The following is a 92,002-nucleotide window of genomic DNA, read 5'->3' as shown; positions in this document are numbered from 1 at the left end:
GTAAACCTCTTGCCTTATGCAAGAGGTTTTTTTATTTATCAACAAATCTCATGTGATACTTCATCTTTTATGAGTAAGGCAGACTTTTGTAATTTGCTCTCATCGAATGATTTTGTTTAAATAGATACAGACGTTCAATAAAAATGGGTTCAGATCTAAAGAGGAGGAATCGTGTGAAAAGAGCTCTTGTTATTGGAGGAAAGGGAACGTTAGGAAAGGCGATTGTTGCCAGGTTGAATGAGCTGTCTGTAGAAGTGGTTACAGCAGGCAGAAGCTCCGGTGATTATCAAGTCGATATAACCTCTACTGATAGCATCAAGGCTCTTTTTGAAGCTGTGCAAAACATTGATTATGTCATTGTCGCGGCTGGTCAGACACATTATGCCAAACTGGAAGAGCTGACCCCTGAGAACAACATGATCAGTGTACAGAGCAAATTGTTGGGCCAGGTCAATATCGTGTTAATCGGTCAACACTATATCAATGACAATGGAAGTTTCACGCTGGTAAGTGGCATTATTAAGGATCATCCTATTGCACAAGGTGCTTCAAGTGCCATGGCCAATGGGGCAATAGATGCGTTTGCTAAAGCGGCAGCCTATGAGTTGCCCAGAGGTATTCGTTTGAATTCGGTCAGCCCTAATTTGTTTGAAGAGTCGGCTGAGAAATATAGGGACTTTTTCATTGGTTTTAACCCGGTACCTGTGGAACGTGTGGCTAATACGTTTATTCAAAGTGCACTGGGCATCGAAACGGCACAAACCTTTAAAGTATATTGAATAACAAAGAAGGCTAATCAACTTATCGTTGAGCCTCAGAAAGCTTACTGTGGGCAACATATGATCTTCATGAGAATTGAGCTTGCCAAAACCGATTATAGCTCTGGATACGCCCAAAGTAAAAATAACTAAGGACATTAACAGGATGAACCTGCTAATGTCCTTTTGGTTATATTTAAGGAGAGGAGCTCTGCAATTCAATTTAGACATTTAGTATCTTTCCAAAATCGTTTGAGTTTTCAAGCCATCGGCAGGAATAAGCCAGTTGTTGCTTTCCAACACTTGCAGCAGCTCGGTACGCAGGCCGGATACGGCTGCAGCATCTTCGGTTTTGAAAGAAACCTCTACAAGGTTCTCTACCCCTGTACCATCTGCGTTACGAATAGGCCATACTTCAAGCGTCAGATCTTGTCCATTCCATGTGCCTTCATAGCGTTGGAACGTTATAGGGCCATGAGCACGGGCTTGCGAGAGCGTTTGTTTACCCCAGTTGGAAGAAGACCAGTTTTTCAGTTTGCCTGGCAGCTTGTCCAGCAGCATATCAAGCGCGTCCTTCTCGGAAGGAAGCTGTACGCCAGTAGCTTTGGTATCTACTTTTTTGGTATTAGAGAAGCTTAGGGTTTGTTTGCCATAACCCCAATCGATCTCAGCCTCATAATTATCATCTGATGCATCAAATCCCTCTTGGTTTGCCAGAGTTAATGCTGCATTAATGTCACCGTTAATTACGGGATAGCGCTTTTTGTAGGTCAATTCATAGTTGTTTTTGTCATCTTTCTTCCGGAAACGGACATCCCATCCCGCTTGGTTCAGATTCAGAGCATTGGTATCAAAGTACTCTGCGCTGATGTTTCTTGGTGTAGAATCCAGGGACAACGTTTGAATAACTTCACTCCGAGGTGTTCCATCCGAGTTCAGTACCAGTTCCGGTTTAGCCAGAAACTTCACTTCGTAGGCAGGTACGGCATTGGCCGCCGCTGAAGCTTGAGGTGCCTGGAACGCCAGACTGCTCCCCAATGTGACGATACTCAGCATCAATGAGGTCGTTACCTTTTTCCACTTTTTCAAAACCAATCACTCCCTAGGCTGGATTAATGTACAGACCCACTTTATCGTCCGAGTATATGAACGTGATTAACATTGGACGAGCATTGCGTTAACCCTGCATAGATTTGATGAATGGCGAACGAGAGTTTTTATGGGGCGAAGCCAAGAAATGGAGGGGAGTCAGGGACTCCTTCGTGAAGAACTTCCTTGAACCGATTCATTTGAACGGAAGGATGTCGATCCTTATTATGTACCGTGTATATATGCCTTGGAGCCTGTTCTCCCGGAATAGGAAGGACCTGAATCAAGCCGTGCTGCTCCTCCCACTGTACAGCCATGCGCGACATGAATGAAATATGACCTCCGAGCAGAACCAGCTGTTTGATCGCCTCAAGTGAGTCCATCTCCACCGTACTGCGGAGCCGCACAGCATGTTGTTCCAGCCATTGGTTCGTCAAACGCCGTGTGCTGGATTCGTTCCCATGCAGAGCGAAAGGAACCTGAGAGATATGATCTGGCTCCAAAACTTCTCTTCTAGTCAAAGCGTGCTGCGGAGCACAGATTAACACCAGATCATCTGCGCATAGCGGATCGGCTTGAAGATTCGGACTGACAAATGGTTCGGAAGAGATTACCCCCAGATCAATCTGGTGCCGCATTAACATCTCGCGGATGACAGGAGACGGTTTGACCGATAACACAATACGAATACCGGGAAACTCCTGTGAAAATGTATTTAGCATTGATGGCAGAAGATAAGTTGCAGGTACATAGCTTGCCCCAATGTGAAGCGTGCCCCTGTAGAGGCTGTCGTATTCTTTGACTACCCGGCGGGCCTCTTGGGTCAGGGCATTAATCTTCACGGAATAATGAAGTAGGGCCTGTCCAGCCTCCGTTAGAAACGTCTTCCCACTGCGCGATTCGAATAATCGCACCCCCATCTCTTCCTCCAGTGACTTCATATGAAACGTAACCGTGGGTTGCTTGATGCCCAGAATCTCCGCGACACTGGTCATGTGATGATGCTTGTCAATTAACTCTACAATTTGCAGTTTAATCAGATTCAACGAACTCACACTCCTCTCCCTTATACAGGGCCTCCATAATATAAGATGATTTAATGCTTGTTTTCATAAAGACGGGGAGTACAGGACCAATCTGAAGAAGCGAAGCTAAAAGCTTTCTGAAAGAAAGCTGCTTCGAAAGGATCTGCTGCGCCTTTATTCCCTGATTTCTCCTTTTGAAAAGGGAATCAAGGAAATCCGGGGATAACAGCGATCGGAAGATGGTGCTGTAATCGGAGTAACAAAATGAAAAATTGATTTGGCTCACCTTATATAGATTTAATCTATGAACATCAACAGAATTCATCTAAAAAGTTAATTTCATTTTTACATTCCTAACATACAACTCGCGAGAGCGGGCGTTAGACTGAGTACAGTACAAGAAGACAGGCAGGGATGCTTATGAAAATGGAGATTTCAGGAGTTCAAAAATCATTCAATCGCACACCTGCACTATTGCCCACGGATTTGACGCTTCAGCATGGTCAGTTTACGACGCTGCTTGGTCCATCAGGCTGCGGCAAAACAACATTGCTGCGCATGCTTGCCGGATTAGAACAGCCGGATGCGGGAGAGATTATTGCGGGTGATCAGTGCATTTTCTCAGCAGCCAAGCGGATCGATGTACCCACACATAAGCGTAATCTGGGCATGGTGTTTCAGGATTTTGCATTATGGCCGCATATGACGGTATATGAGAATGTGGCATTTGGCTTGAGAGCCGGAAAGCAGAAATCAAATTTACGGCAGAAAGTAACCGAGGCACTCGGCATGGTTCGCCTGCAAGGCATGGAAGATCGTTATCCTCATCAGCTGTCCGGTGGACAGCAGCAGCGGGTTGCTTTTGCCAGAGCGGTAGCCGTGAGACCTGGTGTGATTCTGTTTGATGAACCGCTTAGTGCACTCGATGCTGTACTGCGGGAAGAAATGAGGATTGAGATGATGTCCCTCGTTCGGGATATGGGGCTAACCGCCCTGTACGTCACTCATGATCAGGTTGAGGCAATGTCGATGTCGGATGAGATTGTAGTCATGGAGAAGGGGCGGATTTTGCAAAAAGGAAGCCCCGAGACGATCTACGCATCGCCAAGTGATCCCTTCGTTGCTTCGTTTATCGGAAAATCCAACTGGCTCACACCGAATCAGTCCATGGTACGACCGGAACATGTGACCTGGAATAGGACAAGTCATGACGACCTGCGATATCAGGCAGCGGTACTGAGTGTCAGCTATGTAGGGGAGCGTTATGAAATCCGGGTTCAAATGGAAGGGCTTGGCGTATGGACGGCTTATCTGGACCGAAGGGTTCGCGTAGGAGAGCAGGTTCAGCTGTATATATCGCCAGAGCGTATCTGCCGTATGAACGGACATGAGAGCCGGGATGCGAAGCGGGAAGCTATAGCTGCAGCGAACTAGGAAGCTTGAAGCGGAAATCAGAAAAAAATATAGCAGAAAAAATATATAAACCAAGGGAGATGGAATGTGATGTTAGGAATGAAAACACGGAAAAAAAGTGCAATGCTGCTGTTAACAGCGGTGATGAGCATTAGCTTGTTTGGATGCAGTACGAACTCAACCGCTGGAAACGCAGGACAATCTGCGGGAGAGGGAAGTACCGCAGCAGCAGCTCAACCAACCGAAACAGCAGGCGGCAAACTGGTGTTGTATAGTGCAGGGCCACAAAAGCTGGCAGATAATATCGTGAGCGGATTTACGGCCAAAACAGGTATTGAAGTAGAGATGTTCCAGGGAACAACTGGTAAAATTCTCGCCCGTATGGAGGCTGAAAAATCCAATCCTGTGGCCGATGTCGTCATTCTTGCCTCTTTGCCTTCAGCACAGGCGCTCAAAGCGGACGGTTTGACGCTTCCATACCCTGAAGCAGCCAATGCTGACAAGCTGAATAAGGACTGGTCAGATACAGAAGGCAACTATTTCAGTTCAAGTGCTTCGGCACTCGGAATTGTGTACAACACCAAGCTGGTGTCTACGCCACCGACAAGCTGGGCTGAACTCGCTACACCAGCCTGGAAAGACGCTGTAAATATTCCGGATCCAACGTTGTCCGGTTCTGCACTGGACTTCATTACAGGGTACCTGAGTGTGAACGGTGATCAAGGGTGGGATTTGCTGGACAGCTACAAAGCGAATGGTGTGGCCATGGCGGGTGCGAACCAGGAAGCCCTTGATCCGGTAATTACGGGAGCCAAAAGCATCGTTGCGGCAGGTGTCGATTACATGGCATATTCCTCTAAGGATAAAGGCGAACCACTGGACATCGTATATCCAGAGGAAGGGACTGTTATCAGCCCAAGACCGGCTGCAATCCTGAAATCAAGCCAAAATGTAGAAAACGCCAAGGCGTTTATCGACTATCTGTTGTCCGATGAAGCACAGAAGCTGGTTGCTGATGCGTACCTGATTCCGGGCCGCGAAGATATTGAAGCGAGCAACCGGGCCAATCTGAAAGATATCCCGCAGCTGAAAGTGGACTGGAACTGGATGAGTGAACACGGTGATGAGACAGCGGCTCGTTTCTCCGAGATTTTCAAATAAAATCGTTGAAACAATACTGAAGAACATTCGGCAACAAGTGTAACGAGTGTCTTGGTGGAAGTCATGTGAGGTGAAATCAGTGAAACCTGTTGTACTGGACAACAACCGTATTTTTCGGAGAGTGGGCGTGATTCTGGCCCTCTTTCTGCTGACTATAAGTATTGGCGTACCATTGCTGCTGATTTTCTGGCAGAGCGTGTATCCGGATGGACAATGGGACTGGATGGCTCCGATCCGGACGATTACCGGTCACCATTTATCCGGTGTACTGCTTAATTCCGTCTGGCTGGGCATCTGTGTTGTTGCCGTCACCACCTTGCTGGCCCTGCCGCTGGCCTGGATGATGGCCAAGACCCGTATGGGACAGCACCGCTGGGTGGACGTGATCCTGATGATTCCGTTCATGACACCTCCGTATATCGGTTCGATGGGCTGGATTTTGTTTATGCAAAAAGGGGGATACCTGCAGCAGTGGGTGTCATCAGCTGAGAAATGGAGCGAGCTCTTTTTCAGTTTCTGGGGCATGGTGCTGATCATGAGCCTGCATCTATTCCCATTTCTGTACTTGCTGCTGCGGGATGCGCTGATTCGCATCGGCGGCAATCTGGAAGAGGCAGGATCGGTTCACGGGGCACCTGCGGGATACCGGTTCAGACGCATTATTTTACCCTTACTGTTATCTTCCTATGGGATGGGGATCATGCTTGTTTTTGTCAAAACGATTGCGGAATTCGGAACTCCGGCCACCTTCGGCCGCCGTATCGGGTACTACGTCATGACCTCGGAGATCCACAAATATATTTCCAGTTGGCCGATTGACTTCGGCAAGGCCACCTCACTTGCATCGGTGCTGTTGTCCGTATGTCTTGTCATGTGGTACATGCAGTCTGCCATGAGTCGTAAATTCACGTACCGTCTGGTGGGAGGCAAGGGACAGCGGTCTAAACGATATTCTCTTCGCGGAGGAGCGGGATGGCTGTGCGGTATCTATCTTGCAGTGCTTCTCATTCTATCTGTGGGTATTCCGTACTTCTCCATCATTGCGGCTTCGACAATGAAGCTGCGCGGGGCCGGATTGTCTCTGGACAATGTAACGCTGGATCACTTTCGGGATCTGCTCTCCTGGGGCTCGGTTAGCATGAAAGCCATCGGGAATAGTCTGGGATTGTCCCTTGCCGCTTCCACCGTTGCGGTGGTGATCGGTACAGGATTTGCGCTGGCGATTGGCAAGTCATCCTCATTCATGCAGCGTGTGATTGATCTGTTCAGCCTGCTGCCCAACACCGTACCAGGCATTGTTATGGTTGTAGGTCTGATCCTGTTCTGGAATTCGCCATGGATGCCTGTCACCCTGTACAACACGTACGGGATGGTGGTGCTGACGTATGTCGTTCTGTTTCTGCCATATACGGTGCAGTACGTGAAATCGAGCTTCACCCAGATCGACGGAACCTTGTTCCAGGCAGGTCAGGTGTTTGGCGGAAAGCCGCTGTATATTCTTCGGCGCATTCTTGTGCCGCTGATCATTCCCGGCATGCTGGCCGGTTGGATGATGACATTCACTATTGCCACACGTGAGCTCGTAGGCTCATTGTTAATTCTCCCGCCGTCCATGCAGACGTCGGCAACGTACATTTTTGCACAGTTTGAACAAGGTCAGGTGTCGCTCGGAATGGCCATGGCTGTTGTAACGGTCGGCATGACGGTACTGATGCTGCTCGGCATTGAACTATTGAATTCGAAGAGAAAGTGGAATGCATCATGATGAAACTGAACGTATGGGGCGGGGCAGGCGAGCATGGCCGCTCCGCCTATCTCTTGAGCGGAGACAGGACTCATATTTTAATGGATTGTGGCGTGAAAAAAGAAGGAGCAGGAGAGTACCCGCTGATCGAGCCCGAACTTGTATCAACCCTGGATGCTGTTCTGCTGTCCCACGCGCATGAGGATCATTCCGTTGCCATTCCCTTGTTGTATAAGATGGGCTATCAGGGTGAAGTATGGACGACACGCGAGACAAGGGAGCAGCTGGACACCTATTTCCGGGCGTGGCGCAGCAATATGGAGCGTGCAGGATATGATCTTCCCTATGAGGAAACAGACGAGAAGTCCATACGTTACAGGTATTTGGAGGATGAGGCCAAGTCCGGGATCTGGTTCGAGATGGTTCCTGGTCTGCACGTGTTATGGGGACGCAGTGGCCATCTTGCCGGATCGGTATGGTTTGCACTTGAGATGGAGGGTAAACGGATCTTCTATTCCGGGGACTATACGTCCGAGTCCATGCTTCTGCAGGAAGATTGTGCGGCAGAGGCACTGAAATTGGCGAGCCTGTTTCGAGGCAGAGAGCGTAGAAGCAGCCGTATAAATAATTCGCAATTGTCTCAGGGTATGGCTGTCAGTGATGGGATACAATTAGCTGGAGAGTCACTGACGGAACTAGCGATGGCAACCGGGAACTCTAGGATTTCCGAGATATCCTTGACTTCTTCGTTAACAAAACGGTGCATGGATCAAGTGATGGATCTGGCGATTGTGGATGCTGCATATGGTACCGACCGGGATACACAAGCAGAAAAATTGGAACAGCTGGACCACGCCATTCGCCAGACCATTGCCCGTGGGGGCAAAGTATTGCTGCCGATGCCCTCGGTTGGCCGTGGTCAGGAGATCATATTATGGGCACAAGAGCGGTACCCGGGCGTTCCGATGATCGTTGAACAGGGACTCGTAGATGGCATGAAGCAGCTGCTGCGTGTCCCATACTGGCTGAGAGAAAAGGAAACGTATCTCAAGGGTCCATTAACGTATACCATTGGACAATTTTTGGATGGTCAATCCTGGCATCTGCCCAAGAATTGGGAAGATCGGGAGCGACTGCTGAACCAACATGCAGCTTCCCTATGGTTCATTCCAGACGGCATGATGCAGTCTTCGCTTGCCCGTTGGTACTATAGCCAGCTGGCGGAGAGCTGCGAGAACTTGATCTTGCTCACCGGACATGCGGCTGTTGGCACTTTTGCACAGAAGCTAGCACAGAATCCGGCTGAGTATGGCGTGTGCGAGGTGCAGAAAGTCCGTTATAAAGTGCATCAGGGCTGGCTGGATGTCGAGAGAATGCTGCAGCGGGTGCCTGCGCGGCATACTGTGCTGGTACACGCAGACAAGGCAGAAACGGACAGGTTGAGAGAGAACTTGCTCAGAAATAGCCCATCTCCGGAAGCAGAGGTATATTCATTGTCTCCCGGGGATGAGCTCTATGTCTAAACATGAAATTAAAATGAGATCAATGCATCATAATGCCATAATGTATCAGTTGAGAGCGTCCTTGGGGACGTTCTTTCCATTTTATTTTTTGAGGACTATGGTTCACGTTGAATGGGGTGCTCGAGTTCCGAATGACCCATTAGACTATCGAGCGCTTCTCCGTCCACAAGCACTTCCAAACGGTTTATTTCATCAAACTGAAACATCGTTGTGGTCAAAGCTTCCAAGGCCAGCAATTCCCCACTGGTACCAAGCTTGGCTTCATCGGGGATATGAACATCCAAAGTCAATGTATCCTCGGCAGATTGGACAGAGAGCAGTTCAACCTTTTCCTATAAAGAGACCAGCGCGGTATCGTCATTGTTTTGTAAGGCTTCAAATGTTTTTTTGTACTTCTCGTCGTCCTCTATAAACTCCAACTCAACTTCTCTTTTTTCAAGTTCCAGCACCTGTGTATCGGCGAAGTATACTTCAACAGTTTGCTTCTGTTCCTTGTTTGGCTCAACCTGGGTCCCACCATTGTTGGCAGGCTGTACGCTTCCGGAATGGTTGGGTTCATTCGTTCCGGATTCACTCACTGGCTTCTGGGCACACCCCGCGGCAATGATAAGAATGAACAAAAATAGTAGTCCGTATCCCATCTTTCGTTTCAACAAATCACATCCTCCGTTTGGTATAACGTTATATTTTATATCCCTAGATATTCCTTGATTCCATCAACTATTGCTTGTGCAGCTTTCTCTTGAACTTCCTCGGAGGACATGGCCTTTTCTTCGGCAGCATTGCTCAGGAAACCAATTTCCAAGAGCACTGCAGGCATGGTCGTTTCCCGAATCACCTGCAAGCTGCCATTCTTGACACCCCTATCCTTGAATCCCAGAGCCTTCACCAAGTGTTGATGAATGATATTGGCCAGGTCCTTGCTGCTGCTGCGCTGATAATAATATGTTTCTGTTCCTGATGCCTGAGGTGAGGACGTTACACTGTTGCCGTGTATAGAGACAAAGACATCCGCATTTAACTGATTCGCTAGTTCAACGCGCTCGGAACGTGTGGGATAGATATCACTGTCACGTGTCATGACCAAATCAATATCCGGCTCGTTGAGCAGGAGAGCTTGTACCTTTAGAGCCAATGCCAGAACGTATTCCTTCTCAGGTTTATTGGTGATACTTATTGCCCCTGGGTCACTGCCCCCATGACCTGGATCAATAACCACAACTTTACGTCCTGTATCGAGGGCAGGAGTCACCGGCACGGGCGTGACATTGTCTCCCGAAACGTTAAGATCGATAAGCAGCTTGTCGGCAATAATGTTTTGATCGAACTGCACGTCTTTTACATTGTTCAACTCAACCACAATCCGAACTTGTCCGGGATCCCGTTTAAATAGGGAATATCTCACTTCGGATACATTGGGATATCCGTTTACATCCAACTTGCCATTAAACCCCTGATTAAGCGGCTGTGCCAGGTCACCAAAGACCGTTCCAGGCAAGTCCACAACCAGTCGATCCGGGTTCTTCAAGGTGGATATGACCGGCTGCACTTTTTCCCCATCCAGGGACACGACAAGCTGATTGTCGGCAAAAACGATATCGGTTACATGGGTTAACGAGATGGTGTCGCTATCTCCTGAATCATCCCCAGATGCTTCGGCGGACTCATTATGGGTACCCGTTAAGTACACGATCTTCTCTCGGTTGTCCCACATTACGCTAAGTCCCATCTGTTCACTGACAAATCGAATGGGCACCACCAGCGTTTTGTTTAAAATTTGCGGAGCTGTATTCAGGGTAACCTGTTTGTCAGCAACCATGGCTTGCTTTTGGTCAACGGTGAGAGAAATCATTTTTTCATTTTGCTGTATCTTCACCTGACGGGCTTGTTGATTCCAATCGACATCGAACTTCAAATTTTCCGCAACGACTCGGATCGGGATCATGACATTTTTATTGACGATGGTCACCTGGACATCACTCGGGAGAGACAATTCCTCTCCATTCAAGAAGATTTTAGACGTGTTCGCAGCGGCATTTCCCTGAACAGGAAACAGAAAAAGAAAGAATAGGCTTATAAACATAAGTACAATGGTTTTCTTCATGAATACACCTCAACAATTTTAGAGCTTGTAACTCACCGACATGGAAATTCTAAGTTCCTGAATCGGTAAATAACAAATTCCCTCCCATAAATTTACTGCAATATATAAACAACAAAAATGTAAAAATGTTTCTTTTATTGATTTATTTAATTTTTACTTGAGGGCATCCCCCCTTTAACGGAAAGCTCCCGGTGAATCTGATATAGCTCCATTATTCGGTTGTTCATCAGATGGATCCTGTACAATAGCTAAGTTCATCTTTCAACGGTGGTGAAGTATCATATAGACGAAAGAGACGACCCTAAGGAGGGCCGTCTCTTTTGTTGCGTATAAACCAATTATTGCAATTTCAATGCTTTGGCGGTCCGTGCCTCTACTTCATCCATCAGAGAAGTCATATCCATGCCCGCATGATTACCAAGTAGAATAATGGTTACGTCGTCTGACAGATTGCGAGAGAAGGCTGTGGCAAAACCGCCGCCGCTGCCATTATGGAAGACCGTACGATTATTGCCGTTCTCCTTAAGGATCCAGGCGTAGCCATAATTTTTGTCCGAGTAGGGCTTGTACATCTGTTCAATCGTCTCCTGACTCAGGATCTGATCGGTGTACAATGCGCGGTCCCATTTAAGCATATCGTCAACCGTCGAATAGATCGTCCCTGATCCCGATTGTGATACGTAATAAGGAGCAGGCACCCACTTGTTATCTTCTGCGACGAAGCCACTGATGGTTTTGACCTTCCGTGATGCCTCACCCGAGTTTTTCATGCCGAGCGGCTTCAGAATCGTTTGTTGAACATAGTCGGCATAACTCATGCCGGATACTTGTTCAATCACGTAGGCGAGCAGCACATAGCCGCTGTTGCTGTAGAGATAGGCAGTGCCCGGTTCGAACTTCAGCGTTTTGTGCCGGATCTCCTCTACCGTTTCTTCCAGTGAGGTTCCTTCACCCCGGCCAAATGCGGACGGAAGGCCGGAAGTTTGAGATAACAGCATATGCAGAGTCATCTCGTCACCCTTCGGAATACCAGAGATGTATTTGGAGATGGGATCTTCTACATTCAGCTTGCCATCTTCCGCGAGGCTGAGAATGGAAGCTGCCGTGAAGGATTTGCTCAGTGAAGCAATTCTTGTCTTCTGGTCCGGTCGGTTCATCGTTTTCTCATCGGCCAGTCCATATCCTTGACGAAGTAGTACATCACCATTGCGTGCAATTAGGGCCATGCCCGGGAATTGGATTTCACGCAAATAAGCATCCACGCTGGTCACTTCGTCCTCCAGCAAACTGACTTTGTCGGTTTGGATGTTCACGCTCATCTGACCAGATGAGGTGCGGCCGACTTTAATATCGGCTTTCAGGGCATTCGCCATAGGACGGACAGGTACCATAAGCGTACCTTTAACCGTACGGGATTTCACGCCTGCATCCAGGCGAACGTGGTTGACCTTGATCGAGTCGCTGCCGGACTGGTGAACCAAAGTATCTCTTCCGACGGTGATGGTAGCCGTTTTGGTACGATTATCCCATTTCAAGGAACCTTTTACCGACTGGACGACATCCCTAAGGGGTACGTACGTTGATCCTTTGTAGATCTGAGGTGCATTCTTCCAAGATTGTGGTTCGCCATTCACTTCAATAAGAACTGCTTGCGTGTTCTGTGCAGCCGATATGGATGTGCTGAATTGTCCCAGCATCGGCCCTGCAACCAGAATGAACGCGAGCAGAATACGAAATAGGGATAAATATGCCTTAGAAACCGATTGATGCACGTGAGGCGATCTACGTGTGATTTGAATCCTCTCCTTCCAGACTTTTCATGGATAACCAGCTTACGAAATATTGTAAACGATCTCGTGGAGGGGGTCAAAATGGATGGAGAACCAGCAAACATAAGAGCCTAACAGAAATAATAGAATTTCGACGATATTTAGTATTTATACATAATGTTTTCACGATGTTCGTCCGATAAAAAGAAGGTGAAGATGATGATGGGGGATAGTTAAATGAAGAAAAGGTTTCAACAATGGTTTGCGCCAACCGTAAAAAAACGTCTGGTCGCAGCGCTGCTTCTATTTTTGATTGTACCAAGCATCACCGTTGGTTGGTTATCTTACGATAAAGCTGCAGAACGGGTCAGGGAAGAACTCCTGCATTCTGCACAGGCCAAAACAGAGATGCTCAGTTTACAGATTGATCAGATGCTCAACATGGAGAAGGATAACGCTGCACAGCTTGCCGCGGGTTTTACTTCTGAGGATGTTATTAATAAATCGCCTGCGCTACAAAAACAAATGGACCATATGTCGGAAAACCATAAAGAACTGGGTGTTCTGACGATCGGTGCCGAAGATGGAAGCTGGATGAAGTCTCCTGATCCTGGACAGCAGATCTATGATCCGCGGGAACGCAGCTGGTATACGATGGGCATGGCATCAAATGAACCTATTATTTCAGACACATTCCAGTCAGCAACAACAGGAGAGTGGGTCGTGACTGCCTCTGCCAAGCTTGCTGATGGCAAAGGTGTATTTGGAGCCAATGTTAGTCTTAACCATTTGAAAGAAAACGTAGATCAGATTCATATTGGTGAAAAGGGAAAGCTGTACATGCTGGACAATGGCGGAAAGTTCCTGTTCCATTACAATATCGAATCAGGTGTGCAGTCAGACCAGGACTATATTAATGAAATGTACGCTAGTGACAAGGGAACCGTGAAGTACACGTATGAAGGGCAAGAAGTGGAAGCTGTATATTTCACCAACCCGGCGACCGGGTGGAAAATCGTTGGTGAGATGCTGCCTTCCGAAGCAGATGAAGCAGTTAGACCGATCATGATTCGAACCTATACGCTTGTGGGGGGTTCATTGGTCATCGGAATGATCCTGCTCATTTTCATCATCCGGGGTATTATTCGCCCATTGCAGCAGCTCACCCAGGCCGCATCCAAGGTAAGCGCCGGGGACCTTACGGTTCACGTAGGGCTGAAGCGGCGGGATGAATTTGGACAGCTTGGAGACAGCTTCGATTCCATGACTTCATCACTGCGCAATGTTCTTGGAGAAGTGCACGATACGTCGAGCCAGCTCGCAGCATCTTCCGAAGAATTGATGGCCAGTTCGGAACAGACGTCCAAGGCAACAGAACAGGTCGCCGAGCTGATGCAGAATGCAGCGGAAGGAACGACCAAACAAAATGATAGTCTTGCGGCAACAGGTCAGCTTGTCGGAGAGATGTCCATTGGGGTCAAAGAAATCTCTTCCAGTGCTGAAGAGACGGCCCGCATTGCAGGGGAAGCTTCGAACAAGTCCGAAGCCGGAATGGTAACCGTGGAAGAGGCCGTCGCTCATATTCAGCAGGTCAATGAAGAGAGTGAAGCTATGGCGGCAGTCATTGAGGATCTCCGAGCGAAAAATGAAGAGATTATTCAGATTGTTACCGAAATTACCTCCATTGCGAAACAGACCAATATTCTCGCGTTGAATGCGACCATTGAGGCTGCCAGAGCGGGAGAGCAAGGACGCGGATTTGCTGTTGTTGCAAATGAGGTCAAAGCTTTGGCGCACAATTCGGGCAGCTCTGCTGAGCGGATTAATGAATTAATGCGTGAAATGCAGGAGAAAACGTACGCGGTGCAGTCCACCTTTGCACGTACAGGTGAAGGCATGGTGAAAGGTTCAGAGCTTATTACCGAAGCGGGAGATGCGTTCCGTACGATTCGGGACGCTGTGCAGCTCGTTGCTGCTCAGGCCGGAGAAGTGTCTGCGGCATCTCGTCAAATTGATGGTGGAATGAACCATGTAACTAAAGCGGTCAATGATACCATTGTTTTATCCGATCAGATCGCTTCCGGTACGGAAGATGGCTCTGCTGCAGCACAGGAGCAGCTTGCCACGATGGAAGAGGTTGCAGCTTCCTCTGCTGCATTGTCTCGCATGGCTGAAGATCTGCAGAGCATGATCGAACGTTTCAAGCTATAACCGATTGAATTAAATCAAAGAATTAAATTAAACTAAACGGCCCCTCTTGGTTAGAAAGGGGAAGAACCGTAGAGTGCTAGCGGCAGCCGGCCGATTACAACCAGACTGCAGGGTCAACTCCCTGCAGTCTTTTTTTATTGGGACATAAGACATAAGAATACCGTTTAACTCCCCAGATAGCTTAACTCCTTGGAAAGAATGCATATAAGGAATATAAGTTGACTTTTAATAAACAAAATTATATTATATCTATAAATATACAAACAAAAATTTGATAATTGATTTATATCGGTCGGGATATCTAAATAAAAAGCAAAAAAGGAGTTCGTTCAATGAAATCATCGGAACCATTGTTGCAAACGGCCACGCTCGAAGAGATCAAGCGGGGATATCTTGCTGAAGGACCCACATTTACATGTATCTGCTGTGGCTATAAAACGGAACCAGGAATCATCTATCCCGAGGAAGGTGTTCTCTATGAGGCAGAGCGGTATATGCGTCTTCATATCGAGAAGGCCCATGGGTCTGTATTTGAATATCTGCTGGAGCTGGATAAAAGTGTAACGGGTCTGTCCGACGTGCAGCGGGGGCTGCTTGGCCAGTTTTATGAAGGGAAGAAGGATACCGAAGTGCAGAAGGCACTTGGGATCGGAAGTGCGTCCACGATTCGGAATCATCGGTTTGTGCTGAAGGAGAAGGAGCGGCAGGCCAAAATTTTTCTGGCGTTGATGGAACTGCTTAAAAGCAAGGACGACTACGCTCCTGCTGAGCTCGTATTGCCTGTCACAAGACATGTGCATACGATCAATTATAAACAGTTTGATATCTCGGAACAGGACCGCGAAAAAGTGCTGGCCAAGTATTTTCCAGAAGGGACGGATGGCCCGCTGTCGAGTTTCCACATGCAGCAGAAGCATAAATTTATCGTTCTCACTGAAATTGCCAAACGGTTTGAGCCTGATCGCCATTATACCGAGAAACAGGTTAACGAGGTGTTAAAACAAATTTATGACGACTACGTGGAACTGAGAAGGTATCTGATCGACTACGGCTTCTTGAATCGTGAAGAGGACGGCAGTCAGTACTGGTTAAACCTCTCGGCTGAGCAAGAAGAGAAGAAGAATAATAAGCAAACGGAAACGGGAAGCGGGAAAGGAGAGAATGAAGAAATGAATCGGCGCAAAGAGCTTCAGGAGCAGGCCAAGGAGATCAAGACGGAGGCGGGAATATACCAAATTCGCAATGAACGCAACGGCAAAGTCTACCTCGATAGCACATTGAATCTGAAGACGATCAATGGACAGAGATTCATGCTGCAAATGGGCAGCCATCTGAACAGGCAGCTGCAGGCGGAATGGAATGAATACGGTGATGACGCGTTTACGATTGAAGTGTTGGAAGTATTGAAAAAAGAGGATAACCCCTATTTCGACACCAAGGATGCACTCGCCAAATGTTTGAATCGTTGGATGGATCAGCTTGAGCCATACGGCGAACAAGGGTATCACGGGGACAAAAAGGTTACTGGTGAGTAACTCTACAGCCCATTCTTTTGCGTCCTTATCAGGTCCATTACCTTAATAGGTAATGGGCCTTTTGCATGAGAGCTTTATTACATCTGTTCTGTAAAGGAGAAATCTGTCTCCCCCTCAATATCTCATCTTGTGGTATATTTCTAAATTATTATAAAGGAAACGTATATACATCTCTGAAGGGATGAGAAGGAGTTGCAGCAGAATTGGATAAATCAATGCCCATGTTAACGAAAACACAAGACATCGCAGAAACTCCGGATAATGCCACGTTTATGCAGGGGGTAAAAGATTGCATTCCAACCCTGCTTGGTTATCTGAGTATTGGGTTTGCAGCAGGCGTAATCGAAATGACAGCAGGACTCAGTCTTGCAGAAACAGCTCTGCTGAGTCTGATCTTATATGCAGGTTCGGCCCAGTTTATTGCCGCAGGCATGCTGGCATCGAATGGATCGGCAACTGCGATCATATTCACCATTTTCTTCGTCAATCTGCGACATCTGTTACTCAGTGCAGCGGTGTCCCCGTATTTCCGGCATCTGACTCCGCTCAAAAACATGTGGATTGGCTCCCTGCTCACGGATGAATCGTTCGGAGTAGCGATGACTCGCGCAATTGGCCGTAAAACACTGAGTGAACGGTGGATGCATGGATTGAATATTACAGCATATCTGAATTGGTTCGCAGCCAACATGGCAGGGGCCTATTTCGGGCGCTGGATTACGAATCCGGAGCAGTTTGGTCTGGATTTTGCCCTGCCAGCCATGTTTATCGGCCTAATCGTACTTCAGTTAATTCAGCGGAAAAATAGAAAGCTGCACATCAACGTAGCGATTATCGCCGTTGTATGTGTTGTATTCGCGAGCATGGCCTCTTTGGGCAGCATGAGCATTATAGTGGCTGCAGTCGTTGCAGCAACGATGGGAGTTGTAATGGAACGATGGAAGTAAGATGGGATGTATTTTGGATTATTATCGGGTCTGCATTGCTGACCTTTATTCCCCGGGTGCTGCCGCTAATGCTGTTTAGCAAAATACAGATTCCGGTATGGCTGCTTCGCTGGCTGGAATATGTGCCTGTAGCCGTGATGGCAGCCCTGATTGGACAGGAACTGTTTATGTCCGGCAACCAGCTGGTGCCGCTCACCCAAAATGCTGCACTGTGGGCGGCCTTGCCTACCTTTGTGGTAGCGATCTGGACCCGAAGTCTTCTCGGTACGGTTCTTGTTGGAATTGTATCCATGATGATTTTACGTTATTTGCTCGGGTAGAGGACTCAAGAGGCACAGGTAATTCCTTCAGACTAACGGTTAATAATGTTCTATAGACCTATGTAGGTAGAACAGAAGTATCCGTAAAGAATGAAGGGAGCGAAGGTGGATGGGTAATACGAGGAAAAGGTTGTTGATCACAGGAGCTGCAGGCGTAATCGGTCGGAGTCTGCTGGACGGTCTGAGGGAAATGGACAAGTATGATATTGTTGCAGCTGACCTTCAAGATGATCCTGGAGCAGGTATTGTCCCGATGGATGTTACGGACGCGGAAAGGCTGCAGGAGCTGATGCAAGGAGTGCATACCGTGTTGCACATTGCGTGGGCCAAGGATGGAGAGGACTTCTTGGGCAAAGTTCTGCCGATCAACGTAACGGGAGCTTACCATGTATATGAAGCAGCACGAATGAATGGTGTTCAGCGCATCATTTTTGCAAGCTCCAACCATGCTACCGGTTTTTACCGTACAGGTGAAGAGATTGAAGTCGATGATCCGTATCGCCCCGACAGCTTCTATGGTCTCAGCAAATGTTATATAGAACTGCTCGGCCGATATTATGTGGACAAGTACGACCTCTCTTCATTCAACATTCGGATCGGCAACTTCTCCGGGGATGATCATCCGCATTCCGAGCGCTCTGCCCATATCTGGATTTCCCCAAGGGATATGGTGCAGCTCGCCGTGTGCTGTATTGAAGCTGATCCCGAGACGAAGTATCTCAATCTATACGGAACCTCCGCGAATAGCGACAATTATTATGATATCGGTTATTTGGCGGAGAAGATTGGATACCGTCCGGAAGACAATGCTGCCGAGCTATGGGAAGAAGCGAAGCGCAGAGGTGCGCCGGACAAGCAGGATGAGACAAAATATCAAGGCGGAGGATATGTGGCAAAAGACCAGAAGGGCGTTTAGTTGAACATTTGAAAACGCTATTTTCTATTGAACCGGAAAGGGATAAAATGGAGACTGTAGGATCACGGTTTCCATTTTACATAAGAGGAAGGAACGGTTCAAAATCATGAGTACAAGTCCATCCGTAATATTGTTTCAGGGAGACTCCATTACAGACGGAGGAAGATCGCGGAACGATGATCCGAATCACTTTTTGGGACATGGCTACGCTTATTTGATCTCCAGCAGATTGGGTGCAGAGCTGGCTGAGAAGCAGCCAACCTTCTACAACAGGGGGATCAGTGGGGATCGCGCATCCGATCTGTATGCACGTTGGAATGAAGATACCTTTAGTCTGAAGCCTGATCTGATCAGCATTCTGATCGGTGTGAATGACGCCTGGCGTACGATGAATAATGAGCCCAGCGGGGTGACGGATCGTCTTGGACGAGCGTATCGGCATTTGCTGGAAGAGACTCGGGAAGTCATGCCGCATACGGGGCTCGTTTTGATGGAACCCTTCATTCTGAAAACCGGAGCTACGGTGGACAAATGGGATGTATGGCAGCAGACCATAGGTGAGTACCAACGCCTTGTCCGCGAGCTCGCGGATGAGTTCGGTGCTGTGTTTGTTCCATTGCAGGATATGCTTAATGAAGCCACTGAAAAGGTGGACGCATCCTACTGGTTGTGGGATGGCGTACATCCAACGGCAGCAGGTCATGAACTGATTGCACGTCAATGGTTGTCTGTCGTACAGGAAAGTCCGCTTAAAATTCAATAAATAAGGAGCAGAGGGTCTGTGCAGATCCTCTGCTCTTTTTTACATATAACACACACCTAAAATTTTATATATAAAAATAACATATTTAGAAATATCATGTTTTAATACCAAATGAGAGGGTAATTAAGAAGCGTAGCATACTATACTCAATACCCGATAAGGAGTGAATTCAAAATGGCACAGAATAACCAAAACGGAAAAATGAGCCGTGAAGAAGCAGGACGTAAGGGTGGAGAAGCAACCTCCAAGAATCATGATCATGAGTTTTATCAAGAAATCGGCAGCAAGGGCGGAGAGGCAACTTCGAAGAACCATGACAAGGATTTCTATCAGGAGATTGGCAGTAAAGGTGGGGAAGCAACCTCAAAATCCCACGACCGTGAGTTCTATCAAGAGATTGGCCGGGAGGGCGGCATTGCCCGTGGCAACAGTGATGGAAACGACGATCAGGATGGCAAAATGAGCCGTGAAGAAGCAGGGCGTAAGGGCGGACAAGCCCGGTCGCGTAATCGGAAAAATTAATCGTTTATATAGAAGCAAGCATGAATGAAACGTAATTCAAGCAAACAAGGCCAGATCTCACCTGTGGAAAAGGGTGAGTCTGGCCTTGATTGTTAGATTAACGTTGTGCAATAGCGACTTTAGGCAATATGTGGTTCAATGGCTTGGCGATAGCTGAGCAGGGATTCATCAATGATGGTGCGCAAGAAAACGGGATCCATGCCCTGTAGCAGTGATTCTGCATAACGCCAGGCGTTTTCTTCAATACGCAGTCGAATCTCTGCCTGCTCAGGAGCCGAAAGGGGCCCATCGAGAAGATCGGACAGATCCGATAATTCTGTATCCTCCGCGTGACCCAGTTCATGAGCCAAAATGACATAAATATAGGCTTTCAATGGAGCTAGCGTACCGAAGAGCATCCGGCATTGCTCCATAATCTCTTTCTTATATAGATACACGGTGTGACTTCCCATGTGGTATTTACCACCGACGAGGCGATTGTCCGGAAAATGGGGTTCGACCTGAACAAGCACACGACTATCCGAGCGATGCAGCAGTTCCGTTACAGCCTGATCAAATAATTCAGTATTCAGTATGGTTCACCTGTCCTCATAATGGAATAAAGTACATATGCAATGAGTACCGACAACTCTTTTACGAGAAAACAATCTGAAAAGTTTCAGTTATTTTCATATTATTTGTTTTTTTACATAAGATTAGCCGAATTCCCTTCATTTTTACTATCTGATAGGCTAAAATGAAATCGGTTACAACAGTGGGGAGGAATTCTTATGACGGTTCACCCTGGACTACATTGGACGGTGGATCACATCACAGCGGCTATGAGACATGGAATGTCCGATGGCTTGGAACTTATCCATCGTTGGAAAGACAGGCTCACGGACACGTGGAATGATCCTGTTTATGCCGGCTTTTGGTTGGATTTAGAAGGTTATGAACAGAAGGCGCGTACGGAGAACCTGCCTGAACTATCTTTTTCCCTATTTCGTGAGTTCAGGGATACAGGTGAGCGTCAGGCATATGAGCAGGCCTATTTTGAACGGCGCGGCAGGCTTGTTTCTCTGGGCCTATTGGTCGCGGCATCGCCATCTGCCGATCGTGTGCATTTGCTGGAGGACCTGATTTGGCGTATCTGTACCGAACAAACCTGGTGCCTGTCCGCCCATATACCCGAAGGAGAAGAAGCTGGCGCGAGAAAACATATTGATCTCTTCGCTGCAGAGACCGCACAAATGCTGGCAGAGATGATCATGATGCTGAATGATATGCTGGATAAGCGCATAATCCGGATGGTCAAGGCGGAGATCGAAGACAGGATATTTACTCCGTTGTACCGTGAGCAGCGGACTTACGGTTGGGAAGATGCGAATCATAACTGGTCAGCAGTATGCAGCGGTGGGTGCGGGGTTGCGGCTCTTCTTTTATTGGAAGATGAGCAGCTTAGAGCCATGGCTGTGCAGCACACTATTCGATCCATGAGTGCCTTTTTGAGTGGGTACGGGCTGGATGGGGGATGTGCTGAAGGTGTGGGCTACTGGGTTTATGGGTTCGGATTCTATACCTATTTTGCAGAGATGCTGAGATTGTGCAGTGCAGGTGAGCTGGATATGTTGTCTGAATCCATTACGGGAGCGATCGCTTCTTTCCCGGGAAATATTCATTTATCGGACGGGGTGTTTATCAACTATTCGGACAGTCGTGAGCGGGAGACGATTCCGTCTGGACTGCTTTCCCTTTTGTCCGAACGGCAGGACATTCGAATCAACTTGGGGCTTCATATCCCGCTTCTCTCTCAGGATCCTTGCCACAGGTGGGCTCATGCCTTGCGTAATGTACTCTGGACTAATCCAGCTAAGTTCGAGAGAGCGATTGAATCAGGCGATCCGGGAGCTCCCATCTACTTGGAGGATTTATCGTGGGTGATAGCCAGAGGGACACTGGCAGCTGGTGAGCACAAGGAAGTGAGGGTGGCCTTTTCGGTAAAAGGAGGTCATAACGCAGAGCCCCATAATCATAATGATCTGGGACATTTTATCCTTCATGGCGGCGGTGAAAACATTCTCTGTGACCCAGGTTCAGGCGAGTATACTCAAGCCTACTTCGCGCCTGGACGGGAACGCATTTGGCAAATTGGCTCTCAGGGGCATAGCGTTCCTGTCATTGAGGGGACTCATCAGCAATCCGGACGACAAGCCGAAGCGAAAATGCTACATATCAAGCACTTGTCTCCACTGGGGGTAGAGGCTGAATTCGACCTGACGTCAGCGTACCCGGAGGCTCCCACACTGACAAGATATATCAGGCATCTATGCTGGAACTGTCCACCTGGGGCTTCGGAAGCCGTGCTTCTCCTTGAAGATCATTATCAGTGGCGCCAACCTTCTGGTATTCAAAGAGGAGAGTACATGAATGAAAAAATGCGAGTCATTGAGCATTTTATCAGTCGAATTAGACCTGTCATGCACGAAGCAGGGGTACAGTGGGAAGGGAACAACGCTGTGGTGATCCTGCATTACGATGCTGAACTCTGGGATGCACAGATCGAAGTGATCGAGACGGTGGATCATGATCACCTGCCACAGAAGTTTTACCGCACGGCGTTATTCTTAAGGCGAACCCCCGATGAAAGCGGAAATTCTCGGGATCATACCTCTAAGGAGACACGGTGCAGACTAAAATTCACCATCCAGCCCAGGTAAGTCGGAGAATTAGAATAGAAGTCAAACCGGACTGGACCGATGCAATGAGGACTTGTGAAGGCGGCGTGCCAATATAGTAATTTTAAGTTGCGTATGTGTATGAGCAAATAAATAAGGATACGAATAGAGGAGGCAATGCTCGTGAGTACATCCACATCGATAACATGGGTTGAAGAAGCATGGCGGCAGGGAGCGGACAAAACAATTCGCAACGCACAGCGAATCAAGGATTCCTTTCCACACATCTCTCCGCAGGGAACGTATGACCAGAATGATCCGGAATGGTGGACAGCCGGCTTCTGGCCAGGACTGTTATGGCTTGTGTATGGTGAGTCCCCGGAAAATGTAGATGCTGCTCCATTGTCTCGTATTGCAGATAGCTGTGAACGGCAGCTGGAGGGGTGCCTCCGCAATCCGGATTCAGTGGATCACGATCTGGGGTTCATCTGGCTGCTTAGCGGCGTAGCATCTTACCGCCAGACTAGCAGCATGGACAGCCGGCGGCGGGGGATGCTTGCTGCCAATCTATTTGCTGCTCGCTTCAATGTACGCGGTCAGTTCATTCGTGCCTGGAACTTCAACTCGTCCACGATGGATACACGCGGCGTAGCCATCATCGACAGCATGATGAACCTGCCGCTGCTTTACTGGGCATCCGAGCAGAGCGGCGACCCCCGCTTCCGCTTGCTGGCGGAAGCACATGCGGACACTGTAGCGCGCGAGTTCATCCGCGCAGACGGGTCCATCTGCCACGTGGTGGAGTTCGATCCACACACGGGGCAGAAGCTGCGAGAGCATGGCGGACAGGGCCATGCTCCGGGTTCCGCCTGGGCGCGGGGCACCGCCTGGGCGCTGCATGGTTTTGCGCTGTCTTACCGGTATACGGGCGAAGCCCGCTATCTGGAGACAGCGGAACGCGCGGCCGATTTCTTCCTCGCCATGCTTGCCGAAGATATCGTGCCGTTTTGGGATTTCCGCGCACCTGCGGAGCATCAGGTGGCGTGGGATTCGTCCGCCGCTGCGATTGCGGCGAGCGGTCTGCTTGAGCTGGCGAAGCTGTCGCCACGCGGAGAAGAGTATGCCGCAGCGGGAGAGCGCATCGTTCGCGGCCTGCATGAGCGCTACAGCTCAGGCGAGTCAGCAGCGGAAGAGGGGCTGATCATGCAGGGAACCGTGCATTACCCGGAAGGACGGGGATTGAATGTGCCGATCATCTACGGCGACTATTTCTATATGGAAGCGCTGGCGAAGCTGCGCGGGCGTTCGGGTTTGTTTTAACGTCAACATTTCGGAAAGAAAATAAGTGAGTTTAAATAAAAAACCACCTGACGCAGCCCATCTTCCATTGGACTGTTGTTGGGTGGTTTTCCCGCTATGAGTTGCTCGATTTAGTTTTGTTGCTTGAAGGAACGCGTCTAAGGATCACGAAGTCCGCTGAAGATAGATCGGGATATCGCTGCGGGATGATCTCCTGAACCTTGAAGTCGGGATAATCAAATAAATAGTGGAACAGGTTGCGATCCTGAATCGTGTCCACGCCCGGATTGCCGTTTTCCTTCAATCGGGTGTACAGTACAACCCATTCCTTCGATGAATGCAAGATGTCATATAGTGTATTGCGGAAATCGGTCTCATCCGTGATGTGATACAGCACATCCAGACACACCGTAAGGTCAGCCGTCAGAAAGCCCCGGTTGATCCAAAGGCCAGGTGTATACCGCATGAAACTTTTGGAGGCGTCCGTGGCAAATTTTGAGGCACACAGGCGTATCGAAGAGGCAGCGACATCGACACCCAGGTACTCTTTATAATTCATATATTGCAGCTGGTTGCCGTCCCCACATCCAAACTCGATTACGCTGGTAATGCCCTCCTGCTGGATCAATCCGTTCACAATCTCGGCCTTGAATTCAGCCAGAACCCCGTAAGATCCACGTCCTGAAGTTTCTCCGGAACGGTATGTTTGCTCCCAATATCCGATGTAATCAAAGGGCTGCCGCATGTTTCTCCTCCTATCATGTAAACTTCATTTGCTTGGCGCCTATAAAGTAGCAATATAGATAGGTTATGCGGAATGCTGGCGGGTATGATTCCTTGAAGAGAGATCAGATCTCGGAATTGTATTCCAATCTTTTTCCTGAAAAATCACTGAAAGCCTAAACATCTGGAAAGAACTTGCCGACATTAAATTTAAGGAAAAAAATGATGATAATCGGGGGGAAATGATGTTAAAGCCAAGATTGACCAAGTACATGGTGATGATGCTGGTGCTCGTGCTGAGTATTTCCAACGTAGGCTTGGCCGCTGCGGCAGATAAGGAACTGTCCAAAATAGTGGTTTCCAAAAATGAAGTGGCACTTGAAGTAGGAGAATCCAGTTCTGTAACAGCGACAGGAGTCTACACGGATGCTTCGACAAGCAATATTACAGTGAATGCAAGCTGGAGCAGTGATGACACTGCAGTGGCTACGGTATATAACGGAACAATTACAGCCAAAGGTGAGGGACAGGCAACTGTCATCGTCTCCTATGAAAATAAGCCCCAATCCATTCAGGTGAATGTAACCAAGAAGGTTAAGGCATTGACGAAAGACAAGCAAACGATTGATATTCGTACAGGCGAATCCGATCAGATCACATTGACAGCAACTTACAGTGACAACACTTCTGAATCGGTGTCCGATATCGCAGAATGGTCTTCTGATGACGAACAGGTAGCGACAGTAGTTAACGGTAAGGTTACCGGACAGAGCGCGGGTACTGCCTTAATTACAGGTAAGGTGGGGAAACAGTCTGTTACTGTTGAAGTCAACGTCGAAGTCGTGAAACGAATCGATACAGACAAAAAGCAAGTGAACCTGTTGTTGAACAAGAGTGACAAGGTTGTTTTGACGGCAACTTATCCCGATGGAACGACCAGAGATGTAACTTCTCTTGCAGATTGGAGCTCTAGTGATGAGAAAATCGCTGATGTACTTAAGGGCACCATCACAGGTTATGCTGCGGGTTCAGCTGTAATCACAGCTAAATACGGTACTAAAACCGTTTCGATTGATGTAGATGTGGACCGGACAAGCAATCTGAAGATCGACGAGCAAAAATTATTCTTCAAGTTAAGCAATACGGATCGTTCCAAGCAACTGACACTGACGGCGATCTACCCGGATAGTTCAGATTCGGATGTAACCAATACAGCAGTATGGACTTCAAGCAATGAGAAGGTTGCTACTGTATATAAAGGGCAAATTACAGCCATTGGCCAAGGTACAACTACAGTTAAAGCTAGCTACAGTGGTAAAACCGTTGAAATTACTGTAGATGTTGACACCGCTCGTTATCTGGACGTTGTTGACGTTGAAGATAAACTGGCTATGAGTTTGACTGGAACAAAGGAAAAAGAACTTACGGTCAACGCTGAGTATGTGGATGGAAGTACGGAAAACGTAACATCCAAAGCAACGTGGACCTCAAGCGATGAAGATATCGTTTATGTATCTGAAGGAAAACTTACTGCTTACAAATCGGGACAGGCAACCATTACAGTGGCTTATGGCGGCAAAACGGTCAAAATCACTGTAAGTGTAGATGTGCCGGACAAATACGAAATGCAAAACAAGAAAAAATCCATCGGTGTGGGTGATAGCTTTACTGCAGAGGTTCTTGCTGTATATGGCAACACATCCAAAGCTGTTACTGAAGATGTAGAATGGAGCAGCAGCAGTGATAAGGTTGCCGAAGTGTCCAAGGATGGCGAAGTAAAGGGTATGGCTGTCGGCAAGGCAACCATTACAGCTAAAGTGGATGGAAAAACACTGACCATGTCTGTTGAGGTTGGTATGGCAAGCGGGCTTGAAGCAGATGTAAACTTTATTGCACTGGCTTCCAAAGAAACGCAGCAAATTACTCTAACCGGTACAGATGAAGATGGTAATACACTGGATGTAACCTCAGAAGCAACCTGGAAAACGAGCAATGCTCGTGTAGCAGATGTTAAAAAAGGTTTGGTTACGGCAAATGGGAGCGGTAAAGTAAACATCACTGCAGAATATGGTTCCCAAAAGGTTACGATCGCGATCGAAGTGGACGTTATTGTCCGCATTGAAGCATCAGAACCAGCCGTATCCCTGAAATCTGGCGAGACAGCTGATATTACCGTTGTGGCGTATTTTAACGACGGTAGCGAACGCGATGTAACAGACAAAGCTGAATGGAAAACCAACAGCTACAAAGTAGCTCAGGTAACCAAAGGTAAAGTAAAAGCCATTGGTTCAGGTAAAGCGAAAGTAACAGCAAAATACGGCAGCAAGTCCGTAACTGTGGCTATCGAAGTAGATACACTGAAATATCTGCAAACGGATAAGGTAACCCTGACCATGAAACCAGGGGATAAGGTTACCGTGGTAGCAACTGCAACGTATACGGATGGCAGTGAAGCGAATGTCTCCAAACCGGCACTCTGGAAGTCCTCCCGTATTGCAACAGCATCGGTGAAGGATGGCATCATCCAGGCTAACGGTAAAGGTAAAGCGACCATTACGGTTAGTTATGCTGGTGTGAAAACAAAAGTAACCGTCGTTGTTGAAGCGAAATAAGACTTGCCTTAAAGGTGAGATATAAACTCAAAAACGGTGATGCCAGCTCAGATGCTGGTATCACCGTTTTTTGGTATGAACACAATAAGATATTTCTGATCAGCTGATTACATCGTATGAGACAGAACCAAGGCACCATAAGCAAAAGCAATAACAATTAAAATAGCCGGATGCAGTTTGGTCTTGGTCATGACCCATAAAGAGATTCCCGCAATGATCAACGTCTGCCAGATCCCAATGGAATCGGTGGATACTTGGCCGAATTCCCACGTGAGCAGGATCATAAGCACCGCAATGACCGGCTGCACAAGCAGCGTCATCCCTTTGACTTTGGGTGATGTACGATACTTGTTGAGCAAACGGAGCAGCAGGATCAGCGCGGTGGCCGAAGGTACAATCGTGGCAAAACTGGCGATAAACGCTCCGAACCAACCGGCCACCTGATAACCGACAAATGCGGCAATCTTGGTGGCAATTGGACCAGGCAGTGCATTCCCGATGGCGAGCACATCACCGAATTGCTCCGTCGTCATCCACTGATAATGGTTGACCACTTCTTCCTGCATGAGCGGGATGGAGGCAGGACCGCCCCCGTACCCCAAAATATTTGCTACGAAAAATCCCCAAAACAATTCCCACCATGTCTGAAGCATCGGTTAGGACACCTCCTTGTCCGAGCTGCGCTTGGACCTGTAGCGCTGAACCAGATCCAGATGGAATACCCCATAACCAAGAAAGACTGCAATGACAATGCCGGGATGAATATTCAGCAGCTGTAACAGCACAAACGCAATGACGCCAAACAGGGCGGCAAAGGTTTTGCCGAGTCCGGACCATGCTTTTTTGGCGAATTCATAAGCCATCATTCCCAGCATCACAAAGATCACGGGACGCACAGCCGCTACCATGCCTGCTACGATCTTCGACTCACGGAGTGCGTACATGGAGCCAAGCAGGGCGATGATGGCAATACTCGTGGGCAAAATGTGTGCCAGCACGGACACGATGGCACCAAGCACACCTTTGGTTTTGTAACCGAGGTAGGCGGCCATTTTGGTTGCAATCGGGCCAGGCAGGGCATTGGCAATGGCCAAAATTTCGCCAAATTCCTCATCACTGACCCATTTGTAGCGGGTGACGGCTTCATAACGGATCAACGGAATAACCGAAGGACCGCCGCCATAACCCAATATTCCGGTTCGCACCATACCTGTAACGAGACCGGTGTAATCTTTCCAACTCATGCTGTTTTCCTCCTACAGTCTCATGCCCATTCGGCTTTTATATCGTTTTAACAACAACTGTGATTCGACCTTCACAATGCCAGGCATCTTATAGAGCTTCTCCAGCAGAAACTGCTCCATCTCTTCCATGTCGGCAAAAATGCCGTGCATGTGCAGTGTGCTTGGACCCGTCATATGATAGAGGCTGGTTACCGCTGGTTCCTCGTCCAGTTTCTCAGCGACTTCATCAAGGAAGGGCGGCTCCACATCCACATTAAAAAAGGCGGAGACCTGAAGCCCAACCTTACCCGGATTGATGACAACCGTGAATCGTTCAATGATTCCTTTTTCGGATAACGCATTGATGCGAGCCTGAACAGCTACACGTGACAGTCCAATCTGTGCACCCAGATCCGTATAGGATATACGGCTGTTCTGGTGCAGGGCAGCTATAATTTTCCGATCGATCGCGTCCAGATTGTACATTTGCGGGATTTCTCCTCCTTTAGAGGAGCGTTTTTCTGACATCATTGATCATCCTTTTCGTTCTATATATGGAATATAAAATGTAAACCTTCAAAAATGCATTTTGCATGCAGCATTCATAGTTTAATGACGAATCGTAATTCGAGTCAATATATTTATCCATCATATTGAATTTATCTGATTTTAGACTTTCATTTTGTCATTTGCACCAAAATCTGAACGCAAAGAGGCCGCTCTTGGAATAAATCCGCGAGCAGCTCTCTTCTTTCAGCTGTGGATTGTGCATACAAACCATATTCGTTCCGTTCTATATACCTCTTGGAAGGTGAAGCGTAATGCTTGTACCTTCACCCGGTTCGGATGATAACGTCAGCGTTCCTCCTGCACCACGAGCACGTTCTTCCATACTGAACAGTCCGACGCCATGACCTGCAGTTTGTACATTGAATCCGGCACCTTGATCCGCGATGGTTACAACCGTGCCTTCCTGCGAATCTTCCACCGTTACCTGTGCTTCGGCTACATCAGCGTACTTGGCGACATTGGTAAGTGCCTCCTGGATAATCCGGTACATGGCGATCTCCCGGTTCATCTCCAGCCGTCTGCGCAGGTTGCATTCCAGATCGACTTCAATGCCGTAATGACGGGTATAGTTCTCAATGTAAGTCCGGATGGCCGGAACGACGCCCAGATCATCCAGCACGGAAGGTCTGAGTTCCCAGGCCATGCCCCGGACTTCTTCCATAATACCCGTAACTTGCTTACGCAGCGATTCCACGCCGGAATGAGGCTTATCGGCTAGCAGCTGATCCATCTGAATAACAAGCGAGAAGAGACTCTGTCCGATTCCGTCATGCAGCTCACGGGAGATTCGGCGGCGTTCCTCTTCCTGGATATTCATGACCTGGGTCATCATCGTCTGCAATTCGGCTTCGACCTGTTTCAGCTTCGTCACTTCGCTGCGTACAGCCAAGTATTGATATGGTTCTCCGTCATTGTCGAGAAAAGGCACAATCGTTGTATTCACCCAATAGTGGCTGCCATCCTTCGCCCGGTTACGAATCTCTCCGTTCCATACTCGTCCTGAGGAGATGGTTTCCCACAGGTTTTTCATAAACGTTTTGCCGTGGTATCCCGAATTGATGATCCGATGATCCTGACCGATCAATTCCTGTCGTTCGTATTGTGAAATCTCACAGAATTTATCGTTCACGTACTGGATTTTCCCTTTACGATCTGTGAGGGCAACGATAGAGGATTCATCCAGTGCAAACTTCAGATCACTCAGCTGATGCAGAGAGCCTTTCAGCCTGCTGCGGAATTCGTCATCGGTGATATGGTTGTCCAGCTCATCCAGGAGCTGCAGTACAGGCTGCTCGGCAAGCCCGCTAAGTCTGTTTTCACGTGCGCTACTCAAAGTTCAGCAACCCCTTTTTCATGGCAAACTTGACGAGTTCAGGTCGGGTCCGCAGCCCCAGCTTTTCCATCAGGTTGCTTTTGTGGGATTCGACCGTTTTGACACTGATAACCAGGTGCTCGGCAATTTCCTTGTTGGCGTAACCCTTGGCAATCCAGGACAAGATTTCTTTCTCCCGCTCGGAGAGGGTGTCGTATGGCCCGACATTTTCCTGTTTGGATTTGTCCAGGTATTCACTCATCAGCCGTTTGGTGGCACTGGGGTACAGATAGGCACTGCCATCCGCTACGGAGCGGATAGCTGCCAGCAGCTCCTCATGCGGGGCGCTTTTGAGAATATACCCTGAAGCTCCGGCATGGATTGCACGGAACAGATACTCTTCATCGTCATGCATGGTCAAAATCAAAATGGCCACGTCAGGCATCAATTTTTTCAATTCTGCGGTAGCGGTTAGCCCGTCCTTTCCTGGCGGCATGCTGAAATCCATCAATACGACATCCGGTTTCAATTCCTGTGCCTTGGCAATGGCTTCGTCGCCATCTGCTGCATCCCCCACGATCCGGATATCATTCTTGCCGTCCAGTAGGGCAATCAGCCCGGAACGCACAACGACATGATCGTCCACAACCAATAGTTGAATCACTATATTTTCCCCCTGTCCGCTTCTTGGTTCTGTCTTCATGATACCAAAAAAAGCCACCCAGAGGTTTAATCTCTGAATAGCTTTTCTTCATGGCTTACACCGGGGTGGCTTATCCGTGCATGGCTGGCTGCAACGGCTCGGGCCGCCAGCTCTGCTTCCCTGACCGTGTCCGGTGAGAACGTGCATGGCTGCCTGCTGCCAACAAGCAGCACGGCACCAGGGACGCTGCTCTCCAGGAACACAGGCACCGCTATGGCACATAAGAGCCGCTCAGCGATCATCAGCGGACAACGGCCGGGCGTACTGGCTTTTGTGGACCTTGCATCTGACAGGCACGTGCGGCCCGTCCGAAGCGCTGTGCCCACAAGATCTTGTCCAGGACGCATTGCCATCCGTGTTACGCGATCATTGGTTGCGCCGGAGGTGTACTTCCAGCGCAGCATGGACCCGGAGAGACAGGCCAGTCCGCCAAAATCGGTGGAGGTGTTCAGGCGCAGATTATTGATCATCTCCTGAATGCCGGATGGCAGTTCATCGTGCATGAGAGACACTTCCTTTTTGGAATTACACCATTAAATTAAACTTGGTGACATGGATATGTTTAACCTTTGACCAAGGTGTCCTGAAATATGAGTTATACGATAGTTCTATTGTAGTCCCATTCGCCTGCGTTGTAATTCAGGGAATTCCCCGATTTCGGTTCTGCAATTTACTGATCTTGGTTAACGTGCTGCCCTCAATCCTTAAGCAGCAAGATGTCTAGCCTATGACAACATGCGTATGCCTTCATAGGATGTGACTTTTCTCACAGCAAATTCAGGGAATTTCTCAGCCAGGTTCAGGTAATCCCCCGATAACGTTCAGGCCGGTTTCGCGATAAGATAGATTCATAAGGAAACACGAGGGGGACGAAAGTGATGGGTACGGTATTTACAGAAAGAACAACCCAAGCGACAGAACGTGAGACGGAGGGAAGCAGGATGACACGAGAGACAGGTGGAATACTTTCTTTCGTAACAGCTGAGCAGTGGGCCTGGATCGAGGTTAAAATGCAGCCCAAACGGGTGAAGTCGGGGTATAGTCTCTTTCTGGAAGGCGATGAAGCCGGATATCTGTACTACATTCGTTCGGGACGCGTGAAAATGACCAAATCGACGGAGGATGGCAAGGAAATCATTTTGTCGTTTCAGCAAAAAGGGGATCTGATCGGGGAATTTGGCGGCATTGGCGGCCAGAATCACAGCTATAGTGCAGAGATGACGGAGAAAGGCGAACTCGCGATCATCTCGCTCAGTGATCTGGAAAGCGTGCTTAGCAAACATGGGGACCTTGCCCTGAAATTCCTGCAATGGATGGCACTTTCACAGCGGATTACCCAATCGCGTTTCCGGGATCTGCTGCTCTATGGCAAGGCTGGGGCTTTGGCTTCGACATTAATCCGTGCCAGCAACTCGTATGGCAAAATCACTCCTGAAGGAATAGTACTTGAGATGAAGCTGAACCATACGGAGCTTGCGGAGATGATTGGAGCAACTCGGGAGAGCGTCACACGGATGCTGGGAGCCTGGAAGGAACAGGGTACGCTGGACACACTGGATGGCAAACTGATGATTCGCGATCTGGCGGCCTTGCGCTGCATGTGTGGTTGTCCTACATTTCCGAGCTGCCCGGTAGAGTTGTGTCGGCTCTAGTCTCACCACAGTCATGGATTACAGATCAATCTTCACTGGCGATTGGGGTCGTTACGGAGATAAAAAAGCGGATGTCGGTATTAACCGATATCCGCTTTTTTGAGTTGGGCAAATTCCTTCGCCAGGATCGAGTAGACCAATGAATCGTGAAATTCTCCTTTGTAAAACCAGTGCTCCCGCATCATGCCTTCGTATTCCATGCCGATCTTCTGCATGACTCTCTCCGATGCTTTGTTGTTCGGCCGACATTTGGCGTAGATCCGATGTACACCGAGAGAGTTGAAGCCCAAACCAAGCAGCGCCTGACTAGCCTCGGCTGCATAGCCTCTCCCCTGATACTGTGGATTCATCACATAGCCCATCTCTGCATTGGTGCCTTCTGTGTATATGCCAACGCTGCCAACCAATGTTCCATCTGTTTTCAGGCAGACAGCCAGGTCGAATTGGGATCTGGGTTGTTCCTGCTGCGATTGCAAAACCTGTTCGATGTACGCAGTTGTATCTTCTTCCGTGTTGGGTCCCCAAGCCGTATACCTGGTGACTTCAGGTGATATGGTGTATGTATGTATACTATCCCAGTCGTCTAAGCCAATCTCTCGTAAAATCAGTCGTTCTGTCTCCGCTAACATGCTATTCACTCCCCTTAGGATATGATTAAGTTCATTCTACCTGTATCAAGTCCACCATTGAAACAAAAAAATAACTCATGAGCAGATTCAGATATGAATCCGCTCATGAGTTATTCAAAATCAGCATTTTTGCATCATTCGATTCAAATCGCTCCCCGTACAAAATGCAGACGAATCGTAGAATCTTTCCGATTTAATCCTCCGGGTGGAAGTAGCTTATTGAATTTATGCAGAATGCTCAATATGTGAATGTTATTGTGGTTGTTTGCATGGAACTGCTGGATAAGTATAAGCCAGTTTACGGATGATTTCCTTTTGCCACTTCGTATCACCCAAGGTGATGGCCAGGTTCAGAAGATCCAGATAATCGTCAAGCTGCAGTGAAGCCTTTTGCAGAGTAGTATTCATTTGATGTTCGTACCCCTTTAGCTATATGATCGATAATTCATGTAAAGTTCAATTAAAAATAAGAGACAACCTCAAGAATGATAATCATTATCACGTCTACATTTATTATGCTATGAATGCAGAAAAAAATCAATGCTGAGTCACAGATTAACCATTATTTTTTTCGGAAAAGGCCCATCCATAACAGATACGGAATGTATACGCCCAAATAAGCCGACGGATAGAGGAACCAGCCATTCAACAGAAAATGGTGAATTTCAGTCGTAAATGTAGTCATATGTGCATTTATGGCATACACATCTCCGGCAATGACCGTGGCAGCACTATAGAAACACAGGAGAGCCAGGGCATGAAATACCTTTTCGACCATCCGGGAACGAAGAGCCAGAAATACCATCACCAGCGGGACAATGATTAGAAGCAGCAAAAATAGGATTCTCATAGAAAAGGTGTTCTCCTTTATCATGCTTTTGGTAAACAGTATGGGCAGGCCTTCAAAAGACCAAACTTTTTTCAAAAATTTTACATAAACAAAGAGGAATTCATCATGTGAAGGATTAAATTAAAGGGGACAACCCATTAAAAGGTAAATCTGAGGAGGAGAAGGAGAACATGAAGAAGGCGTTATGGCAGCACTGGATCGGAGCATTCCTGGTTTTCATGATGATGGCAACGGCATTGCTTGGCCCGGGGTCACAGGGACCGGTACAGGCTGCAGCAGCACCACTAACCGTATCCCAGGCTATTGCTGCCCAGAGTGGTGGAGGGACAGCGACTGTCGAAGGTTATATTGTTGGACATGCCACCGGTTCACTTACAGCCAAGTTTACATCTCCTTACGCCAATGATTTTAACTTCCTGATTGCGGATTCTCCATCAGAGAAGGCCAACGCGAAATTGTTGGACGTGCAAGTTTCCTCGTCATTCCGCTCGCAATATGGACTCGCTTCCAACCCGGGTCTTGTAGGCAAAAAGGTCATCGTAACCGGAACACTTGGTGCATACAACAGCTATGCAGGACTCAAGAACCCAACTTCAATCACACTCTCTTCCGGAACAACCAATCCTGACCCTGAACCGGGCCCAGGGACAACACTGCCAGATGGCACAGGCAAAAAAGTATTGTTCGATAATACCCATGCCCAAACAGCCGGAGCTGCAGACTGGATCATTGATGGTGCATTTTCGGACTTTGCGAACGGGCTGAGAAACGCAGGCTTTGCCGTGGATCAGCTGGAACGCAGCATCCCGTATACGTTCGGTGAGCAGGCGATCACCTATAATACATTGAAAGATTATGATGTCTTCGTCATTGGCGAAGCCAACGTGCCGTTCAAAGCGACAGAGCAGGCAGCGCTGCTGCAATACGTACAGAGCGGCGGCAGTGTCTTCTTCATCTCCGATCACTATAACGCAGACCGAAACAAAAACCGCTGGGACTCCTCCGAAGTATTCAACGGATACCGCCGTGGAGCGTTCCTGAACCCAGCTAAAGGCATGTCTTCGGCAGAAGCTGAATCTCCAGCCATGCAGGGGGTTATTAGCTCCGACTGGCTGGCAAGCAACTTCGGTATTCGTTTTCGCTACAATGCTCTTGGAGATGTAAATGCCACAGATATCGTGGCTCCAGCACAGTCATTCGGCATTACAAGCGGCGTGAATTCCGTGGCGATGCATGCAGGATCTACCGTCGCTATTATCGATCCAAACAAAGCCAAGGGATTGGTATACGTGCCAAGCGGTGTGTCCAAATGGGGCAACGCAGTTGATCAGGGCGTGTACAATGGCGGCGGACGTGCTGAAGGTGCGTATGCAGCCATTGCCAAGGTAGGCGCAGGAAAGGCTGCGTTTATCGGCGATTCCTCGCCGGTAGAAGATGCGACTCCAAAATATTTGCGTGAGGAGACGGGAGCCTCCAAGAAAACCTACGATGGATTCAAAGAAGTGGACGATGCCACGTTCCTGGTCAACACCGTAAAATGGCTCGCGGTAAAAGAAAGCTATACGAGCCTGTCACAGGTATCAGGCCTGACATTGGACACACCAACCAGCCTGCTTGCCATGGAAGCCCCGGCTGCATCCACGGAACCGCAGCTTGAGCCATGGTCTGCACCGTCTGCAGGATACAAATGGTATGATCCAACGACATACAAGAAAGGTTCTTATGGGGCAGTTACCCCATAATGTGCAACCTTTGCGAGTAGCATAAATGTATGGAGGAAGCCTGTTTGTAACGCTACCGTTGCAAACAGGTTTTTCGTATGCAAGGGGACAGTGCAAGGCAAGGTACAATTTGTATAAATACATAGTGCCACGGGTAACGTATAGGTTAACTATGTTGGCATCCATACCAGAAGGAGAGGCGGCAAATAATGAACCGGCAAGCAGACTGTGACAGTTCGTCCATGAGACAGAGGCTGAAGGAAGATTTGCATCGTGTAGCGGATCGGATGAATCTGACGTTATCCCGTTTTGACAATGACAGTGTCTGTCTGCTCGGACAATTCGCTGAAATTCGAACCGAGATCAAGCAGATTGAGGTGCTTGCCTCTTCCTTTTATCTGGATTGTTATCTGTCTCCCTTCACCGAGAAATTCGCTGAACTAACGGCAAGCGTGCAGCATCTGTCCGATCGCAGGTATGGTGCCCTCATCGTCATTGAACGGGAGGTGCCACTGGAACCTATTATTCATTCGGGTGTTGCTGTGGATGCGCGAGTGACCCATGCACTGCTTGAATCCCTGTTTATTCCCGGTGCACCGCTGCATGACGGGGCCGTTCTGATCCGCGGCAACCAGATCGTCTCCGCAGGCAATGTCCTGCCACTATCCCAGGCCGCAGCAGGAGAACGTAAAATGGGAACGCGCCACCGTGCCGCACTGGGGCTAAGTGAACTGACAGATGCGGTTGTGCTGGTTGTTTCCGAGGAAACGGGACAGGCTTCTTTTGCTGTGGATGGGGATTTGCATCCCATTAATGTCGTTGAGACCATTCATTAACGGAGGAAGACCTCATGTTCCCATTTTCGTCTTACATAGTGATGTGATTTTGCACATTCTCAGCTTATCTAGGTACAATAGAGGATGGCAAAGATACAGAAGCCTTGCGAACTACTCGCAAAAATGGTTGGAGGAGACGGTTAAACATGAGTTGGTTTGAAGTAATGGAGCAGCATGATTATGAAGAATTGATCCTGTGTCAGGACAAAGCTTCTGGGTTAAAGGCGATCATCGCCATTCACGATACAACACTTGGCCCTGCACTGGGCGGTACGCGGATGTGGACGTACGCTTCGGAAGAGGCGGCCATCCAAGATGCACTGCGCCTTTCGCGGGGAATGACATATAAGAATGCCGTATCCGGTTTGAATCTTGGCGGCGGTAAAGCCGTCATTATCGGTGATCCGCGCCGTGACAAGAACGAAGCCATGTTCCGTGCTTTCGGCAGATACATCCAGGGCCTGAATGGGCGCTATGTAACCGCAGAAGACGTGGGTACCTCGGAAGAGGACATGAACCTGATCTATCAGGAAACCGACTATGTAACAGGCATATCGCCAAGCTACGGATCATCCGGGAATCCATCTCCTGCAACGGCTTGGGGAGTATACCAGGGTATGAAGGCAGCAGCCAAAGAAGCCTTCGGCACGGATCTGTTGGAAGGCAAAACCGTTGCCGTCCAAGGTATCGGCAATGTGGCCATGAGTCTGTGCAACTATTTGTACGAGGAAGGTGCCCGGTTGATTGTGACGGATCTTCACAAGGATTCCGTGAAGCAGGCAGTGGACCGCTTCGGTGCAGCGGCTGTCGATCCGGCGGATATTACGGGCGTCGACTGTGACATCTATGCACCTTGTGCTCTTGGCGGAACGATTAATGACGATACGCTTAAAACGCTTAAAGCCAAAGTGGTCGCAGGCTGCGCCAACAACCAGCTGCTGGAGACACGTCATGGAGACATTTTGCATGAAAGAGGTATCGTTTATGCTCCGGATTATGTCATTAATGCCGGGGGAGTCATCAACATCGCGGACGAATTAAATGGTTATAACTCGGAACGCGCGTGGAGCAAGATCGGTGAGATCTACACCAGTTTGGAGAAAATCTTCGAAACCTCCCGTACGGAAGGCATCGCAACGTATATTGCCGCAGACCGTTTGGCTGAACGCCGAATTGAGCTGATGAAGAATACACGCAGCACTTTCCTCCAACAAGGTCATCACGCACTGAGTGCCCGGAGATTGCGCGGGTAAGTCCAAAAAGGATATCCATGAGATTCAAGGAAGCTGAATGGGCTTAAAAGGAACCGAAACAGGCAGGTATCCCAAAACGGATGCCTGCCTCTTTGATATTGGTTACAGCTTTAGGCTTTACTTTTGCTGCTGCATTTGGTCCTTGAATCCGCCTTTATAGGTGGTCGTCGGTGCTTTGACTTTGTCAATTAACAGAATGCCGTCGTATTGTTCTGCCGGAATGAAGTTCATCGACATGGGATGAATGACTTCATCCACCATGCCATCCTCAGCAGCAAAGACCGGGCGGAACAACCAGGCTGCAGCACTTGTAGCGTCTTTGACTTCGGAGAGATCGATGTATGTATTCCGGTAACCGGATTTCATTAAGGTATATTCGAGACTGCCCCGAGGCATGGGAGAGATGTCAAAGGTTTGGCCTGTGGAAATCTCGCTCGCCTGTCCTTCGTTCATATAGAGCCCGATCACATACATGTCATCCTGCAGCTTCTCATGCAACATTTCGCCCATACTTTTGAAGCTGGATTGCCACAAGCCTGAGTTCCCATCTCTTTCTCCGATTGGGGGATTGAGAATGGTCGATGTGCTCTTGGCGAGATGGTCATTGTGTGCCCAAAGGATGAATTTTTTGCCTGGATACATTACGTCCATCAACCACTCCAGATTATCAGCCATCGCACGGTCGCGGAACTCGTAACTTTCCCGGGTATCGTAGGCCGCCATCTCGATAAATTTGCTCCGGTCATTCAGCACGCGGATCATCATGTCAGCCAGTTTCGAGTTGTCCGGGAATGACTTCACAAGCTCCTGCTTGTGCTCGGTAATCCATTGAACCAATTCCTCGTACTGCGGGACATAGGCATCCTTCACTTGATGGATGGCCGCCTTGAATTCGGGATTGTTGTCGCTGTCGATACCATATTTGTTAAGGACAGCATACAAATCCGTGATGCCCTGCATCTCGAAAGCATAGAACTGCTTACCTCTATCGGGATCCAGGTTGCCAATCCAGTCACTGATAAATTGTGTTAAGTACCCGGTTGTAAACTGCATATCATATCCCGCCAGAATCAGCGGGTGATCCGTCTTGCTCTGCTCCTGTATATATTCATAGAGGCCGAGCGTTTCCTGCGAGTGCCAGATCGGGAAAATGGAGAGCTCCATCATCTGAGCAGGCGTCAGGTCCGCTCCTTGTTCATAGGCAACCGCTGCATCCCCCATGCCGGATTCGAAGGCAATGACGTCATAGCCGAGTTCTTCATGCAAAAATTTGATCATGCGCGTTTTGATTGCACTGTATTCGGCAACCCGGTGAAAATTCTCCCCTAGGCTGACGACTTTCTTGTCCTGAAGCAGCGGCTTCAGAAAGGCGAGGTCACTATAGTTGTCCGAGGTCAGGGATGTAATTTCATGGGCATGGTCCTGCACCCATTGCTCCTTGGCAATAGGTGAGGCTGCTGCCGAAGCGGAGCCAGCGATCATGGCGATGGCCATGCCGAGTACGGCTGTTTTTTGAATAAGACGACGTTTCAGGTTCATGGTGATTATCCTCCGTATGAATGATGTGTTGAAATCCATAACCCAAGGATAGTGGCTAATTCTAACGAAAGTATAACGTGGAACTAAAATGTAATGCATTTCTGATTTAGCAGCTTCACGAATTGATCCAAAGCACTGCTGACATACCGATCCTCCCCGCGAACAAAGGTGGTTGTAGTGTGGGTGAACTGTTCGGCCAGATCGTGTACCGAGTACACTTCCGGCTTCTTGTGAATCACACTGCAAGGCATAATCGTATAAGCAATCCCGGACTCCACACAGCTGAGCAGGTTCTCCATGGTACTGACCTCAATCATATTGCGGGCAGACAACCCTTCTTCCTCCAAAAACATTTCCGTAATTTCACGATAGGGACAGCCCTGAGGGAAAACCACCCATGAGACCTGGCATAGGCTCTCTGCGGGGGTTTCCATACGTTTAGAAATAATGTGTACTGTATCCTGCATTTCGTATTCCACTTTCAACCCTTCTTTGACACAAGCACCACTGATGAACGCACCATCAATCTCATACGCCTGTATTTTGTGACGCAGCACTTTGGGCGAAGTGGCGTTCACCAGTGAGATGGAAACCTTCGGATACGTGACCTGATATTCGTTCAGTATCTCCATGAAACGGCTTGATGCAGCCGTCTCCACAATCCCGATTTTCAGTGTGCCGGAAGGCTCTCCGGGATCCATCATATCCTGTTCCAGATCATGCAGCAGGTTACGAATCCGAGCGGCATATGCAATAAACTGCTCTCCTTTGGCAGTGGGAACCACACCCTTGGGGAACCGATTGAAAAGCTGCACCTGGTATTCCTGCTCCAGCTTTTTGATGCGGGTGGTGACATTGGACTGGGCATAGTTTAATTCTTTGGCGGCTTGCGAGATTTTGCCTGACCGTCCGACTGCGAGAATGATATCGATATCTGATAACTCCATACGTATTCCTCCTGATTGCGGGATTTCTCCGAAAAGCCAAATTGAAGTCCTTGTGATATCTCTCAGAGAGATACTTCCATATATTCTAATCATTTTACGATATGCCTGAGCCGTTCTACAATATCCTTAATTACGATGAGAGAAGGGATAGCATGAACAATCTTATAAAATTACTCAACCCGGTTACGATCAACCAATGGAACCTTAGAAACCGAATTGTGATGGCTCCGTTAACGAGAGGGTTTGCGAATGATGAGGATGGTACAGTAACAGAAGAGATGGTGGCATACTATGAGCAGCGTGCCCGGGATGGTGTGGGATTGATCATTACGGAGGGAGTTAACCCCAACCTGGCGGGTAAAGGAACCTATGGCATACCTGGACTGTATACGGAAGACCAGACCGTTTCATGGAAAAAGGTTACGGAAGTCGTCCATAGACATGGAGGTACCATCATAGCGCAGCTGTGGCATGTCGGCAGATTGTCCCACTCCGATCTCATCGGAGGAACGCCGCAGGCACCTTCAAGCATTCAGGCCGTGGGCAAGGTGCATAAATTGCACAAGCCATATCAGGTTCCCGAAGCGATGTGCATACAGGATATTCAGGATACGATCCAGCATTTTCAGAAAGCTGCCCGCAATGCGGTGCTGGCCGGATTTGACGGGATTGAGCTACATGCAGCGCATGGATATCTGATGGATCAGTTTATCAACGAGAAGACGAATCATCGAACAGACGAATATGGAGGCGGGATCCAGGGGAGATTACGTTTTTTGAAAGAGATCATTCTGGCGGTAAAAAAAGAAATCAGCGTGGATCGCATTTCAATCCGATTTTCCGAGAAAAAAGATGATGATCCATCCTATGCTTGGAGAGACAAGGTGGCCATGATTGATGCTTATCTTAACCTGTTCCGTGAGACGGGCATTACGATTCTGCATCCTTCAACCGACCGCTTTACAACAGCTTGGGCAGGGGAGAGGACCTTTCATGAAATGATCAGGCAACAGTGGGAGCATACGATTATTGGGGTGGGGAATCTGGATGCTCAAACGGCAGAGGAAGCCCTGAATGAGGGAATCATTCATCTCGCTGCGTTTGGCCGACCCTTTATTGCCAATTCCGATCTGGTCCACAGATTGCATGCAGGTGAGCCGCTGGTGGAGTATGATGGGAACAAGCATTTACCTACTCTGATATGAAAAAGTAGTGAAAGGGCAGCACTAATCCTGGGGATTAGGCTGCTCTTCTTGTCGCTTGAGTGTTGCAGTTATGAGTTGCTGACAACGCTGGCTTTCTTTTCAGTGAAATAGTAGCCGAGCGCCAGCAGCGGCATGATCAGGCCGATCAGTGTCGTCAGACTCCAGCCTCCTGATGCGTAAGACCAGCTTCCAATAGAGGAACCAACGGCACCTCCAATGAAGAAGATCGACATAAAAATTCCGTTCACCCGTCCTCTTGCTTCACCTGCGAGGGAGTAGATGATGCGCTGTCCCAGAACGAGATTGCCCGAGACTGCCATATCGAGAGTTATGGCGACAATGACCAGCAGCACAAGAGAAGCGATAGAGTGCCCTTGGAACATGTACGCAAGGCCCAAGGATAGAACGGCAATCACCATGGCGAGACCGGTCAATATCCGGGTCAGGCCTTTGTCTGCCCATCTGCCTGCGATAGGCGCGGCAATGGCTCCACCTACACCGGCCAGTGCAAACCAGGCAATGCCCTGCTGGGTCATGCCAAAGTCATTAGCCAGCCGCAAGGGTACGGTGGTCCAGAAGAGACTAAAGGCGCCAAACAAGCTGGCTTGATACAGTGCCCGGCGGCGCAGCATGGGCAGAGTTTTCAACAGCGTTCCCAGTGAAGCAATGAGCTGACCATATTTCATTGCAGGCTGAGGCTGACGTACAGGAAGAGCACGTGATAGCAGCAGCGCGAGCAGTGCAATGACAATAGCGGAGAAAATGAAGACTGCCTGCCAGCCGAAAGCATCCGTAATGAAGCTTGCCACTGGACGAGCCAGCATGATGCCAAGAAGAAGCCCGCTCATGACATTGCCTACCACCTGCCCGCGTTGCTCTTCTGAAGTGAGGTAAGTCGCGTAGGGCACGAGAATCTGCGCAACGACGGAACCTACACCGATCACCAATGAGGCCGTAAGAAATAGTAAAGCATGAGTGGAGAAAGCCGCTGCGGTCAAGGCAATGACTAGTAATACCAGAAAGGAAGTTACGAGCCGCCGATTCTCCATAATGTCACTAAGCGGTACGATAAACAGCAATCCGATGACATAACCAATTTGGGTTAACGTTACGATTAATCCTGCCGCAGCAGATGACAATCCTGTCGTAGCGCTAATCGGCCCGATTACAGTCTGTGCATAGTACAGATTAGCGACAATAAGTCCGCACGCCGCAGCCAAAAGGAAAACCAGCCATTTTGGAATCTGTTTTGCCTTCACATCGTGTTTCGTGTTCATGATTATCATCCTCCACATAGTATTCAGTATGATTAATACAGCTTGAATCATTAATTTCTAAACAGTTCGTTCACTAATTACAAACATATAATAAACTAAACGTTTAGTATTGTAAATAGGCATCGATATCTTTTTTGAAATCATAAGCATTGCAGATGGACAAAATTGTTTATGTTGTAGGCTATTTAGTATAATGAACGTATCGTTTTTAAGAGAAAGGGACAGTGATGTAATGATTAGAAACAAGGAGGGGTTCAAATGACAGCCAAACGAGGACGTCCCCGCAACATGGAAACCCAAAATGCCATTCTGGCAGCTGCCTATGAGTTATTGCTTGAACATGGCTTTGCAGCGATTACGGTTGAAAAGATAGCTGAGCGAGCGCAAGTGAGCAAAGCAACAATATACAAATGGTGGCCCAATAAGGGGGCTGTCATTATGGATGGATACATGTCGGCTATGACAGCAAGATTGCCCGTCCCGGATACAGGATCCGTATTTGAGGATGTGCGTATTCATGCGAGCAATATGATGCAATTTCTGACTAGCCTGGACGGCAAGGCCATTACAGAGATTATTGGAGAAGGACAGTCAGATCCGGGTCTTGCGGTTGAATACCGGACCAGATACATTCAGCCTCGCCGGCGTGAAGCTTGGGGGATTATTGAAAAGGGTGTAACTCGGGGCGAATTAAAGAGTGACCTGGATATCGGTTTGTGTATCGACCTCATCTATGGGCCGGTGTTCTATCGCATGTTAGTGACGGGGGAACCAATGGATCATGACTTTGTACAGCGACTATTGGATTCGCTGTTTGCAGGGATCAAGTCTAATTAAATGGAAAGAATTCACTGAACGTGTCGAACAAAGAGGAACAGGGCGATTCTCACGAATCACCCTGTATGAAGGCGTAACTGGCGAGGCTGTGTCATACCTGAAACAGGGGAGAGATGGCTGAGGGCCATGAAGTAGAAGTGTCAGAGGCAGAGGAAGCAGATTGCTGGTCTAAAACCGGGGGATCGTTCCATACCACACTCGGCAATTCTCGTTGCAATACAGGTGCTACGTCCTGGGCAAAGCGCTCCAACTGCTCCAGCTGCTCGTTGTGACTAAGTCCATCCACACTAATGCTCAGGACCTGATGTCCGAACGCGGCATGGTAATCCATGATTTTCTCAATGACCTGTTCTGGACTACCAATAAGCACGGGTCCACGTGCAATGTTATCTTCCAGATCAACGAAGGGTGACTGGTTATGCTGTGCGGCTGCCGTAGCGTGAAAAGCGTTATAGTAAGGCGTATAGCGACGAATCGCTTCCTCACGAGTATCTGCCAGATACAGGCTGCCTGCTCCGGAACCAATTACCGCGCGGCTTGCATCATGACCATAATAATCGAGACGTTCCCGATAGTGGTCAATCAATGCTTTGTATTTTGCCTGTGGGTGAAAAGAATTCGAGGTGAAGAGTGGCTCACCATATTTCGCTGCCAGCTCAGTGGAGAGGGTGCTCGACGCACTGCCATGCCAGATTGGAATGGATTGCTGGAGTGGTCTCGGCCAAGTGGTAACCTCATGAAGAGGAGGGCGATACGTTCCCTGCCAGGTTACATTTCCCTCCGACCACAGGCGTTTCAGCAGCTCATAGCGTTCACCAAGGGAAGCCCACTGTTCCTCTTCGCGAATGCCAAACAGCGGATAGTGCCGAGGGTCATTGCCTTTCCCGATAATCATCTCCAGCCGTCCGCCAGATATCTGATCCAGCGTTGCATAATCCTCGGCAACCCGCACCGGATCCAGTACGCTAAGAACCGTGACTGTGGTTAGTAACCGGATCCGTGAAGTAGCTGCAGCAATCGCAGTCAATACGACCGGCGGTGAAGAGGACAGAAAAGGTGCACCGTGCCGCTCGCCAATCCCGTAAGCATCGAAGCCCAAACGCTCGGCCAGTTTGGCTTGCTCCAGAATGTTGTGGAACTTCTGCTGTGTCGTGAGAGTTTCGCCAGTGACCGCATTAGGCAGGTTCATCATGAGGCTAAACAAGGCAAATTTCATCTGAACTTCTCCTTGAACTGGATTGGGCAGTCTGTGTTGTTTAATCCTATGGAAATAGTAGGATATTATGAATTAAACTTACTGTAACATGTCCTTTTCGATTCTTCTAATGGATTTTTTCTATAAGACGAAATATATTCAATATAAATGTCTAAATGTGCAGGAAATTGCCACGATTTTTATTGACCGCTGTAAAATTTAGGATTAAAATTGTACTTATCATAGAAATTCAAATTTCTGGATTTTCATTGTGGAGGTGGGAGACATGGAACCTACAACTACGATACGCTCAAATATTGAGGATTACATCAGGAAACAGGGGTATACCCTTCAATACTTTGCTGATATATCGGGGGTTAACGCCGGGACGTTAAGTGCAATTATCAAAGGTACACGGCCGATCGCCATGGCTCAATTGGACCTCATTACCCAGGGGATGAAGCTGGAAGAGGGCCACTTCTACGAAATATATGGTGCTGAATGTTTTGTGGAATCCGCACCGCACTGGAGAAGGCTGGAGCCGTTCCTGCAACGCTGCGCTGAGTTGGACAAGCTGGACTGCATACAGAGGGTAATTCAGCAAGTGACGGATGACCGCTCCTATGTGTCCGAATTGTTCGAGCTGGCCGAGTATATGCTTGAACGTGGTCAGAAGAAGGCTGCGCGAATGCTGTACGAATGTGTCGCCGAGTGTGAGAAGTACCAGCACTCCGAACGTCTGGCACTATGCCATTATCGTATCTTCACCTTGTCTCTTGGCCAGGACCAGCATGAGAATCTTCGAGCCGCTGTTCACTTCGAGCCATATATTAACCGATTGGACGAAGAGCGACAGCTGGATGCGATCAAGGATCTGGCGAATACATATAGTGGATTACGCTATTGGGATAAAGTTTATCAGCTAGCTGGGGAACTGGAACAACGTGTTGAATTTCTGGAACGATATAAGAATAAGGAAATAGGTTACAAGCGAACGTTTAAACATCCGTTTTTCACTTATAGAGCATATGCATATTTATTGATGGCCACAGTATGGGGAGAGCGTCAGGATTATGAAAAGGCTCTTCAGTACACTTCCCTTTACTCAAATCTTTCTATCGAAGAACCTGCCCCCGAGGATCTTGTATTCATTGAACGATTCAAGGGCTGGGCTGAAGTTAATAATTATCTATACAAATTGATGATGGGCGATTACGAAGCTCTCAATTCGTATCTAGACTTCATTGAGAAGAATGAAAATGAAACGCTTCTTGGATTGGTTAAGATTATGGAAGCTGCTAATTTATACAATTTGGATGTAGATCATGCATTAGGAAGATTTGATGCATATATTCATTTGTTGTTACTTGAAGATCACAATTATATGCCAAGCTATAATAATCAAATAAAAGATGATAGGTACACCAAATTTTGGGCTGAATTGACTTTTTATCAATTATCTAAGGGTAGGTATACAGAAGGGTTTAATCATCTGTTAACTTGTTTAGCATCTGCACACAAAATTAAAGATGATTCTACAATAATTTATTGTGTAGGTTTATATGAAGAATACAGTATGCAAGCGTCCGAGTCAGTGAAACAAAACTATAAGAATCTCATCAAGGAGGTTTATTATCGCTATGGTAAAAAAAGCAATGTTAGTGTTAATGCTCTTTAGTTCCTTCTTCTTTTATTCTGGTGTGATAAGTGGTGTGAATCAAACCAATAGTACTATTTTTAACCACGGTGTAGGCGGATACTAGGAAATGAATAAATATCTTATTGTTAACAAGCGCTCTTTTCCGGATTTGGGAACAGGGCGCTTGTATGTATGTATCTAACCTCCGATTATTGATTTCAATAAAATTGAATCGTTATACTGACATGGATTTACAAGAAAGTAAGGTCTGTGGATAATTGAGCAAGAGGGCGGATATTAAACTCGTCTGAACTAAGGGCATAAACGAAATATTGACACACAGCGTTATAATGGTGCACATGTTTACTTTGATCTTCCAGATGGTCGTCCATCTCAACACGATATGTGGGTTGAAAGAAAGTGATCCTTTCCACATCTTGTGGAATTTGAGTGCGTAAAGAACTTTCATAAAATGCTTGATATTGAATGAATACCTCTGCAAACAAACTTTTCGATTTGCAAAGGAAAAAAATATGAATTTTTTGGCAAACTATCCTAAAATGGTCTATAAAGAAGGGGGTGCATGCTATGAAAGGACCAAGTCAAGTTGTAGACCAGATTGAACGGAACAGGCAAGAATTAAGTCGTTTGGCGGAGCATCATGGCATGCAAGACTACAAAGTCCTTCAACAATCGATGGTACTGGACGAATTGATCAACGAATATAACCGATTCAAATATAGAAAACAACAATATATGAACAGACAGCCGATTGCATAATGCAGTCGGTTTTTTAGTTTGAAGAAAACGACGTAGGGCTATACCATCCACTGGAAAAGACTTCTCGTCTTATTGAATGGATTCGTTCATAGAAATAGTCGACTGTAGAGCGATACAGTCGGCTTTTTTTGTTTTCTTTTGAGGTGAGGATGGTTTTATCTTGAAATTCCATACCAATCCCAATGTTGGCAGGATAGCCAACCATCATTGAAACTCGCTATGATAAACGCCAACTAAATCCAGTAACTTTCGAAGGTGATTCTTGAATGACAGGAGTGGGAGGGATCCATTGAATGGACAAAGTCTTAGGTTGTTCAAAAAGAAACATGAACCTGCGTACCAAGCTGCTGGTGTTGTTTTTGGTTCTCACTTTGCTTCCCCTGAGTTTGCAGGGATTGGTTAACTATTACCATTTTTCACAGACGATTGATCGCAAAACCGAGCAGTTCACTATTGAAATGATCCGGCAGATCAACACCAATCTGAATCGGCTGCTGAAGGATTTCGAGCGTATATCGCTCCTGCCGCTCTATGATCAGACGGTGCTGGGTATTCTGGGAAAATACAATGCCCCAATGGGGACAGCCAGTTGGGCAAGGTCCGACGATTACTTGAAGATGAAGCTCTATACTTCGGGTCAAGCCTACGATCGCCCGGAGATTCGCGGCATCCACCTGATCTCGAACAGTGGCATCCTTTTCTCCAACCTGGATTCATTGGCGGTGAATCCGGTATGGGACAGTAGGCGGGATAATTGGTTTGCAGAGCTCGGCGGATCGGAGGGAGAGTGGCGATTACTCCCCCCGCATAATCCAAGCTATTACACCGACAAGAATGAACAAGCCTATATCTCTGTTGCCCGAGAGATCCGTGATCCAGGCACTCTCAAACGGCTGGGATATATTCTGATTGATATTCGGCTGGACGCCTTCCGCCAGCTGCTATCCAATCTGGATTTCGAGGAAAATGCGAGTCTCATGATTGTGGACAGCAAGCAGCGCCTTGTGTTCGAGCGAACTTCACTTGGTGGACGATCCGCATACAATCAACTGTTACAGCATGAGCAGCTTCAAGACTATGCAGGAAATCAAAAGGTGGTACTGGACGGGAGCCCTTATCTCTATGTAAGGCACCACTCGAATTATTCCGGGCTATCGGTCATTAGTCTTACACCCATTTCTGTCATTCAAAAGGAATCAGGTGAAATGCTTACGTTCACGTTTGGGTTCGCCGTTTTGTGTATGGCGGGCGTAGCCATTCTGGCGGCTCTTATATCCTATCGCGTAACGAGGCCGTTAATCAGCCTGAAGCAAAATATGATTCGCGTGGAGCAGGGTGACTTTACCCAGCGTGTGGCAAGCTTCGGCAGTGATGAATTCGGTCAGATCGGCCGGGGGTTTAACCGAATGATGGAAGAGATTCACCGCTTGTTTAACGAGGTGTTTCTACTCGGTATTCGAGAGCGGGAAGCAGAGCTGTCAGCATTGCAAAGTCAGATCCATCCTCATTTTATATACAATACGCTGGAGTCCATTAATATGATGGCCATCCGCAGGAAACATGTAGAAGTGTCCCATATGGTGACGGCCCTGGGCAAGCTACTGCGTTACACCATTGATAAGGTGGATCGGATCGTACTCCTTCAGGAGGAGTTGGCTTTTGTACAATCGTATGTGTGCATTCAACAGGTGCGTTATGACGGAAGGCTGCAGGTGATTTTTGAAATTGAAGAAGGGGTCATGGACTGCTTGATTCCCAAGCTGATTTTGCAGCCGCTCGTGGAGAACGCAGTATACCATGGAATTGAAGGGCAGGAGGATGGGGGAATGATATGGATATCGGCCTTGAAGTTTGATCAAGAGTTGCTGCTTACCGTTCGAGATAATGGTAAAGGTCTATGCCAAGAAGAGATTAACGAATGGAACGAGTCATTTTCCCAGCTTCCCTCAAGTGAATTCCTGCGTTGTAACGCGGAAGGTAGTTTAGGGCTCTCCAATATAGCACAGCGTCTTCACCTTATTTATGGTCAAGGCGCCAGTCTAAGCGTTGACGGAAGTCTCGGGCAGGGTTTAGCTGCCACGATTACTATACCGCTGCAGGAGAAAGGGGATGACGTGCATGTATAAAGTTTTGCTTGTGGAAGATGAGAGGGTCATCCTCGACGGGTTGCGGGAGCTGATTATTCAGACAGCTCCCGAGTTTCGCGTTATGGGTGAAGCTTCTGGAGGAACTGAGGCTCTGGATTTTTTGAGAAGTGATGTGCCTGATGTGCTGATTACGGATATTCGCATGCGAGAAATGGATGGACTGACCCTGGTATCCAAAGCTAGGGAAATGTACCCCGAACTGCTGATGATCATCATTAGCGGCTATGGCGAGTTTGAGTATGCACGCAGAGCGATGGAATATGGCGTACTGAATTACCTGCTGAAGCCGGTGGAACTCCAAGAGTGGATTACAGCCATTCAGAAAGTTCAGCTGCTGCTGGACCGCAGGTACGGCGTTTCGTCCAGTCAGACGCTAGATACAACGGGGGAAGCACAGTGTAACAGTGGAGATACGCGAAAGATCATTCGTGATGTAAAGGAATATATCAGGCTCCACCCTGATGGAGATCTGCGCCTGCAGACCATAGCGGCACTTGTTCATCTGAACCCAACCTATCTAAGCCAGCTTTTCAAAAATGAAACGGGGACAACCTATTCGGAATACATCGCTGAGGCACGCATGGAGCGAGCCAAGTGGCTGTTGGTTAACACCCAACTAAAAATCTATGATGTAGCAAGATTATCTGGGCATCAGAGTCCCAAACACTTCATGCTGGTATTCAAACAGCAGGTGGGTTGGACGGCAGGGGAATATCGGAACCGATTCAGTACGGATGAGCAGCTGTAGCAGGTGCCCTTCATCTTAAGTCCTTGAAAAACCGTACCATTTCTATAGCTGGCGTGATTTATGAACCATTGATTCCTTCGCTATACTTGGGTTGCACATGTACATCACTAAGCCACAAGGGGGATTTCCATGAAGAAAGCAGGACTGATGTTTATGCTCGTATTCATCATTGTTGCATTAATTGGCTGTGCAGGCTCCGATTCCGGCAGTGATCCTGAGAATGCATCCGCAGGAGAAGAAGAGGTTGAACTGAAGTTCATGATGTGGGGGAATCAGGCGCACATGGACGTATATAACAAGTTGATTGATAGCTTCACACAGGAAAATCCCGGCATCAAGGTGACAATGGAATCTGTACCCTTTGCGGAATACCAGCAAAAAATCTCTGTGCTTGCAGCCGGCGGCTCGCTACCGGATATCGCCTGGGTCTCCGAGCGGATGATTCCGCAATTCAAATCCAATCACATTCTGGCAGACGTATCCGAATTCAAGGATGATGCAGAGTTCAAGCTGGGTGACTATATTCCAAGTACGCTGGATCTGTTTCGGGATGGTGATCAACTGCTTGGCTTGCCGTTCTCTACCCCTCCAGTCGTTATGTTCTACAACAAATCGCTCTTCGACAAGGCTGGCCTTACAGATCCCAACACGCTCGCCGCTCAAGGGCAATGGACGTGGGAACGATTTGAAGAGACAGCAAAAACGATTGCCAGCAAGGATGCGACAAACCGAATCTACGGTGCCAACTTTTTTCGTGATTGGAAGACTTGGGCTGTTCTTTCCTCCTATTCCTGGTCTTATGGCAGCGGTCCTTTCGATGAGAGCATGAAGCAGTTCACCTGGAATGATCCTTATGGTGTGCAAACCTTGGAATTGCTTGAACGGATGATGTTTACCGATGAGTCCCACCCGAAGGCGGGTGAGCAGGTCAGCTTCGATGCCGGTAATGTGGGTATGTTTTTCGACAACTACAGCTATGTGTCCAAAGCAAGAGAGATTACGGACTTCGAATGGAGTATCGCCCCGATGCCTGCAGGATCTCAGGGCAGTGTGCCCATGCTGGGTCAGGCGGGATATGCCATGTTCAATGACAGCAAGCATCCCGAAGAAGCGAAGAAACTGCTGAAGTTTTTCGCTAGTGAACAGGGAATACAGGCCACGGCAACTTACTTTGTCCCGCCGCGTACCTCTGTACTGAATTCGGATGTTTTCATTAATCAGCCGAATAATCCAAGCAAGGAACATATTGTTCAGGCAGTAATTGATGAAATGCCCAAAGCACGCTTGATTCCGGGCCATATTCGCTGGCAGGATATCGACAATGCAGTGCTGCAGGGTTTCGATCGATTGTTCGCCCGTTTAGCCACACCTCAGGATAATCTGAAGCAGATGCAGGGAGAGATTCAAGGTCTGCTGGAATAATAAATAATGGCATATTTACAGGAGGTAAGGGTATGGGGCAATTGGAGGATGCGCTGAAGAGACAACGCATGCTGCTTGTGGTCAGTCTGCCCGCTAACGATACAGCACTGGCCCGGGCAGCCATTGAAGAAGGGGCTGACGCCCTAAAAGTACATTACAATGTCGGACACCGCGCCAGTGGGAACCATTTTGGTCCGCTGGATGAATACATGGATCATTTCCGTGCAATCCGAGCCCAATTTAACGGTCCACTTGGGGTGGTTCCGTCGGGTACCCTCGATGGGACACAACGGGAAGATGTGGTAAGGCTTTCCGGTCTGGGTTTTGATTTCTATTCCATATACGCTCACCATTTACCCTCCTTCATGTTGGGTGAGCTCGGTCTGGATAAAACATTCGCCATCAATGAACACTACGACCCTTCCCTGGTTAGGGAGGCAGCACATTATGGTTTTGCCGCGCTGGAAGCATCCATTATCCCCGGAGAGGAGTATGGGACATCGCTAAGCTTCTCAGATGTCCTCCAGTATCGCCGGTTAGTGATGCAAGCACAGCTTCCGGTGTTGGTTCCTTCCCAGCGGAGGCTGGTACAGGAGGATGTACCGGTCCTGCATGATACCGGAATTAAGGCGATTATGCTGGGAGCAGTCGTTACAGGTAAAACGGAGGAGCAGCTGCGAAAAGCCGTTAACGGGTTTCGCAATGCCATGGACAAACTGAAGTAGAAGGAAGACAGATGAGAAGAGGAGGGGCAGGGTTGACCCATTCACGCAAATATTCAGGAAGAGGACCGCTCGCAAGAGAGGCCCAGATTGCAGGATGGCTTTTCGTATCTCCGATGGTTCTTGGTTTTACTCTGCTGCTGCTCTTTCCCATGGGCCTTGCGTTATACATGAGTTTGACCGATTGGCCATTGCTCGGAGAGCATCACTTTATCGGGCTAGATAACTACCGCGAGATCATGATCGACAAGATGTTCTGGAGGGTACTGGGAAACACGGTATATTTCACAGCCGGACTTGTTCCGCTGAATATTGTGCTCGCGCTGCTACTCGCTTTGCTGCTATCCAAAAGTCTGCGTGGCATCGGGATATTCCGTACAGCCATCTTCGTTCCGGTCATGACTTCACTTATTGTATGGGCAATTGTATGGAAGCTTATGTATGCGACAGAGTCGGGACTGATCAATCAGCTTCTGTTGATGATGGGCATCAAAGGACCAGCCTGGCTCTATAATCAGGATCTGGCGATGCCCGCAGTAATTGTGACCAGTGTGCTAAAAAATGTGGGCCTAAATATGGTATTGTTCATAGCCGCAATTCAGCAGGTGCCAAGATCACTGTACGAAGCGGCCAAACTGGACGGTGCAGGCAGGCAGAAGACTTTTTTTCACGTGACGCTTCCAATGATTACGCCCACCGTTTTTTTGACCGTGGTAATGACGGTCATCGGCTCGCTCAAAGTGTTCGGACAGATTTATGTCATGACACAGGGAGGGCCGAGCAATAGCACCAAGGTGTTGGTCTATTATATATGGGAAAAGGCATTCAAGCTGTTTCAGTTTGGCTACGCATCCGCATTGGCGTACGTGCTGTTTGCTATCGTACTGATCTTGACGCTGCTGCAATGGCAGCTTCGAAAGAGGTGGGTATTCAATGAAGGCGATGGCTAAGCCGTCTTTTCGTACAGCAGGTGGGGCAGTCGGTACGTATTTGTTGCTGACCCTGATTTCAATCATTATGATTGTACCGTTTATCTGGATGATATCTACATCTTTTAAGGAGCCCCAGAGCATATTCACGTATCCACCACAGTGGATACCCGAACCGTTCCGATTTCAGAACTACATCGATGTTTTTCGATTGATTCCGTTTCATCGTTTCTATTTTAACAGTGTGTATATTGCTGTTGTCGTCGTGCTGGGTACGGTGTTCTTTGCTTCTCTTGCCGGATATGCATTTGCGAAGATACCATTCAAGGGCCGTAATGTGGTGTTCCTTATCCTGCTGAGTGCCATGATGATTCCCCACGAGGTAACGGCAATTCCGATGTTTTTGTTTATGAGGCAGCTGGGATGGATTGATACACATCTCCCGCTGATTTTACTTCCGATCTTTGGGGCAGGTGGCGTATTCGGCATCTTTGTGATGCGGCAGTTCTTCATTACGGTTCCTACCGAGCTGGAGGAAGCAGCGATGGTTGATGGATGCAACCGATTCCGGATCTATGCCCAGATTATGCTGCCCATTGCCAAGCCCGGCATGGCGACACTGACGATCTTTACCTTTGTGACCAACTGGAATGAGTTTTTCGATCCGCTGATTTTCATTAACTCTCGCGAGTTGATGACGCTGCCGCTAGGGCTGTCCCTGTTTACGGATGAAGTGGGTACGGCCTGGCAATATCTGATGAGCGCTACAGTCATGGCAACCATACCTCTGCTGATTGTCTTTTTCATGGCTCAACGGCGATTCATTGAGGGCGTTGCAATGACAGGATTGAAAGAATAGTCGGCTAATCCATGGAAGGAGGAGAGAACAATGAGTGAACGGATGAGCATGAAGACAGAACAGGCCGATGTTGTTATTGTAGGGGGCGGCCCTGCGGGCATTACGGCGGCCCTTGCTGCCGGACGACAGGGTGTTCGTACGGTGCTGGTAGAGCGTTATGGGTTCGTTGGTGGAATGTCGACCGCCGCCATGGTCTATCCTTGGATGACTTTTCACACGGAGAGCGGCGAACAGGTCATTAGAGGCATTGCGCAGGAGATCGTTGACCGACTGAAGGAGCGAGGGGGATCACCAGGACATCTGCGCGATACAGTAGGGTTTGTGCATAGCGTTACACCATACCATCCGGCTATTTATCAGGTGGTTGCTGCGGATATGCTGCAAGAGGCTGGTGTTCGGCTGCTGTTACACAGCTTCGTGGATGAGGTGGTTGCTCTGAATAATCGGGTGGAAGCGGTTAGAATAACAAACAAATCGGGCCGAATGGAGCTTAGGGCAAAAGTATTTGTCGATACCAGTGGCGATGCAGATGCAGCTTATCTAGCTGGCGCTGCTATCGCAAAGGGACGGGATGGAGATCATCAGTCCCAGCCTATGACCATGAAATTTCGAATGCGTGGTGTAAATCTTGAGCGAGTAAAGCAGTATATCCTGGAGCACCCGGAAGATTTCTACGCCAAAACACCTGTTGCAGAGCTGGAGCGTATTCCGCTAACAGGTGTAAGCGGCTTTTATTCGCAATGGCAGAAGGCAGGTGTGCCGATTAACCGCGATCAGGTGTTGTTTTTTACCGGGCCGGCTGAAGATGAAGTGTTGATTAACTGTACCAGGGTTCAGGGGTTGGATGCTACCGATGCAGAAGATCTGACTTCTGCTGAGCAGGAAGGCAGGAAGCAGGTACTCATGATTGCTGAGTTCTTGCAGCGCGACGTGCCTGGATTCGAGCGTGCTTCGATATCCGCAGTAGCCTCCCAGATTGGCATACGTGAATCCAGACGGATCATTGGGCATTATTCTTTGACGCAGGAGGATGTGGTTACGGGGCGGAAGTTTGATGATGTCATCGCCAGAAGTGGTTATCCCATTGATATACATGATCCTTCCGGTCAAGGTGTAGCGGCTGCATTTATTAAAGGGGATGGAGCATACGACATTCCATACCGCTGTCTGATCTCCAGCAATATTCAAAACTTGCTGGCAGCAGGACGCTGCATCTCTACCACGCATGAGGCCCATGCTACAACAAGGTTGACCCCCAGCTGCATGGCTACGGGAGAGGCAGCCGGAACATCCGCTGCTTTGGCAGTGCAACTGCAGCTTGATCCGCTGTCACTCCCGGTTGCGTTGCTGCAGGAGGAACTACGGCGAAATGGAGCAGCGATTTGAGATCCAAAATCTACGAGAATAATAAAGAGTCCAGATAGACACAGAGATGTGTCTATCTGGACTCTTATGTGCAACCACTATGCCTTTCCATAGCTCTAACCGAATCAATTCATTTTTGCCTCAAGACGCCGGGCCAAGATGGAAAGTGCGTAGTTGATGACAAAATACAATACCGCTGCGAGCAGAAGAGCAGGGATAACATAATCGAAGCTCTGGCCGCCAAGGATCTGCACGTTGTGCATCAACTCCGGCAAGGAGATGATAATGGCCAGGGATGTATCCTTCAGGAGGGAGATGAACTGACTGACCATCGGCGGCGACATGCGGCGCAGTGCCTGTGGCATAATGATGCCGCTCAGGGTCTGCATATAGCTGAGACCAGAGGAACGGGCGGCTTCCACCTGTCCGCGCTCAACCGATTTGAGCCCGCTACGGACAATTTCTGCAATCATAGCGCCTTCAAACAGGCTGAGTCCAACGACGGTAGACCAGAAGACAGACATTTTGATCCCCAGCTGGGGCAGGACAATATGAATGAAAAATATGATCAGCAGCAGCGGCAGGTTTCGAATCGTATCCACGATAACCGCAACGATCTGTGACAGGACCGGAATACGCGTATATCGGACGGTACCCAGCACGGTGCCGAGAACAAAACTGAAGACAATTGACAGCCCTGCCACTTGCAGGGTAATCAGGAATCCATGCAGCAGGAAACGAAGGTTGGGCCAGGCATAGGCCCCGCTAAAGTCCATTGTACATCGACCTCCTTCTGTGAGTGGAACTAAGGCTGAATCGTGGTTTGACTAAATCACATCGTAACCTGACCTGCCGGCTTGTTTTTCTTCGGTTTGCCCTTACTGCTCCGTGCTTCGGCGTCACTCTGTCCAAACCTGCGCTCCATATAATGAACAAGGAAGCTGAGTGGCAGCGTCAGTACGAGGTAGAAGAGTGCAACAATTGTATACACGCTCAGGGGCTGGAATGTATCCGAATTGACCAGATCGGCAAAATACATCAGATCCATGCCGGCAACAACTGCAAGAATGGAGGAGTTTTTGACCAGATTAATAAATTGATTGCCGATGGATGGCAGTACGATCTTGATTGCCTGCGGCAGAATGATCAGGTTCATGGCCTGTACGTAGGACAAACCTGAAGATCTAGCGGCCTCCAGCTGTCCCCGGGGGACGGTCTGAATGCCTGCCCGGATGGCTTCTGCAATAAAAGCTGCCGTGTAGATGGTAAGACCTAGCGTACCGGAGACAAACCCGTCCAGTGAAATGCCAAGGGAGGGCAGTCCAAGGTAAAAGAAGAACACGACCAGCAGAAGCGGAATATTTCGAATGAATTCCACAAAAGCCGTACCAATCCAATTGAGCGGCTTGATGGGGGATATCCGGAAGATTGCCATGATTGCTCCAAGGATAAAGCTGCCGATCAAAGCCATGATGCTTACTTGAATCGTATTGAGGAATCCCTCCAGGAAACGATCGGAATGCTTGAACAATACATCAAAATCCAATTTGCCCATGTAGGCGAAGCCTCCGTTCTCCAGATGTGAAGCGGCGCCTCATGCCGTATGGGTGGTTTAGTCCCTACAGATGGAAACCGCCGCTCCCTCATCGTTAATCGAGGTTACTCGGGCTTGCTGCCAAGCCATTTCTCATGTAACGTATCGTATTCACCACTATCCTTCATGCTCTTGAGCAGGCTGTTTACTTCTTCTACAAAAGCAGTGTCGCCTTTGCGGATGGCCATTCCATATGGCTCACTTGTGAAGTTGCCACCAACCAGCTTGTAGTTGTTGTCCGTTTGCTGCATGCCGATCAGGATGATATTGTCCGTCGTCAGTGCCTCGCCTTTGCCTGCTTTGAGCGCAGTGAAGGCATCCTGATAGTTGTCGAATTCCAGTACTTCGGCATCCGGTGCTTTTTCACGAATATTTTGCGCAGAGGTTGAACCCTTAACGGCAAGTACCTTCACGCCTCCCAGGCTCTCCAAACCAGTGATGGCACTATCGTTTTTTACAAGTAGGGACTGTCCGGCCTCGAAGTAAACGTCACTGAAATCCACTTGCTCCTTCCGCTCATCCGTGATGGTCATGGTAGCGATGATGATATCAATGTCGCCATTCTGCAGCATGGGAATCCGGGTTTTGGATGTGACTTCCTTCAGCTCGACCTTGGTCTCGTCTCCAAGAATCTGTTTGGCGAGCGCCTTGGCGATATCAATATCGAATCCCTCCACTTCGCCGCTTGCCGGGTCTTTCAAGCCAAAGAGCTTCGTATCGTATTTTACCCCGGCAATCAGTTTGCCCCGCTCCCTAATCTGTTCAATCGTTCCTTTGGCGGCAGCATTCTCACCATCACCACCACCGCTGCTGTTGGTTGATTCTTCTCCCGTACTACAGCCGGCCAAAACCAACGAAAGAATCAAAACAAGGACAAACGACGGCCACTTCAATACATTTTTCATAAATAAAGACCCCTTTCAAAATGGATTATTCTAAGATTCTCAATGATGAATTAGGCGGCTTAGGAACTGCTGTGCCCGCTCTTCCCGCGGGTTATCGAAAAATTCTGCGGCAGGAGCCTCTTCCACGATTCGGCCTTCGTCCATGAAGATGACACGGTCTGCCACTTCACGGGCGAATCCCATCTCGTGGGTAACGACAACCATGGTCATCCCGTTATGAGCGAGAGAGCGCATGACGTCCAGCACTTCCCCGATCATTTCGGGGTCGAGGGCAGAGGTAGGTTCGTCAAAAAGCATGATTTTGGGCTCCATGGCGAGCCCACGTGCGATGGCGACCCGCTGCTGCTGTCCACCGGACAACTGGGAGGGATAGCTGTCTGCCTTGTCGGCAATGCCCACCCGGGTCAGATACTTCATTGCCGTAGCGGCTGCCTGTTCTTTGGGCTGTTTGCGCACCTTGACAGGGGCAAGCGTAATGTTATCGATGACTTTTTTGTGAGGATAGAGATTGAAGTGTTGAAAAACCATGCCAATGTCACGGCGAAAGAGGTTGATGTCCACCTTTTTCTGATGTAAAGGGACACCGCTGACGACGAGTTCGCCTTCCGTAATGGTCTCGAGACGATTGATGCAGCGGAGCAGTGTACTTTTACCGGAGCCGGAAGGGCCAATGATGACAACGACCTCTCCTTCTTCAATGTGAAGATGAATATCTTTGAGGACATGAAAATGACCAAAGTGCTTCTGCACACCCCTAAATTCAATCAAGAGTAACCCATCCTTTCTGCAACGTTGGTTTGAAAAAGGAATAATAAGGAATAAATTGAAACTAGTTATTTAATCATACATAGTCATCCTTCTTCTGGCAATTGGTTTGTAATAAAACGTGACATAAGTATGGGGTTGAATAGGGCTGAGGCCAGGATTTGTGTTAACTATTTGTTAAGTTGGTAATTTGTTTGTGACGAATCCTGACAGAAAAATGAATCGATTCTCCTAGAAGTTTTACAACCTTTGGAATAGATGTATAGAGTATACTGATGTTGATACCTATCATATGTCCAAGGTAATGGAACAAATAACCTCAAATTCTAACGCTACATGGCAAAAAAGCACAACCTTGGTCCAAATCCCGTTGATATGATGGGTGATAATACTCATTTCTTGAAGTTATGCCATATCGATCACAGTCCAATCCCAATACAGAGAAGAGAGGATGTTCTGAACGATGAATACATACTACTCCCCATTAGGTACCGGAGAAGGTATCCAAGCTAATATGAAAGCCTATGAGGTTGCTCTACCTGACATTCCTGCTCAGGATTTCCGAATTACGGACTATGGAGCCCAAGGAGACGGCGTGTATGACAACACGGAGGTGTTCAGGCTGGCTATAGCGGCGTGTGCTGAAGCGGGCGGCGGACGAATTGTTATTCCGGCAGGAGTCTGGCTGACAGGTCCGATTGTGCTGCGCAGCCGAATTGAGCTGCATGCAGAGGCTGGAGCATTGGTTACGTTCAGTCGTCAGTTTGATCATTATCCTCTGATTGCTTCGAGCTTCGAGGGGTGGCAGGTGGTGAGATGCCAATCTCCAATTGACGGAGAATTGTTGGAGGATATCGCGATTACAGGTGAGGGAATATGGGATGGTAGCGGAGAAGCATGGCGCCCGGTCAAACGGTCCAAGATGACCGCTTCACAATGGAGTCGACTGGTTGCTTCCGGTGGAGTGGTGGAGCATTCCGGTGAAAATGAAGAAATCTGGTGGCCTTCTGCCTCGGCTCTCGAAGGTGGCGCTGTAGCCAACCGGCTTCATATGGAGCAGGAGCGCGACCTGTCAGCTTATGAGGGGATCAGGGACTTTTTACGTCCGAACATGGTCAGTTTGCGCCGATGCAAACGGGTGCTGCTGGATGGTCCAACGTTTCAGAACTCACCTGCTTGGAATTTGCATCCATGGGCATCGGAGCATGTTACCATACGTAATGTGAGTGTACGAAACCCGTGGTTTTCTCAGAATGGGGATGGGCTGGATATCGAATCATGCCGACATGTTGTCGTGGAGCACAGCGTGTTCGATGTGGGGGATGATGCGATCTGCCTGAAATCCGGCAAGGATGCTGAAGGCCGAGAGCTCGGTTTGCCATCTGAATATATTACAATTCGGGACTGCACCGTATATCATGGTCATGGCGGATTCGTTATTGGCAGCGAGATGTCGGGTGGTGTACGGCATGTGCGGGTTTCGGATTGTACGTTTATTGGGACGGATATTGGGCTAAGGTTCAAAAGCGCCCGCGGGCGCGGTGGAGTCGTTGAAGATGTTGAAATACAGCGTATCTATATGAAAAATATCATTATGGAAGCCATCTCGTTTTCCTTTTTCTATGCGAATATGGAGGGATCAGCCCGCGGCAGCGATCTGTTTCAGGAGATTAGCGAAAAGACCCCGGTGTTCCGGGATATTCGAATATCGGATGTCGTTTGTGCAGGTGCAGAGACAGCTTTATTGGTAAGTGGGCTGCCCGAGATGCCTTTGGACGGCTTGGTCATTGAAGGGTATAACGTATTTGCACGAAATGGTGTACAGTGTGCTCATGCGAAGCACTTGAGAATTGCCAATCTGAATGCCCAAGTTACCGAAGGATCATTGATCCATTTGCACCAGTGCAAGGGAGCTGAAATAGAGGGCATCCAGGGCAAGGGGGCTGATGGCCGACTTCTGATTGTAACAGGACATGAGTCTGCCGGGATTGTGTGCCGTGAGAACGATGCCGATGAGGAAGGACGCCAGATTTCCATGGGACCTGAGGTAAGGAGCGGTGTGCTCATTCGCAGATAAGAGTCCTTAATACGGATGAATAGAAGTCGTTCGTGATTCAGATTCAGCCGCAGTGGTGTAGCGTATATCTCCATATATCTTTCTGTTTGTAATATCGGGGATACACATTCATCTGGGTAGGGCTACCCACTCGGCTTCTATATTCAACCTCTTGAGATTCCCCGTACTAGCGATGCTCTTTTCGATAGCGCAGGGGGGTGGTTCCAGTCACCTGTTTAAAAGTTTTGTTAAAATGAGCCGTGTGCTCAAACCCGACCTTCTCCGCGATCAACTGCACCCGCTCCTGGGTGGACAACAGGCGCCGCTGCGCTTCCCGAACGCGCACCACCCTCAAATATTCGCTGAAGCGAAATCCTGTAAACCGACTGAACATCCGGCTCAGATAGGATGGACTGATATAGAAACGGGCTGCTGCATCCTCAAGGGTAAGTGGTTCGTTATAATGCCTGTTCACGTAAGCTGCAATCTCGCCGATCTTGTCCTGCATCGGGTGAATGGTGCCGGGTGACATCAGGCGGCTATTCTCTTCTACTCGGTGAATATGAATCAGGAGCTGGGCGAGCAGGCTTCTTACGACCATCTCATAATGCGGTCGGCGCTCCTTACATTCGCGCAGCATCTGCCAGAGCATGCGTTCCATCTCTTGCTGTTCTGATTCGGGAAAGTGAAGCAGCCTGGATCGTTCGAATGGGAGCAGACCGCACACCCCGAGCTCCATCCCCGTGGCAAACGAAGGTGAGAAACCGATAAGGATTCGTTCGAATCCGGGTCTGTTTCCTTTGGACGTTGTATGTACATCATGTGGATTAATGAGGATCAGATCACCTTTGCTGGCGGTCAGGAGCTGACCGTTCATGGAATACACCCGTTCTCCCTCAAGCAGGTAATACAGCTCGTAAAATGGATGAGCGTGAGGCTGTGGCATGGCGTTACCTTCATGTCTGCGCATGTATTCAATGGTGAATGAATTTTCCCCAATGCGATATTTGGGTCCGATTCGATCCTCGATCATACTCATAATCAGGCTCCCCCCTACTTCAGCTGATTTACGTTTATATCCATATCATAACGGAAAATCCAGTTTGTTGTAAACGCTATCAAAATTTTCGCTCAAAGTGAATGAACGGGTCCGAAGGGTGACAAACGACCAGTGATGTTTTACAGTAGGGAGAGTGAGGCTAAACGCTGGATGAAGGGTCTCCAATATGATTTGGAAGGAAGGAAACAGGTTATGACGACACATGAATTATCGCCTCTGGTTGCTGCGCTGGATATGCAGCCCCACGTTGAAGGCGGTTGGTATAAGGAAGTATGGAAGGCTTCTTATCAAATTCCGCAATCCGTTCTGCCGGAAGCTTATTCGGGTCCAAGATTCTCTGCAAGTTCGACTTACTTCCTGCTGCACCCGCATGAAATTTCCGAGTGGCACACGGTCCTGTCTGATGAGCTGTGGTTGTGGCACAGCGGAAGTCCAATTGAATTGAAACTGGGCGGCAAAGGGGAAAACCCTGAGAATGAGGAAGTACTCGTGCTCGGCATGGATCTTGCTGCAGGACAATCGCCGCAGGTGCTTGTTCCAGCCGGTGTATGGCAAACGGCACGTCCGCTGGGAGACGAACCTGTGTTGGTAACGTGTGTGGTTGCGCCAGGTTTCCACTATGATGATTTCAAGCTGGTCTCCAAAGGCTGATCGGTTCCAATGAATGAACGGCAAAATCCCGATTCGGATGCAGGTGCATTCGAACCGGGATTTTTTTGGTTTCCCTATATTTCACGAGGTTTGCCTAAAGACAGAGCCTAAAAGTTAAAGTTATCCGGATCTGACCCGAATCGTTTGTTTTCGTTCAGTCCATTGATTTGTTCAATCTCTTCCGCAGTCAGTTCAAAATCATATAGAGAGGCATTGTCTTGAATACGCTGTGGGGTAACGGATTTTGGTATGGTCACGATGCCATTTTGAAGATCCCAGCGCAGAATGACCTGTGCGGGAGATTTGCGGTGCTTCGCTGCAATATCCTGAAGAAGCGGATGCTCCAGCAGGTTCCCTTGACCGAGTGGAGACCAGGCCTCAATTTGGATCTGGTGTTTGCTGCAGTATTCACGAAGCTCCGATTGGATCAGCAGCGGGTGAAGCTCGACCTGATTCACAGCAGGTTTAATGGTGGCATCCATCATGAGATCCTCCAGATGGTGAATCTGGAAGTTGCTCACGCCTATCGCGCGAATACGCCCTTCCTTGTGCAGCTTCTCCAGTGCTCTCCATGTATCCTTGTACTTGCCTTTGACTGGCCAATGAATCAGATAGAGATCAAGATATTCAAGTTCGAGACGTTCCATGCTGGCTTCGAAGGCGGCCAGTGTCGATTCATAGCCTTGGTCGCTGTTCCATACTTTGGTAGTAATGAACAGATCCTCGCGGGCAACTCCGGATTCACGAATACCTTGGGCTACACCGGTTTCGTTGTTGTATGCTTTGGCTGTATCGATGCTGCGATAACCCGCCTGAATGGCCGTTTTGACGGCTTCAACCACTTCTTCTCCATCTTTCACTTTGAATACGCCAAAACCCAGCCAAGGCATTTTGACTCCGTTATAGAGTGTCGTTGTGTCCTGCACGTTTTTCATGATCCGAATTTCCTCCCCTGTTCCTTCAATTGTCCCAATATGTAATTACCCTGCTGCCAGGCAGCCAATCGTATATGAAAGGCCATCTTTCCTGATTATACTAAAAGCTTTTGGGGAATGGAAAAAGTTAGGCAGCAATTTTACGGGAAATGAATCCCTTTTGCTCTTTTTTGGCAACTAGAGGTTTGGTTTTGGTGCTTGCGGGTGATAAGATGAAGTATACGGGATGTGGAAGCGAAATAATGTAAAATGCTGATTAACGGCTTTGAATAATCACATTCGAAAAAGAACGGAATATGCACGGGTAGGTCCAGGAGGTCTAAGACGTGTGATTAATGATAAAGGAGCAAGAATAATGGCTAAACCTAAACAAACCAAAAAAGCAGCAGCCTGGTCTCTCGTTGTGATGGGAGCGGGTTTTGCCGCCTCATTGCCGTTTCAGGGCAGTGTTGTAGGCAAGCTGCTGGTGGGTTCATTTGAAGCGGGATTGGTAGGGGGGCTTGCCGACTGGTTTGCTGTAACGGCATTGTTCCGTCATCCGCTTGGCATTCCGATTCCGCATACGGCATTGCTGCCGAAGAACCGGGATAAGATGACGGAGGGCCTTGTCTCTGCGGTGGAGAACAATCTGCTGAACAAAGACAGCATTACCGAGAAGATTGCCGGTTTCAAGGCAGCGGAAACGGTACTGGATATTATGTCGCGGGAACTTCACAATGATGGCGTCAAAACGATGATCGACACGCTGTGCAAACGTATACTGGCAGGGCTGCCACTGGAACAGATTGCGCCGCTGGTTGCGAGTGGGATTAAGTCACAGGCCGGGGCTTTCGACCTTGGACCGATTCTGGAACGGGCGTCTGTTCAATTGAGTGAACGCGGATATGACGCGAAGGCACTGGACTACGGGTTGAAGCAGGCGGAAGAGTGGCTGGTGAAGCCGGAGACGATTACGTTTCTGGGTGAGAGCGGCATGAAGGCGATTAGCGGCATTCAGATGAATGGTCTCATGCAATTTGCCATGAATGCCTTCCTTGGTTATATGAATGAGGAGAAACTTGGCAGCATCCTGCAGGGATATTTGTTTGACCAGGTTGAGGATATGAAGCGTGAGGGAAGTGCCCTCCGGTATAAAGTGTTAGGTCTGGTTCGAACCCAAGCGGTGCGTCTTGCCTTGAGCGAGAGTGTGCGTGACGGAATAAACGGCTGGAAAGACAGTATACTGGAGAGCTGGAACGCCGAAGAAACCGTGCTGAACAAGCTTTCCGAACTGAGGGGAAAAGCCCTCGCCGCCATGGAGGATGGAAAGTATGTGGAGACGTATGCTCTTCCTGCAATTGAGCGGGTATTGTCCGATCTGCGCTCAGACAGTGCATTACTGGATGGCCTGAATGCCAAAATTGTCGAAGGCGTGACAACGCTGCTGGAGAAAAACCATTCCAAGATCGGTAATCTGGTCCGTGAAAATGTTGATAAAATGGATAATGCCTCATTAATCTCGTTGATTGAGGACAAGGTAGGCCAGGATCTCCAATGGATTCGGATCAACGGTGCCGTGACCGGATTCGTGATCGGTATTGCGCTGACTGCCCTAAGGATGGTTCTGGAATAAAAATATATGCATAGCAAGTTGGAGGGCCGCTTATAGATGAGCAGGCTCTCTTTTGCGTGTCTGCGCAAAAGCTGCAAAATTGTTGCAAAAATCAGGAAATTGGGTAATGTAACCCGAATCCTTTGCTGGAACCATTTAGGAAGAAAGTTATATAAAAACGATGCCGTGAGCCGATGTGGGCATGTTGATTTTGTACTATGATGCAGTTAACAAATGAATAGGGCGGATTTTGAAAGGCTGCTGATGACCAAGGGGGGATTGGTATTCGACGTACGGGAGGGTTTAAAGGTTTCATTGCACTCATCATCATGGTTACTTTAATTTTGGGAGGCTGCGGGAATATGAAAGAAAGTGAGAAACAAGCCTTGTTCCAGGAGGCGGAAGCCAGTGTGATTCAGCACTTCAAGCAGAAATTTGAACTGGATGTCGTCATTACTAGCAAAGAACTTTTACCTGAAATGGCGGTTTCCCAGATTGGTCTGAAAGGGCATGTGAAGGACCATGAGGATCAAAGTTTCGGCATATCATACGATTACAAAAAGAAAACGACCAAAAATCTGGTCATAAGCCCGGAAATTGAGGAAGCAATCAAAGCGAAAGGCTATGACCCATACGCCAAATAAATTCAGGAGGTGTAATTGTTGAGCAAACCGCCGAATATTGATGACGAGACATATAAAACATTATCCGACCTAGCCTACCAGGACCAAAAAACGGGTGATAAATTAACCGAACTTCCCGGATGGGAAGTGCTTGAAGGGACTGAAGGCAACAAACTGTCCGGCTTTGATGCCGTAACATTCTACAACCCGGAGACCAAGCAAGCAGTCATTTCATACCGCGGTACGGAGGGGAGTGCCTCTCTGGACAGATCCGTTCCCGATTTTGTTATGGATGGACGAATTGGTGGCGGGGAATTAATCCGCAAAGGCCAGCAAGAGACCAGCAAATTTGTGGATAGTCTTACACCGGAATGGCTCGATAAAGGTGTTGAGAACGTCAAGGACTTTACAGGTGTTTCAAAAGTTGAAAATTGGGCCGGGGACAGAGTACGAGATGTGGAGAACTGGGCTGGCGACCGGGTGAAAGATATTGAGAAAACCGTGTCACCAACAGGTTGGGCTAATCAGATGTATCAGGCCGAGAATTACGCGAATCATATGCAGAATAAACATAAGGATCTGAATTTCTCAATGACAGGACATTCTCTTGGTGGGGGGAATGCACAGTATGCATCCGCATACACAGGCATACCTGCAGTGACATTTAGTGCCCCATCCGTTATGGGTAACTTGACCCCGGAGGTGCGCCGTCAGGCGGAAGCGGGTAAATTCGATGGACAGATTACGAACTATGCGCATCCTGGTGATCTGGTAGCGAGCGGTACGCTTGGCGGATATGATCGGCATGTCGGAACAACCTATTACATCAATTCTGATTACGCGACAGCGAACGACGGTGTCAGCATCATAGACAAAGCGAAAAACTCTTTTGGTGGCGAAAACTATCACAGCCTTGATCAATATAACTTCAAGAATGGCTATATTTCCAATGAACTGTACGATCCGATTACTGGAGAGCGAATTGGTTATTCACCTCGTCTGATGGACTACTTGACTGGCTACAGCAAAAACATGGGGCCACGCCTATCGAAAACAGGTGTAGGCGGGGGAGCTGCAGGAGCTGCTTCCGGGCTGATTCAGGTAACGCCGGAAGAACTGAAGAGCGTCGCTTCCCGCTGGAAGCAAAATGCACAGCAGTGCAACGCTGAGCTCAATCAGGTGCGCAGCCGTATGGCTCAATATCTGCATACCAGCCGCAGTCGCAGACTGGAGCCCATTGTAACCCAGCTTGATGCGTCCATTAACGAACTAAGTACATGGCATATGAAGCATACGAGTCAATTCCTCGACTTCATTGATCAGAAGGCAGATGCCTTCCGCCAGGCGGATGAGAGTCCGGTTCATTTTAATTAAACACCCGGGCTGCCAGCAGATCGATAATGATATGTACATAAGGGGAGGGGATAGGCATGAGCGGACAATTGCTGGTGGAACTGAATGACCTTCGAATTGCGGAGAAGGAGCTTACACGGCTGCTGGCCCGCCTGCAGGCAGATGAGCAGGAAGCCAGAGCCCTGTATGCGCGGCTGAATGACTGGAAGGGTCAGTCGGCCGACTACACCAGACAACAGATTGAAGGATTCTTCGCAGGGCTGTCCAGTCGAATTCATTCGATTGAACAGCAGAAGCAGAGCTTGCTGCAATATATTGAGATCATGATTCAAACGGATCAGGAACGTTAAATGTAAACGTTGAACCTAGATATCTGATCTTACAAAAAGGAGCCTTGGCAGATATGCCGAGGCTCCTTTGTTACATTCAACAATATATAAAGACTGCGTGTTATCTCTTTTTGCGGCGTGTTGCGAGTGCAATGCCCAGGAAGGACATAATCAGTGCCAGAATCGATACGATCAGCGTTGCCTGCTGCAGCTTCAATGTCCCTGGATCGGTATCGGTATTATTCGGCTCGCCTGTAACCGTATCGTTCAATGCATCACCGAGTGTGGTATCATCGTCAGCTTTGGTATCGTCCGCAGCATTGTTGTCTCCAGTGGCTGCTTCGTCATCGCTTGCATTGCCGGCTGTACCTGCGCTGTCATGACCACCCGTTGCAGCTTGATTGCCTGCAGCTGCAGGATCTTCGCTAATAGCCGTAATACTGTGAGGCGTGCTGTCACTTGGCTGTCCTGTCCATTCTACGATGCTGCCATCGCTATAGTATTGGAATGCGTCCCAAGCTACTTCCGTTGCTGTATCCGGATTTTGTGCAACAAAGTTAAATTGTTGGAATTGTCCGGCGAGGATACCTTCGTTGTCGCCATCCACTTCCCAGGTAATCGATGTCACTTCATTGGAGCTGTTTTTCTCTGTGGTGATTTTCCATCCAGCTAGTGGCTGGTACTGCTTGAATGCTACACCTTCCGGAACCTTCATCGTAATCTTGGTTGTTGGCAGCTCCTTCTCAGAAGGAATTTTGATCGTATACGTCTGCCATGCGCCAGTTTGTGCAGCCGCTGGGCTGACTGTGACGTGAGCACTTGCGAAGCCGGCGAACAGCATGAGTGCTGCAGCACCTGCCGCGATAGTGGATGTAAGTTTGGAAGTCCAGGATGTTCTTTTCAAAATAAATTACCCCTCTCTTTTGGTTAAAACTATGGATTGGCTGTGTCGATCTCGAACTCGGTGTCCAGTGAATCCAGTGATCGGGTCAACAGGTGAACCTTGATGCTCCATCGTCCAGGCATGGAGATGTATTCTTCCGCCTGGTATACTCCGGTATCGTTTTTCGGAATGGTGACTTCATAGATACCCATGTCCATATCCAGATGGGTCAGCGTTAATGTGATCTGCTCCAGATCTTTCACTACGCTGCCGTCAGGTGCTTTCACGCTCACCTCGAACTGATTCTCTCCGGTTACATTTGGGCTGACCTGAAGCGTGATCGTTGAGCCATCCTCTGTTGTTTGTACTTCCTTATAAGGGCCAGCGGCTTCAGGCTGTCCGGGAGACAGATGGGTGAGTACGGCGGCCAGAGCAAGCACAATGGCACCTGTAGCCAGCTCTACCTTGAGACTGCCCGCCAGTCGGTTATCTTTTCCATGTCTGGCCGTTCGGGCATGGCGCCATGCGAATGCGATCATCACCAGCAGCAGAATGATCTTCGCGATCAGCACGTAACCGTAAGTGGTGGTGAGCAGGGACGTCAGCACAGGTTCGGGTAAAATGACCAAACTGCTATAGATCCCTGTAGCAACTAGAGCGGCTACAGCGCCAATGCCCCAAGCTGCAAAACGGCGGATGGCTCCCCAGTACACTTCTCCTCGTACCTTGGGGGGGAGCTTGTCTGCCAGTGGAGGCAGACAAACCGCCATGGCTGTCAGGGCACCGATCCAGAATGCTGCTGCAATCAGGTGAACGTAGTCCATGGTTATGGCGAGTGCGCGCTGCTCGGCTGCGGCAGGGTGGCCTGTCATGGCATGCGTGAGCAGCCACCCAAGCACAAGGATCAGTGAACCGTAAGATGACCAGATGCGGACCTTCAAAGAGCGATCCCGGTCATACCCTGACAGGATCGTGACTGCAAGCAGCATCAGAATGAGCATTTGCGCCATCCAGATAAGGCCAAACGACGTTAGCTTCAAGGCACTGCCCATGAGTGCCCAGCTGAATTCATGGATAGCCACCCCTGACTCGTAAATGGTGTTCAGCGGCAAACTGATGATTGCGGCAACAGAAGCTGCGGCATAGCTAATCCATAACAGCTTATAGCTGCCTGGCACCTCCAGTGGTTCTCTCGCCATGGACGCCGGAGCGATCCGGAAAAGCAGGAAGGCGAGTGTGCCCAGGATAACAGATAATCCAAGATATTGAATCCAATCGGTCAGGGAAAGGATCCATTTGATCGGCCCGCCCGATTGTCCTGAGCCGGATGTCAGATCCGCCAAACCCGCAGGGGCACCTGAAGGTTCCCCAATATGGAAGACATAGGCTCCTTGAATGGGGTGGCCATCGGCCGATACGGCTTTCCAGCTGACGGCATATGTACCGTTGCCGAGTCCGCTGCGCAGTCCCGTTTCAAGAACGTGTGGACGCTCGGCGTCTATCTGTACGTTGCCGTCATCCGCCTGTGTACCGTCAGGTGCAGTAATTTTAATATCATAGAAGGCCGTTTGCAGCGATTCATTGAATTCCAGGGTCAAACGTTCTGGAGCGGTGGCTACCAGCTCGTTCTCCCCTGGCGAAGCCTTAACAATATATGCATGGGCTGAAGCCCATTGCGGCATAACCAGACAACACATGAGCAGCAGGGAAACCATAACGGCCCAGTGCCGTTTGTCCCATCTCATCGTAAAACGTCCTAAACTCAAAAAAACATCACCCTCGGGTTATAGAATTGTAGTTATTCTTCGGATGCCGATAACAATCTATACCATTATAACTTTGTCCAAAATAACGGCGTATGACTACATCGGGCTATAAAAAAACGATTATATTCCAAGAATTGTGACAAAAGCATGAATGCTTGCTACTTGCGCAGTTTTCGTCCGGCAAGGCCGCTTTCAAGTGCATAGCGGGTTAATTGAACACGGTTTTCGAGCTGCAGCTTCTGCAAAATATTTTTGAGGTGATTTTTCACCGTTTGATCGGAAATGCCAAGCTGGTCGGCAATTTCGCGGTTCGTATACCCTGCGGATACCCACTGCAGAATCTCGAGTTCCCGCGAGGTAAGCGGGTTATCCGGCACATCTTCACTGCGTGGCGCAGGGAACTCCTGCAAAATCCGGTACGCCAATTCCTTGCTGAGCGGTGCATCGTCCGAGACGATGGCGCGCAGATATTCAAGCCAGGTGGAGGGAGCTAAGTTTTTGAGCAAATAACCTTGAGCACCCTGCTTTAGTGCTTCGAACAGATACGTTACATCGTCCGAGACCGTCACCATGACGATGATCACGTAAGGGAAGCGCAGCTTGATAAGCCGGGTAGCCTCGAGCCCATCCATATCGGGCATCTGCACGTCCATCAGAATAAGGTCCGGCATCCACTGTTCGGTCAGTTCCAGCGCTTCCTGTCCGCTTGATGCCGTCCCGATGACTTCAAACAGGTGGTCTTCCGATAATATGCTGCATATCGCTTCACGCGCATGGGCGTGGTCATCGACAACCAATACACGTACATGCTCCATGTTAAGTGTCCCCCTTACCTATCGTCATTTGTGTTAAACCAGGTTTGGAATCCAGGGAAAAGGACCAGCCCATCTGAATGGCTCGTTCCTTCGTTATCCGCAATCCGTATCGGTCCTTAAGATGCAGCGGATCACCACTAACGCCTACTCCGTTATCCCGAATGCGAACAGACCAGGAAAGGGGACTGCCCTCCGCTTCCACATGTATGTCCGTAGCCTGAGCATGTTTGCGTACGTTAATCAGAGCTTCCCGAATACAGGCAAGGAGCTCCACTTGTTCTTTGGGTGTAAAAAAAGTGCTATCCAGCTTCCACTGGATTCGGGCTCCCGGTATGGTTTCCTGCGTTAACAATTCGACTTGTCCCTGAAGGGAAACCCCTGTAGGCACGGCAGGATGGCCGGGCACATATCGCAGCTGGGCAATGGCTTGCCGGACATAAGCGTTTACTTCATGCACGGTTTTGCGGATTTCCTGGATTTCATGTTCGTGGCCGGTACCAGCCATACCACGCTCGGCTTTATCTGTTTTGACAGACAAGAGAAAGAGGGATTGCGCAATGCCGTCATGAAGCTCACGAGCCAGCTGGTCGCGTGCCTCAAGAGCGGCCTTCGAGGCTCGTTCCTGCTCCAGCGCCGCTCTGGCACCTTCCAGCATCTTGAACAGTCGGCTTAGCAAAGTAACGCTAACAAGGTATACGATAACGGGAGTCAGCCAATTCCCCGCATCCATGGAGAGATAGGGCATTAAAAATTGATGACGTATGTATTCCCAGAGGCCAACGGTTAATGTGGGGATCAGCAGAATCATCCATTTGATTTGTTTGTAGGACATGCTTGCAGAACTCCTTTAATATCGACTCTTTGTCTGAATCTATGCCCCATTATAACCCAAGCTGTCTCTGGCACCTAGTCTGTTGGTCTCGGAGGATGTATTGGTGGATACGGGAGTATATAGAAGGATATCTAAGAACGACATGTCGTGAAAGAATGTCACGGAGTGTGAGGCTGGATGCATGAGGGAGAGGGAGGCTGAGTCTGTTTTCCCTATGGCGGAAGGTTCTTTATACTTATATAGAACGTGAATTCATGACAAACCATGTTAAGGAGTGAACGCAACAACATGAATCAAGAGGTATTGGAACGTCGTAGTGAGTTGCTCAAGAAGAATATTCATCAAATGCTTCTTCAAGACAATCAGCACGGAATCAGTCGCCAGGATAACATGTTTTTGCAGCAGATGATCAAAGAGCTGCATCAAACTTCACATGAACTGAACACCACCCGTTAATTGGAATTGGCTCGTTAAGAACTGTCCTGAATTCCAGGATTGACCCAATGATGAAAATGAAAATGGCGCTATCCCCAATGGACCGGGGGTAGCGCTTTGGCTTTATATCGGGATTTTGTGGACAGCCGTACGATGGCGTGCGTTAGGATAACAGCTGGTGAGCCGTCTTCTTTTGGATGTAACGGATAAAAATCTCCGCCAGCTCAGGGTCGAATTGGGAGCCAGCACATGCACGTAATTCGTTGATCGCTTCATCCACCGTTTTGGTTTTCTGATACGGTCGTTCGGTGGTCATCGCGTCGAATGAATCAATGACAGTCAGCATACGGCACAAGCGGGGAATTTCACGGTCTCTTAAACCGTAGGGATATCCTTTGCCGTCAAACCGCTCATGATGCAATTCAATATACGGGATCAGATCGTTGAAACGTTCGTTGGTCAGCACCATTTTTTTGCCCCAGGTGACATGTCCCTTAATCGTTTCCCATTCTTCTGCAGTCAGCTTTTCCTTTTTGTTCAGGATAGACCACGGAATCTCAAGTTTACCGATATCATGAATCAGTGCACCCAGTACAAACTGACGTTTCTCCGCATTTTCGAGTTCCAGCAGCTCGCTAAGATCAAGGGCATATTTATATACTCTTTTGGAGTGTTTGAATGTATCGATATCCTTGTACCTGAACAGGTTCAGCTGCTGCTCGATATCCCGTACATCCTGTACCAGGTCAATCTCATGTTCCATGCCGTCATTGCTGCCATGACGGTGCACATTGTTTTTGCCCTGCTTTTTGGCATAATAGAGCGCTTTGTCAGCTTGGTCCACAAGCTGTGATTTGTTGTACATATCCACCTGGTATCGTGCTACGCCGGCGGAGAAGGAGAGGCAGCCGTGTGGAAACACCTCGACTCCTTCAAAAGGGGTATCGTTCAGCTGCTTGCGCAGTTTGTTCATAAATGTAAAGGCTTCGTCCAGCTCCATGCCTGGCATGAGTAGCGTGAACTCTTCCCCGCCATAACGAAACGCCGTCACTGGTGTGCCTTCCGTTTTGCGGTTTAGAAAGTCTCCCAGCAGAGCAAGCAGACTGTCACCCTGCAGATGACCGAAGCGGTCATTGTATTTTTTGAAGTCATCAATATCGATCAGCCCCAAAGAGAGTGGGGTTCCTTCCGCACGGGCAGCAGCCAGTTCATTTTCCAGCATGTTTTCGAAGTAGCTGTGGTTAAACAGACCGGTTCGTTGATCCGTATTCGCCTTTTCTTCAATACTCTGGTACATCAGGAACAGCTGTTTGAACGCGTGGGATAACAGAATGCTGAGACTCAGATAGAGCAGCAAGCCCAGAACGCCGTTATGGATGACGAGTATGGTCAGTACCAGCGCCAGGATCAGCGTACATAGATAGACGAGCAGTGATTCGGTCACGAACGCACGTTTCATCTGCTGCAGAGCGTCCTTGGTGGAGAAATGAAAGAACAAGCCCAGCGTGAGTGTATTAATGACAAAGTATGCGGCAAGTGCTGCGAAATAGGGAAGCAGGTTATACCCGTCCAGGGCACCTGGAACACCGCCGGTCCATGTAAAAACGGAAGCCGCTCCCGCAATCATAAGGCTATAAATGCTGAAATTAACGATATGTTTCCACCAGGCGAGCTGGCGATCCTTGATTAATAAAATGAGGGAAACAGGCAGGAGCACAGACAGGCTGAACGCACCGCCGAACATGAAGATACAGGCAAGATACACGGAAGAGTCCATAGACTGCTGATTGCCCTTGGGAGGGATCTGGAACGTGAAGTAATCCAGGATCAGCGCGGCACCCAGCATCGTATAGACCATAACCCATTCCTCGGTGGAAAGGTGCAGATAAGACAACTTGTTCATATACAGAAAAATACCGATGCCCGCGCAGCTCAGCAAAACAACGTACATGCTGCTTCGGTCTGCTTTATGGATAAGATTACGAATGAAGTTCATACAATTTCTCCTGCTTGGTTTAGTCGGCTCTTGATGTATAGATTTCGGTTCGTACTATATAGATGTATAACATAACAAGTTACCTGACAAAAATCCAGAAAGAAAAAACAGGCCGCTGGCAGCCTGTTTGTCTTGGTTGGCGAGTATGTACTAGCCGCCCAGCTTGTATCCCGAAGTCAACGCGACAACGACAGAAGCTACGATGATTGCATTGATGACGATGCGGGAATATTTAATGCCTTCGAATTTTTTCATGGAAAAGACCTCCCTTCCTTGGAGTCTGTCCTAATCTCTTCAGGCCGGATGGATGTCGCTGGCGCTACTGCCTTGCCGGAACGATTCACCATCATGTACTTGATAAACAGGAATATACCAATGTTCATGACCACATCGCCGATGCTGATCACCTGGGTCCGCGGATAAGGGCTGGAGAGCGGGATGATATCACCCAGGAAGGACAGGTGGGTAGATGCATCCATCATATAATGTTTCGATACGGCTCCACCTTCACGAAGCATATCCACATAGTAAGGTCCAAGTACAGCGGAAGCCTCCACCGAGACAGGCATGCGTCCACCATTCACCGCCATAACGATGAAATTGAGGAACACGCCAATCCAGATCAGTGTAAATCCCCGGTGATGCCGGTTCAGCCACAGAAATGCAAGACCTGTGACGTAAACAGCCGCAAAGAGATACCCATTGATGGATGCAACCCAATCCAGTCTTTCCTGCAAGAAAAAGATAAGGAATTGGGCGAGCAGCAACAGTGGGAATATCCACCCGCCGCGAAGTTGAAGTGTTGCAAACTGGTGGAGACCATACCGGTACCCGCCCCGGAACAGTCCAACGATCAAACCGAGCAGAATGCCGTCATATACCATGATTAACTCCTGTCATTCAGATATGTGTGATTGCGGTTGCTTTTTGTGTACATATGTTATTCGACCTTTTACTGGTAAATCCTTCAAAGAGAAAATGATTTTAAAGAAGAATTTTGCAAAAAATATAAACAAAAAGCCGTCTTTGCGGAACCGTGGAATCAGTCCATCGCTCGGTTCGTGAAAAACGGCTGTTTGTGTGACAAAATACGGGATTAATTTTAAAAGGTAACGTTTATTTTGTTTACTCTGATTCCCCGTTCAGATAATTGAAGAAAGGTTGATCCACCCAGAAATTGTAGCTGGTAATGTCCGCATCAGGAGCAAGCTTCCGGAAGCCTTCCTGAATCCCTTTGGCGTTCTCCTTCAATGAGAAGGATTGAGCGTAGTAATAATTGCCCACTGAAATTTTGTTGTTGGCAATGACGGGGTAGTCCTGCACTGCTGTCGGTGAATAATATAGCGGTTGCCACCAGGAAGCATAAATGAGGGCAGAAGCATCATCACTGTTCTTTTTGGCGTATTGCAGAATAATGTCATTGAAACGGGTCTTGTCGGCCGTGTTGTTGAATTCAAATTGAATGTCATATTCCTTGGCATAAGCAATATAGTTACCATTCTCGATTTGGGTCACCTTGTAATCCGGCGTTTCCTTGGGCTCGCCCCATTCCTTCAAATAGATGAAGGCAGAAGTTTTCGGCTGAAATTGCACATCGGCATCAATGCCCTCGCTGCGAAGCAGACCAATCAGCTGTACGGCGTGTTTAATATCGTCATGTCCGTAGGTCAGGGTCAGTTCATCGATAAAATTGGAATCGAAACGGCTATCCTTGAGGTTGTACCCTGTAACGAGGTCGTCCCGGAGTGCCTGATCCACAATCTCTCTTAATTCGGGTGCTTCGATCAGATCGGCGGTGCGATAAGCGGCATACAGTTTGGAATAGATGTCGGCATCGCCAGAGCGTCCGATCTCATGCTTGTATTTTCCCTGACTGGTCAATACCCGTCCAAGCAAGATGTTGGCAAAATCAGCACTCGCCGCTCCGCCCTTACGCAGAGCAGGATAGAGGCTTTCCGGAACCAGTCCGGTATCGATGGCAGCAGCGAGTTCCTGAGCCGCCTGACCTTGAACGCGATTAGGGTTGATGCCGAGCTTGGTGAGCGTTTGCTTCGTTTTCTCTTCTGGATATGTATATGCAAGTTCCTTGAATCCAGCTGCCTTGACGGCAATGAATACGGCAGCATACGTGCTGAGGGTTTCATCGGCACGGACTTCCGTACCAGACAGGATACCATTGTTATGTAGGGTAATGGCTGCATCATAAGTTGAATCTCCCGAGCTCAGATCGGTAAAAGCGGGAGTCTGGGTCTGACTATCGCTGGCTTCTTCCGTGGAGACCGCCGCTTGATTCGCTTCAATGATAGCTGCTATCGCTTGAATGAAGTCACCTTTGGTCAGCTGCTGTGGCAATTGAATGCCGTACTTGGCCTGCAGGAACTGAGCATAACCGGCTGCACTCTCCGTATATATAGATGGAGTTTGAGATGTGGTTGCTTTTGCAGTTTGAGATGCGGATGGTACGACGGGCGAAGCAGATGCAGCGGAAACCGAAGCAGGCAAGCTGAGGCTGCCGATGGTGACCGGAGCGGCGAGCAGGGCCGCCAGCGTGAACTGGGTGATTTTTTTCATATGAATAGCCTCCTTAAGATATGGTTGGAAAATGGAACCGTTTGCGCTATAATTCTGACAAAACCGATGTGAATTTAATAATTGGATTGACTTTAGCACGGAGAAGCCATCCATGTCAACGGAAAAAAGTCATCCTGAAGCGCTTCCCAAAGTGTCTTAGCAGGCGATGAAATAATTATATTTAATTTGAATGTTTATGCACAAAGATTTATTGACAAGGATCGACAGTATCCGCTAGGATTATAAAAAAAGAATGTGGAAAAGGGGAATCTTCAAAATGAAAAGAGGCTTATCGTTCGTCTTATCGATCATCATGTTGGCAATTTTGCTTGCGGCTTGTGGAACTTCGGCTTCCAAAGACGAACAATCGGCCCAAGGCGGCGACAGTGAGAAATCACTGCGCATGGCACTCGTACTTCCTGAAAAAATCGGGGTAAACCCGTTCTTTGTACAAATGGATGAAGGTTTCAAAAAAGCAGGCGAAGAGTTTAAAGTAGATACCAAAACAATCGAATCCACAGACCCGGCAGCTTTCGAGCAAAATCTGCGTGCTGCGGTTGCGGAGAACTATGATCTGATTATTACGGCGACATTCCAGGCAGAAGATGCACTGAAAAAGGTGGCTGCCGAGAATCCGGACAAGTCGTTTGCCATCGTGGATACAACGGTTGACCTGCCTAACGTACGCAGCGTTGGTTTCCGTGAATATGAGGGGGCGTACCTGCTTGGTGCGGCTGCCGGACTGTCCACCAAAACGGATAAAGTCGGCATGATCGCAGCGATGGACGTTCCATTGATCAAGAAATATACCGAAGGTTTCAAAGCAGGACTGGAATCCGTTAACCCGGATGCAGAATTCCTCGTGAACTACGTTGGTGGCTTCAATGACCCTGCCAAGGCGAAAGAACTGGCACTGGTACAATTCGGCAAAGGCGCTGACTTCATTGCTGGTGCATCTGCAGTAGGTGATCTGGGCGTATTCGAAGCGGCGAAGGAAAAAGGCTTCTATACTTCCGGTCAGGATACGGACCGCACGGTTGAAGATCCGGAGCACATTGTATTGTCCCAATTGAAATCCACAGATACGGTTGCTTATGAAACAGTGAAGGATTTCGTAGAAGGAAACTTCAAAGCAGGTGCTGTAAACTACGGCCTGAAAGAGGACGGCGTCGGTCTGACTTTCGTTACACGTGATAGCGAATCCGCACTGAGTGATTTTGTTGGACAAGAGGTTATCGACAAGGTTAAAGCAATTAATGAAGATATCGTATCCGGCAAAATCGTTGTGAAAGATCCATTGCAGCAATAGCATTGATTGTTTCATGGAAATGTATTGATCAGCCGGCTGCCCGATCAGGCAGCCGGTTTTGCTGCTATTAAATGCCCGAGACCGAAAGGAGCGAACGCGAGATATGCTGTTGGAGATGGATCAGATTACGAAGAAATACGGCGGCTTCACCGCCAATCGGGACATCCGTTTTAATTTGCGTGAGGGAGAGATTCATGCCCTCGTTGGTGAGAATGGAGCGGGCAAAACAACCCTGATGCGTATGCTGTACGGAATGGAGCAGCCAACGTCAGGTACGATCAAAGTCCGGGGGCGCGAGGTGAGCTTCGCCACTCCGTCTCAAGCCATGGCAAGCGGCATTGGCATGGTGCATCAGCATTTCATGCTGTTTCCTTCCTTTACGGTAGCCGAGAATATTGTCATTGGGCGCGAGCCGGCTGCAGCGGGCGTATTCGACCGCAAACAGGCAGCCGCTCAAGTGAACGATCTGGGCCAAAAATACGGCATGCCCGTTGACCCGTGGAAAAAAGTATCCGAATGTCCTCTCGGCATGCAGCAGCGTGTAGAGATTCTCAAGGTGCTGCATCAGGGTGCGGATATTATCATCCTGGACGAGCCTTCAGCAGTACTGACACCACTGGAAGTCAAGGAATTGCTGGCAAATATGAAATCTCTTGCCGCGCTGGGGAAGACCTTCGTTTTGATTACACACAAACTGCAGGAAGTCATGGACGTGGCTGACCGGATTACGGTTCTCCGTGATGGTCAGGTAACAGGCACGTTGGAAGCGAAGGACACCAATGTGGAGGAATTATCCCGTTTAATGGTTGGGCGTGAATTGGTACGTCTCGACAAGCAGCCATCCGTTCCGGCAGAAGCTGTACTCCAGGTGGAGGGCGTAAACTTGTCCGGAGCGAAGGATCGGTCGGCGCTGAAGGATATCCATATGGAGGTTCGAAAAGGAGAGGTCGTTGGCATCGCAGGCATCTCTGGTAACGGTCAGTCCGAACTGATCCAGGTTATTGCCGGACTGCGCAATGCAGACAGCGGCCGTGTCCTGCTCTCTGGGCAGGATACAACAAATTGGCCTGTCCGCCGCATCCGCGAGCATGGACTTGCTCACATTCCCGAGGATCGCTATATGTGGGGAGCAGCCAAGGATGCAAGTGTGCGTGAGAATGGACTCATGGGACATCATCACCGGCTTCAGACACGAGGCGTTATTAAGGCCAAGGCTGCACGGGCCATGGTGGAGGGCTGGATTAAACAGTTCAGCATCAAAACCGGTTCAGCAGAAACGAAGGCACAGTTCCTGTCAGGAGGTAATCTGCAAAAGCTGATTGCCGCGCGTGAATTTGCGCAGGATGCTCCGTTTCTGATTGCAGCGGAACCTACACGGGGTGTGGACATCGGAGCCATGGAGACGATTCATGCCGAGCTGCTCCGTAAACGTAATGAAGGTGCCGGTGTGCTGCTCGTTTCTTCGGAGTTATCCGAGATTTTGCAATTGTCTGATCGAATCATTGTGATGTATGAAGGCGAGATTGCCGGGGAACTGAAGGCAGACGAAGCCACGGAAGAACAGATTAGCCTGTTGATGGCAGGAGGGAAAGAGCGGATATGAATCGGGTAAAAGAAACACTTCGCGGACTCGTACAGCCGCTGCTTGCCATAGTAATCGGCTTGCTTGCAGGAGCTGTGGCAATTCTGATTGTTGGCGGGAATGTCTTCGAGACGTATGCAGAGATGTGGAAGGGAGCCTTCGGGAACTTCTACTTCTTCACGAATACACTGGCTCGTTCGACACCCATTATACTTGCTGGACTGGGTGTAGCGCTGGCATTTCGTGCGGGATTTTTCAACATGGGAGCCGAAGGACAGATGATTCTCGGGGGGCTCAGTGCTGCGCTGACGGCGCTCTATCTGCCAGGACCCGGATGGTTTGTCTGCATTGCAGCCATTGTGGCAGGAATTTTGGCCGGAGGAATCTGGTCGGTGTTTGCCGGCTGGCTGGATGCCCGGTTTGGCATGAATCTGTTGATTACTACGCTGCTCCTTAACTATATTGCCATATACTTTGGCGGATACATGGTATCCTACCCGTTCAAGGATCGTACCGGATCAGCAGCGATGGCTCAGACTCCGATGATTGATCAGGGGGTCTGGCTGCCTAAGCTTTTCCAGGGTATGGGACTGCACGCCGGATTTATTATTGCGATCGTAGCTGCGATCGTGATCTACTGGTTTACGCACAAAACGGTAACTGGTTATGAGATCCGCATGCTCGGAAGCAATCCGTCGTTCGCGACGTACGGCGGGGTACGCCGGATACGGATGATGATGCTGTCCATGGTGATCAGCGGCGGACTGGCGGGTCTGGCGGGTGCTGGCGAAGTGCTGGGAACACAGTACCGTTTCCTGGATGGATCATTGTCATCGGCAAGCTACGCATGGAGCGGCATCATGGCGACATTGCTCGCCCGCTCGCACCCACTCGGTACCGCTGTAGCGGCAATTTTGCTTGCGGCTCTACAGACAGGCGCGATGGGTATGGAACGGAATACGGATGTACCGCTTGAAGTCGGCAGTGTGATCCAGGCCGTGCTGACCTTATTTGTATCAGCCCAGATCGGGTATTCATTCCTGAAGCGGAGAAAGGAGAAAAAGTCCAATGCAGCAACTGTTTGATGCAGCCATGTTTGGCTCTACTTTACGGATTATGACTCCGATCCTGCTTGCAGCGCTCGGCGGGGCATTATGCTCCCGTGTCGGCCTCTTCAACGTGGGTCTCGAGGGACTCGTGCTGATCGGCGCTTTCTCCGCGATCGTCGGTAACTATTTATTTGGCAATGTACTGCTCGCCGTTATCTTCTCTATTATTATTGTGATGCTGTTCTCGGCTCTGTTTGCTTTTATTAGTATTAATCTCAAGGCGAACGCCATCGTGGTCGGGATATCACTGAATTTCCTGGCCACAGGTCTGACAACCTTTGCACTGCGAGCGATTTTTGATGTGAAGGGTGCATACTACGACAAGGACATGGTGGGGCTTCCCAAATGGGATATTCCACTGATTAAGGACATTCCGTGGGTTGGCGATGTAGTTTCGGGGCACAGCCCGCTCGTTTACCTCGGAATCATACTCGTTATTGCATTACAATTTTATTTGTTCAAAAGTGTATCAGGTTTCCGTCTGCGTTCCGTCGGCGAGAACCCTATTGCAGCACAGAGCATCGGGATCAAGGTACGCGGCATTCAATATGGTGCGGTTCTGATGTGTGGTATTCTGTGTGCCTTGGCTGGCGCTCAGTTGTCGCTCGGTCAGGTGACGATGTTCACGGAGGGCATGACCGCAGGTCGCGGCTTCATCGCATTGGTAGCAACCATGCTTGGCCAAGCGAATCCGCTGGGTGTAATGGGTTCCAGTGTGCTGTTCGGCTTCATGGAAGCACTCAGCATTCGTCTGCAGGGCTTCTCCCTGCCAACTCACTTTACGTTGATGCTGCCATATATTGTGACGCTGGTGGCGATGTTCTTTTTCAAAGACCGTACGTATGCACAAGATGCACTGAAAGCGGGCGGAAGCTCACGTTAATGTAAAAAGAAGGAGGGTTAACATTGCATAACAAGGCTGAACGTCTGAAAAAAACCAAAACTCCTGCGCCCAAAGCGGGTGCCGAGCATGGAGATCGGCTGCCGCCGGGACAGATGCTAACCGAGAAATTCCCGATTTTGCATGAAGGTGAAGTGCCTGAATACGACCTGTCCACCTGGGATCTGAAAGTGTTCGGGGAGGTAGAAGAAGAGAAAGTATTCTCGTTCGCAGAGCTTCAGGCCATGCCGCAGGTCAATACGGTGAGTGATATTCACTGCGTTACCCGCTGGTCCAAGTTCGATACCCCATGGGAAGGCATTCGCTTCTCGGATTTCATCAAGCTTCTGGGCGTCAAACCGGAAGCCAAATATGTCATGATCCATGCCGATCATGATTATGAGACCAATGTACCGCTCGAAGAATTGATGCATGACGACGTACTGCTTGCATTCAAATATAACGGCGAGCCGCTTACGCCGAAGCATGGCTACCCGCTGCGCCTGGTGGTGCCGCAGTTGTACTTCTGGAAAAGTGCCAAGTGGATACGAGGTCTGGAGTTTATGACTGAAGATCGCAACGGATTCTGGGAGAGCAACGGGTTTCACCACTTTGCCGATCCGTTCAAGGAACAGCGCTTCTCGGGCGAAGATCTGCCAATCCCCGAAGACGAATGGACGAAGAAGGAGTTTGATTAAGATGTTGATGCCTATTTTGCAGATTCATTCGGAAGACATGCCTGCTTATGCCATTGTCTGTGGTGATCCCGCTCGTGCGGAGAAGATTTCCCGCAAGTTGGAGCAGGCGAGAGAACTGGCGTTCAGCCGGGAATATCGCACATTCGTTGGACAATATGAAGGCGTGCAGATGGCTGTTGTCAGCCATGGCGTAGGTTCACCGGGGGCAGCTGTTTGCTTCGAGGAACTGATTCGGGCAGGAGTGACGACTTTGATTCGCGTTGGTACAGCCGGCTCCTATACGGCGGATTACCCTGCAGGCAGCGTCATTGTCAGTACGGCAGCGGTCCGTTCGGACGGATTGACCCGCCAGCTGGTGCCAGATGGTTTCCCTGCAGTAGCAGACATTGCAGTTACCCAAGCACTGATTGAATCTGCACAGGAGAAAGGGAACAATGCGGACGCGGCAGCGGATGCAGGCAAAGTCGGTGTAGGCATTACCGTTACGCTGGATGCATTCTTCGCAGGGGTGGAGGAGATCCCTCACCGCAAATATAAACAGGCTGGCGCACTAGCGGCCGAGATGGAAATTGCGGCACTGTATATCGTTAGCACATTGCGTGGTGCGCGTGCCGGTGCAATTGTTGCCATTGACGGCTTCGCGGACAGCGATCTGGCGGCCGAATATGATCCGCATACGGATGCGGTAGCACATGCGGTTGAGCGCGAGATTAACGCGGCTCTGCGTGCACTCGCTGCGCTCGCTCGTCAGGATCAGGCGTAAGCAGCGTTTAATGGAATGCAACGATAGGGCCATAACCCGTAATGGTATAAAAAAGACGTTCACTTGGTCACGGTAAATGTGATAGTGAACGTCTTTTTTTGTTTAGTTCTGCTGTCCGAACAATTGCTGAGCCGTCTCAATAAATAAACGGGATGCCGGAGAAGCTTCCGCCAGGGAAGGGACCGCGATCTCGATATGGCGATAAGCCTTCGGTTCGGTAGGGAGTGCTTTTACACCAGGAGGGAGCCAGGAAAGAGAAATGGCAGGCAGCAGGGCAGTTCCAAGTCCCTGTTCAATCATGTTTAGACATGTGTTCACGTTATGCACGATAAATCCGAATTTGAGTTCCGTTTCCGCACGTTTAAACAAATCCACGATGGGCACTTCATATCCACCGTTGCATACAATCATGGGATGCTGATTCAGCATCTTCACAGGCAGGATCTCCTGATCGGCAAACGGCTCATCGTCCCGGAAGACAGCCAGCATTTCTTCGTTATAGAGCGGCAGTGTTTCATAAGCTGTTTCCAGCGGTTCCTGCTCCGTAACGATAATGAGAGCGACATCAATCGCGCGCGAATGAAGCCATTCCTGAATCTCATGAATGTTTCCCTCATGCAGCTCGAATTCGATGTTAGGGTAGCGGTCACGGATGGATCGAATAATTTTGGGCAGCAGATGAGCCGATGACATGGGAAAAGAGCCGACGCGGATCGTTCCGATTTCCAGTCCCTTTTCGGCAGCAACGACCTGCTGTACTTTATCATATTGCTGTAAAATCCGGCGGAAAATGACCAGAATTCGCTGTCCCACATCGGTAAGCACAATGCCGTTCCGCCGGTCCCGTATAATCAGGGTGACATCCAATTCATTTTCCAGCGAGGAAATGGCGCGGCTGACCGCCGGCTGTGTCATATTCAGTTCCTGTCCGGCACGGGTGAAACTTCCAGTCTCGGCAATTTTAACGAATAACTGTAATTGAGAATTGTTCATAACAAATATGCTATGCTCCTTATGATTAACATGCATTTCAATTATTAAGATCGTTATTGTATCATGGAGACACAGAACGATCAACGGAGGATACTGGGCTGCCGGATCTGAATGTAGTTGGTTGAGACACTTGGCATGAATCAGGTGCTTGGTTATGGATTGGTCCTGAAGCTGTGCCGGATAGGAGAGGTTAATTGATGGTTTTATCACGTAAAAAAGCAGGCTGGGTCCTGGCTTTTCTAGTACTCATGTGGGGAGTAAACTGGCCCCTGACCAAATATGCATTGAATTATGCACCACCGCTTTTATTTGCAGGCATGCGTCTGTTAATTGGCGGACTGGTGCTCGGTATCTATGCTTTTCCACGGTACAAAACGCTGCGGCTCCGGGAAACCTGGCATATTTATGCGATCTCTGCGGTGCTGAATATCATTTTCTTCTATGGCTTTCAGACCGTTGGACTGACAGAAGTACCCGCAGGATTATTTTCCTCCATTGTATTCCTGCAGCCTGTACTGCTCGGTATCGGGGCTTGGCTGTGGCTGGGCGAGTCGATGTATGGACTGAAAATTGCCGGGTTGGTCCTCGGTTTTGCAGGTGTGGCCACGATTAGTATCGGCGGCATGACAGGCAAAGTATCACCTGAAGGGGTTATGCTCGGACTGTTTAGTGCCATCAGTTGGGCAATCGGAACCGTATATATGAAGAAAACATCGACGAAGGTGGACGGAATCTGGATGACGGCAATACCGATTCTGATTGGCGGGATTGTCCTGACATTGACGGGTACAGCCACAGAGAACTGGGCTGAAGTACAATGGGTGCTTCCATTTATATTGGATATGCTGTTCATTTCGGTGTTTGTCATTGCGCTGGGATGGCTCGCGTTCTTCAAACTGGTCAGCTCTGGCGAAGCCAGCAAGGTGGGATCATTTACGTTCCTTATTCCACTGATCGCCCTGTTGTGCAGTGTGCTGTTCCTTGGGGAGTCGGTGACGATCAATCTGATTGCAGGTTTGGTCATGATCATAGCCAGCATCCTGCTCGTGAACTTGAAGATGAAGGGCAGCAAAGTGGCGAAAATATAAAGCAACGGTGAACTTTCTTGCAATCGGCTGTTATAGCCGGGCGGGAGGTTCGCCTTTTTTGTTAGATGGTGGATTGGAATTTCAGGGAATGAAGAGGGAGCGGGCATGAACTAGCGAATTGTTTTATTGGAGTACAGAATATCATGGTTAAAGAGGAGGTGTCTTGCTTAGCCAATGTCGCTCACAACGCTTATTTGGTTATTTCTAGTTGCTTTTCTTTTGCATGATCTCGAAGAAATTATCTGGATCGGGCCCTGGATACGGCAAAATAAATCCAAAGTTCTGCAGCAGGTTCCACTGACGGTCTCCAGGCGGCTGGAATCCATGCTGCGTATCAACAGCAGCCAGTTCGGTGTAGCGGTATTGCTGGAATTTGTCGTATTTATTCCATTTGTATATATCGCTGCAGAATACGGACAATATTTTATGTTTCTGGCGTTTAATACTCTGTTTTTGCTGCATGTGTTCACACATATTGGACAGAGCCTATATTTGAGAATGTACACACCTGGGGTAGTCAGCGCCGTTTGTATTACGTTACCGTACGGCATTTATCTGTTCTACCGGCTCCTGAACGAGGGAATTGTAACTTGGGCCGAAGTATTGGTAAGCATACCAGTGGGACTTGTGGTTCTGCCCATTGTAATGTTGGGGCACGAACTTGGACGCAGACTTTTACCGGATACATAAGTCAATCATGGAACTTCTTTAAACAGGAGGCGAATAGAATATGGGCTGGACTGAATTTCGTGCAATTCCTTTTGAATACAATGATGAGGTGCGGCAGATCGATGAACAGCTGCTTAGGCTGGTCGCTGCGCGGAAGAATATAACGGGAGCGGTTCAATACCATCCGTCTCAAGAGATCATTGATGAATGGGTAGCATCACTTGATATGAAGGAAGAAGACATCCGTTATGTTCTTCGTAATGTTCAACCTATGCCCCAAAGACACTTTTTCCCGCCGGAAGTGCTCCAATTGATTGGTGTTGTTCCGATTATGAAGAGAACGATCCAAGATTCCTGCGAATATCTTATCACCCACTCGATGCAATATGAGACGGAGAGTATCGTTCATCTGGAGATTCAATATAAAGGAATTGAAACAGATCGTATACATGTGGTGCCTCATTTGGCTCTAGAAGTGATTAGTGAACAGGGTCATATGTCGATGAGACATAGCAGTCGTGGAGGAGGTGGCGAGACACAAATGAGCTTTCGCGTGGTTCCCGCCCTGCCTTCCTCTCTGGAAAATATTCAATTCTCACTGATCCCTTCGATCCCAGAGCTGGAACATAAGGTGGAAGAAGTCATTTTGGATAAGCAGGTGGACTTCGAGTAGCCACATCGAGAATGATATTGCAGAAATTGGGTAAGTTATATAAAGGAACATCATTATGGTGATGAAATCTAAAGGAGGACTCTAAGATGACACAGAATAATCAACCTCAAGACGAGGCGGAAATTCGCAACAAGCTGGACGAAGACGGGGATTCCTTGATGGAGAAGAAAAAAATCATGAACGGTGTGGACATCGAGCCACAAGCGGACGATTGGGCAGCTAAGCCATCACCGGTTGCATTTAATGAGGGTAAATCCTCCAAAGAATAAGAAGAAACGAATGACGAAGCAGATACCATCTAAGGTATCTGCTTTTATTATATTTTGTTGTATAATAATGTAAATTAAAGCAAGGGAAGGCGTGATGAAAGTGGATTCAATCCAAATCAGAAAGGCAGAGGTTCAGGACTATCAAGGTGTTTCCCTGCTGATGGATGAGCTGCATCAGATGCATGTAGAGGCTCGGCCCGATGTGTATAGAGCATTGCAACCCAGAATGGAGAAGCAGGAGTTTGTGGAGTTGCTAGAGACGGACAAGCGTTATTTGTATGTTGCTGAATCGGTAAGCACGGGGGAGATTCTGGGGTACGGTAGTGCTCAGTTCAGTTTGATTCAGGGGGTTGACCTGCTGTTGGATCGCAAAATGCTGTATATTAATGAATTGGTCGTCGGCAGTGATGGGCGGGGTCAAGGAACAGGTAAGAAATTAATGCATGCTCTAATTGAACTGGGCAGGGAACTTCAGGCAGATAGCGTAGAATTAACAGTATCCACATTTAACACGGGCGCGCAGGCCTTTTATGAACAAATGGGTCTAACCGTCCGTAGCAGCAGGATGGAATACATACTGTAACGATGACTTGCACAATTTATAATATATAGGATTTAAAGAGATCTTATGGCTGAAAAGTGAAGATGTTATTTTGCGCTTGAATACCCCCACGGGGTATGTTACACTGTGAAAAGAACGAAGAAAAGGGGTGTTCATGATGGATCATCAGAGCGATCCCAAGGAACCCATGGAACCATCCATAACGAAGCAGCCTCAAGATGCTGTACCCGATCAGCAAGCAAGTGCATGTCATGCCGAGGGCAGTGACGGGAAGCATGTGCGCAAGAGCCATCACTCGCAGGAGATGAAGAGCAACCTGATATCCCGTTTGAACCGGGTCGAAGGCCAGATTCGCGGGATCAAGGGACTGATCGAGAAGGACACCTATTGTGATGATGTGCTTACCCAGATTGCAGCTGCGCAGTCTGCACTGAATTCAGTGGGCAAGCTGTTGCTTGAAGGCCACATGAAGAGTTGTATTGTTGAACGGATTCAGGCAGGGGAACATGAGGTCGTGGATGAACTGTTGGTTACGGTAAGAAAGTTGATGAAGTAATTTGTTTTGAAGGAATAAAGCAATCATTTTATATATCCCAAGGAGGAATTGGATCATGTCTAACGTTACGCTGAATGTTACTGGAATGTCGTGCAACCACTGTGTAAAATCGGTTGAAGAAGCGGTGAAGAACGCCGGTGCCAAAGGGCAGGTTGATCTGGCAGCGGGAACCGTTGCGGTGGAATATGATGAGCAGCAGGTCAATGTGGAGCAGATCAAGGCTGCCATTGAAGATCAAGGGTACGATGTAGTCTAACTCATGTTGGCTTAAACGACTTTCTCATTGTCTATAGTTGTACAGAGGTGCCGATAGACATCAGACACGAGAGATCATCGTTTAAGCCTGATTTTTTGACTGGTTTATACCCTATAGGGGTATATGGAAAGATCATAGATATGAAAGGAGACACCATCATGGATAAATCATCAACAACCGGTCACACGCCTGCGACTGGATTGCAACCGGATGGAGCGCAGACAACGCTGCAGATTACAGGCATGACCTGTGCCGCGTGTTCCACAAGGATCGAGAAGGGATTATCCCGTATGGAAGGGGTCCAGCAGGCCAGCGTTAATCTTGCCATAGAACAAGCGAGCGTTACGTATGACCCAAAGACTGTAAATGTCAACGCGTTGCGGGATAAGGTGGAGGCGCTCGGCTACGGTACAGTGACGGAATCGATTGATCTCGACATCACGGGGATGACGTGCGCTGCGTGCTCTACCCGAATCGAGAAGGGGCTTTCCAGACTGCCGGGTGTATCGCGTGCGAATGTGAACCTGGCACTGGAGACTGGACACGTTGAATTTGCGGCAGGAGCATTGAAACCTTCTGATATTACAGCCAAAATCAAACAGCTGGGGTATGGTGCTGAATTGCAGCAGACACAGGAAGAAACCTCATCCGTTCGCGAACGGGAGCTGCAGCGCAAAAAATGGAAGTGGATGATATCCGCCTTATTATCAATACCACTACTGTGGGCGATGGTAGGCCACTTCTCATTTACATCATGGATTTGGGTACCCGAGCTATTCATGAATCCCTGGTTCCAGCTGGTATTGGCAGCACCGGTGCAATTCGTCATTGGGTGGCAATTTTATGTCGGAGCTTATAAAGCGCTGCGTAATGGCAGTGCCAATATGGATGTTCTGGTCGCACTGGGAACAAGCGCGGCATTTTTCTACAGTCTGTACCTAACACTCACAAGTGGAATGATACCTTCTACGACAACGATGGATCATAGTGGGATGGGGACGAGTACAGCCGCCACTATGCCTTCGGTCGAACTGTATTATGAGACCAGTGCCGTACTGATTACGTTAATTTTGCTTGGAAAATGGTTTGAAGCCGTAGCAAAAGGCCGCTCGTCCCAGGCCATCAAAAGCCTGATCGAACTGGCCCCTCGTGAAGCTCGTGTCATCCGCGACGGGCAGGAAGTGGTTGTACCCGCAGCGTATGTAAACGTAGGTGACATCGTGCTGGTGAAACCGGGGGACAGCATTCCAGTGGATGGTGTTGTAGAAGAAGGGCAATCCTCGGTCGATGAATCCATGCTCAGCGGAGAAAGTTTGCCTGTCGATAAAAAGCCAGGCGACGCCGTTACGGGTGCTACACTGAATAAAAACGGTGCATTGAGGCTGCGCGCGACCCGAGTAGGTTCGGACACCGCATTATCTCAAATCATTAAAGTGGTTGAACAGGCACAGGGTTCCAAAGCGCCCATTCAGCGAATTGCGGATGTCATTTCGGGCATCTTTGTCCCGATTGTGGTTGGTATTGCTGTGCTGACATTTTTGATCTGGTATCTGTTTGCAAGTCCCGGTGACTTCGCAGGATCTCTGGAAAAAGCGATTGCTGTACTGGTCATTGCCTGTCCATGTGCCTTGGGTTTGGCAACACCAACCTCTGTCATGGCTGGGTCAGGGCGGGCGGCAGAATATGGCATCCTGTTCAAAGGCGGAGAACATCTGGAATCGGCACAGCAGATTCAGACGGTTGTTCTGGACAAAACAGGGACAGTCACTCAAGGAAAACCGGTGCTGACGGATGTGATCGCAGCACAAGATTGGACAGAAGCAGAACTGTTGAAATGGGTTGGATCGGCAGAACAAAGCTCTGAACATCCGCTAGCGGAAGCTATCGTAGCAGGAATCCGCGACAAAGGGATAGTATTGTCCCAATCAGAGCAGTTTGAGAACATACCAGGATATGGCGTTCGGGCCAGAGTACAAGGACAGGAAATTCTGGTTGGAACACGCCGTCTGCTTGCAGATGCTCATGTGGAGGTATCAGAGGCAACCGCTCGCCAGATGAATGAACTCGAGGAGCTCGGCCGCACAGCGATGCTGATAGCAGTCGATGGCCGCTGGGCAGGTATTGTTGCTGTGGCAGATACAATCAAGGATACATCACGCGAAGCCATTCAGCGGCTGCAGGCGATGAACATCGATGTCATCATGATTACGGGAGACAATGAGCGTACGGCACGTGCCGTGGCGGAGCAAGCAGGGATCCATCATGTCCTAGCAGAAGTCCTGCCCGAGGGTAAAGCAGCCGAAGTGAAGAAGCTGCAGGATAGCGGGCTGAAAGTAGCAATGGTTGGTGACGGCATCAATGACGCACCTGCCCTGGCTACAGCAGATATCGGTATGGCCATCGGGACTGGAACAGATGTAGCGATGGAAGCGGCAGATATCACGCTGATGCGTGGTGATCTGAACAGTATAGCGGATGCGATCGAGATGAGCCGGCGCACCATGGGCAATATTAAGCAAAACTTATTCTGGGCACTTGGCTATAACGTCATTGGTATTCCAATCGCAGCAGTAGGTTTCCTGGCTCCTTGGCTGGCTGGTGCGGCCATGGCTTTCAGTTCCGTATCGGTTGTATTGAACTCGCTGCGTTTGCAACGGTTGAAGTTGGAACGCAACCCAAAATAGGATGTAGGAAATAGGTTGCTATTATTTTTCAGCTTGACCTGAAATGAGCGCGGTTCGCTGCGGTGAACCGTGCTTTTTCTTGTCTTTTTATGAAAATAGACAAAGTTTTTTATGAAATACAAATGATTTTTCTGAACATTTCAGAAATCAGTTGACAATAATGACATATGCCATTAAAATTTAAACAATTGTTTGATTCAAACGATCGTTTAAATCAAATTAGAACTATTTTGTAATGGGGGACCTTATTCATGTTACAGGCATTACGCATTTTATTGAAAAAACCGCCAGTGATTGTGGGGATCGTTACGGCACTTATGTTCCAAGTGATCTTCAGCGTCATCTGGATGACTGCATACTCCGGCGTGAACGACCGTATGAATGAATTAACGGTGGCGATTGTGAACGAGGACGGAGAAATGTCCCAAGGCATTGCGGATAGCATGGCTAAGACGCTGCCTTTCCACACTGTATCTGATCTCAGCTCTGCTGAAGCATTGGATCAATTGAATTATCACAAAGTGCACATGGTGCTGAATATTCCGGCAGGCTTTAACGAGCTGCTTCAGACCGCAGGCTCCACAGCGGAGATTAAGTATACCATTAACGAAGCTAATCCGGTTACGATTAAAAGCATGATGCAGGGCGTCTCACAAAGTGTGACGAACACGATCAACAAGCAAGCGACAGCGCAAGGCGTACAGACTGTATTGACGGCTGCAGGAGCACCTGCGGATCAGGCTGCCAATGCTGCTGCCAACCTGGCTACCCGTGTTGAAGGCACAACAACTTCGATTAATCCGGTGAATGGTATGAATAATCAGATGGTACCGATGATGATGGTACTGGCTTCTTATGTCGGCGCCATGATCATGGGTATGAATCTGCAGACGGCCATGGGAATGCTGTCAGCTACCCACTCCCGATTGACGCTGTTCGGTGCGAGAATTGTGATTAACATCGCATCCGCTCTAGTCGTATCGCTTCTTGGTTCATCGCTGATTGTTGCGCTGGGAGGACAGATCGAGCAAGGATTCATCGCCTTCTGGTTGTTCCAGGCGTTGTTCCTCTGCACGTTTATGTTCTTCTCCCAGTTCTTCCTTATCTGCTTCGGACCTGCAGGAAGCCTGTTCAACATCATCTCACTGTCCCTGCAGCTGGTATCTTCCGGTGCAATGGTACCACGTGAGCTGCTTAACGGCTTCTACAGCGGTATCGGACAATACCTGCCTGCAACGTATGCGGTTCAGGGCATACTGAGCGCTCAACTGGGTGGACCTGGTGTTCAGTCCGCAGCCGG

87 protein-coding genes (1 of these 87 cut by a window edge) are annotated in these 92,002 nt (G+C 48.7%); 52 read left to right on the top strand and 35 right to left on the bottom strand.

Annotated features, from left to right (window positions below):
- The first annotated feature begins 173 nt into the window (after positions 1–173).
- Positions 174–779: a short chain dehydrogenase gene (locus ABGV42_RS19490; protein ID WP_347383114.1), complete on the top strand. Its 606-nt coding sequence runs from the start codon at positions 174–176 to the stop codon at positions 777–779.
- Positions 780–989: 210 nt separating this feature from the next.
- On the opposite strand, the gene ABGV42_RS19485 is transcribed toward ABGV42_RS19490, so the two are convergent.
- On the bottom strand, positions 990–1,847 hold the full coding sequence (locus tag ABGV42_RS19485) for a hypothetical protein (protein ID WP_347383113.1): 858 nt from the start codon (positions 1,845–1,847) through the stop codon (positions 990–992).
- Between the two features lie 128 nt (positions 1,848–1,975).
- Entirely contained in the window at positions 1,976–2,893 is a 918-nt protein-coding gene (locus tag ABGV42_RS19480) for a LysR family transcriptional regulator (protein WP_347383112.1), read from the bottom strand.
- A 399-nt stretch (positions 2,894–3,292) separates the two neighbouring features.
- Between ABGV42_RS19480 and ABGV42_RS19475 the strand changes: the two genes are divergently transcribed.
- From ABGV42_RS19475 to ABGV42_RS19460, 4 genes are all read left to right on the top strand, one after another.
- Positions 3,293–4,306: an ABC transporter ATP-binding protein gene (locus tag ABGV42_RS19475; protein ID WP_347383111.1), complete on the top strand. Its 1,014-nt coding sequence runs from the start codon at positions 3,293–3,295 to the stop codon at positions 4,304–4,306.
- Positions 4,307–4,375: 69 nt separating this feature from the next.
- On the top strand, positions 4,376–5,446 hold the full coding sequence (locus tag ABGV42_RS19470; RefSeq protein ID WP_347383110.1) for an ABC transporter substrate-binding protein: 1,071 nt from the start codon (positions 4,376–4,378) through the stop codon (positions 5,444–5,446).
- 79 nt (positions 5,447–5,525) lie between these two features.
- Positions 5,526–7,211: an ABC transporter permease gene (locus tag ABGV42_RS19465; RefSeq protein WP_347383299.1), complete on the top strand. Its 1,686-nt coding sequence runs from the start codon at positions 5,526–5,528 to the stop codon at positions 7,209–7,211.
- Positions 7,208–8,713 carry an MBL fold metallo-hydrolase gene (locus ABGV42_RS19460; RefSeq protein WP_347383109.1) on the top strand — a complete coding sequence of 502 codons (1,506 nt, stop codon included), beginning with the start codon at positions 7,208–7,210 and terminating at the stop codon, positions 8,711–8,713. The genes ABGV42_RS19465 and ABGV42_RS19460 overlap by 4 nt, the downstream gene beginning before the upstream one ends.
- Before the next feature lie 95 nt (positions 8,714–8,808).
- Here ABGV42_RS19460 and ABGV42_RS19455 read toward each other — a convergent pair whose 3' ends face one another.
- The 4 genes from ABGV42_RS19455 to ABGV42_RS19440 all read right to left on the bottom strand — a co-directional run bounded on the left by ABGV42_RS19455 (position 8,809) and on the right by ABGV42_RS19440 (position 12,589).
- On the bottom strand, positions 8,809–9,033 hold the full coding sequence (locus tag ABGV42_RS19455; protein ID WP_347383298.1) for a GerMN domain-containing protein: 225 nt from the start codon (positions 9,031–9,033) through the stop codon (positions 8,809–8,811).
- A 12-nt stretch (positions 9,034–9,045) separates the two neighbouring features.
- On the bottom strand, positions 9,046–9,369 hold the full coding sequence (locus tag ABGV42_RS19450) for a hypothetical protein (protein ID WP_347383108.1): 324 nt from the start codon (positions 9,367–9,369) through the stop codon (positions 9,046–9,048).
- 32 nt (positions 9,370–9,401) lie between these two features.
- The gene (locus ABGV42_RS19445; protein ID WP_347383107.1) at positions 9,402–10,817 is read right to left on the bottom strand and encodes an N-acetylmuramoyl-L-alanine amidase family protein; all 1,416 of its coding nucleotides are present in this window, start codon (positions 10,815–10,817) and stop codon (positions 9,402–9,404) included.
- 338 nt (positions 10,818–11,155) lie between these two features.
- Positions 11,156–12,589 carry a serine hydrolase gene (locus ABGV42_RS19440; protein WP_347383106.1) on the bottom strand — a complete coding sequence of 478 codons (1,434 nt, stop codon included), beginning with the start codon at positions 12,587–12,589 and terminating at the stop codon, positions 11,156–11,158.
- Positions 12,590–12,823: 234 nt separating this feature from the next.
- On the opposite strand from ABGV42_RS19440, the gene ABGV42_RS19435 reads away from it, so the two are divergent.
- From ABGV42_RS19435 to ABGV42_RS19405, 7 genes are all read left to right on the top strand, one after another.
- Positions 12,824–14,797, top strand: coding sequence for a methyl-accepting chemotaxis protein (locus ABGV42_RS19435; RefSeq protein ID WP_347383105.1), 1,974 nt, complete (start codon positions 12,824–12,826; stop codon positions 14,795–14,797).
- Between the two features lie 332 nt (positions 14,798–15,129).
- Entirely contained in the window at positions 15,130–16,332 is a 1,203-nt protein-coding gene (locus ABGV42_RS19430) for a DUF2087 domain-containing protein (protein WP_347383104.1), read from the top strand.
- 221 nt (positions 16,333–16,553) lie between these two features.
- A complete protein-coding gene (locus ABGV42_RS19425; RefSeq protein WP_347383297.1) occupies positions 16,554–17,279 on the top strand; it encodes an AzlC family ABC transporter permease in 726 nt (241 codons plus the stop codon).
- Positions 17,270–17,599, top strand: coding sequence for an AzlD domain-containing protein (locus ABGV42_RS19420; RefSeq protein ID WP_347383103.1), 330 nt, complete (start codon positions 17,270–17,272; stop codon positions 17,597–17,599). The genes ABGV42_RS19425 and ABGV42_RS19420 overlap by 10 nt, the downstream gene beginning before the upstream one ends.
- A gap of 109 nt (positions 17,600–17,708) precedes the next feature.
- Positions 17,709–18,515: an NAD-dependent epimerase/dehydratase family protein gene (locus ABGV42_RS19415; RefSeq protein WP_347383102.1), complete on the top strand. Its 807-nt coding sequence runs from the start codon at positions 17,709–17,711 to the stop codon at positions 18,513–18,515.
- Between the two features lie 106 nt (positions 18,516–18,621).
- Positions 18,622–19,278, top strand: coding sequence for an SGNH/GDSL hydrolase family protein (locus tag ABGV42_RS19410; protein WP_347383101.1), 657 nt, complete (start codon positions 18,622–18,624; stop codon positions 19,276–19,278).
- A 174-nt stretch (positions 19,279–19,452) separates the two neighbouring features.
- Positions 19,453–19,800: a general stress protein gene (locus ABGV42_RS19405; RefSeq protein ID WP_347383100.1), complete on the top strand. Its 348-nt coding sequence runs from the start codon at positions 19,453–19,455 to the stop codon at positions 19,798–19,800.
- Between the two features lie 119 nt (positions 19,801–19,919).
- Here ABGV42_RS19405 and ABGV42_RS19400 read toward each other — a convergent pair whose 3' ends face one another.
- Positions 19,920–20,252, bottom strand: a complete 333-nt coding sequence (locus ABGV42_RS19400) for a hypothetical protein (protein WP_347383099.1) — start codon at positions 20,250–20,252, stop codon at positions 19,920–19,922.
- A gap of 318 nt (positions 20,253–20,570) precedes the next feature.
- Between ABGV42_RS19400 and ABGV42_RS19395 the strand changes: the two genes are divergently transcribed.
- Positions 20,571–22,499: a heparinase II/III domain-containing protein gene (locus tag ABGV42_RS19395; RefSeq protein ID WP_347383098.1), complete on the top strand. Its 1,929-nt coding sequence runs from the start codon at positions 20,571–20,573 to the stop codon at positions 22,497–22,499.
- 141 nt (positions 22,500–22,640) lie between these two features.
- A complete protein-coding gene (locus ABGV42_RS19390) occupies positions 22,641–23,777 on the top strand; it encodes a glycosyl hydrolase (protein ID WP_347383097.1) in 1,137 nt (378 codons plus the stop codon).
- 94 nt (positions 23,778–23,871) lie between these two features.
- On the opposite strand, the gene ABGV42_RS19385 is transcribed toward ABGV42_RS19390, so the two are convergent.
- Complete coding sequence (locus tag ABGV42_RS19385) at positions 23,872–24,501, bottom strand: class I SAM-dependent methyltransferase (protein WP_347383096.1); 630 nt, start codon at positions 24,499–24,501, stop codon at positions 23,872–23,874.
- A gap of 223 nt (positions 24,502–24,724) precedes the next feature.
- Here ABGV42_RS19385 and ABGV42_RS19380 point away from each other — a divergent pair, with 223 nt between their 5' ends.
- On the top strand, positions 24,725–27,091 hold the full coding sequence (locus ABGV42_RS19380) for an Ig-like domain-containing protein (protein ID WP_347383095.1): 2,367 nt from the start codon (positions 24,725–24,727) through the stop codon (positions 27,089–27,091).
- 107 nt (positions 27,092–27,198) lie between these two features.
- Here the strand turns inward: ABGV42_RS19380 and ABGV42_RS19375 are convergent, their stop codons facing one another.
- From ABGV42_RS19375 to ABGV42_RS19350, 6 genes are all read right to left on the bottom strand, one after another.
- On the bottom strand, positions 27,199–27,744 hold the full coding sequence (locus tag ABGV42_RS19375) for a chromate transporter (RefSeq protein ID WP_347383094.1): 546 nt from the start codon (positions 27,742–27,744) through the stop codon (positions 27,199–27,201).
- Positions 27,745–27,747: 3 nt separating this feature from the next.
- Complete coding sequence (locus ABGV42_RS19370; protein WP_347383093.1) at positions 27,748–28,335, bottom strand: chromate transporter; 588 nt, start codon at positions 28,333–28,335, stop codon at positions 27,748–27,750.
- A 12-nt stretch (positions 28,336–28,347) separates the two neighbouring features.
- Complete coding sequence (locus tag ABGV42_RS19365) at positions 28,348–28,842, bottom strand: Lrp/AsnC family transcriptional regulator (RefSeq protein ID WP_239305290.1); 495 nt, start codon at positions 28,840–28,842, stop codon at positions 28,348–28,350.
- Between the two features lie 265 nt (positions 28,843–29,107).
- Positions 29,108–30,217, bottom strand: a complete 1,110-nt coding sequence (locus tag ABGV42_RS19360) for a PAS domain-containing sensor histidine kinase (RefSeq protein ID WP_347383092.1) — start codon at positions 30,215–30,217, stop codon at positions 29,108–29,110.
- Positions 30,210–30,860, bottom strand: coding sequence for a response regulator transcription factor (locus ABGV42_RS19355; RefSeq protein ID WP_347383091.1), 651 nt, complete (start codon positions 30,858–30,860; stop codon positions 30,210–30,212). The genes ABGV42_RS19360 and ABGV42_RS19355 overlap by 8 nt, the downstream gene beginning before the upstream one ends.
- A gap of 65 nt (positions 30,861–30,925) precedes the next feature.
- The gene (locus tag ABGV42_RS19350; protein ID WP_347383090.1) at positions 30,926–31,402 is read right to left on the bottom strand and encodes a GAF domain-containing protein; all 477 of its coding nucleotides are present in this window, start codon (positions 31,400–31,402) and stop codon (positions 30,926–30,928) included.
- A 375-nt stretch (positions 31,403–31,777) separates the two neighbouring features.
- Here ABGV42_RS19350 and ABGV42_RS19345 point away from each other — a divergent pair, with 375 nt between their 5' ends.
- Entirely contained in the window at positions 31,778–32,551 is a 774-nt protein-coding gene (locus ABGV42_RS19345) for a Crp/Fnr family transcriptional regulator (RefSeq protein ID WP_347383089.1), read from the top strand.
- A gap of 80 nt (positions 32,552–32,631) precedes the next feature.
- On the opposite strand, the gene ABGV42_RS19340 is transcribed toward ABGV42_RS19345, so the two are convergent.
- The 3 genes from ABGV42_RS19340 to ABGV42_RS19330 form a co-directional block, all read right to left on the bottom strand.
- A complete protein-coding gene (locus ABGV42_RS19340) occupies positions 32,632–33,180 on the bottom strand; it encodes a GNAT family N-acetyltransferase (RefSeq protein ID WP_347383088.1) in 549 nt (182 codons plus the stop codon).
- 252 nt (positions 33,181–33,432) lie between these two features.
- Positions 33,433–33,588: a hypothetical protein gene (locus ABGV42_RS19335; protein WP_347383087.1), complete on the bottom strand. Its 156-nt coding sequence runs from the start codon at positions 33,586–33,588 to the stop codon at positions 33,433–33,435.
- Between the two features lie 154 nt (positions 33,589–33,742).
- Complete coding sequence (locus tag ABGV42_RS19330; RefSeq protein ID WP_347383086.1) at positions 33,743–34,030, bottom strand: hypothetical protein; 288 nt, start codon at positions 34,028–34,030, stop codon at positions 33,743–33,745.
- Between the two features lie 218 nt (positions 34,031–34,248).
- On the opposite strand from ABGV42_RS19330, the gene ABGV42_RS19325 reads away from it, so the two are divergent.
- The 3 genes from ABGV42_RS19325 (at position 34,249) to ABGV42_RS19315 (ending at position 37,840) form a co-directional block, all read left to right on the top strand.
- On the top strand, positions 34,249–35,772 hold the full coding sequence (locus tag ABGV42_RS19325) for a DUF6359 domain-containing protein (protein ID WP_347383296.1): 1,524 nt from the start codon (positions 34,249–34,251) through the stop codon (positions 35,770–35,772).
- 188 nt (positions 35,773–35,960) lie between these two features.
- Positions 35,961–36,587 carry a sporulation-specific diadenylate cyclase CdaS gene (gene cdaS, locus ABGV42_RS19320; protein ID WP_347383085.1) on the top strand — a complete coding sequence of 209 codons (627 nt, stop codon included), beginning with the start codon at positions 35,961–35,963 and terminating at the stop codon, positions 36,585–36,587.
- Positions 36,588–36,733: 146 nt separating this feature from the next.
- Entirely contained in the window at positions 36,734–37,840 is a 1,107-nt protein-coding gene (locus ABGV42_RS19315) for a Glu/Leu/Phe/Val family dehydrogenase (protein WP_347383084.1), read from the top strand.
- 117 nt (positions 37,841–37,957) lie between these two features.
- Here the strand turns inward: ABGV42_RS19315 and ABGV42_RS19310 are convergent, their stop codons facing one another.
- Both ABGV42_RS19310 and ABGV42_RS19305 read right to left on the bottom strand, forming a co-directional pair.
- Positions 37,958–39,379 (bottom strand): erythromycin esterase family protein, encoded by a 1,422-nt coding sequence (locus ABGV42_RS19310; protein WP_347383083.1) that lies wholly within the window; start codon positions 39,377–39,379, stop codon positions 37,958–37,960.
- A gap of 83 nt (positions 39,380–39,462) precedes the next feature.
- A complete protein-coding gene (locus ABGV42_RS19305) occupies positions 39,463–40,326 on the bottom strand; it encodes a LysR family transcriptional regulator (protein ID WP_347383082.1) in 864 nt (287 codons plus the stop codon).
- Positions 40,327–40,478: 152 nt separating this feature from the next.
- On the opposite strand from ABGV42_RS19305, the gene ABGV42_RS19300 reads away from it, so the two are divergent.
- Complete coding sequence (locus ABGV42_RS19300; RefSeq protein WP_347383081.1) at positions 40,479–41,531, top strand: alkene reductase; 1,053 nt, start codon at positions 40,479–40,481, stop codon at positions 41,529–41,531.
- Between the two features lie 68 nt (positions 41,532–41,599).
- Here the strand turns inward: ABGV42_RS19300 and ABGV42_RS19295 are convergent, their stop codons facing one another.
- A complete protein-coding gene (locus ABGV42_RS19295) occupies positions 41,600–42,808 on the bottom strand; it encodes an MFS transporter (RefSeq protein ID WP_347383080.1) in 1,209 nt (402 codons plus the stop codon).
- A gap of 258 nt (positions 42,809–43,066) precedes the next feature.
- Here ABGV42_RS19295 and ABGV42_RS19290 point away from each other — a divergent pair, with 258 nt between their 5' ends.
- Positions 43,067–43,645, top strand: a complete 579-nt coding sequence (locus ABGV42_RS19290; protein ID WP_347383079.1) for a TetR/AcrR family transcriptional regulator — start codon at positions 43,067–43,069, stop codon at positions 43,643–43,645.
- Between the two features lie 91 nt (positions 43,646–43,736).
- On the opposite strand, the gene ABGV42_RS19285 is transcribed toward ABGV42_RS19290, so the two are convergent.
- Complete coding sequence (locus ABGV42_RS19285; RefSeq protein WP_347383078.1) at positions 43,737–44,861, bottom strand: LLM class flavin-dependent oxidoreductase; 1,125 nt, start codon at positions 44,859–44,861, stop codon at positions 43,737–43,739.
- A 265-nt stretch (positions 44,862–45,126) separates the two neighbouring features.
- Here ABGV42_RS19285 and ABGV42_RS19280 point away from each other — a divergent pair, with 265 nt between their 5' ends.
- The 9 genes from ABGV42_RS19280 (at position 45,127) to ABGV42_RS19240 (ending at position 55,472) form a co-directional block, all read left to right on the top strand.
- Positions 45,127–46,518, top strand: coding sequence for a transcriptional regulator (locus ABGV42_RS19280; protein ID WP_347383077.1), 1,392 nt, complete (start codon positions 45,127–45,129; stop codon positions 46,516–46,518).
- A 549-nt stretch (positions 46,519–47,067) separates the two neighbouring features.
- Positions 47,068–47,259 (top strand): aspartyl-phosphate phosphatase Spo0E family protein, encoded by a 192-nt coding sequence (locus tag ABGV42_RS19275; RefSeq protein WP_095361627.1) that lies wholly within the window; start codon positions 47,068–47,070, stop codon positions 47,257–47,259.
- 293 nt (positions 47,260–47,552) lie between these two features.
- Entirely contained in the window at positions 47,553–49,385 is a 1,833-nt protein-coding gene (locus ABGV42_RS19270) for a cache domain-containing sensor histidine kinase (RefSeq protein WP_347383076.1), read from the top strand.
- Positions 49,378–50,154: a response regulator transcription factor gene (locus ABGV42_RS19265; RefSeq protein WP_347383075.1), complete on the top strand. Its 777-nt coding sequence runs from the start codon at positions 49,378–49,380 to the stop codon at positions 50,152–50,154. Before ABGV42_RS19270 ends, ABGV42_RS19265 begins: the two co-directional genes overlap by 8 nt.
- Positions 50,155–50,283: 129 nt before the next feature.
- Complete coding sequence (locus ABGV42_RS19260) at positions 50,284–51,576, top strand: ABC transporter substrate-binding protein (protein WP_347383074.1); 1,293 nt, start codon at positions 50,284–50,286, stop codon at positions 51,574–51,576.
- A 32-nt stretch (positions 51,577–51,608) separates the two neighbouring features.
- Complete coding sequence (locus tag ABGV42_RS19255; protein WP_347383073.1) at positions 51,609–52,301, top strand: hypothetical protein; 693 nt, start codon at positions 51,609–51,611, stop codon at positions 52,299–52,301.
- Positions 52,302–52,414: 113 nt separating this feature from the next.
- A complete protein-coding gene (locus tag ABGV42_RS19250; RefSeq protein ID WP_431523659.1) occupies positions 52,415–53,248 on the top strand; it encodes a carbohydrate ABC transporter permease in 834 nt (277 codons plus the stop codon).
- Positions 53,232–54,086, top strand: coding sequence for a carbohydrate ABC transporter permease (locus ABGV42_RS19245; RefSeq protein WP_347383071.1), 855 nt, complete (start codon positions 53,232–53,234; stop codon positions 54,084–54,086). The genes ABGV42_RS19250 and ABGV42_RS19245 overlap by 17 nt, the downstream gene beginning before the upstream one ends.
- A gap of 30 nt (positions 54,087–54,116) precedes the next feature.
- Positions 54,117–55,472 carry an FAD-dependent oxidoreductase gene (locus ABGV42_RS19240; RefSeq protein WP_347383070.1) on the top strand — a complete coding sequence of 452 codons (1,356 nt, stop codon included), beginning with the start codon at positions 54,117–54,119 and terminating at the stop codon, positions 55,470–55,472.
- A gap of 104 nt (positions 55,473–55,576) precedes the next feature.
- On the opposite strand, the gene ABGV42_RS19235 is transcribed toward ABGV42_RS19240, so the two are convergent.
- The 4 genes from ABGV42_RS19235 to ABGV42_RS19220 all read right to left on the bottom strand — a co-directional run bounded on the left by ABGV42_RS19235 (position 55,577) and on the right by ABGV42_RS19220 (position 58,718).
- The gene (locus ABGV42_RS19235; RefSeq protein WP_347383069.1) at positions 55,577–56,227 is read right to left on the bottom strand and encodes an amino acid ABC transporter permease; all 651 of its coding nucleotides are present in this window, start codon (positions 56,225–56,227) and stop codon (positions 55,577–55,579) included.
- 56 nt (positions 56,228–56,283) lie between these two features.
- Positions 56,284–57,006, bottom strand: coding sequence for an amino acid ABC transporter permease (locus ABGV42_RS19230; protein WP_347383068.1), 723 nt, complete (start codon positions 57,004–57,006; stop codon positions 56,284–56,286).
- A gap of 104 nt (positions 57,007–57,110) precedes the next feature.
- Positions 57,111–57,950, bottom strand: a complete 840-nt coding sequence (locus ABGV42_RS19225; protein ID WP_347383067.1) for a transporter substrate-binding domain-containing protein — start codon at positions 57,948–57,950, stop codon at positions 57,111–57,113.
- Positions 57,951–57,989: 39 nt separating this feature from the next.
- Positions 57,990–58,718, bottom strand: a complete 729-nt coding sequence (locus ABGV42_RS19220) for an amino acid ABC transporter ATP-binding protein (RefSeq protein ID WP_347383066.1) — start codon at positions 58,716–58,718, stop codon at positions 57,990–57,992.
- 460 nt (positions 58,719–59,178) lie between these two features.
- Between ABGV42_RS19220 and ABGV42_RS19215 the strand changes: the two genes are divergently transcribed.
- A complete protein-coding gene (locus tag ABGV42_RS19215; RefSeq protein WP_347383065.1) occupies positions 59,179–60,792 on the top strand; it encodes a glycoside hydrolase family 28 protein in 1,614 nt (537 codons plus the stop codon).
- A 166-nt stretch (positions 60,793–60,958) separates the two neighbouring features.
- Here the strand turns inward: ABGV42_RS19215 and ABGV42_RS19210 are convergent, their stop codons facing one another.
- Positions 60,959–61,810 carry an AraC family transcriptional regulator gene (locus tag ABGV42_RS19210; protein WP_347383064.1) on the bottom strand — a complete coding sequence of 284 codons (852 nt, stop codon included), beginning with the start codon at positions 61,808–61,810 and terminating at the stop codon, positions 60,959–60,961.
- 213 nt (positions 61,811–62,023) lie between these two features.
- Here ABGV42_RS19210 and ABGV42_RS19205 point away from each other — a divergent pair, with 213 nt between their 5' ends.
- On the top strand, positions 62,024–62,482 hold the full coding sequence (locus tag ABGV42_RS19205) for a cupin domain-containing protein (protein WP_095361613.1): 459 nt from the start codon (positions 62,024–62,026) through the stop codon (positions 62,480–62,482).
- A gap of 107 nt (positions 62,483–62,589) precedes the next feature.
- On the opposite strand, the gene ABGV42_RS19200 is transcribed toward ABGV42_RS19205, so the two are convergent.
- Positions 62,590–63,417 (bottom strand): aldo/keto reductase, encoded by an 828-nt coding sequence (locus ABGV42_RS19200; RefSeq protein ID WP_347383063.1) that lies wholly within the window; start codon positions 63,415–63,417, stop codon positions 62,590–62,592.
- A 355-nt stretch (positions 63,418–63,772) separates the two neighbouring features.
- Between ABGV42_RS19200 and ABGV42_RS19195 the strand changes: the two genes are divergently transcribed.
- The 4 genes from ABGV42_RS19195 to ABGV42_RS19180 all read left to right on the top strand — a co-directional run bounded on the left by ABGV42_RS19195 (position 63,773) and on the right by ABGV42_RS19180 (position 67,334).
- Positions 63,773–65,029, top strand: coding sequence for a DUF445 domain-containing protein (locus ABGV42_RS19195; protein WP_347383062.1), 1,257 nt, complete (start codon positions 63,773–63,775; stop codon positions 65,027–65,029).
- 341 nt (positions 65,030–65,370) lie between these two features.
- Complete coding sequence (locus ABGV42_RS19190) at positions 65,371–65,652, top strand: hypothetical protein (protein WP_347383061.1); 282 nt, start codon at positions 65,371–65,373, stop codon at positions 65,650–65,652.
- An 18-nt stretch (positions 65,653–65,670) separates the two neighbouring features.
- The gene (locus ABGV42_RS19185) at positions 65,671–67,005 is read left to right on the top strand and encodes a hypothetical protein (RefSeq protein WP_347383060.1); all 1,335 of its coding nucleotides are present in this window, start codon (positions 65,671–65,673) and stop codon (positions 67,003–67,005) included.
- Positions 67,006–67,061: 56 nt separating this feature from the next.
- Positions 67,062–67,334 carry a hypothetical protein gene (locus tag ABGV42_RS19180; protein ID WP_153976645.1) on the top strand — a complete coding sequence of 91 codons (273 nt, stop codon included), beginning with the start codon at positions 67,062–67,064 and terminating at the stop codon, positions 67,332–67,334.
- 100 nt (positions 67,335–67,434) lie between these two features.
- On the opposite strand, the gene ABGV42_RS19175 is transcribed toward ABGV42_RS19180, so the two are convergent.
- The 4 genes from ABGV42_RS19175 to ABGV42_RS19160 all read right to left on the bottom strand — a co-directional run bounded on the left by ABGV42_RS19175 (position 67,435) and on the right by ABGV42_RS19160 (position 71,609).
- On the bottom strand, positions 67,435–68,217 hold the full coding sequence (locus ABGV42_RS19175; RefSeq protein ID WP_347383059.1) for a YcnI family copper-binding membrane protein: 783 nt from the start codon (positions 68,215–68,217) through the stop codon (positions 67,435–67,437).
- A gap of 29 nt (positions 68,218–68,246) precedes the next feature.
- Positions 68,247–69,941, bottom strand: coding sequence for a copper resistance CopC/CopD family protein (locus tag ABGV42_RS19170; protein WP_347383058.1), 1,695 nt, complete (start codon positions 69,939–69,941; stop codon positions 68,247–68,249).
- A gap of 179 nt (positions 69,942–70,120) precedes the next feature.
- Positions 70,121–70,777 carry a response regulator transcription factor gene (locus ABGV42_RS19165; RefSeq protein WP_347383057.1) on the bottom strand — a complete coding sequence of 219 codons (657 nt, stop codon included), beginning with the start codon at positions 70,775–70,777 and terminating at the stop codon, positions 70,121–70,123.
- A 1-nt stretch (position 70,778) separates the two neighbouring features.
- A complete protein-coding gene (locus ABGV42_RS19160; RefSeq protein WP_347383056.1) occupies positions 70,779–71,609 on the bottom strand; it encodes a sensor histidine kinase in 831 nt (276 codons plus the stop codon).
- Positions 71,610–71,897: 288 nt separating this feature from the next.
- On the opposite strand from ABGV42_RS19160, the gene ABGV42_RS19155 reads away from it, so the two are divergent.
- Positions 71,898–72,065: a hypothetical protein gene (locus ABGV42_RS19155; protein WP_167301679.1), complete on the top strand. Its 168-nt coding sequence runs from the start codon at positions 71,898–71,900 to the stop codon at positions 72,063–72,065.
- A 142-nt stretch (positions 72,066–72,207) separates the two neighbouring features.
- Here the strand turns inward: ABGV42_RS19155 and ABGV42_RS19150 are convergent, their stop codons facing one another.
- The 3 genes from ABGV42_RS19150 to ABGV42_RS19140 all read right to left on the bottom strand — a co-directional run bounded on the left by ABGV42_RS19150 (position 72,208) and on the right by ABGV42_RS19140 (position 76,611).
- Positions 72,208–74,040, bottom strand: coding sequence for a bifunctional diguanylate cyclase/phosphohydrolase (locus ABGV42_RS19150; protein WP_347383055.1), 1,833 nt, complete (start codon positions 74,038–74,040; stop codon positions 72,208–72,210).
- Positions 74,041–74,291: 251 nt separating this feature from the next.
- Positions 74,292–74,924, bottom strand: coding sequence for a DUF5317 domain-containing protein (locus ABGV42_RS19145; RefSeq protein WP_347383054.1), 633 nt, complete (start codon positions 74,922–74,924; stop codon positions 74,292–74,294).
- 241 nt (positions 74,925–75,165) lie between these two features.
- A complete protein-coding gene (locus tag ABGV42_RS19140) occupies positions 75,166–76,611 on the bottom strand; it encodes a hypothetical protein (protein ID WP_347383053.1) in 1,446 nt (481 codons plus the stop codon).
- Positions 76,612–76,888: 277 nt separating this feature from the next.
- On the opposite strand from ABGV42_RS19140, the gene ABGV42_RS19135 reads away from it, so the two are divergent.
- From ABGV42_RS19135 to ABGV42_RS19110, 6 genes are all read left to right on the top strand, one after another.
- Complete coding sequence (locus tag ABGV42_RS19135; RefSeq protein WP_347383052.1) at positions 76,889–77,920, top strand: BMP family lipoprotein; 1,032 nt, start codon at positions 76,889–76,891, stop codon at positions 77,918–77,920.
- A gap of 103 nt (positions 77,921–78,023) precedes the next feature.
- The gene (locus tag ABGV42_RS19130) at positions 78,024–79,523 is read left to right on the top strand and encodes an ABC transporter ATP-binding protein (protein ID WP_347383051.1); all 1,500 of its coding nucleotides are present in this window, start codon (positions 78,024–78,026) and stop codon (positions 79,521–79,523) included.
- Positions 79,520–80,587: an ABC transporter permease gene (locus ABGV42_RS19125; protein ID WP_347383050.1), complete on the top strand. Its 1,068-nt coding sequence runs from the start codon at positions 79,520–79,522 to the stop codon at positions 80,585–80,587. The genes ABGV42_RS19130 and ABGV42_RS19125 overlap by 4 nt, the downstream gene beginning before the upstream one ends.
- Positions 80,571–81,494 (top strand): ABC transporter permease, encoded by a 924-nt coding sequence (locus ABGV42_RS19120; protein WP_347383049.1) that lies wholly within the window; start codon positions 80,571–80,573, stop codon positions 81,492–81,494. Before ABGV42_RS19125 ends, ABGV42_RS19120 begins: the two co-directional genes overlap by 17 nt.
- 23 nt (positions 81,495–81,517) lie before the next feature.
- Positions 81,518–82,189 (top strand): sulfite oxidase-like oxidoreductase, encoded by a 672-nt coding sequence (locus tag ABGV42_RS19115; RefSeq protein WP_095291643.1) that lies wholly within the window; start codon positions 81,518–81,520, stop codon positions 82,187–82,189.
- 1 nt (position 82,190) lies between these two features.
- Entirely contained in the window at positions 82,191–82,952 is a 762-nt protein-coding gene (locus ABGV42_RS19110) for a nucleoside phosphorylase (protein WP_347383048.1), read from the top strand.
- 102 nt (positions 82,953–83,054) lie between these two features.
- Here the strand turns inward: ABGV42_RS19110 and ABGV42_RS19105 are convergent, their stop codons facing one another.
- On the bottom strand, positions 83,055–83,945 hold the full coding sequence (locus ABGV42_RS19105) for a LysR family transcriptional regulator (RefSeq protein WP_347383047.1): 891 nt from the start codon (positions 83,943–83,945) through the stop codon (positions 83,055–83,057).
- A gap of 197 nt (positions 83,946–84,142) precedes the next feature.
- Between ABGV42_RS19105 and ABGV42_RS19100 the strand changes: the two genes are divergently transcribed.
- From ABGV42_RS19100 to ABGV42_RS19060, 9 genes are all read left to right on the top strand, one after another.
- Positions 84,143–85,033, top strand: a complete 891-nt coding sequence (locus ABGV42_RS19100; RefSeq protein WP_431523627.1) for a DMT family transporter — start codon at positions 84,143–84,145, stop codon at positions 85,031–85,033.
- 174 nt (positions 85,034–85,207) lie between these two features.
- Positions 85,208–85,723, top strand: coding sequence for an HXXEE domain-containing protein (locus ABGV42_RS19095; protein WP_347383045.1), 516 nt, complete (start codon positions 85,208–85,210; stop codon positions 85,721–85,723).
- A gap of 40 nt (positions 85,724–85,763) precedes the next feature.
- The gene (locus ABGV42_RS19090) at positions 85,764–86,375 is read left to right on the top strand and encodes a hypothetical protein (RefSeq protein ID WP_347383044.1); all 612 of its coding nucleotides are present in this window, start codon (positions 85,764–85,766) and stop codon (positions 86,373–86,375) included.
- Between the two features lie 86 nt (positions 86,376–86,461).
- Complete coding sequence (locus tag ABGV42_RS19085; protein WP_095361598.1) at positions 86,462–86,644, top strand: hypothetical protein; 183 nt, start codon at positions 86,462–86,464, stop codon at positions 86,642–86,644.
- Positions 86,645–86,738: 94 nt separating this feature from the next.
- Positions 86,739–87,227: a GNAT family N-acetyltransferase gene (locus ABGV42_RS19080; RefSeq protein ID WP_347383043.1), complete on the top strand. Its 489-nt coding sequence runs from the start codon at positions 86,739–86,741 to the stop codon at positions 87,225–87,227.
- A 136-nt stretch (positions 87,228–87,363) separates the two neighbouring features.
- The gene (locus ABGV42_RS19075; RefSeq protein ID WP_347383295.1) at positions 87,364–87,762 is read left to right on the top strand and encodes a metal-sensitive transcriptional regulator; all 399 of its coding nucleotides are present in this window, start codon (positions 87,364–87,366) and stop codon (positions 87,760–87,762) included.
- Positions 87,763–87,817: 55 nt separating this feature from the next.
- Positions 87,818–88,018 (top strand): copper ion binding protein, encoded by a 201-nt coding sequence (locus tag ABGV42_RS19070; RefSeq protein ID WP_347383042.1) that lies wholly within the window; start codon positions 87,818–87,820, stop codon positions 88,016–88,018.
- A 158-nt stretch (positions 88,019–88,176) separates the two neighbouring features.
- Positions 88,177–90,702 carry a heavy metal translocating P-type ATPase gene (locus tag ABGV42_RS19065; RefSeq protein ID WP_347383041.1) on the top strand — a complete coding sequence of 842 codons (2,526 nt, stop codon included), beginning with the start codon at positions 88,177–88,179 and terminating at the stop codon, positions 90,700–90,702.
- A gap of 251 nt (positions 90,703–90,953) precedes the next feature.
- Positions 90,954–92,002, top strand: the 5' portion of a protein-coding gene (locus tag ABGV42_RS19060; protein WP_347383040.1) for a YhgE/Pip domain-containing protein. It continues 112 nt past the right edge of the window; the window shows 1,049 of its 1,161 coding nt (coding positions 1–1,049); the start codon lies at positions 90,954–90,956; the stop codon falls past the right edge of the window.

The organism is Paenibacillus pabuli, assembly GCF_039831995.1.
Taxonomy (GTDB): domain Bacteria; phylum Bacillota; class Bacilli; order Paenibacillales; family Paenibacillaceae; genus Paenibacillus; species Paenibacillus pabuli_C.
Note: the sequence above shows the minus strand (reverse complement) of the source record. Positions and strands in the feature narration are given on the sequence as shown.

Coding starts and splice junctions, on each gene's coding strand:
- ABGV42_RS19475 (WP_347383111.1), top strand. CDS start 3,293: ATGAAAATGGAGATTTCAGGAGTTCAAAAATCATTCAATCGCACACCT.
- ABGV42_RS19470 (WP_347383110.1), top strand. CDS start 4,376: ATGTTAGGAATGAAAACACGGAAAAAAAGTGCAATGCTGCTGTTAACA.
- ABGV42_RS19460 (WP_347383109.1), top strand. CDS start 7,208: ATGATGAAACTGAACGTATGGGGCGGGGCAGGCGAGCATGGCCGCTCC.
- ABGV42_RS19445 (WP_347383107.1), bottom strand. CDS start 10,817: ATGAAGAAAACCATTGTACTTATGTTTATAAGCCTATTCTTTCTTTTT.
- ABGV42_RS19435 (WP_347383105.1), top strand. CDS start 12,824: ATGAAGAAAAGGTTTCAACAATGGTTTGCGCCAACCGTAAAAAAACGT.
- ABGV42_RS19430 (WP_347383104.1), top strand. CDS start 15,130: ATGAAATCATCGGAACCATTGTTGCAAACGGCCACGCTCGAAGAGATC.
- ABGV42_RS19425 (WP_347383297.1), top strand. CDS start 16,554: ATGTTAACGAAAACACAAGACATCGCAGAAACTCCGGATAATGCCACG.
- ABGV42_RS19420 (WP_347383103.1), top strand. CDS start 17,270: ATGGAAGTAAGATGGGATGTATTTTGGATTATTATCGGGTCTGCATTG.
- ABGV42_RS19415 (WP_347383102.1), top strand. CDS start 17,709: ATGGGTAATACGAGGAAAAGGTTGTTGATCACAGGAGCTGCAGGCGTA.
- ABGV42_RS19410 (WP_347383101.1), top strand. CDS start 18,622: ATGAGTACAAGTCCATCCGTAATATTGTTTCAGGGAGACTCCATTACA.
- ABGV42_RS19405 (WP_347383100.1), top strand. CDS start 19,453: ATGGCACAGAATAACCAAAACGGAAAAATGAGCCGTGAAGAAGCAGGA.
- ABGV42_RS19400 (WP_347383099.1), bottom strand. CDS start 20,252: ATGGGAAGTCACACCGTGTATCTATATAAGAAAGAGATTATGGAGCAA.
- ABGV42_RS19395 (WP_347383098.1), top strand. CDS start 20,571: ATGACGGTTCACCCTGGACTACATTGGACGGTGGATCACATCACAGCG.
- ABGV42_RS19385 (WP_347383096.1), bottom strand. CDS start 24,501: ATGCGGCAGCCCTTTGATTACATCGGATATTGGGAGCAAACATACCGT.
- ABGV42_RS19380 (WP_347383095.1), top strand. CDS start 24,725: ATGTTAAAGCCAAGATTGACCAAGTACATGGTGATGATGCTGGTGCTC.
- ABGV42_RS19375 (WP_347383094.1), bottom strand. CDS start 27,744: ATGCTTCAGACATGGTGGGAATTGTTTTGGGGATTTTTCGTAGCAAAT.
- ABGV42_RS19370 (WP_347383093.1), bottom strand. CDS start 28,335: ATGAGTTGGAAAGATTACACCGGTCTCGTTACAGGTATGGTGCGAACC.
- ABGV42_RS19365 (WP_239305290.1), bottom strand. CDS start 28,842: ATGTCAGAAAAACGCTCCTCTAAAGGAGGAGAAATCCCGCAAATGTAC.
- ABGV42_RS19350 (WP_347383090.1), bottom strand. CDS start 31,402: ATGCACGATGAACTGCCATCCGGCATTCAGGAGATGATCAATAATCTG.
- ABGV42_RS19345 (WP_347383089.1), top strand. CDS start 31,778: ATGGGTACGGTATTTACAGAAAGAACAACCCAAGCGACAGAACGTGAG.
- ABGV42_RS19340 (WP_347383088.1), bottom strand. CDS start 33,180: ATGTTAGCGGAGACAGAACGACTGATTTTACGAGAGATTGGCTTAGAC.
- ABGV42_RS19335 (WP_347383087.1), bottom strand. CDS start 33,588: ATGAATACTACTCTGCAAAAGGCTTCACTGCAGCTTGACGATTATCTG.
- ABGV42_RS19330 (WP_347383086.1), bottom strand. CDS start 34,030: ATGAGAATCCTATTTTTGCTGCTTCTAATCATTGTCCCGCTGGTGATG.
- ABGV42_RS19325 (WP_347383296.1), top strand. CDS start 34,249: ATGATGATGGCAACGGCATTGCTTGGCCCGGGGTCACAGGGACCGGTA.
- cdaS (WP_347383085.1), top strand. CDS start 35,961: ATGAACCGGCAAGCAGACTGTGACAGTTCGTCCATGAGACAGAGGCTG.
- ABGV42_RS19315 (WP_347383084.1), top strand. CDS start 36,734: ATGAGTTGGTTTGAAGTAATGGAGCAGCATGATTATGAAGAATTGATC.
- ABGV42_RS19310 (WP_347383083.1), bottom strand. CDS start 39,379: ATGAACCTGAAACGTCGTCTTATTCAAAAAACAGCCGTACTCGGCATG.
- ABGV42_RS19305 (WP_347383082.1), bottom strand. CDS start 40,326: ATGGAGTTATCAGATATCGATATCATTCTCGCAGTCGGACGGTCAGGC.
- ABGV42_RS19300 (WP_347383081.1), top strand. CDS start 40,479: ATGAACAATCTTATAAAATTACTCAACCCGGTTACGATCAACCAATGG.
- ABGV42_RS19295 (WP_347383080.1), bottom strand. CDS start 42,808: ATGAACACGAAACACGATGTGAAGGCAAAACAGATTCCAAAATGGCTG.
- ABGV42_RS19290 (WP_347383079.1), top strand. CDS start 43,067: ATGACAGCCAAACGAGGACGTCCCCGCAACATGGAAACCCAAAATGCC.
- ABGV42_RS19285 (WP_347383078.1), bottom strand. CDS start 44,861: ATGAAATTTGCCTTGTTTAGCCTCATGATGAACCTGCCTAATGCGGTC.
- ABGV42_RS19280 (WP_347383077.1), top strand. CDS start 45,127: ATGGAACCTACAACTACGATACGCTCAAATATTGAGGATTACATCAGG.
- ABGV42_RS19275 (WP_095361627.1), top strand. CDS start 47,068: ATGAAAGGACCAAGTCAAGTTGTAGACCAGATTGAACGGAACAGGCAA.
- ABGV42_RS19270 (WP_347383076.1), top strand. CDS start 47,553: ATGGACAAAGTCTTAGGTTGTTCAAAAAGAAACATGAACCTGCGTACC.
- ABGV42_RS19265 (WP_347383075.1), top strand. CDS start 49,378: ATGTATAAAGTTTTGCTTGTGGAAGATGAGAGGGTCATCCTCGACGGG.
- ABGV42_RS19260 (WP_347383074.1), top strand. CDS start 50,284: ATGAAGAAAGCAGGACTGATGTTTATGCTCGTATTCATCATTGTTGCA.
- ABGV42_RS19255 (WP_347383073.1), top strand. CDS start 51,609: ATGGGGCAATTGGAGGATGCGCTGAAGAGACAACGCATGCTGCTTGTG.
- ABGV42_RS19250 (WP_431523659.1), top strand. CDS start 52,415: ATGGTTCTTGGTTTTACTCTGCTGCTGCTCTTTCCCATGGGCCTTGCG.
- ABGV42_RS19245 (WP_347383071.1), top strand. CDS start 53,232: ATGAAGGCGATGGCTAAGCCGTCTTTTCGTACAGCAGGTGGGGCAGTC.
- ABGV42_RS19240 (WP_347383070.1), top strand. CDS start 54,117: ATGAGTGAACGGATGAGCATGAAGACAGAACAGGCCGATGTTGTTATT.
- ABGV42_RS19235 (WP_347383069.1), bottom strand. CDS start 56,227: ATGGACTTTAGCGGGGCCTATGCCTGGCCCAACCTTCGTTTCCTGCTG.
- ABGV42_RS19230 (WP_347383068.1), bottom strand. CDS start 57,006: ATGGGCAAATTGGATTTTGATGTATTGTTCAAGCATTCCGATCGTTTC.
- ABGV42_RS19225 (WP_347383067.1), bottom strand. CDS start 57,950: ATGAAAAATGTATTGAAGTGGCCGTCGTTTGTCCTTGTTTTGATTCTT.
- ABGV42_RS19215 (WP_347383065.1), top strand. CDS start 59,179: ATGAATACATACTACTCCCCATTAGGTACCGGAGAAGGTATCCAAGCT.
- ABGV42_RS19210 (WP_347383064.1), bottom strand. CDS start 61,810: ATGAGTATGATCGAGGATCGAATCGGACCCAAATATCGCATTGGGGAA.
- ABGV42_RS19205 (WP_095361613.1), top strand. CDS start 62,024: ATGACGACACATGAATTATCGCCTCTGGTTGCTGCGCTGGATATGCAG.
- ABGV42_RS19200 (WP_347383063.1), bottom strand. CDS start 63,417: ATGAAAAACGTGCAGGACACAACGACACTCTATAACGGAGTCAAAATG.
- ABGV42_RS19195 (WP_347383062.1), top strand. CDS start 63,773: ATGGCTAAACCTAAACAAACCAAAAAAGCAGCAGCCTGGTCTCTCGTT.
- ABGV42_RS19190 (WP_347383061.1), top strand. CDS start 65,371: ATGAAAGAAAGTGAGAAACAAGCCTTGTTCCAGGAGGCGGAAGCCAGT.
- ABGV42_RS19180 (WP_153976645.1), top strand. CDS start 67,062: ATGAGCGGACAATTGCTGGTGGAACTGAATGACCTTCGAATTGCGGAG.
- ABGV42_RS19170 (WP_347383058.1), bottom strand. CDS start 69,941: ATGAGATGGGACAAACGGCACTGGGCCGTTATGGTTTCCCTGCTGCTC.
- ABGV42_RS19165 (WP_347383057.1), bottom strand. CDS start 70,777: ATGGAGCATGTACGTGTATTGGTTGTCGATGACCACGCCCATGCGCGT.
- ABGV42_RS19160 (WP_347383056.1), bottom strand. CDS start 71,609: ATGTCCTACAAACAAATCAAATGGATGATTCTGCTGATCCCCACATTA.
- ABGV42_RS19155 (WP_167301679.1), top strand. CDS start 71,898: ATGAATCAAGAGGTATTGGAACGTCGTAGTGAGTTGCTCAAGAAGAAT.
- ABGV42_RS19150 (WP_347383055.1), bottom strand. CDS start 74,040: ATGAACTTCATTCGTAATCTTATCCATAAAGCAGACCGAAGCAGCATG.
- ABGV42_RS19145 (WP_347383054.1), bottom strand. CDS start 74,924: ATGGTATATGACGGCATTCTGCTCGGTTTGATCGTTGGACTGTTCCGG.
- ABGV42_RS19140 (WP_347383053.1), bottom strand. CDS start 76,611: ATGAAAAAAATCACCCAGTTCACGCTGGCGGCCCTGCTCGCCGCTCCG.
- ABGV42_RS19135 (WP_347383052.1), top strand. CDS start 76,889: ATGAAAAGAGGCTTATCGTTCGTCTTATCGATCATCATGTTGGCAATT.
- ABGV42_RS19130 (WP_347383051.1), top strand. CDS start 78,024: ATGCTGTTGGAGATGGATCAGATTACGAAGAAATACGGCGGCTTCACC.
- ABGV42_RS19125 (WP_347383050.1), top strand. CDS start 79,520: ATGAATCGGGTAAAAGAAACACTTCGCGGACTCGTACAGCCGCTGCTT.
- ABGV42_RS19120 (WP_347383049.1), top strand. CDS start 80,571: ATGCAGCAACTGTTTGATGCAGCCATGTTTGGCTCTACTTTACGGATT.
- ABGV42_RS19110 (WP_347383048.1), top strand. CDS start 82,191: ATGTTGATGCCTATTTTGCAGATTCATTCGGAAGACATGCCTGCTTAT.
- ABGV42_RS19105 (WP_347383047.1), bottom strand. CDS start 83,945: ATGAACAATTCTCAATTACAGTTATTCGTTAAAATTGCCGAGACTGGA.
- ABGV42_RS19100 (WP_431523627.1), top strand. CDS start 84,143: ATGGTTTTATCACGTAAAAAAGCAGGCTGGGTCCTGGCTTTTCTAGTA.
- ABGV42_RS19095 (WP_347383045.1), top strand. CDS start 85,208: ATGTCGCTCACAACGCTTATTTGGTTATTTCTAGTTGCTTTTCTTTTG.
- ABGV42_RS19090 (WP_347383044.1), top strand. CDS start 85,764: ATGGGCTGGACTGAATTTCGTGCAATTCCTTTTGAATACAATGATGAG.
- ABGV42_RS19085 (WP_095361598.1), top strand. CDS start 86,462: ATGACACAGAATAATCAACCTCAAGACGAGGCGGAAATTCGCAACAAG.
- ABGV42_RS19080 (WP_347383043.1), top strand. CDS start 86,739: ATGAAAGTGGATTCAATCCAAATCAGAAAGGCAGAGGTTCAGGACTAT.
- ABGV42_RS19075 (WP_347383295.1), top strand. CDS start 87,364: ATGGATCATCAGAGCGATCCCAAGGAACCCATGGAACCATCCATAACG.
- ABGV42_RS19070 (WP_347383042.1), top strand. CDS start 87,818: ATGTCTAACGTTACGCTGAATGTTACTGGAATGTCGTGCAACCACTGT.
- ABGV42_RS19065 (WP_347383041.1), top strand. CDS start 88,177: ATGGATAAATCATCAACAACCGGTCACACGCCTGCGACTGGATTGCAA.